Source organism: Streptomyces sp. NBC_00057, from assembly GCF_045041165.1.
Lineage (GTDB): Bacteria > Actinomycetota > Actinomycetes > Streptomycetales > Streptomycetaceae > Streptomyces.
Genome location: NZ_CP108257.1, coordinates 111,981 through 227,323, shown reverse-complemented (window position 1 = coordinate 227,323; position 115,343 = coordinate 111,981). Strand labels below are relative to the sequence as shown.

Below are 115,343 nucleotides of genomic sequence, written 5' to 3'. Positions count from 1 at the left end.
GGGGAGCAGGGCAACGTGGCCGCCCTCGGCACCGTCACCGCGGGACCATCCCCGCGGGTGCGGGGAGCAGACCAGCGCGCCCGGGTAGTGCTCCGCCATCTCGGGACCATCCCCGCGGGTGCGGGGAGCAGCTGTGGTGGATGAGCCGCACCGGATCTGCCGAGGGACCATCCCCGCGGGTGCGGGGAGCAGTCCTACGCGTCGGACCCGAAGCAGTCGCCGATGGGACCATCCCCGCGGGTGCGGGGAGCAGCCCTTCGTGACGGTGTGGTGCACGATGCTGCCAGGACCATCCCCGCGGGTGCGGGGAGCAGTCCGATCAGTGGTTGACGGTGGTGTCGGACCGGGGACCATCCCCGCGGGTGCGGGGAGCAGGCGCTCAGCACGTCCGGCGAGTCCGGCGTGGTGGGACCATCCCCGCGGGTGCGGGGAGCAGAAGAGGTCCGGGAAGAGTGCTGGTCAGGGAGGGGGACCATCCCCGCGGGTGCGGGGAGCAGTCACCCCGTAGTGCTGCGAGGAGCGTCGCCCGGGGACCATCCCCGCGGGTGCGGGGAGCAGGCCTCGTCGAGAAGAACCACGTCGTAGCCGAAGGGACCATCCCCGCGGGTGCGGGGAGCAGTGGGGGATCCCCGTCGACGACTTCAAACTGCGGGGACCATCCCCGCGGGTGCGGGGAGCAGGACACCGGGAAGGTCGGTGGCAGCTTCCGCGAGGGACCATCCCCGCGGGTGCGGGGAGCAGATCTCCTGCAGATTGAAGTACTCCCGGTCCGCGGGACCATCCCCGCGGGTGCGGGGAGCAGCCGCCTTCGCACGGGAGAGCATCCCGCGTGCGGGGACCATCCCCGCGGGTGCGGGGAGCAGCGCCTGCCGCAGGTGCTCGAACAGCTCACGGCGGGACCATCCCCGCGGGTGCGGGGAGCAGTGACCTCAGTGACAATGCGCTTCGCCTCGCGGGGGACCATCCCCGCGGGTGCGGGGAGCAGCAGCTGACCAAGGCCACCACCGCCGACTCCACGGGACCATCCCCGCGGGCGCGGGTGCGGGGAGCAGCTCAGCCGGTTGTCCAACGGGTTGCTCAACAGGGGACCATCCCCGCGGGTGCGGGGAGCAGCCGGCGGCCCGCTTCAGGAGGACGTCGCGCTCGGGACCATCCCCGCGGGTGCGGGGAGCAGAGCTACCGCTGTTCCCTGGGCGCTGAAACGAAGGGACCATCCCCGCGGGTGCGGGGAGCAGCTGTGCCACCGACCCGACGCACCTGGCCGTACGGGACCATCCCCGCGGGTGCGGGGAGCAGCGGAACTCGACCATGGGGCGCAGGTCACCGGAGGGACCATCCCCGCGGGTGCGGGGAGCAGAGCTCGTCGTCGTCCACGAAGTGCCCGCCCATGGGACCATCCCCGCGGGTGCGGGGAGCAGCCGGATCCACCCCACCGAGCACCCCGTAGGAGGGGACCATCCCCGCGGGTGCGGGGAGCAGTTGAACTTCCCGTAGCCGGCCGCCGCCGGAGAGGGACCATCCCCGCGGGTGCGGGGAGCAGCGGTACCGGGATTGTGACGGGGATGCCTGGTCGGGACCATCCCCGCGGGTGCGGGGAGCAGAGCCCAATGACCTTCGTGCGCCGCTTGATCGTGGGACCATCCCCGCGGGTGCGGGGAGCAGGACCTTCTTCTCTACAGGAGCGGCCATGGTCAGGGACCATCCCCGCGGGTGCGGGGAGCAGGCTGCGGCCGGTCGTGCTGCGCGCGGGGTGGAGGGACCATCCCCGCGGGTGCGGGGAGCAGCCGCCGGTACGTGGGGCATCACCGCCGGTGCCGGGACCATCCCCGCGGGTGCGGGGAGCAGCCGAACTTGTTCCGGGGGAAGTGCCGCAGCGTGGGACCATCCCCGCGGGTGCGGGGAGCAGGCCTCCTCCTCATCGGGGCGCCAGTACTGCGGGGGACCATCCCCGCGGGTGCGGGGAGCAGGTCGCCCCCAAACGCCCTCTCCTCCCGGCCGAGGGACCATCCCCGCGGGTGCGGGGAGCAGCACCCCCTCGACGAGGCGGCGGAGGGGTGGGCGGGACCATCCCCGCGGGTGCGGGGAGCAGGTAGCAGTCGCCCGCATGACCGGACGGGCCAGGGGACCATCCCCGCGGGTGCGGGGAGCAGCCCGCTGGGCTCGCCGGGTGCTGTGGTGGAGGGGGACCATCCCCGCGGGTGCGGGGAGCAGTCTGGGGGGCGGTGCTGGCACCGATCTACTACGGGACCATCCCCGCGGGTGCGGGGAGCAGGGGGGTGTTGAACTGGTACGCGTCGGCGTCCAGGGACCATCCCCGCGGGTGCGGGGAGCAGCGAGAATCCCTCGGCCTCCTGCAACGACTGTTCTTGAGTTAGCTCGGGAATGGTTGACGAGTTCCCGTCCGATCTGATTGATCGGGCGGGTTCTCGGCGTTTGAGGGGTCTGTTCGAGGTGGTGTCCGAATGAGGCCGGTGCCAGAGGCGGTTGTCTGGTGGTCGTCTGCCTGAAGTCTCGGGTGGTTCGGGTGTTTGAGGGGGCTCTGGGGCTGTGGGCGGGCGTGCGTGATCCGGCCCTGTGGTGCTGGGTCTCAGGTGGTCTCGCGGATCCCGGGCTCCATGGGCGGGGAGAGCCCGGTGGCGTCGGGCGGCCGTGCCGCAGGTCCGATGAGCGTGGCGACTTCATGAAGGGCGTCGGTTGCTTGGGCGCCGGTGGTCTGTTGCCAGCTGAAGAGGATGTGCAGGTTGATGCTGCAGATCATCAGCGCGAGCAGGATGGTCTGTGCGACTCGTCCGTGAGCGAGCCGCTTCGTGGGGTCGGAGATGTCGATGCCGTGGCTCTTGGCCCTACCGTTGAGACCTTCGATGTTCGCCCGCTCGGGCCGGTAGACGTCCTGCCAGGTGGGGTGGAGGTAGTGCCGGTCCTGGCGGAACTTGTCGAGCTTGCCGAGGTCGCCGGGCCGGACGGTGATCGTGGGCTTCTGGCAGATCCGCGGAAGCTCGCTCTTGGGCAGGGGCCGCAGTCGTTCGCCTTGGGGGATTGGGACGTTGGGTTTGGCCGCGCTGTGTGCGGCGGTGGCCCGCTTGTCGGTGAGGTCCACCACGGCCGGCCGTGGTGCCGGGACGCGGTGGACCTGGTTGAAGCGGGGACACGACACAGCGGGAGAAGGCCCGCTGGCCGGGCACTGGAGCCTGACCGCGCCCCGCTCGTCCGCGGACTCCTTGAGCCTGAGGAAGTACGGCTCGCGGGCGGTGATCAGATCGCGGAGCTCGCGGCTGTCGTCGATGCCGCGTACGGCTTTGTCGTCGAGTCCAGTGGTCGCGTGGGCCAGCGCGTCCGGCATGGCGGGGCAGGCGAGCGATCCGTCGACGAGGAGGGCGCCTTGGTGGGTGCCCTGGACGCCCCGGTGTTGCTGCTTGTAGTCGAGAACCAGCTGGTAGCCCATGGTACGGACCGGCTGGGCGAAGTGCTCGGTGATCTGGTCGGTGTAGGCGCGGTCAGCCGCCAGCAGCCCAGTCGGGAAGCCGAACGGGGCAAGCTGGGTGAGGGAGTGGACCGCGTTCGGGCCGATACGTTTGCCCGGGGTGTCCAGGACGAGGCCGAGCGCGAGCTGCGGATGACGGCTGACACGCTCACCAGCCTGCCGATGGCCGCCGGGGTGACGTCGGCTGGCAGCGACCAGGAGGCTGGCGGAGTGTCCGAAGATTCCTTCCTCGGAGCCTCCGCAGTAGTGCCAGCCAGCGGTGAGCTCGACGGAGGCCAGGCCCCGTCGTTCGCGGGCCGGCTGGTGCCAGGCGGGAATCGGAGTGGTGTCGGCGGCGATGTCGCCCCGCCAGCCCTTGAACAGGCCCCGGCGATGTGCGAGGCGGACGGTGATCAGCACCAGACGGTCGCTGACCTCCTGCAGCAGGTCCCGGCGGCGTTTGCGCTCGGCGTCCGTGTCCTCCCAGGCGGCTGCCACGTCTCTGGCCTCATCCGCGGGCAGCCGACGGCGCCGGTCGCAGCGGTGCGGGTCGAGGACTGTGGTCAGCCGGTCGAAGGAACGGTAGACACGGCGGGAGAACGCGATCCTGGCGTGCTCGTCGCCACAACTGCCCTTCGGGACACCGAGCCAGGACCGCGCAGGGGCCCGGATCTCATCGAGCAACACCCGGCAGACATCCGCGAGGCTGGCGCTCTGGTGGTAATGCAACGCCAGCAACAACCCCACCAGCACGGTGGAGCCGGGCCGCTGTGACGTCGTCCACGGGCGGCACCAGGTGCTGCCAGCGGGCCAGGGACGCGGCGGAAGCGAGTCCGGCCGCCTGGGCGATGAGGTGGTGATCGATATGTGCGCGCATCAGCTCGACGATCCACGTCGCCCGCAGCCGGCCCACCGACACCACGGGCAGATCCCGCGGCGGCTGATGGATCAGGGACCAGGAGCCGATCAGGTTCTTCGCGTACTCGACAGTCCGCCGGGGCCGGAACAAGTAGCCGCCACCCGCTCTTTCCGCCAGCTCACCCAGAACCGTGTCCCAAGCGGCCCGGGTAACAAGCGGGACCAGCCGCTCGACGCCCTGGTGCATCAGCGGCCCGTCCCGGCTCGGACGTCGCAGATCGAGACCACGACTGGCCGCGACCTCCTTCGGTGTCAGCCCCAGCCCGGCACCCAGGCTCAGCAGGGCGAGCGCATCGGTCCTCTGCTGCCCGGGCAGATGAGTGGCCCAGTGCCGCAAGCCCGCCAACTCGGCTGCGGAGTAGGGCTGGTGCGGACTGACCTCGGCATGCATCCGCGCCGGGGCAGCCTCGCCGCGCTCGCTCCAGGCCAGGGCATCGCGCACCCGCAGCAGCCATGTCCGGTACGTCCGCACGGACGACGCTTCGATGTCCCCGGCGCGCGAGAGAACGAACGCGTCGATCACCTCGTTGCGCAACCACGCGTCCGCAGACCGCTCGGTCCCCGCTGCCTCGGCCCACAACGCCAGCCGGCCTATGACGTGCAGCAGCCTCTCCACGTCATAGGGGACCGCCATCACGGCCGCGGTGACCACCGATCTGACCAGCGGCGCAACCTCCTCCCAGAGCGGCGGCGCGGCCCGCGGCCGATACCTGGTGATCTTCGCGGATGTCACGGGATCAAGAACCACGGTCCATGCATACCGGCTGGACAAGCAGCCATTCCACAGCTGATCAACTTCAACAGACAAGGTGGTGTGCGCATGGTCGGCGGACACGCCCGCGCACGCTCCCCTCGGGAACTGACCGACAATCCGGAAGCCTGGCCCGAACAGCCCAGCCCCGAGCCCGGAGCCGAGGCGGTCCGCCAGATCGCCCGAGCCCTCACCCGGGCGCTGGCCGATCAGGGACTGAGCCTGCGGGCGACGGCGACCGGCTCCGGAGTCAACCGGCAGGCCATCGCGGATCTGCTCGCCGGCCGGTCTTGGCCCGACGTGGCCACCGTCGCCCGCCTGACCGCGTTCACCGGAGGGCCGCTGTGGCCGCGAAATGTCACTACCGATCGAACTGGGACGCATTGAGCCTCGATTCGCACCCGGAACCGCACAACGGCGACCGGGCATGACGACTTCGTGACTCCGCGCTTCGAGCGAGAAAAGCATCTACTACGCTCGAAAACGCGGGAGCCACCGTTCACATGGGCGCTCACGCACATCCGGCACCGCCGAGCTGAACCCTCGGCGGTGCCACCCTCCTCGGCCGCCAACTGGCGGCCGATTTCTCACCTCATGCCGACTCCTTCCTGGCGGTGTCCGCTGTCGGTGGGCACGATCGCGAAATACGCTGTCGGCCCTTCGGCCACTCGGCCCTCCTTCGCCAGCCGCTTCAGCCGGGAACGGGTCGTCTCCACCCGCCGCGCGTTCGTGATGTCCTCGCCGATCGCCGCGCAGATGTCCTGCACCTTCATGGCCCGCCCAGCACCCGCCAGCAGCACCAGCATCCGCTCGCGCGCCACCTCCCAGCCCACGGGATCCGCAGGCGGAGCAGACGCGTCCGAGCCCGCACCATCACCCGAAGCGGAGGAAGAGGCCGAGTCACGGGGCGAGGTTCCAGGAGTCGGCACCCACACGGGCTTTTCCGCCTCGTCTCCCGCATCCCCAGCGATGCCGCCGGCCAGAAGCGATGACGCCGTCTCCCGCGTGATGGTCAGCCGTGCCAGCCGCTCCTCCGCTGCTGTGATCTTCTCCCGCAACGCGGACAACTCCCCGCGCACGACTGCTTCTTCCTCGTCCAGACGCTGAAACAGCGACGTCATCTCGTCCCTGCCAATCCCCGCAGCCAACAACTGGCTTCATGACTCCTGAAGCTCCAGGCAAAGGTAGGGGGGACCACAGCAAGATCGCAGAAGGTGACCGCCAATGCCCCCAACCGACAACTCACGCCCGCCTTGCGCTCACCTCTCACGACATACGGACAACTTCGTGTTCGTGTCGTAGCCGCGAACGCAAAGCGCTACTGAAGCCCATCTCCCATCAGGAAACGGGCTCTTCGCGGCCCCGCTGAGGACCCCTGTAGCCTCGTGGCATGGCATTCACCAGCAGTCCGCACTCGTTCCTCTAAAGCGGCGGTAGGCACAGCGGCGTGACCGCCGGACCCGATAAGCGGTCCCACGGCGCCGCTGTCCTTGGCGTACCCGCTGTCGACTGCACTGTTCGCCCAAACCGCTCCACCACATCCCCCGCATGAGCGGGCATTCGACGTGGCGGCGGGAGCCCGGGAATGAACACATCGTTCCCCGGCACGGCCTGATGCCGTCGCAGTCGACCCACGGACGCCGACGACTCCGATCGTCCACCGCCGAACCCGCAGCCGACCCGCTGCCGAGGAACAACCATGCCAAAAACGGCTGCCCAGCACCGCGACCCACGGTGCAAACTTCTCGACGTCCTGCTCTGCCCAGTGTGCCGCGACCGCCTCGAACCCTCCGGACGCACCCTGCGATGCCCGCATCAGCACGCCTTCGACATCGCCCGCCACGGATACGTCAGTCTCCTGGCCGGGAACATGCGCGCCGCGAGCGCCGACACGGCAGCCATGGTCCAGGCCCGTGCCACGTTCCTTCATGCCGGCCATTACGCACCACTGGCATGCGCCCTGGCCGACCTCGCTGTCCGGTGGTGCAGGCCCGGCGGCACTGTCCTGGACGCCGGAGCCGGCACCGGCTACTACCTCGCCACCGTCCTGGACACACTCCCCGGAGCGGTCGGCCTGGGACTGGACGCCTCCAAATTCGCCCTCCGACGCGCAGCACGAGCTCACATCCGCGCGGGCGCCGCAGTGTGGGACCTCTGGCAGCCCTTCCCCGCCCGGACCGGATCCGTCGACGTCCTGCTGAACGTCTTCGCTCCCCGCAACGGCCCCGAATTCCGTCGCGTCCTGCGACCTGGCGGAGCACTCCTGGTCGTCACCCCCACATCCCGGCACCTCTCCGAACTACGCCACCCGCTCGGCCTGTTGTCGGTCGACGCAGCCAAAGAAGAACGTCTGCACCGCACGCTGAACGCCCACTTCCGACCAGAACACACCGAACTGCTGGAGTACCCCATCACGCTGACCACTCAGGAGACGCACGACATCGTGTCCATGGGGCCCACCGCCCGCCACATCAACCCTGACGAACTACAACAACGCATCGCTCGCCTCGACGCCCTCCTGCAAGTAACCGCCTCCTTCATCGTGTCGGTCTACCGACCACGATGAACGATGCCGTCGGCAGGAAAGAGCACCAGGAGTATCCGAAACCTCCTGCCGACGGCTCCGCAGCCCTCTGGGAAACGATCTCCAGCAATCTGGGAAGCGATCTCCGAAGGGCTCGGACGTAGCTGCTCAGAACTACTCGTGAACACCCCTGCAACGAGTTGCGGGACCATCCCCGCGGGTGCGGGGAGCAGGCTGAGCTGGGTGATCGTGTTCGGCGCGGTCTTGGGACCATCCCCGCGGGTGCGGGGAGCAGTCCGCGAAGGTCGCGCCGGTCAAGGCGGTGGCGGGACCATCCCCGCGGGTGCGGGGAGCAGTGCCTCCTGGCCATCGACCTTGAGGCCGACGCGGGACCATCCCCGCGGGTGCGGGGAGCAGGTCACCGGCAACACCCCAATGCGGGGTGGCTGAGGACCATCCCCGCGGGTGCGGGGAGCAGATGGTCGACCTGTGGCTGTTCGGAGGCGGCCTGGGACCATCCCCGCGGGTGCGGGGAGCAGGCCTCCACCAGCGCCGTCACGGCGGCCAGGCCGGGACCATCCCCGCGGGTGCGGGGAGCAGGTGAACAGCGGGAGCGGGCCGAGCGTGAACAAGGGACCATCCCCGCGGGTGCGGGGAGCAGACTTCGCGACCTGCGGTTTTAGCGCAGGTGCGAGCCATTCTGAAGCACTTTCATAGATTCCGACAAGTCAACCAAACTGCCCATTCCCGGCGTTCATGTCCTTCCGAAGCGGCGCCGCTTGGAGGCCTTGCTCCAGCCCGTCTTCGGGCCACCGCCACCGCCCCTTGGCGCCCCTGCAGCCTTCGGGCGACTGATCAGCGTCAGTCCCTCGTGGTCAATCGGGTGCCAGCTGTGGTCGTGGGTCCGGAAGGTGAAGCCCTGCTCGTTGTTCGTCGTATGGGCGAGCAAGGCCCGGCCCTGGCCCGCGTACTGCTGTACCTCGTCCCACAGCACGTCGCGGATTCTCGCCGACGGGTTGCCGATGAAGACGCCTGCGGAGATCTCTAGCAGCCAGCGAGTGAGGAAGCCTCTCAGGCCGGCAGGGCAGTTGGTGAGGACGATCACGGTCACCAGAGCATCGCCTCGTCCTCGCCGCTGTCCGTGTCCCCGTCCCTCTCCCCATAGTTGCGGCCCGCTGGAACCTTACGGCCGCCGTCGCTCTGGAGCGTGACGACATCCTGGTCGCCGGAGACCGCGGAGCCTGCATCGTCCTGTAGCAGGAGGCGCTTGATGTCGTCCACGCAGCGGTCTAGCAGGGACGTTTCGTTGATGCGGTCGCGCAGGGCTCTGCGGGTGCGGGAGGCTACGTCTTCTTCGTCCTCCGCGGCGACGTCGAAGGCCAGGGGGATGCCGATTTCGGTCTTGTAGAGGTCGGCGATGTCGAGGACGAAGGACAGTTCGTGGCCGGAGTGGACGAAGCCCAGTGCCGGGCTGCAGCCGAGGGATGCCACGACAGCATGGGCGATGCCATACATGCACTGGGCGGCGGCGGTGATGGCCTGGTTGACCGGGTCGCCGGCTGCAAAGTCACCCGGGGTGTACTTGCGGCCGCGCCATGGGATGCCGGTGCGGGCCGCCTGGGCGCGGTAGCAGTCCTTGACACGGCGGCCTTCGCGGCCGAGGAGTCCCTGACGGGTGAGTCCGGCCGGGTCCTCGTCGGGGAAGCGCAGCCGGTACATGGCTCGGGCGACGGCCAGACGGCTGCGGACGTTCGCCCACTGGACCGCCTGGGCCTCGGCGAGCGCGGAGGAGCGGGTCAGGGCGCGCCCGCCTGCGTAGTAGCGCACGCCTTGCTCGCCCACCCAGGCGACGGCGGCGCCGGTCTCGCCGAGGACGCTCATCGCCTGGTGCGTGATGCGGGTGCCGGGGCCCAGGAGCAGGGTGCCGATGGTCGCCGACGGAATGTGGGTGGTGCCGTCGGCGTCCTCGGCGGTGATGGCGTTGGCGTCTCGGTGCACCGTGCAGCGTTCCAGGTAGATGAAGGACAGCCGTTCACCGGTGCGGGTGAGGTGGCGCGGGGTGAGGGCGGTGCGTTGGGAGACTGTTGTCACCGTTTCACCCCGTGCCGGTGAGGGGTGCCAGGGTGAGGAGGCCGCAGCCGTATGCCTTCGCCTTGCCGATTCCCTGTGTGAGGGTGTGGCGCAGCGCGGCGGGGTCGGTTACTTCGAGGCGGCCGTCGAAGGTGACTGTCACGATGGTGACGGGCTTCCTGCGGGTGCCGTCGTCGCTGCGGGACTTGTCGAAGGACAGGCCGCGCTTGTCACGGACGGTCAGTTCGTACCGGTCTCCGGGGTGCTGGTGCTTCTTAAACGTCGTTCCTTCGGGCAGCAGGCGTTTGTTGTCCGGCTTCTCGAGGATGCGGAAGCCTCCGCGCTCCTGGCGGTCGAGAAGCCAGGCCATCTGATGTACGGGATTCAGATGGGCGGTGCGCTTCGTCGGCTCGTCCGGCTTGCGGCGGATGTAATGGACGGGGTTGGCGGTCAGCCGGAACGCCCATTTCTCCCCCGCGGCCAGACGGTCGAGGAACGGGGCGTACGACCTGGTCTGCCAGCCCGGGGTTTCCGGGTCAGCGGCCGCCGCGGGCCATCCGGCCTGCTCGACGAAGTGGGTCAGGTCGGGCCGGGCGGGGCTGACGATGTACAGCAGCACCTCGGCCCGCGCGTTCTGGTCCAGGCGCCACAGCACCCGTGGTCCCTCGGGGCTGCCCGAGTCCGTGGGGAGCAGACCAGGAAACGACGCCATGACTGCCGCGTGGAGTACCTGAGGGGAGGAGAGCAGGCGGCGGGCGCCGGGGCGTGCGGTGTTGAGACGGAAGCGGGTCAGGAACATCAGGCGCTTTCCTTCAGGGCCTCGAACGGATCATGCCGGGGTGCGGCAGCTGGGTTGGGGATGTCCACCGTCCTGTTGACCACGGTGCGCAGGGCGTGTCGGCGGTGTTCGGCGGCGAAGCTGAGAGGCTGGTCGCGCTGGAAGTCCGCGTCGTGATCGTCCTCGTCGGCCTCGCGCAGGACGACGAGGGTCACCGTGGCCTCGCGGCGGTGTTGTCGGCGGTACCAGGAGGCCGCTTGCCATGGCTCGTCCGTCAGTGCCTGGTCGAGTGAGATTCCGTCATAGAGCCCGAGTTCCACCGGGTGGGCCGGTGGGCAGGAGCGGCGGCCCAGGAACGGCGGGTACACCGGTTTGCGCAGGGCGGCGTGCAGAGCGGCGAGGAGTGCGCCGTCGCCCTCAAGGGCCGCGACGAAGACTGCGTCGGCGAGGTAGAAGCGCTCGGACAGTGGCATGGAGGTACCGGTGACGCTGTGGTGTGCGGTCTGGAAGTCCCGTACGCGGGTGCCCGGCTGGTCGATGCGTACGCCGAACCGGAGTGCGCCCAGGCTCACCAGTGCCTCGTCGTCGCCGCGTTCGGTGCCGGAGGCTGCGGCGAGCATGCCGATCACGCCGCTCTTGGTCGGCGCGGACTCGGTGGTGCGGCGGGTGAAACGGGCGGAGGCCCCCCAGGATTGCAAGGGGCCTGCCAGCCGCAGGGTGAGCACGCTCATGCGGGCTTCTCCAGGCGCTCGGCGACGGCCTGGCCGATCGAGGTGACGAGCTCGGTGATGTTCGCCGATTCGGTTCCGATGCCGGCGAGCTTCTGTGTGTTCGGGCCGACACGGAGCACCCACGTGAGTGTGGAGTCCTCGTCCCCGTACGCCCGCTCGATGTCGGGGATGTACTCCGCCAGGCGCGCGGATGCCTCGGCCACATGGCCGCCCTGGTCACCGCGGACGGGCTCTTCGAACGCGGCGACGAAGCTGATGGGGCGGGTGGTGCGGAGCTTGACGATCACGGCGTCAGGCAGTGTGTGGTGGCCGAAGGTGTTGATCTTTCCGGTTGGCAGCGACTCGGTGAAGCCGCGGACGAAGGCTTCGATGGCGCGGCGCACCGGGGTGGTGCGTGACTCGTCCTCGCGCAGTCCCTCGCCGAGGTTGGCGGCAAGCTGATGGACGCCGAGGGCCGCGTAGCGGTAGAGGGTTGCTGAGTTGAAGTCGACAGTGCCGATCATTCCGGCGCCCGGTTCCGCATCGTTGTTGCGGTCGTCGACGGCCGTGTAGTAGTCGGACTCGTTCTCGACGCGGTGGACGCTGATGGCATGGGCGACCTGGACAGCGGCATCGACGTTGATGTCGGCGGAGTCGGCGACCATACGGCCGAACAGTGCGATATCCACGGAGTGGCGCGTGTCTGCGATCTGCTTGGCCCGGGCCTTGTTGTCCTTGTCCTTCAAGAACGCCTTGATGTCGGCGGCGCCCTCGACGGCGAGATGGGCGAGTCCGTCGAGCTGGCGGGCGCTGAGGAACATGAGGTACTTGGACTGGGGCGCCACCTCCGCCGCATCGTCCTCGCCGGCTCCCTCCTTCGCAGAGCTCTTGCGCTTGGGTGCCTCGATCTTCAAGCCCGTGGCGACGATGACCTCGGCTGCCAGCTTCAGCGCGTCGGCCTCCGCCAGTGAGGGGTCGACGTCGCAGATGTGGTCGGCCAGGACCTCGACGACCTTCTTGGTGCGCACGCCCAGCTCGCTCGGGTCGAGGAGGTTCTCGGCCTTGAAGTAGTCCCGGGTGGCCTTCTTCCACGCCTGGCTGGAGACACGGGCCCGCAGCACTCCGCCGTACACCGCGGTCTTCGGAGCACCGGTGTCGTCCCGGTTCAGGTTGCTGGGCGGGACGGTCTGCAGGGCGTGCACGTCGAGGTAGAAGCGGTTCACGAGGCGTCCTTGTCGGTGTGGGTCGTGTCAGCGGTGTCGGTGTTCGTGGCCGTGCCGCCGGGCGTCTGTCGCCCGGCGTTCTGGTCCTCTTCGTGCCAGGCGTGGAACGACCGGCCCCATTCCCTGCGTACGTCGTCCGGACCGCCGGGCTGTTGCCAGCGGTAGAGCTGTCCGGCGAGCAGCGCGTAGTCGAGTGGGAACTGGTCGCGGCGCAGCAGTAGGACGATGTCTCGCAGGCGCTGGGCGAGGGCGGTCAGATCCGGAGCTGTGCCGGCTCGGACCAGGCGTTTGCGCAGGGGTTCGTCGATCTCGCCCGGCTTCATCATGCGGCGCACGGCGGCGCCTACTCCGCGCGGCTTTCCGCGGCTGCCGCTCTGGTGCATCTTGGCTTCGCGGCGTGACTGCTGGTGCAGGGCCCACAAGGTGAGGGCCACGTGCAGGGCGTCTTCGGCGCAGACCAGTTCCCTTTCGCTCAGCGCCTGGGCGCCGTTGTGCGGTTCGTGCAGTGGTGTGACGTCGACGAGATTCCACAGGTCGGGGAGCTGTCCGGCTTCACGGCCCGCACCTCTGCGGAGCCTGGCGAGGGCTGCCACGGCCTTCGCTTCGTCAGCCAGGTATCCGCGCTGGAGCGCGGTGATGCGTTCGCCGGCGAGCTGTTCGACACGCTGGCGGACGGTGGGCGGAGCGGTGGCGGTAGTCATGCGTGCACCTTCGTGGCGGTCTCGGTCACCGGGGCGCTGCCCGCCCCCGGCGGCTGGTCGGGAAGATTCGGGTGGCCCAGGCACCTGTCCAAGCGGGATCGGAACCACTTGCCCGCGAGAGCGGAGTTGAGCCATTCGGTCCCGTTCTTGACCGAGATGGTCCGGCCTTGCCATGCGGCGTCTCCGGCCTCGGTGATGACCTGATCGCCGAGCCTGCACACGATCCGGTGCACCCGCCGCTGCCATTCGGCACGCTGCTCGTACGGATCCCCCTGTCCGTCCAGGCCAGCCAGCCACGTGCGGTACGGAGCGTCGAGCGCGGCGAAACCGAGATCGCGTGCCGCGGCACCGGGTCCTTCGGTCTCGGTATTGGCGGCGCGGGCGAGGTCCGTTGCGAGGTCGCCGAGTGCTTTGACGGCGTCGTCGGCGTCGGTGACGGCACCGACGGCCTGTTCGGCGAACTCGCGGTTGTGCTGATGAAGCAGGACCACCGCGATGGAGATGTGGTCGTCGACGACTTCGTCGATCACGGACTGCTGCGTACCGTACTGGACGCCGACGATCCGGGCCCGGACGAGGAAGCCCGGCTCCAGCTCGCCGTCCGTCACCAGACGCGCGATCCATTCGAGGACCCTGGGCCGCAGATGGTTCGCGGCTTCCGCACTCTGGGACGCCTCAGCCCGGTCGGCAATCAGAGAGGCGATCCCCCGCCACGCGGAACGGGCCGGGTCGTGTTCGCGGGGCATGTAGACCAGGGGTTCGCCATGCTTCTTCTCCTGCGCCGTACTGCGCCGCCAGGCGGTCATCGGTTCGAAGCCGTGCTTGTTGCGCGCGAGGAGCGGGTCGCCGTACCCGAGGACCACGCCGTGTACGCCGTCGGCGTCGGCGTGCAGGAGCAGGCGCCGCGACTGCCACGTGTACAGGTCACGTACGCCCGTGGGTGGACGCTTCGGACTTTCGCCCGGCCCGCACGCCTCGCGCCGCCAGGCAGGAAGGTCATCGTGGCCGTCGGAACTCAGGCCGGGGGTGTCGGCAGGAGCCACGAGGTTGAGCAAGAGCGTTTCCCGCAGTGTGTGCCCCTCCGCGAAGACTCCTCCGAGGTTGCCGGCCCAGCCGACTCCGAGCGGATACACCTTGCCGCCCTTGACCCGGTCGTCGCCCGCGACGCCGGTCTTGATGCCGGAGGTGTCGTAGGCGTGTGTGTGGACGACCCAGCGGGCGGCCTCGGCGAACGTGAGCCGGTCGACTGTGGGCATCCTCGAGCTGAAGAAGGGCTCGCCGTTGGGGACATCGGCCACGATGCGGTTGAGCGGGAAGACCTCGTTCTTCGCCGTGTGCAGCCCGGCGACCTGGAAGAACGGTGCATGGGCATCGAGCAGATCGAACCGGCCGCGGTGTTCGTCGAGATAGGCGGACAGGGACGCGAAGCAGTTTTCATCCGCCCACAGATCTGCCCAGTGCTCGGCGTCTCGCGGTCCGTCGAGCGCGTCATGCGCCAGGGCGAGCAGCAGGCGTACCAGGGCGAATTCCTGGGTGGGCAGGTCCCCGACGAGCCGGCGCAGGGTGCCGGCCTGCTCGAACACCTCCCGCAGCGACAACTCGTCCTGAGTACCATCCAGCCTCAGCACCGGAATCCAGGGCTGTGTGGTCAGGTCGAACGACAGCACACCCGCTGTCTCTTCGCTTGTTTCAGGCACTGGTCACCTCAAGACCGTCGCTCTCGCTGTAGCGGAGTGAAAACCCTGCCAGACGGGTCTGACAGTCCTCGTCGAGCGCAAGAATCAGCTGGCCGGAGAGCCAGTGACTGTCCTTCACCTGCCAGGCGGGAACGTAGAGCTCCTCCAGCTCCTCGATCGCGCGGTCCATGACTTCGGCGTACGAGAACTGGATTGGCAGCCTCAGTCCGCAGCTTGCCGCGGCCCGTGCCGTTCTCGGCGGCGGCACCTGGTCCCGGGGCAGTTCCAGTCCCGCGAGCCGGTTGCCGTGGCGGTCCTGTGCCAGCCATGGCACCGTTGTCAGCGATCCGTCGGCGCGCTGCTGCACGACGACGACTTCCAGGCTTTCCCTGCTGTCGCGGACCTGGGCCCGCCCGGTCCGGGTGTCGTCCGCGTCGCCCACCCCCGCCGCCACCCACCCGAACAGCGGCCTGCCGTCCCTTCCGGTCTCCTCCAGCCGGAACACGGCCGCCCGTTCGGCCTGGTCGGCGCGGTGCCGCTCGTACCGTTCGAAGGCCTCGGCCATCGCCGGTGCCCAGCTCTCCGGGCCTGCGGAACCATCGGCGTAAGCCGTCTGCACGAGCGGACTGATGTCCCCGGGCAGCCGTACCGGGCGGCTCGACCCTTCCTCAAAGTGGGGCAGGAGCGCGGCCGCGGACCGCAGGAGCGCGTACGCCCCGTACACGGCGACGGAGCCCCGCACCGGCGCCGGAACGTCGGCCTTCCAGTCGACACCGGTGACCAGACAGCGCGCCCGGCGCAGCCGCTTGGGACGTTCGTGCTGCTCGTCGCCCCGCTGGTGCCGGTGGAGACGGCCCAAGCGCTGGAGCAGCAGGTCGACTGGGCAGAGGTCGGTGACGAGTAGGTCGAAGTCGACGTCGAGGGACTGCTCGGCTACTTGGCTGGCGACGACGATGTGCGGCCCTGTGGGGCGGTCTTTCGCTTTGCCGGGTGGTCCGAAGCGTTTCAGGAGATCTGCGTCCTTCGCTGCCCGGTCGACGTCGATGAAGCACGAGTGGGCGACCGTCACGTGCTCGTCGCCGAACCTGGCCCTGAGCGCTTGCGCGGTCTCCAGCACCCGCCTCACTGTGTTGCGTACGACCAGCGCGCAGCCGCCGCCGTCCAGTTCGTCGGTGAGCCGGTCGACGAGGACGTCCAGGTCGTCGTCGATCCGCTCCAGAACGACGTCCGTGCCCCGGGCGGAGGCCTCGGGACTTCTCAGGACCGGCTTCCAGCCAGGTTCCACGGCGGTCAGTAGCGGATAGGCGCGGGCCTTGCCCACCGCCTCGAACTCGGCGGCACTGCGGGCTGCCGCGGCTTTGCCGCCCGCATACGCCTCGACGAGCTCGCGGCGCCTGCCGGCGGGCAGGGTTGCGGACAGCACCACCACAGGCACCCGGTACGCGCCGAGCCACGACAGCACACGGTCGAGATAGACGCTCATGTACGTGTCGTAGGCATGCGCCTCGTCGATGACGACGACCTTGCCGGCGACCGCGAGGTGACGCATCGCCAGGTGGCGGCTCTTGAGCCCGGCGAACAGCAACTGGTCGACGGTTCCTGCGACGAACGAGGACAGCATGGCCTTCTTGCGGCCGCGCAGCCAGGCGTGCGCGACGAGCTCGGCGGGAGCGGACCGTGTCGTGTCCGAGGGGCGCCACCGCGCCTCCTCGGGCGCGTCCACGTCGACAGCGACAATCCGATGGCCGCTCTCGCGCATCAGCTCGGCGAAGTCCTCGTTCAACGCGGCCTTCGAGTGGGCGAGCAGGACGGAGTACCGGGCGTCTTCGGCTCCGGGCAGCCGCTTGAGCCAGTCCAAGAGGCGGGGGAACATCGCGTTGCCGGTGGCCATGGTCGGCAGCGCGAAGAACACACCGCCCGCACCCGAGCGGGCAGCGAAGATCTCGGCGACCGCGAGAGCGGCCTCGGTCTTCCCCTCCCCCATCGGTGCCTCGATCACCATCAGCCCCGGCTCGTCCATCGCCCGGGCCAGTTCGACGGCGGCTTCCTGTACCGGCCGGACCTTCGCGCCTGCTGGCAGCCCGAAGCGGGACGCGAAGAGTTCCTGAGCGTCGCCTGCGGGCTCCTCCGGGCACCAGGGCGCCGGAAGGTCCAGCCCGCGCCAGGCCGCGGCCACCCGCTCCTCGCTGCTGCGGGCGACGTCCTGCGGGAAGTACGGGAAGAGATCGGCGTTGCTGGCGACCCAGTCGGCGACGATCACCAGTGCCGTGAGCAGCACCTGCACCGGCTGCGGCAGTTTCACCGACCGCCACTCCTCCAGCCGGTCCCGTACGCCGTACTCGTCGGCGCACGCATCGAGCAGCTCGTCCTGCACACGCCGCCACTCGGCTCGGCTCGGTCCCGGGGTGCGCAGCAGGTGCCCGTGCTTGTGCAGGGCGGCGATCTGCCCGTGCTCCGGAGGCACCCCGTGGTGCCCTCCCACGACGACCGTGAACTGCCCGGTCTGCTTCACCGTCCAACCGTGCCGCTCCTGCAGCCACTCCCCCAGCAACGCCTGCCCGGCCAGCCCGTGCGGCGCAATCCTGCGATCCGGTCCGATGGCTCGCGCCGAGCGCATCTCCAGCCCCTGCGCATGCATAACGTTCGCAAGCTGGTCGACCTGACAGGCGAACGCGGGCGTCGCCTTCCCGATGTCGTGCACCCCCGCCAGCCACACGGCTAGCCGCCGCGCGTCCTGCTCACCGCCGGGCAGCGCCGAGGCAATCAACCTCCGTACGCTCGCGGGCAGCCACGCGTCCCACAACAGGCCGGCCACAGCGGCGCTGTCCTCCATGTGCCGCCACAGCGGCAGCCACCCATCGGAATCCCTGTCGTGCTTCGCCCACACCGTCAGAACCGGCCCGTCAAGCCTGCTCCGCAGGCCCGAGCGGGGTTCTCTCTCGCCCGTCATGAAAGATGAATACAGGCAATTAGTGCTGCAGGATGCCTATATGGCGAAGATTCAAGAAATCATCTTCCGATCCCGGCATAGCCCCGCGAAGGCAGGCGAGCAGGCTCTAGGATGATCGCTTTGCACTGCCATCGCCTGAAGCTGAGCGGAAAAGAAATCGAGGACGTTATGCACGTTTTGCCGGAATCGGTGAAAGTGTGGGAAAACTACGCGCCCCCGCGATAAAGCCGCAGGTCACGCAGTCTGCTCCCCGCACCCGCGGGGATGGTCCCGTGGATGACGCGTACATCGGGGCTGTCGACCTCTGCTCCCCGCACCCGCGGGGATGGTCCCCTGCATGCCCAACAGGGGAAGGGGGCCCTACGCTGCTCCCCGCACCCGCGGGGATGGTCCCTCGCCTGCAGCTCAAGGACACTGAGCTGGTTGCTGCTCCCCGCACCCGCGGGGATGGTCCCTGCCCGCGCGAGCGGGTTGGTCGTCCGGCTCTCTGCTCCCCGCACCCGCGGGGATGGTCCCGGCCCGTGGTCGTGGTGGCCGACGCGGCAGAGCTGCTCCCCGCACCCGCGGGGATGGTCCCGGGCTGCTGATCGAAACCGACCCCGACCACGGCTGCTCCCCGCACCCGCGGGGATGGTCCCCGCCCGCAGAACAGAGCGCCCGGCCCCGGAAGCTGCTCCCCGCACCCGCGGGGATGGTCCCGGGACGCGGCATCCGGAGCAGGCGTCCGGGGCACCGGAGGACTGCTCCCCGCACCCGCGGGGATGGTCCCGCCGATCTGGACGCGATCGACGCGCGGGCCAACTGCTCCCCGCACCCGCGGGGATGGTCCCCAGCCCCCGCACTGGTCGCACTGCAAGGTGTTCTGCTCCCCGCACCCGCGGGGATGGTCCCCGTAGGCACTAACTCGCTGCCCGGATCCGCGGCTGCTCCCCGCACCCGCGGGGATGGTCCCGCCTCGATGCCGCGCTCCGGGTCGCCCTCGGCCTGCTCCCCGCACCCGCGGGGATGGTCCCTGCGCCTTGCCGGCGGCCTTCTGGGCTTCCTCCTGCTCCCCGCACCCGCGGGGATGGTCCCGCGCGCGTTGCCCACTGCTGGATCTTCCGGTACTGCTCCCCGCACCCGCGGGGATGGTCCCGACGTCTTCCGGGAGACATACGAACCGGCCTTCTGCTCCCCGCACCCGCGGGGATGGTCCCCCGGTGGGGAACATCCCGCGGTCGGAGAATTCCTGCTCCCCGCACCCGCGGGGATGGTCCCACGGACTTCCGCCCCTCGAAGCGGGACGGCGTCTGCTCCCCGCACCCGCGGGGATGGTCCCTTCGACATCACTTGCCTGCCTTCCGGGCCGGGCTGCTCCCCGCACCCGCGGGGATGGTCCCACGGGCAACGGGCCCGAGATTGGGGGCCAGTGCTGCTCCCCGCACCCGTGGGGATGGTCCCTAGTTGGGTGCTGCCGGGACTGATTTAGCCACCTGCTCCCCGCACCCGCGGGGATGGTCCCGGGGCGCGTATCTACGTGGACGGAAGCAGCACCTGCTCCCCGCACCCGCGGGGATGGTCCCGGCGCGCAGAGGAGCCCCCCATGTTGGACGATCTGCTCCCCGCACCCGCGGGGATGGTCCCTCCAGCGACGACCACCCGGTGCCGCTCAGGTTCTGCTCCCCGCACCCGCGGGGATGGTCCCATCCACCGCCGGGTCTGGGTGACCCGCTCGGCCTGCTCCCCGCACCCGCGGGGATGGTCCCCGTCCGTTAACGATGCCGCGGGTATGCGGCTTCTGCTCCCCGCACCCGCGGGGATGGTCCCCGTTCCTGGGCCGAGCGGCCCGCCCGGGCAGGCTGCTCCCCGCACCCGCGGGGATGGTCCCATGGCCGTCCCGCACTGCTGGTGCCTCAGCGTCTGCTCCCCGCACCCGCGGGGATGGTCCCGCTCCGCATAACCCCTGGTCAAAGGATCGTGCCTGCTCCCCGCACCCGCGGGGATGGTCCCCCGGCCTGCGAATGCTCCTGGGGTGAAGCCCTCTGCTCCCCGCACCCGCGGGGATGGTCCCTACGTCGCCTCCATGTCGAACCCGAAGGTGGTCTGCTCCCCGCACCCGCGGGGATGGTCCCGAGCAGCAGGGCCCGTCAGTCCTTGTACGCGACTGCTCCCCGCACCCGCGGGGATGGTCCCAACGGGAGCAGCGCCCCGTGAACAACGACGCCCTGCTCCCCGCACCCGCGGGGATGGTCCCGCGCGCCTGCGCACCACCGGCGCCACCGTCGACTGCTCCCCGCACCCGCGGGGATGGTCCCCGCACCACCGACGACGTGACGATCTACGTGACCTGCTCCCCGCACCCGCGGGGATGGTCCCTCGCCGCGCAGGAACTGCTCGTCACGGGCACACTGCTCCCCGCACCCGCGGGGATGGTCCCATGGACTTCTGAAGCGACACCCCGGAGGCAGTCTGCTCCCCGCACCCGCGGGGATGGTCCCGTGGGGCGCCTGGTCCCCTCGTTGACCAGTGACTGCTCCCCGCACCCGCGGAGATGGTCCCTCCAGCGCCGACCAGCCGGTGCCGGTCAGGTTCTGCTCCCCGCACCCGCGGGGATGGTCCCTCAGAGATGGCCCGGCCCAGAACCAGCGGCATCTGCTCCCCGCACCCGCGGGGATGGTCCCAGCGTTGCTGTGCCTGGTCCACCACGCCATGCCTGCTCCCCGCACCCGCGGGGATGGTCCCGGTGTGGCACTGTCCTCGCACCCGGCGGACTCGTCACCCGCGACACCCGAAACACCCGCCTCGGAGACGTCCGCAGGTGGCTGGGCGCCGACGCCCAGGGCAACAAGCACCTCCCCCACGTGAGCACCCAGCCCGACAAGCTCTACCGGCTGGCCGGAGTGGACTACGACTGGGACCGGTTCCAGCAGCTGGCCCACTCCAGCCGAGCCGCCGACGGCCCGGCCTGCTGCGCCAGGCACTGGAACTCGTACACGGACGGCCTTTCTCCGGCATCCCCTCCCGCCGGTACGCGTGGGCGGAATCCCTGGCCCAGGAGATGACCTCCGCGATCGTGGACGCGGCCGACGACCTCGCGGACCGGTACCTCGCCCGCGGCGACGCACGCAACGCCCTCTGGGCAGCCACCCGCGGCCTGACCGTCGCGCGGGAGATGGAGTACCTGTGGCGCCACAAGTTCCGGGCGCTGTCTCTACTCGGTGAAGAAGCCGCGCTCGAATCCTCGATCCGGCAGCTCGACGAACTCCTCCTGGAGCTGGGCTCCTCCATGGACGAGGAGACGGAGCAGGTCCTCCGTCTGCTGTAACAGGCTGGGCCGGCCGATCCCCACTGCGCGGGGACGGTCAAGGAGTACCGCGCCCGCGCCCGAGGCCGTAGGGGTCCCGATGGACGTCGCAGGCCCTGCACCTCCGGTGAAGTGCAGGGCCTGCGACGTATGGGCCGGTGCAAGTGCATTGCAAGGGACAGCAGACTGACCCGAATGCTGACCCACTTGGAAAATTGCAGGTCAGCGCGTGCTGGCATACAGCTGTGCTCGGCAGGGGTTGGGGTGTCCGGCCGGGGCTGTGCTCATGTCACGTCACGCTGTTTCCTTGCGCTTGGACTTGGCGGCCTGGCGCTCCTCGGACGCTTTGGCGAGCCATCCGGGGTCGGCCTTGTTGATGAGGTCGCGAAGGTGCTGAACGTTGATGCCTGACTCCCGGGCAACGGCGGAGACGTGGCCGTACGTGGTCGATTTCATGGCTTCAAAGACGGCGGCTTCGTACAGCTCGGTCCTGTAGCCGTCGGCAACTTTCTCCGCTTTCTCGACTCGCTTCCGCAGTGCTGCAAAATCCGGTTTGCTCATGGGGCGAGGGTGACACACCCACCACCACACTTCAAGTTCCACTGAAAGTTTGGCCGCTGTGAAGAGGAGACCGCCCGCCACCCTGACGCGGCACCTGCTGCCCCTGAATGGATCAGCACCGGTCCGGTCACCCGTCCAGGAGACCGGCCTCCCGCTGGACGGCCATCTCTGCCAGCGCCCGCCCTGAGCGGCCCGCCACGCCCGCAGTGCCGGCCACGAGCGCCCGGCACAACGACAGACCGTCACACAGCACAACCGGAGACGCAGCTACGTTCCACCCCCGCCGCCCAGGTCCTCGCCCGCCGAAGGCTCCTGCAGCAGGGTGGAAAACCCGCTCACCAACCCAGCCACCGCGCCGACCGCAAGGCCACCAGGAACGTGGAAATTTCCACCCCCGGCCGCGCCTGCCGCAGCGACATCGTTCCCGTTTTCCACCCGGCCGCTCCCACACAGAACGACCAGTCCCCCACTGTTGGCCGGGCCCGCAGACAGCACCGCCCACCCTCTCGACGAGCAGCGACAGCAGCGCGGAAGACACAAGCGGAGTATGACCCAAACGCTGACCCACGCTGGAAAATCGCAGGTCACAGCGTTCCACCCCTGAGTCGACGCCGGGCCTCACCCCAGCGCTCCCCGACCGCACGCCCGCTGCCCCAGTGCCGCAAAGCAGTGGTCCCGGATGCGCACGCGGGGCCGGGACAGCAGAAGAGGGTGGGGGTGGAATCCGTGGATTCCACCCCCACCCCTGTGCAGCGCTCCGGGCAGCTCGCCCGCATTCCACAGCAGTGGAACGTCACACGCCGGCGGCCCGCTTGATCGGCCCGAGGTACTTCCGCACCGTGCCCTCCTGGTAGCCGCAGCGCTCCGCCAGGACCGGAGCAAGAGCCTTCGCCGAACGCTTCTGCTCCTCCGGTGACAACTGTCGGTAGTGGAATTCCACCCGTGCCGGGCCCGTCAGGTGAGAGCCGTCCTGCTGCTCGACCTCCTGCTCGGCCTTGCTCTCACGGACGTACGGGGCCGGCTCCCTGGCGTCGGGCTCGTCCTCATCACGGGGCTTCGGGACTCGCACCTGGACGACGCTGCGGCCGCTGCTCTCACCACCGGACGCGTGTACGGCATGCCGATCTGTCGGCCGCTTTTGATCCTGCTGGTCGGCGGCGAACCATGGTGGCGTACCGAGCCGCTCCTCCGGGTCGTCGTCGGGGCTCTCCTCACCCTCGTGATCGGGGGCCGTCTTGCCGGTCTGGTCCGCTTCCGCCGGTGCCGGATCGGCCTCGGGGTCGTAGTCGCCGTTGTATTGAGCCTGGCGTTGCGGAGCAGGCGCAGTCCCATCGTCGTCCTGGTCCTGCTCCTGGAACTGGACGACGTAGCTCCGCAGTTCGTCTGCGGTAACGGGCTGCCCGGTGGCTCCCATGATGCCGTCGCGCTGGTACACGTACTCGGCAAGGGCCGCGGCATCGGGGTGCGAGCCCCGTTCCGCCGCGTACGTGAGCCAGGCGTTGTAGAAGTAGTCGACCCATGTCTCTTCGTCGAGTGCGTCCTGGGGAGCGTCGGGGCCGGGCCCGTCTTCCGGCACGGGCGCTCCGTGCTGCTTCAGCACTCGCAGCAGGGGCTCCAGTTGCTGGTCGGACAACGGGTCTCCGGCTGCCGTGGCGATGCCGTATCGGTCCTGGAGCCAGAGAGCGAACTGCTCGCTCGTCGGCTCGGAGGCATAGGTGGCGAGCCAGGTCTGGTAGGCGTCCGCGAGGCGCCCGCCGGCCCTGACATCGTCCGGTGCCGGTTCGGACTGCCGTACAGCGGCTGCCGAAGGCACCTGGGATGACGGTTGCGGTTCTCCGGCACGCTGCTGTGCGAGTTCCGTCTCCTGCGCGGCAGGGGCCTCAAGGACAGGGCTCTGCCTCTGCATCGGGACCTGAGCGGCCTGGGCCAGGGCGGGGGCCGGGGGCAGCAGGGCCGGTTCGATGCCTGCGGCGGCGAGGCCGGCCCCGGCGGTCTCGGCCAGCGGAACGCCGTACTTCGCCAGGCGCAGCGGCATCAGGGACTCGACGGGTGCCTTGCGGCGCCAGTTGCGGCCGAAGCGGGCCTGGAGGCGGGCCTGGTAGATGAGCCGGTCCTGTTCGAGCTTGATGACCTGCTCGTACGACCGGAGCTCCCAGAGCTTCATCCGCCGCCACAGCCGGAACGTCGGCACGGGGGAGAGCAGCCAGCGGGTGAGCCGCACGCCCTCCATGTGCTTGTCGGCCGTGATGTCGGCGATTCGGCCCACGGCGTGCCGGGCGGCCTCGACGGAGACCACGAACAGCACCGGGATGACCGCGTGCATGCCGACGCCGAGCGGGTCGGGCCAGGCCGCGGCGCCGTTGAAGGCGATCGTCGCGGCGGTCAGCAGCCAGGCCGTCTGGCGCAGCAGCGGGAACGGGATGCGCATCCAGGTCAGCAGCAGGTCCAGGGCGAGCAGGACACAGATGCCGGCGTCGATGCCGATCGGGAAGACCAGCGAGAAGTTCCCGAAGCCCTTCTGCAGGGCGAGCTCGCGCACCGCCGCGTACGAACCCGCGAAACCGATCGCGGCGATGAGCACCGCGCCCGTGATCACCACGCCGATGAGGATTCGGTGCGTTCGGGTGAGGAGGACTGGTGGCCTGTTCTGGGTCATGCCTCGCCCCTCCGTCATCTGCATCATCTTGCTTCACACTCTCACGATGGGTCACCAGCGCTACCTGCTCGGCGACATACATCGCGGATCGTCAGCGAATAGTGATCACTTGGTGGTGCTGAACCTGTGCGGTCGGCTGGCACACGAACCTGCGAGCGGTGGCCGGCACCTCGGCGAGGGCGCTGGGTTCGACCGCGTAAAACTCGGGAGCTGGGTGTCACCCGTCTCTCTGGCTCTGCAGGGCAGACTTTTACGCGGTAAAAACCGGCGCACGCTCCTCGACCGGAGACTGCCACGGCCCAGGGCTGCCCTGGGTAGCCAAGGCGAGCGTTTGTCCGTGCTAAGCCTTCCGGAGTCAGGCGGCCTGCCTCGTTATAAGGAGGTGGTGCTGGGCTCAGCGAGAGCGGCCGCCCGCTGACTTTTACCGCGTAAAAACGGGAGCCCGAAGCCGCCGGGCGCTGTGACTCGCAAGGCAGACTTTTACGCGGTAAAAGCCGGTGACGCGTTCAGAGGCTGCCGAGTAGGCCCTGGGCGACGCTCTGCACGACGTCGGGTGAGCAACGTTCCAGGATGACGGCAGTGATGGCCTCGGGGTTCGTCCAGTCGACCTGAGAATCGTGCGTTGTTGACGGCTCGACGCGAGGTTCTGGCACGCTGTGCTGATGCGCCGCTGGAGAGGCTGCGTCCGGAGTGCTCTCAGGCGACAGCAGCGTTGTAGTAGGGCCCGCTCCGGCGGGGGAGTTGTGAAGTTCCTTCTTCTTGGCTGCAGCGGCCCGGCCCCTGACTGGTTTCGGCTTGCGCAACTGCTCCGCTTTCCGTTCTGCCATCTTGGCGTCCACGAAGGCGGTCTGTTCCTCAGCGCTGCCGAGACTCCCCGCTTTGCGTGCGATAGCAATGGGGACCTTCTTCTCGGCGACGCGCTGCTGGATCGGTTCCGGCAGCTTGAGGAGGGCTCGTCGCGTGGAGATCCAGGAGCCATTGACTGCGCCACCGAGGACCGTCACAACCGCAGCAGCACTGCCGTGAAACCCCACCAGGGCTTCGATGGCCTCGGCTTCCTCGATCGGTGTGAGGTCCTTGCGGAAATGGTTCGCAGACAAAGCCGCGGCGAGAAGGTCCTCCCGAGTGCCAGCCGAAGAGTCGTCCACCGTGATCCGCAGGTCGATGCCAGCCCTCTGCGCTCCTCTCAGCCGACAGTGGCCGTCGATGACGACGTACTCCCTGTCGGCCGGAATGACGTCCTTGTGCTCAGGGTGTGCGACCAGGAATGCGAGGCGGGTCATGACGGTGGCTGTCTGGATCTGCCCGACTTCCCGGAGGTTCCGGGCGAGGCTGTCCAGGTAGGCCTCGTCAAAGTCGCGCCTGGGGTTGGCCGGGTTCTCGGCGACGAGGTCGGTCGGAACGGACGACGGCGGAGCGCCGACTACGGAGTCAATGATCTGCCCCCGAGTGCTGCGGGGTGCTCGGGCGGAGCCGAAGGCTGCGCTGGGGCCGCTGCGTTCAGCGGCACTCTTTCGACGGTCGGGGCTCAAGAGATCTCCTTGACGATGTGGCGCATGACGCGGGACTGGACACAGGACGGGTCGTAGGCCAGAAGCGGCCGTCGGGCGCGAGCTGCTTCGCGCTGCTCCTTGCGGCGGGGGATGACTCCTATGACGCGGGGCTCTCCAAGGGCGCGCCATTCGTTGAGGGAGCTGGTGACGACGTGTCCGTCCCGGGCGTCGTAGAGGTTGACCACGAGGCCCAGGTACGCGGCCGTGATGCGCCAGTCAGTCATGCCGTCGTCGATCTGCTCGACGAGCATGTTGTAGGCGTCGGCTGATGAGTCCTCTGCCTGCACCACGATGAGGATGCCGGATTCTCCCTCGCGCTCGCCGTCCCGCTGGCGGCTGTAGTAGATCGCGGCGTCCATCGCCATACCCAGGCTCGGCGGGCAGTCGATGATGATGACGTCGTAGAGCGGCTCAAGGGGTTCAAGGGCATGCTCAAGCGTGGCTTGCCGGTTGCGGGCCGTCGAGATCATCACGTCCAGCAGGAAGGCGTCTTGGCAGGAGGGCAGCAGGTCCAGTCGACCGCCGAAGCGCTCGTCGTCCACGGGGACGATCAGGTCGTGGATGTCGCCGGAAGTCTGCCGCGACATGAACTTCGCGAGGCTGGGGCCGCTCGCGGGGAGCTGTGGCACACCGAGCTGCTTCGACAAGTGGCCCTGCGGGTCGTAGTCCACCATCAGAACTCGGAGCTGCGGGGCCTCGTAGGAATCCACTGTCTCGACCAGGTCGAGAGCCCCTGCTTCGGGTGCCGGTTCTTTATCCGTCAGAAGCATGGCGAGGCGGGCGAGTTCGGCATCCTCTGCGAAGGCTCCGCCGAGGCCGGCCGTGACCGCGGTCTTCCCTACTCCGCCCTTCTGGTTGCAAACGACGAAGCGGCGAGTGGTGCGTTCCAGAGGCTGGTGGCGGGGGGAGGGGTGCGTGGTGAGCCAAAGAGACACAGCCTGGGCAAGTCCCTGAACGTACGGAATCCCCCGGGCGCTGCACTCTGCCTTGAACTGCGAAGTCATTGCGTCGGTCAGCCAGGTCGCGAATGGTGGCGCTCCAGCGGTGTCGACTTGGGCGACTTCCCCCCGAGGGGCGTCCTTCCACTCAGTCATCGCGTCGGCCACAGCGTCCTGGATATCCATGCGGAGCTCTGCTGCACGGATCTTGAGGTGGGCTTTCAGAGATGCTGGCAGCTTGAAGGTAACCTTCTGCCTGTCATCTTGTTGATTTGAGGGCAACATGAGGCGAGCTTACTTACCTCCACCCCATCCAGGGAAACTGACGCGCGGCTGTGCGGCGCTCTGACGGCCCGCCAGGGGCTCCAAAGTCGCGCCATACCGGCGACTTGGAGATCGGCCGCCTATGCCGCCTTTCTGTGCGTCGCATTTCAGGCTGAGTATGCGATTTAACCAGTTCGCCCTCATCCGGCTGGTGAAGTCGGCCCGGGGCGCGGTTTCGGTCTTTCGACCGGTCCGCTTCCCCGGAGCCGCTTCCAGAACCGGGCGGACCTTGACCGATCTCGCCGAACTTTGACCAGGCGTGCTGTAGCGGACTGCGGCTCGCGGGGCCGGCCGGAGGGCTTCACCGGGTGCTCGCAATGGGTGGAGGCGGAGTGCGGCTGGGCCCCGTCCCGCCTGAAGAGCTACACCCTGGCTGGCACTCGGTGGACGACCTCCACGGTGTTCTCCCAGGCGTCGTAGGCGCAGCGGACGAACGGGCTGAACAGGTCGCCCGTCAGGATGCTGCGCATGGCGCACATGATGTGCCACGCCTCCCGGCGGCCTTCGACCGCGTCGAGTTCACCGAGGTCCGTTTGCAGGGCGAGGCCAAAGTAGTCGGAAGACGACCAGCCGACGGGCCTGTCAGGTCCCCTGCTCTCACGCTCTCCTCGGAGCGCTGCTCGCGGGACGGCAGCGAAGTCGCCTTCCCTGAGGAGATCGACGGTTTTGCTGGTCAGGGAAAACGCTGCCAGGTACCGCACGGGCCGGTCCTTCTTCGGGCCGAATCGCTCGCGCATCAGGTCGGCGAGCTCGTCCCGGTACTGAATCAGAGTGCTTGGGTCCACCAGCAAAGCTGCGCTCGCGCGGCTGGAAGCACCGACTCGCCGTGAAGCCCTGAAACGCACAAAAGCCCGCAATCCCTGCGATGTTCGCGGGGAGCACGGGCCTTGGCCGTGTTCGGTCGGGGTGTCAGGCCGCCCAGGTTGCGGGCACCGTCCCGTGATCGGGGTTGGGAATGGTGGCGGCCGCCGCCGGGGCGGCCGGGTGCCGCATGGCGGTGATCGGGACGGCACCGGGCTCGCTGGCCGGACTGGTGAAGAGGCGGTGTTCTAACCCTGCACTATTCAGTCGGGCCAGCAGGCGCCACTCGATGTCGCGCACTTGGACCGCAGGCGCGCGTCGGTACGCACGATGCCCCGGGCTGCCTGAGCCTCACGCGCCCACGCGCCCGGCACGTCCCGGGGGCGAGGGCCGGGGCGACGGCGGACTGAGGGCTGCGGCCGGGGGCACAGGTCGCGGTCGACGAGGTTACGAACCCTCCGTGAACGCGGTGGCGTGGTCGACGGCCCACTGGCGAAACGTTCGCGGCGCCGTCCCGAGGATGTCGGCCACCGCAGTGGTGATGTACGCGGGCTGTCCGACCGCCGCGCTCCACGCGGCGAGCAGCATGTCGACGACCGAACTGGGCACCGTACCCTCCCACAGGCTTCGGAACTCGTCCGGCGTCATCTCCTCGAATGCGATCCGGCGCCCCAGGGCGTCACCGATGACGTCGTGTAGGGAGCGCCCCAGAACGCAGAAAACGGCCCCCTCCGCCAGACCGAGGTCCGGAGGGAGGGGGCCGCTTGATGTCTGGTCAGGTGCGCAGCAGGCTGTGATCCTCGGGGGTGAGGACGCCGGGGGCGTGACCGCAGCGGCGGAAGATACGACGGATCATCGGGCGGTCTCCTGCTCGGGGTTGGCGGTGCGGGTACCGGCGGGCGTCTTGAGCACGCGCGGCAGATGGACGTGCAGGTGCTCGACTTCGACCTCGCGGCCGCGTTCCCGAAGTGCTCGGGCAAGGAGTTCCGTGAGACCGCTTGCACGGTGGCGACCGCCTGTTCTCTCGCCTACTCCGAGCTGTTGTCGGCTCGCTGCGCTGAGTGCCGAACCGGTCCATACGCCCGCGCTCAGACAGAGGTGAGGCTCAGGCCCACCGGCGGGGCTCCCATCCTGCGCTCCTGATCGGGGATCATGGGCGGCATGGAACACGTTGCGCCGGTGAGCGTCCTTGCTCTCCGTCCTGTCCTTCCGCATCCTCAGGCGATCATGAAGGGGGCGGGCATACGTCCTTTGATCGACGACCATGACGTGCTGGAGGAGATACATCCGGACGGTGATTCAAGCTGCTATCACCAGATGTGGCTCGGTTCATCGGAGACGTGGCCGCTGTGGGCCGCTCGCGAGCCTCGCCGTGTCGAACTGTCGAACAACGACTGCGTCACCGATTGCTGTGGAGGAGTGTTCGTCACCATCCAGCGTCGTGGCGATCACGTCGAGTGGGTGAGCTGGGAGAACACCAACGACATCCGGGTCCCTGTCCCACCGGAGGTCCGCTTCGACGCCTCACAGTACGACGCCGAACTGGCTCGGGTCGTAGCTGACCACAGCTGGGAGGAGCCCGTAGACACGGCGGCCCGTCTACTGGCCCACCGGATCGCTGCAACCGGCTGGTACAAGCGGTGGGACTGCCAGCCGTTCGTGCACGGCATCCGTGTGCAAGAGCGGGGGGAGTCCGCTGAAGTAGTCATGCCCTTCGTCACCAGCCAGTTCGACGAAGGCGGTACGTACCGCTGGCACGTCATGTCCGTGACTGCGCAGGAGCCCGTCGAGGAGCAGGTACGGCGGTTCGTTGAACAGATCACAGCTACCGACCCCAGCGAGAGTGCAAAGGGTCCCTGACAGCGCCCCGGGAGCCTCGCGCATCAAGTGGCGCTGGTGGGCAGAGTCCGGACGAGGCTGTGCTGACCTCTGATGTCGGTGCGCCGGTCCAGCTCGGTGCGTAGTTCGTGGATGACCTGGGCATAGACGGCGACGCGCTCGCGAAGCCGGCCGTTGTCCTCCCGCAGTGCGCGGGCGATGGCTTCGGCGTCTACTACGCGGGCGTGCAGATGCTGGAATGCGGGCGGGATGCCGTTTACCTCGGACTTTCGGCGGGTGAATTCTTCTTTCAGGTCAACGTGCTTGTGGGTGAGGACCCAGCGCTTGACGCCTGCCTCGGCGGCAAGTTGCAGCGTGGTGAGCGCCCCAGTGGACCGGGTTGGACGGCCGTCGAGGAGCCGCTGGATCGCTGCGGTGATGGCGTCGCGTTCGGCGTCGCGGTCAGTGGCCATCGTGGGGTTCTCCGGTGTGGTCGTGGGCGGTGACGATGCGTTCGAGGCGGTCGAGTTCGTGCTGTTCGCGGGCGTGTCGGAAGGCGGGGGCCAGCGGGTCGTCGACGAGCGGCCGTAGTCGCTCGATCTGGACGAGGACGTGTTCGATGTCGCGATCGGTCCGCGCGATGTTGACGCAGTTCGGACGGCAGTCGTCGAGGTCGGGGGTGCGGCGGGTGCCGTCCTCCTCGCTGCGGAGGCGGCAGGCTGCCCTCTTGGGGTCCAGGACGCAGGTCATGCCCTTGCCGGGGAAGATCTGCAAGTCGGGGTTGGTGAGCATGGCGTTGGCGTGTCGCTTGGTACGCAGGACTCGGCCGGCGAAGCGTGTGGCGGCCTGGACGCGGTGCCGGTAGGTCTCGGCTGCTGGGCCGCTGACCTGCTCGCCTTCACGTAGGCGCTCGTGTGCGTCGGCGAGGGTGTCCAGTCGGGCCAGCCAGTCCTCGAACGCGAGGTCGTCGGGGAAGCCCGAGGCGTAGCTTCCGGCGTAGCCGAGGGTCATCTGGACGCGGAGATGGCCGTATTGGATGGCGGCGGCAACCAGGCCCCGCGGGCGGCGGACGATGAACCAGGCCAGATTGTGGACGCTGTTGAGAACTGACCGCTGACCGCTGTGGCTCGTGTCCCCATATATAGGGCAGCGTGGTCATAGCCAAGGAGAGGGAACAGGAGGCTTGTCAACTCTCTCCTCCATGTCGTGGGCATGTGTGCGACGTGCAGAACAAGGGCGTGTCCGCGACTAGCATCGGCGTGTTCGCCGACACCTGGAGTTTGCCGATATGTCGTTGCCGCGCCTCGGAGTCGTCATCCTCGGGTGCCTCAAAGACCCCGCCGCCGTCCCGATGACGCTCTAACCTCGATCCCACGGAGCATGGTCGGCCCGACAGGGACGACATTCGGCTCCGACGATGTGCCCGACACACGGGGCGTGTTCCCGGGGGAACCCGGTCGGCTCGTCGTGCGGGCAGGCGAGGGGGTCGGGGATGGGTCGTCGGCAATTGGTGTACGTGGTGCCCGGGATCGGCGGGAGTGTGCTGGAGGAGCCGCCATCGGGGAAGGGGCCGGGCCGGCGGGTGTGGGACGCGGGGCTGGGGGACATCGCCGCGTCGTTCCTGCGTCCGGGCAGGCTCGATCCGGACATCGGTTTGCGGCCGGTCGGGCTGATCACGTCGAAGCGACTGGTGGGCTGGACGCCGGTACACGGCTACGAACGGCTGATCAATCAGGTGGGGGCCGGTGCCGTCGTGGACCGAGGGCATCCCGACGCCCGTAACCTCGCCGCCGACGTGGTGTTGTTCCCCTACGACTTCCGGATGGGCGCCGCCGAAGCCGCACACCGCCTGGCCGCCGATGCCCACGACCGCCTCAAGGACTACGACGAGAAGGAACGCGCGGGCCGCGTCGTGGTGGTGGCGCACTCGATGGGCGGGCTCGTCGCCCGCTACTGGCTCGGCCCGCTGGAGGGCTGGCGGGTCTGCCGCTCCCTGGTCACCTTGGGCACCCCCCACCGCGGCGCACCCAAGGCACTCGACTGGATGGTCAACGGCATCCCCCTGCGGCACGCCATCGGGGGCCGGGAAGGCGCCCTCACCCGTTGGCCCGCCATCGCGGAACTCCTTCCCCAATACCCGGCGGTGTGGGACAACAGGACCCAACGCCCGCTGTATCCGGGCGAATTGCCGATGGAATGGCTGCGCTCGCGGGTCGAGACCGGCGCGCGGGTGCACGCCGACATCAAGCAGGCGTGGGACGTGCTGCCACGCACGACCGAGATGGTGCCGCGGCTGGGATGGAGCCACGCCACCGACGGCGTCGCCCACTGGGACGGAAAGAGCCTACGGATGACGGGCGAACAACCGACCTGGCTGGGCCTGGCCGGCCGCCAGGACGAACTCGGCGACGGCACCGTCCCGGCATGCTCGGCCGTGCCCTGGGAAATGAGCGGCCACAACACCCTGGCCATGCGCGTCGCCGAGAAACACGGCCCCATGTCCGCCGCCCCCTGGGTCGCCCCCGCCCTCACCCACTACGAGGAACGGCCCACACTGGACGCCGTCCGCGGCGACCGACACCGCACCACCCTGGGCCTGGACATCGACGACGTCCATGCCGAGCACACCCCCCTGCCCGTGCACGTCGCCCTTCGCGGCGAGGACGCCCCCGCCGGGCCCCCGGCCGGAGTCGAGGTGTGGGCGACCTTGCGCCCCGCCGACTCCCCGCCCGGCGGACCGGGTGTCGAGGTGGCCCTCGCGGCGGACTCGACCTCGGGAACGTACGTCTGCGAACTCATCGGACAACCCCCAGGGGTGTACGAGATCACCGTGGAGGCCGAGGCCGTCCCCGGCGCCGGCGACCTGACGGCGACCGACCTGGTCACGGTGGTGTCTCCGTGAGCATCTGGCCGACGTGGAGCCTGACCGGCGACGACGCCGCACTCGCACGGTACGTCGTGCCCGACGAGGTCGCCGGCCTCGTCCGCGATCTGCCACCCGCAGCGCTCGTGGACAGCAGGATCACCCAACTCCGGGCCGTCTACGAGGCGTTGGCCGCACACGGGATCGTCTACGACCACGAGGAACCCACCGACGACGCCGGCCGGCAGGCCATCCGTGAACCCGGCGAGGTCCTGTGGGCCCCTGGCCGCGGCACCTGCCTCGACCTCGCGCTGGTCATGGCGGGCGCCTGCCTCAAGGCGGGCCTGCACCCGGTGATCGTGTTGGTCGACTCCACGAGCGGCGGGGCCTCGCACGCCCTCCTCGGCGTGTGGGTCCGCGACGTGGACGGGGAGGAAGGCGGATCTTCGGGCGTGTGGCACACCCCGCCCCCCGCATGGGACCGGCTCGCCAGCGAGTCGGGCTCCGGCCGCAGGCCACCGCTCGTACTCGTCGACCCCGTCGGGATCGCCAAGGGCCTTGCCACCACGAGTACACGCGGCCTGAACGCGGACTTCGACGAGGCGACCCGCTCCGCCGCCCGCTATCTCACCCCGCCCCCATCCGACGGAACCGCCGCTGCCTGGACGTGGCGCGTCGGAGTGGACATCAAGCACCTGTGGCGCGCGGGCGCCACCCACCCCACCACCGACCGCCCGGCCGGGGACCCGCTGCGGGAGCCGTACATCACCCTGGACACCGTCCCCGAACGCGCCCGCACTCCCATGCAGCTCCTGCGCGCCGACTACGGCGTCGTGCCCTTCCAGGCCCGCGACGAACTCACCGTCCTCACCGACTGGTGCCACTCCGTCGCCGCCGGCGAACTCACCGGCGTCGCGGTGGTCCACGGCTCCGGCGGCGCCGGCAAAACCCGCCTGGCCCTCGAACTCGCCCACCGCATGCACACCAGGCACGACTGGTACACCGGCTACCTGAAGAACGACGACCCTTTGGACTGGCTGGGGACCGTCGTCACACCCACCCTGATCGTCGTCGACTACGCCGACGCCGCCTCCGAGCGCACGCGCGAACTCCTGCGCGTCCTGAGCCTGCGCCGCGGCACCCCCGCCGCCGTCCTGATGACCGCCCGCTCCGTCGACGGCGACTGGTTGAACAAGTTGCGTTCCTCCTGGACCCACAGGGGGCAACTCTGCAACGAACTCCGGTTACGCCTAGCGCCCGAACACCCCGCTCGGCAACGGCTGTTCCGCAGTGCCTTGGGCGCCTACGCCACCGACCGGGTCACAGCCGCGGCAGACCTGGAAGCTTCGATCGACGCGCTCGTCCCGGACCAGTGGTCCACCCTCGACTACGTACTGCTCGGCCTGCTCGCCGCCCGGCGGCAGGGCCCCCTGCCCTCGACGCGCGGTGAGCTGTACGACGAGGTTCTCGTCCATGAACACCGCTACTGGGCACAGACCTACGAAGACTTGACAACCACGGGCAAAGCCCCATCGGCAGTGTTGGCCAGGGCAGCCGCGAGCTTGACCCTGCGCGCGCCCACCACCGATGCCCAAGCCCACGCGGCGCTCTCGGCAGTCGACGAACTGTCGGTGGACAGCCGATGGCGGGAGGCCGTACGCACCACCCTCACCGCGTGCCTGCGGCCGGGCCCCGGCGAGCCTTTGGTGGTACGCCCCGACCCCATCGCCGACCATCTCACTCTCGCCCGCCTCGCCGACGATCCCGACCTGTTGGCGCGCATCCTCGACAACCTCGAACCCGACGCGCTGCTCCAGACCCTGCACCACCTCAACCGCGCGGCAGCCGCAGACCCCGACACCGCCGAGTCGCGCCTCCTGGCCTGGATCAACGCGGACCCGGATCGCTGGCCCGCAGTCCTGCGCGTTGCCGCCACGCAGGGCGGTGCCGTTCTCGGCGTCCTGGAGGCATCGGTCCGGCAGTCCACCGGACCGGCCTGGCTCGACGACCTCGCCGAGGCCCTGCCCGACGCCCACACCGGCCTGGTCCACCTCGCGCACGCGGTCGAGGCGCGCCGCCTCCAGGACTTACGCAGCGACCAGGCGACACCACCTGCGACGCTCGCCGCACAACTCACACGCTTCAGCCGGCGACAGGCGGACATCGGCGAGCACGGCGCGGCCCTCGACTCGATCACCGAGGCCGTCGACCACTACGTCATCCTCGCCCAGGTCGCCCCCGCCGCGTTCCTTCACCACCTCGCCGGAGCCCTCAACAACCTCTCCAACCAGCAATCCGAGACCGGGGACCGCGACGCGGCACTGACCTCCATCACCGAAGCCGTCCACCACCACCGCGCCCTCGCCCAGACCAACCCCGCAGCCTTCCTCCCCAACCTCGCCACATCCCTCAACAACCTCTCGGTCCGGCAATCCGACATTGGGAACCGCGACGCAGCACTAGCCTCCATCAGCGAAGCCGTCCAACTCCGACGCACCCTCGCCCAGACCAACCCCGCAGTGTTCCTCCCCGACCTCGCCGGAGCCCTCAACAACCTCTCCAACCAGCAATCCGAGACCGGGGACCGCGACGCGGCACTGACCTCCATCACCGAAGCCGTCCACCACCACCGCGCCCTCGCCCAGACCAACCCCGCAGCCTTCCTCCCCAACCTCGCCGGATCCCTCCACAACCTCTCCAACCGGCAGTCCGAGACCGGGGACCGCGACGCGGCACTGACCTCCATCACCGAAGCCGTCGCCCACTACCGCGCCCTCGCCCAGACCAACCCCGCAGTGTTCCTCCGCAACCTCGCCGGAGCCCTCAACAACCTCTCGGTCCAGCAATCCGAGACCGGGGACCGCGACGCGGCACTGACCTCCATCACCGAAGCCGTCCAACTCCGACGCACCCTCGCCCAGAGCAACCCCGCAGTGTTCCTCCCGGACCTCGCCGGAGCCCTCAACAACCTCTCAGGCCGGCAGTCCGAGACCGGGGACCGCGACGCGGCACTGACCTCCATCACCGAAGCCGTCGCCCACTACCGCGCCCTCGCCCAGAGCAACCCCGCAGTGTTCCTCCCCGACCTCGCCGGAGCCCTCAACAACCTCTCGGTCCAGCAATCCGAGACCGGGGACCGCGACGCGGCACTGACCTCCATCACCGAAGCCGTCGCCCACTACCGCGCCCTCGCCCAGACCAACCCCGCAGCCTTCCTCCCCAACCTCGCCACATCCCTCAACAACCTCTCCATCCGGCAATCCGAGACCGGGGACCGCGACGCGGCACTGACCTCCATCACCGAAGCCGTCCAACTCCGACGCACCCTCGCCCAGAGCAACCCCGCAGCCTTCCTCCCCGACCTCGCCGGAGCCCTCAACAACCTCTCCAACCGGCAGTCCGAGACCGGGGACCGCGACGCGGCACTGACCTCCATCACCGAAGCCGTCCACCACCACCGCGCCCTCGCCCAGACCAACCCCGCAGCCTTCCTCCCCAACCTCGCCACATCCCTCAACAACCTCTCTATCCGGCAATCCGACATTGGGGACCGCGACGCGGCACTGACCTCCATCACCGAAGCCGTCGCCCACTACCGCGCCCTCGCCCAGACCAACCCCGCAGCCTTCCTCCCCAACCTCGCCGGAGCCCTCGGCAACCTCTCCAACCAACAATCCGAGACCGGGGACCGCGACGCGGCACTGACCTCCATCACCGAAGCCGTCGCCCACTACCGCGCCCTCGCCCAGACCAACCCCGCAGCCTTCCTCCACCACCTCGGCATGTCCCTCAACAACCTCTCCAACCAACAATCCGAGACCGGGGACCGCGACGCGGCACTGACCTCCATCACCGAAGCCGTCGCCCACTACCGCGCCCTCGCCCAGACCAACCCCGCAGTGTTCCTCCCCCACCTCGCCGGATTCCTCAACAACCTCTCCAACCAGCAATTTGAGACCGGGGACCGCGACGCGGCACTGACCTCCATCACCGAAGCCGTCGCCCACTACCGCGCCCTCGCCCAGACCAACCCCGCCGCATTCCTCCACCACCTCGCCGGATTCCTCAACAACCTCTCCAACCAGCAATTTGAGACCGGGGACCGCGACGCGGCACTGACCTCCATCACCGAAGCCGTCGCCCACTACCGCGCCCTCGCCCAGACCAACCCCGCAGCCTTCCTCCACCACCTCGCCATGTCCCTCAACAACCTCTCGGTCCAGCAATCCGAGACCGGGGACCACGACGCGGCACTGACCTCCATCACCGAAGCCATCCAACTCCGACGCACTCTCACCCGGGCCAACCCCGCCGCATTCCTCCCCGACCTCGCCATGTCCCTCAACAACCTCTCCAAGCAACGGACAGAGGGTTCAACAGACACCACCTGGCTTGGCGCGCTGGACGATCTAGAGGCAACTCCGGTCGCGGCAGCCGAGTTGCGCACCAACTACGCCCGATATCTGATGAACGCCAACCGGCCGAGTGAAGGAATCAGTCAATTGGTCCGAGCCGCCGAAGATGCTCACCGGGGCCCAAGCCATCGCTTGGGTGTGACACGACGTGCCATCCGCGACACGGTGTTCCTCTCCGCGATTCGAGACGCGCGGCTGCCGGCCTGGGCCCTACACGTCCCGGACGACGAAGAAATCCGTGTCATGGAAACCTGGGTCGAGATCGAGGATTGGGCAGAGGTCGAGGCGTTCGTGAATCGACACTCCGTCTGGCTCCAGACGGCATCCAACCGCACGGATATCGACGCCACGCGCTTCTTGTATCCGGAACTTCCAGCCTTCGACCGCTTGGGCGCGCTGATGGACGCCATCACGCAACGTGGCGTCGATGCCGTCCTGGCCGAGGGACGCAGCGATGAGGCACGTCGAGTCCTCGTCGACGCGTGGGTGGTCACAGCAACGTGGGAGGACTCGATCCGCTTCCTTGCCGAACACGCGAGCGACCTACGTTCGCCCGAGGTCCGAGAGCTGCTCGCCACATCCGACATGGTCGACGGCCGCCGGTACCTGGCCATCCTCGACCTCAGCGGACACATGACGGCCGACGACGTGCTCACGCTCATCACCGACCCGACGGCCGCAACGGGTCACGCCCTGGACGCCGTGGAACACGCCGACCTGCCCTTGATGATGTCCGTGTTGGCAGCCTGCCCTCCCACCCTGGAAACCGGAGACGCGAACGCCGCCATCCTCACCGCCGTCCTGGCCCTCGCCGCCGGAGCCGCAGACGAAGCCCGCGCCTGCGCAACGCAGGCGGCCGAGAACGCGAACGACCTACAACGCCGAGCCCACGCGATCCGCCTTCGCGCACTGCATCGTGGCCGACCCGACCTCGAAGGCGCGGCGGAACTCGCCCAAATCGTCGACCCATGACCATCAATTGTTGAACGGCCTTCCGCCGGACGCCCGCACTTGGTGCTCGTCAAGCACGTCCAAGCGCCGCCGCCGTTCCAGGCCACCCTGGACAGCCGAATCGTCGTGGAACAGGCCAACGGCTTCCTCGCACCCCGCCGCGACATCGGCGTCGACGAGGCCTTCCGACTCCTGCGCGCGCACTCGCGCGAGCACGGCGTCCCGCTCACCGACATCGCCCGACAGGTTCTGGACGGCACCACCGACCCCACGCTCCTGGGCCCCCGTGCCTGAGACCCCGCCGGGCGGTGTAACCGCCTTCAGACAACGGGGTCGAGCATGACGTCGGTGCCGCAACGCGCGATGGCCCGATACCTGCGTGCCCAACAGACCCGAGCCGGCCCCCGTCTGCCGCCGTTGCCGCTCACGGAGTGCGCCGACGCCCTGGGCCTGGACGGCCTGGCCTTCCTCGCCGCCCCCGGCGGCCCGCCCCCGAGCTCCTGCAATCCTGCGGCGCCCGCACCGCACCGCTGGAGGATCTTCAGCTCATCCAGGGCCAAGGACCCACCACCGACGCCGCACGCGGCACACTTCCTCGGCTCCGATTTGCCCACCGTCCCCACGGAGCGCTGGCCCGGCCTCCTCCCCGCGGTCCTGGACCTGGGCGTACACGCGATTTCGCGTTCCCCCTGCGCATGGGCGTCATCGTCCCGGGCGTCCTCACCGGCCACCGCACCACCCCCGGCTCGATGCCCCTCGACCGTCTCACCGACGCGTTCGTCCTGGCGGGCTCACTGTCCTCACTCCTGATCGGCGCGGCAGCTCATCCCGACACGCCCACCGCTCTGCTCGCGGAAGGCCAGGAACTGCACTTCGCCGACGTCCACCAGGCCACCAAAATGTTCAGCGCACAACTCGCGATCACCCCCGCCCAGGCCCTGGTCCGCCTCCGCGCCCACGCGTTCGGCCACGACACCCCCTGTTGGACACGGCCCGCGACGTATTGCGCCGCCGACTCCACATGGACACCGAGGACGGCATGGCCGACGCCCTGCCGATCAACCAAGTCGTCACCAGACTTGCCTGGGATCTCGGGGTCCGTGTGAACCTGCGGGGCACGGTGGTCATCACCGGCGCTGACCGTACGACAGGGGACCGTTGCGGGTCTCTCTTCGAAGCATTTAGCGATTCTGCGAAGGCAACTTGGGCACCGAATCAGGGGCCAGTCAGAGGATCGGCGGACGGCCGAGCCGGGTCATGCGCCACACCGTCCTCCACTTCATCGGCTGGCGCGGTCCGCAGGGTTTCCGCACGCCCTCCAGGAATCCGCTCCACCAGGCCTTCAGGCCGGTCAGGGTCCGGATAAGCGCCATGGTGAGAAGGATCCACACGCCGAGATACACCGGGACCAATAGAGCTGGAAGCCTCCGGCGCGCAAGCCAAACCCGATTCCGAGCCGTGAATCGGTAGTAGCCCGCGTGCCGGGCCGGAGAGGTTTTCGGGTGCTGGAGGACGAGGTCGGGTTCGTACAGGATCGTCCAGCCTGCATCGAGCGCACGCCAGGCCAAATCAGACTCTTCGTGACCAAAAAAGAACTCTGAAGCCCACAAACCGATCGCGCTGAGCATGGGCATCGAGAAGGCATGTCCGCCACCGAGGAACGCGGTGACCTGACCGCGGCGCATCGGATCGTCAGCGCGCAGCCGGGGCACCCAGCGTCGCTCGGTACGTCCGTGCTCATCGGCGACCCGGAACCCGATGATCCCCAGTCGAGGGTCTGCCGCGAACAACTGCTGGACCTTACGGAACACATCGGCTGTGATGAGTAGGCCGTCATCGTCGAGTTCGATGACGACGTCGGCTTCTCCTGACTCGCGCAGCATCTCCAGACCGACGTTGCGGCCGCCCGGGCAACCTAGGTTTCCATCAAGCGGGATCTTGGTCACGTTCGCCGCTACATCCACCTCAGTGAGGGGCGTCGCGTTGCCGATCAACACGACTCGCGCCGCTGGCACGTCCTGCTTCTCGATCGAGGCGAGAAGAGCCCCCAGCTCGCTCGGGCGAGTGCCCATCGTGACGATGACGACTCCGAGACGCGGCAATGACATAGCAGCAAGCTCCAGTAGTCGACGAAGGTGCTGATGCTAGCCGCGAACGAAATCCCCTTCGCACGTCGCATACATGTCTGTGACGAGAAATACCTGGTCACGTGCAGTAAACACATGTCAGAGGCGAGAAAACATGAAGAGAGCGACCTCGCATGGCGTGCTCTGGACGACGGCTGGAAGATCCTTTATGAGCCCGACCTTGTTCTTCAGCACCCCAAGACCTCCCCGGCCCGGCATGCTGCCTACTACCGCTTCACCGCTCGAAATCGAGTCTGGCTGGCCCGGCGGCGACTGCCTCTCCCCTTGATCCCGCTCTATCTGGGCGTGTGGACCGCGCTCACCCTGGCCCGCATCCGGTCCCTCAGCGGGCTGAAAGCGTGGTGCGGCGGCTTCGTGGAGGGGCTGCGCAATCCGTGCGGTCCCCGCAAGGCGATGAAGTGGCGCACGGTGTGGCGGATGACGCGCCTGGGGCGCCCCCCGCTGATCTGAACGTCCCCAGTCGCGTACGACTCCCTCGTGCACCGCCGCGTACCACTCTGCATGCTTAGTCCTGTGCCCGAGCGAAGCCGATCAGCGCCGGGGGCGCCGGTCGGCAAGCTGGGTGACATTCGTCTGGGCCTTCAGGTCCTCCTCGAGCTTGGCCGCGCGGAGTGCCGGAACTGGATCTGGGCGACGGCGACGGCAAGTTGAGAGGTCAGCTCGCGGTTGCGGCGGCGGAGCTTTGCGTTGCGTGCGACGAGTCTGTCGTGTGCGGTCGGTCCGCTTCGAGGGGCGGCGGGGGCGGCCCGGTGATCAGCGATCTCTCGGGCGATGTCGGGGTATCGGCGGCGGAAGGTGGTGTTGGTCAGGTCAAGGCGGCGGGCCAGCATGAGGACACTGGGCTGCTTGTTGGTCTCGCGGCAGGTGTCCAGTACCTCCTGGAGGTGCTTGCGGACCAGGGCCTCGGGCAGGTCGGGGACGTTGCGAGTCATGCCGGAACAGCCTCCTGCCCGTTCGCCGTCAGGAACTCGACGATCTCGGCCCGTCGACTCTCAAGGAGCTGTCGAAGACGGGGCGGCAGCGTCGGCCGCGAGGCGATGCGCCCGTCGATGCGGACGATCTCGCGTTGCCAGGCGGCGACGTTCTCGGCGGTCAGTGCGACGTTGCGGCAGGCCAACGGCAGGCAGCCGCCGTGCGAGGGAAGTCCTTCGCTGTTGCCGCGGCGGGCTTTCTCGCAGAGGGCCTTGGCCGGATCGTTGACGCAGGTGATGTACTCGCCGGGATAGATCGCCGGGTCGTGACGCTTCATGATCCTTTTGAGTCGGTGTCTGTCCAGCGCGACCTGGCCCTGGAACTGCGCGTGCTCGCCGAAGTCCGTGAGCCGGCGGGCAGCCTCTTCGGCAGACGGGCCGGTCAGTCCCGCGTGCTGGTGGGAGTCGATCATTTCCATGTAGACCTCGCCCCGGGCGATGTCCTGCTCGCTTTCGACCTCGGCCCGGAAACCGGAATCGCTGGTCCCCGCATATCCTTCGAACATTTGGATTGATTGATGCCGATATTGCAGGGCCCCAGCTTCCGCCGCCTGCTGTGGAAGCGCGGCATCAAGCCGATGATCGCCCGACGCGGTGTCGCCCACGGCTCTGGACTGGGCAAGGTCCGTTGGGTGGTCGAGCGCGCCTTCGCGTGGCTGCACCAGTTCAAACGACTGCGCATCCGCTACGAACGGCGCGCCGACCTCCATCTGGGCCTGCTCGAACTGGCCTGCAGCCTCATTTGCATACGCCGCCTGCGCACATCATGTTGAGGCGATCAGTCAGGTCAGGGCGATCGGGTTGGTGAGTGCGGCGACGTGCCCGTTGGGATGGCGGACCTCGATGCGGACGAACGCCGAGTCCTCCGCCGTCGTGTGCCACTGCACCGCACCTGCTCCGTCGCTGGGAAGCGACACGCGGTGGACCTTCCCTCTATCGGTGTGGAAGCTGACGGTCGCCGCCGGCACACCAAGTACTGCTGCCTGCACTTCGACCCGCCCACCATGAGTTGCGAGCTGTTCGCCCACCCCGGCGATGCGACCATCAACGCTGGCGGTGAACGACACTTCCACCTCCGCCGACTCGGCGATCCAGCTGCGGCCTGAGCGGAGCCCGGCGAGGATCGCCTGGGTACTCAGCTCCTCGCAGAAGACCACGGTGTGCGGGATGCCGATCTGCCCCTCCAGGTGTGTGTCGCTGTTGCCCATCGCCGGCCGCCAAGAGCCCGTCTGGATATCGGCTGCGAGGCTCCGTCCCCACTCGGCCAGGGCGGCCTCGTTGTCGGCATTCCAGGGTCGGTCCGAAGTCCACAGCCCGTTCCACACCTCCACCACGTCGAAGCCCCGGAAGGGGAACATGAAGTCGCCCGACGGATAGGGTGCGTGGGGATGTGCGGCCACGCACAGGCCTCCCACTTGATGGACCTGATCCAGACACCGATCGATCAGTCCGTCCCTGACCTGGTGGTTCCAGTCGACGACCTGACCGGGGCTGGTGCCGAGCGCAAGCCAGTGCCCGGTCTTCGTGGTCACTTCCTCACCCAGCACTATCAAGAAGTCATCGGCAGCCAGATGCGCCCATACATCGGGTGCCGCGGCAGAGTTGTGCTCTGTCGTCGCGATGAAGTCGAGCCCAGCAACCCGTGCCCGCAGTGCCAACTCTTCGGGAGCGAGTTCTCCGTCCGAGTGGACGGAGTGGACATGGCAGTCCCCGCGGTACCAGCCCGCCCCGCGTCCCAGCGCCCGTACCGGCGGGAAGCTCAAACTCAACAAGGTTCTCCTCCATCAAAGGCCTGTCGAGCAAACGTCCAGGCAGAGCAACCGGTTCCGTGACACCACCGGGCGCCGCCCCCGCCGAGACATCAAGATCAAATTCTCATTCTGAAACGATCAGTTAGTCGCCTGGACAGCTTCGAGGTATTCCGTCCAGCTGTTCTGGGCGTACTGGGCCCAGACGTGGGCGGTGTTGGGATGCATGCCGAAGAGGTCGCTGACGACGATGGGCGGCAGATCAGTGATCGCTTCCATCATGGCCGTGTTGCGGGCGTGGATGCCTGGTAGGCCATGCTTCCTCATGTAGTCCTGGACGGTTTCGGCGCGTCGAGGACGGCTTGGTGGACGGCCCGGGAAGAGAAAGCCAGGTGTGCCGTCGTGTGGCTGCTGAAGCACGGAGGTGCGGCAGTTAGGGCTGGCGATCTGCTTCTCGATGAGGACGGCGAGTCGGGGCGGCAGGAGGACGGGGTGCTTGTCGATCGTGAGGTAGGCGTCGTCGCCGTCCCGGTGGAAGCGGTCGGTCGTGAGCTCGACGATGCGCGTGGTGGGTAGGGCATAGAGGCTGGTCAGAGAGCCGATGATGCGGGCCTCAAGCGGGAGGCTGTCATCGTTGAGACAGCGGCGAAGCTGTTGGCTGAGTTCCTCGCTGTGCAGGAATCGGCCGGGCAGTCCGTACCTCTTCCGCGGGATCGTGACCTTGCCCGTCAGGCGGCGGGCGACGGCCCAGCGGATGAACGCCGAGACTCCGCGGACCTGGGTGGAATTACTGGTCATCCAGAGGTCCATGACCTCCTGGCTGAGATCGGCAAGGGCGATCGAGTTGCCGTCGAGCCAACCCATGAACTTGATCGCGGCCCGGACGTTCATCCGGTCGGTCGAGGCGGCGTTGGCGGTGTAGTGGCCCTTGTCTGCCCGACGTCGGGCGACGCGCAGGACGCCCCACTCAGCGAATGGGCGTATGACCCGTGCGTGGTGCGCAGGCAGGTCCGCGAGGGTGTCCTTGAGCCAGATACGCAGACGGGCGAAGTCCTCCTGCCGCTTGGGCAAGACGCCGGTGGCGACAAGGAGTTCCCGGATGTAGATGGTCCGTGAGTCCTGGGTCAGATCATCGAGCAGGTCGTGGGTGACCTCGTGATGTTGCGCGGCGATGCTTGCCAGCATCCGGGCCGCGTCGCTGCGGCGGATCCAGGAGAGGACGGACCAGGGTTCCTGGGCGGCGCCAAGCTGTTCCGCAAGCGGCTGGAGCTGAGGGCGGACGGTGCCGTCCTCACCACTGAGGAGGTCGCAGACCCGATCCTGGGCAACACAGCGCGCGCAGGATCCGTCGGCGTAGATGTCGCCGGGGTAGCCGCAGCGGCGGCAGGCAAAGTCGATGTCGGCGCCCGAGCACGGACCGCAGATGTTCTTCCCGTCCTCCATCCGTCCGACGAGCGTGCGCAGGACGCTGCACTGAGCGCACGGAGCCGGGTTGCGCCTTCGGCGCTGGTAGCACGTGTGGCAGAGAGCGCCGACAGGCCAGTTGGCCTCCACTGGCTTGGTCTCTCCGCAGTCGGCGCAGGGCAGGGACCGGCTCGGGCGGCAGGACGAGCAGTAGAACTCGCCGCCGCGGCGCTGGAAGCCGTGTCGGCGCCGGCCGCAGACGACACAGGTCTCGACGGGCCCGCGGTAGCAGTCGCGGCAGATCGCGGGCTGGCCCTCGGTCTTGCGGACGCTGATCGGTTTGATCTGCTGGCAGAGGTCGCAGAGCCGGGGCGGGGACTCGTAACAGGTCTGGCAAACCGGGCCGTCATCGGTGAGGGCCTGCGCCGGCCGCAGCCTCCCGCAGCGGACGCACTCGTGTTCCGGCTTGGGAGCACATGCCCGACACAGACCGGTGCCGTCCTTGTCGCGACGGACTGGTTTCCGGTGGTGTCCGCATCCGGCGCATTCCTCGAGGACCATCGGGTCGCTGCCGTAGCAGCGTCGGCAGATCGGGCCCTCTTCGCGATGGGTGACGATGTGTCCGTCCCGGCCGCAGCGGGCGCAGGGACGAAGTTCTGTCCGGGCGAAGCACCAATCGCAGCAGCGACCTTCCGGAGTGTCCCGAAGGAGGTTTCGACCCGTGCGGCGGCAGCGGGCGCAGGCCAGCTGGGTGACGGCCTCGCCATGCCCGGTGGCTTCGAAGTGCTGCAGGAGCCGGACCACCGGAATCGGGGAGTGCGGTGAGGGCTCGGTGAGCGCGTACGGATGCTCGGCGAAGTACTTGTCCAGGGTCCGGGCGGGGCCGGCGGTCCATACCTTGGCCTTCTTCAGGGCCGTCTGAGCCTCCTCGGCCGTCAGCGCGGGCCCTGCCACCTGCTGAAGGTAGGCGATCAGGCGGGCGCGGGCCTGGTCGAGCTCGCGCCGCCGTATCTCCTCTTGGTTCACGGCTTTCCTGGGCGACGGATCACGGTGCGGCGGGGCGTGACCGGCAGCGCGCTGGCGTCCCCGTCGGCGGTCTTGCGGACCTGGACGTTGACGACCTCGGGCTTGATCAGGTCGTTCGGCGTGCACTGGAGGATGTCGCAGAGGGCGACCAGGGTGTCCATGCTCATGCGCTGCGGAGGCTGGGTCACCAGCCGGTAGACCTGTTCGCGCGACAGCGTGACGCCGCGTTCGGCCAGCAGTGGCACCAGGTCGGAGGTCTGGAACATCTGGCGCTCGGCCATCAGCTGCCGGAGCTGCCACTGATAGCCCATCTTCTTGATCACGAGATCACGTCCCAGTCGTCGCCCAGTCGGTTCTTCAGCGATGCTGCCAGCAGCGTGTTGCGGTACTCGTCCGAGACCCCCATGTAGACGGCCGTGGTGGACGCGTGGGAATGGCCGACCTGTTCCTGAACAAACCGGGCGGGATAGCCGAACTCGGTCAGATGCGTGATGTAGCTGTGCCGGAGGCAGTGGAGGTCCAGGTCCTCGTCGAGGCCGGCATCCTTGCGGGCCGTCGCGAACGCGTCGTTGATCGAGCGCGGTGATACTCGTCCGACCCGCTCGGTCACCCAGAGGGCGGGGTGGCGTCCGGGCGAGAAGTGCGGCCGGATCTCCGTCACGTACTCGTCCAGGACGTCGACCGCCCAGTCCATCTCCGGGACCATCAGCACCGTGCGGCGCTTGGGTGGTGCCCCCTTCGATGCTTTGCCGAAGCGGACCATCATGCTGCCGTAGCCGCGGAATTGCGGAGCCTTGCGACTGCGTCGCAGATCGACCAGATCGACCTTGGATGACTCCGTCCGGCGCGTGCCGTAGGCGTAGATCGTCTTGATGACCGCGGCGTCCCGCAGGGCCGTCAGGGCACCCTTGCGGCCCTGGCCCTTGATCCTTCTCGGCCGGGCGTCGGCGGCGTCGAACAGGGCCTGAACCTCGTCATAGGTCAGAGGACGCCGCCGCGGATCGCCCTCGTACTCGACCGTATGCAGGACCGAGTTGCCCTCGTGGAACACCTGCTGCGGGACCTCGTCGAACCGCTCCAGGCAGGCGTCGATCCAGCCGTAGCGGGAATCCAGCAGGTACTCCAGGAACAGCTCGATCGTCACCTCATAGGTGCGAGCCGTCGACAACTGGATCGGCTTCTTGCCGCTCCGAAGGTGAGCGATGAACGCCTCTCCCTCGGCCGGTGTCCACTGCCACGGGTACTGGCCCGTGAACTCCTCCAGCCGCTCGCCGAGGGGTACGACATCACTCCGATTCCGCCGCCAACACTCGAGACCGATCCCGCTCAGCAGCAGTAAGGGCGGGCCCCGCGGTTTCCCGAACTTGGGAATCGGTGCCCACGTACGAGGTGCGCCGTACGGGTCTTCCGTGCGGCGCACTGCCGTGACCGCCCTTGGCGGGATCAGAGTGTGACGAGCGTCGGTCCGGGGTGGGTGACGATCGCTCCGCCGGACGCGATGAGGCGGAGCTTCGGGAAGGCGTGAACGGGCTCCTCGCCCATGACGGTCGGCCACTCATCGGCGGAGAGGCCGTAGGACGGAGGCTCCCACATGCAGGTGCTGGAGTTCGGGATCAGCGACGTGGCCTTGCGGTACTTGGGCTCCCAGACCCAGTCGAAGAACAGAGGCAACAGACCGCCCTTGTTCGGGATCGCATCGGGGGCCTGCTCGTGGGACCGCTTCGCCCGCTCCTCGATGCCCCTGCCGTACGCCTGGCAGCGGGTCCGGGAGCAGAAGCCCCACATGCGGAACCGCCCCGTTCTCAGGTCGGATTCCGAGAAGCTGTACATGGTGGAGCGCCCGCAGAGCCGGTCAACGCGGACCATGGGGGCCTGGCAGCCCTTGGGGTCGGCGTGCCAGTCGTGTTCGTACCGGGGGGCGTCCTCGGCGAGGAACTGCCACATCCGCTCGTTGCTGGCGTTGAGGACTTCGCGGGTTCGTGTCCAGATGCCGAAAGCGGGGTCGTGGCGGCGCGGGTCGCGGAGGGTGACCCAGCCGAGGGCGAGGATGAGGTCGCGGGTCCCGGTCGGCATGCGGCGCTCGGTGTAGACGCGGGCTGCGAGCTGGTCGTAGCGGACGAGCGCTTCGTGGTCGGCCATGCGGATTCCGTTCGTGGGATGTGGCGGCCGGTCGGCGTAGAGCTTGAGGTGGTTGGCCTTGAGTACGGCGGCGGGGCGGCCGGCTCTTTGCCGATGCTGCGGCTGCCCCGCTGAAGTGCGGCCGGTCCGGCCGGCGCGACGGTCTGTCGGTGCTCAGGCGGCTAGCTGGTGCGTGGCCGGGGGTGCGATGTAGCTGGTCGGGTCGGCGCGCAGCGGTGCGAGGGGCTGGCGGTCAGAACGGGGGGCCTTCGTCGAGGACGCTGGTGTGCCGGGTGTCGGTGAGCGAGGCGCGGCGGATCCGCAGTTGCCAGTCGCAGCGGACCGGGGCGCCGGGCGGGGTGTCGAGTTCGTGCAGGAGCACGATCAGTGCGTCTTCGTCGGGCAGTTCGACGCTGGTGTAGGTGCCGCATTCGCAGGGGGCGACGAGGGTGACGAGGTGGGCCATGTCGCCGTCTTCGTCGTGGCCGATCTGGGTGAGGCTGTAGTGCAGCCACCAGCCGCGGCCCCCGTCCGCGCTGCCGAGGAACGCGACGGCGGCCGCTTCCAGTCCGTGGTTGTGGACCGGTGGGTAGCCGTGCCAGAGACCGGCGTGCACAACCGCGTACAGGGTGGTGGGGAACAGCCATGCGGCAACGGCGTCGGCCTGGACGGCGGCGTGACGGGCGGCCTTGTCGCCTGCCCGGTATGGGCCGGGAAAGTTCAGGGAGTGCAGGCGTTGGTGCAGGGCGATGACCGGGGCCGGTAACGAACCGGTGCGCTCGGCTGTGGTGGTTTCGGGCATAAAGCGGTCTCCTCATCTCAAGTGGGTGGGTGCAGGCCGGTCGGCCTGTCCGGTCCTCGCCCACCCGTGTGGGGTGGGCGAGGACCAGGCGGAGCGACCGGAAGGTCAGCGCTGCTGGAGCTGGCGGACGTTGTCGGGGGTGTCGTCGCCGGGTCCGGCCGGGGCCGGGATCGTGGCGTGGATGTGGAGTTCGGGGCGGAACTCCGGCTGGAAGACCGGGGCGGCGTTGTGGTTGTGGACGACCGGGCGCAGGCTCAGGCCGCGCAGGGCGAGGGCGGAGGCGGCGGTCCAGGCGAGGACGGCGATCCCGGTGGCGACGACGCGGCTGTCAGCCGGGGTCGCGGACCAGATCATGGCAACGGATGCGCAGCCCCAGATCGTGAAGGTGATGCGGGCTCCGGTGCTGTAGAAGAAGCCGCCGACCAGTCCGAACAGACCTGCCGCCTGCCAGGCGGCGTAGACGGCGGGGGCGGTGACGGCGAGGCCGGCGCCGGTGTGCTGGGCGATGAACGTACGGACCGGGTTGTCGACCACGGCCCAGAAGCCGCTGGAGGTGGCGGGCGTCGGGGCCGCGTCGGTCAGGTGGCGAGCGACGGCGGAGACGATGTCGGCGGTGGTGTCCAGCAGGATGATGACCGCGCACGCTCCGGTCAGGCCGAGCAGTGCCTTGATCCAGTGGGCCATGCCGTGCCACCCGGCGTGCCGGGCCCGGCGGATGTCCTCCCAGTGGGCGTACAGGGCGCCGCCTTCGTCCCAGGCGGTGTTCCACCACGCGCGCAGCGGGGCGAGCCGCGGCTTCTTCGCCGCTGCGGACGGCAGTTCGGGCTGGGTGTTGGGCTTGTCGTTGTTCTGCATGGTCAGGCAGCTCCTGCTGAGGTGTGGTTGGGCGGGTGGTAGCGGTGGCCGGGCGGCCTGTCCCGCGCCCGACCCGCGTGCGGGTTCGGGTGCGAGGCAGGGGGACCGGACGGGGCGGGTTACAGGCCGCGGGCGTCGGCGAGGCCAGCGGCCTGGTCGAGCATCCGCATCGGGATGCGGCCGCTGGCGAAGCCGTCGTTGAAGGACGGCACGGAGTCGGCGTCGGTGAACTTGCGGCGGATCGCGTCCATCAGGACCTCCAGGCCCCGTGACTCCAGGCTCTGGTCGCCGCGGGCTTCGGCGTGGATCGCGCCGTACAGGCAGCGGGCGCCTTCCGCGTCGACCAGGGCGCCGGTGCACCAGCCGTCGGTGAGCAGCCGGTGGTGCGCGCGCTGCAGGAGCGCCGCCACCGGGGTGGGGTAGGGGGTGGGCGGCTGGAGGGTCGGGGTGAGCGGGACGGTGAGGACGTCGCCCAGGTCGACCGGCTCGGTGTCGATGTGCGCCGTGTTGACCTCGTAGGCGACCTTGGCTTCGTCCAGCCGCACGCTCATCGCCGCGTTGACGAACACCATGCGTTCCTCGAGGGACAGTTCCACCGGTGGCGCGGGGGCCGCAGTGGTCTGGGGGGTCGTGGCGGGGTGGCTTATGGCGGGGGTGGGTGCGGTGGTGGGCATCGGGGCTCCAGGCGGGGTACGCCGAAGGGCGCCGCCGGGGTGGTCTCCGGCGGCGCCCTTCGGCGTCGTGCAGCGGGGAGGGGAGGACCTGCTAGTCGGGGGTGTAGTTCAGTGCGCCGCAGTTCCAGCAGTCCCATTCGTCGGGGACGTCGACCAGGTCGCAGCAGTCGCACCCGTCGCCGTGGACGACGCAGTCCTCGCCGCAGTCCCAGCAGGTGTAGTGCAGGTGTGCCATGCCCTCGTCTCCCCCGTGTGGTTGGTGGGGCCCGAGACGAGCATGCGACAGATTCCGGCGTTTCACAGGGGCGTTGGCGGAACTGGCCGGTGGTTGACGATCAGAGGCTGGAGACCAGTCCGGCCAGCGAGGCGAGGCCGCTGTTGATGAGCGGGGCCAGGCCGGTCGCAGCGAGGGTGAAGCCGAACAGGGCGCAGGCCACGGCGGAGCCGAAGCGAACGTAGCCGCCCTTGAGCAGGACGAACACGATGATGCCCAGCAGCACGGCGGCGGAGATGGACAGGGCCACGAAGGGGTCCTCCTTGATGAGGTCGGGTGGGGCCGGCCGTGCCCGGAGCAGGTCGGCCCCACCGGTGAGGAAGGGAGAGGGTCAGGCGTTGTTGAGGCTCTTGATGGCTTCCAGCGCCTGGCGGGGCGAGGCGATCTGGGGTTCGCGTCTGCTGCCGGACTTCGGTCCGCGCTTGCCGCCACCGCCCTTTCCGCCACCACCGCCGCGACGGCGGGAGCCGCCGTCGTCGTCGCCGTCGCCTTCCTTGGGCTCGGGCCAGAACTCGCCGGGCCGCATGGGCTCGTTCCAGTCGAACCACAGGCCACGCTTTTCGAGCTCGCTGACCTCGTGGTCGGTGAGGCGGTTGACCTCGTCGGGGAACAGGTCGGCGAGGTCGGTGTCGAAGTCCGCGTACAGCGACCGCATGAGGACCGCGCGGCCGTTGTCCAGGACCATGACGGCCACGCCGCCGGTGCTCACCCCGTTCTCGGGGTCGGCCTCGCCTTTCATGGCCCGCTCGATCGCGGAGCCCTCCTGCTGGGAGTAGCGGGCCGGGATGGTCGGCACGTCGTAGGCGTTCTCCATCGTTCCCTCCGCCGCCTTGCGGGTGGCGCCGGGTGAGCCCATGTTGAAGATGGTCGGCCGGGAGTTCTGCCGGAGGTTGTCCTTCATCTCGGTGGAGAACCCGTTGTGCGCGAACGGCGACTGACCGGCCGGGTTGAAGCCGATCCCGTACTTCAGGCCGGTGACCGTGAGGTCGTCGCCGTCCTTCTGGATGAACTCGCCGAAGTCCCCGTCCTGCGCCGCGGTCATGAACTCGTCCGCGTAGACGTTCAGCTGCCGGTAGGGGCAGCGCGGGTCGCCCGGCTTGTAGTCGTGCGGCTGGCCGTCGTGCGGCCAGGGCATCTCCGCCCTGATCTCACACAGCGCCTTCGCCGCGCGCAGCGAGCGGGCCATCCACAGGGCGTTCGATCCCTGCCGGTCGATGTACCGCCCCAGCGTGGACGTCTTCTCGTCCTTGCGGACGGTGGAGAGCCACACGACCTGGCCGTCCAGGGACTGGGCGGCCATGTTGATCGCGAAGAACTGCGTCTTCCCGCTGCGGCTGACACCGAGGATGAGGCCGTGGGCGGCTGCGTTCTTGTCGTGCTGGAACACCATGTTCTTCACCGGCTGGCCGGTGATGGTGAACCCGCACACGTACATGCCCTTCGCGTCCGGCGTCAGCAGCTCGCGGGTGGCGGGGAAGATCGCCGACAGCGGCGGCTTGTCGAACGCGCTGATGAGGAACTCGGTGCCGTCGATGAGGACGAAGACGCACGAGTCGTCCTCGGGGAGCTTCAGGCCGCGGCAGACCTTGGCCAGGTCGATACGCGGGGTCGTGGTGGCATCGGCCATCTTCGCCCGGTAGAACGTCACCCCGCGTACGTCGTCGCGGGTGCGGTGGACCAGCTCGGAGCCCGGGGCGCCGCCCTTGGGCGAGCCGACCTTGTCCGTCCAGCGCTCCTGGTCGGTCGGCTTGGTGCGGCGGCGCTGGTTGGCGTCGGGGGTGATGCGGGCCTCCATCCAGCCCGGCCCTCCCTGGCGGCCGGGCTGGATCGCGACGTCCATCAGGACGACGTCGCTCGCGGGCACGGCGAACGGTGCGGCGACCGCAGTCTCGGACAGGCCGGTGATCGGCCGTCCCGGTTCCGAGGCGCGCAGCAGGATCGTCATGTCGTGCCGCATCCCGGGGTGTCGGGTGGCCTTGACGACGTGCGTGCGGGCGGGCATCCCGGCCTGCTCCCACATCATCCGCACCTCGCGGGTGAGCAGGTCGGCGCCGTCGTCCGGCACCGCCGCGACGGGCTCGGGGGCTTCGGCGGGCGCCAGCTGCGGGGCCGGAGCGGCGAGGGCCGGGCGGTGGCGGCGGCGGGCGTGTCGGGAGAACGGCATCACCAGGTAGCCGGCGGCCGCCCATCCGGCGGCGAGCAGTCCGTCCAGCCAGTACGGGCCCCAGCCGGTGGTGTGTCCGGCGGTGACGTCGATGGCGGCGGCCAGGACCAGCGGGGACCAGCGCAAAATCTTGCGTCCGGCGCCGGGCTCGTCGCTCTTGGCGGCCAGGATCCATCCGCCGATCCCGGCGGCGCCGGCCAGCTGTACGACCTGGTTGACGGGGCTGTCGGGGTAGAGGTTGGGGGCCACGGCCAGCACGGGCGCGGCGAGGGTGTAGGCGAGGCGTTCGAGCGCGACACTGCGCGGCGTGGTCACCGGGTGCTCCTTCGGGAAAGGGTGCGGGCGGCCCCGCAAGGTCTGCGGGGCCGCCCGTGGCGGGGTGGGGGAGGGGTGGGGGTCAGCGGTCGAAGAACCCGGGCCGGGGGGTCTTCTCGCGCCGGTTGGAGCGGATGTCGTCCAGCGCGCCGTACAGCTTGGAGTGGGTGCTCTTGGTTTCGTGGGTGAGGTCGGCGGTCTCCTGCGCGGTGTCGTGCAGGCGGCGGACCTGGATCGCGGCGCCGCCCAGGGCGACCGAGACCAGGTTGGTCACCTCCACGAACTTGCCGTCCAGGCCGGCGTTCTCGATGTCGCGGGCGACGTTCTCGGTGCGGGTGGCGTTGGCCTGCATGCTGCGCTGCAGCGACTCGAGCTCGAGGGTGGCGTCGTCCATGGCCTTGCCGAGCTTGTCCAGCTTGTTCTGTACGGCCTTGTAGCGGTTGTCGCCGTCGGCCGGGGCGGGCGCAGCCCCGGCGGGGCGGGGCACGAGATCACTCATCGGTTCAGGTCCCCTTTTCTGGTTCTAGTCGTGGTGAGCGGCGGCCGACGCGTGCTTCAGACCCGCGTCCTCCTTGGCGGCCATGTCCTGGCCGTAGACGCGGGCGACCTGGGTGGCCGCGAGCATGGCGGCCTCGTTGGCGATGCCGCACTGCTCCGCGCACCGCTCCGCCTGTCCCTTCATCCGGGCCGCGGAGTCGGCGAGGTCGGTGATCAGGTCGGTGACGGCGGTGGAGATGTTGTGGTCGCCGACCAGGTCGGCGGCCATCTCCCGCAGGGCGTCGGCGACCTTGCCGAGCGCCTCCATCAGGGCTTCGGCGCGCTCCTGGTCGGAGGCGGCCTTGATGGCGATGTTCGCCATCTCCATCAGGTACTCGTCGAACGTGATGTCCGTGCGGTGCTGGGCAGCCAAGTTGCCCTGCCCGGACGGCTTGCTGACCGATGCGCTGCTCACGCTGCTCCCTTCCGTGTCCGTGCTGGTGGGTCGGCTGGTGCCGGGACGCTCGGTGTGCTTGTCCGGTGCGGGCGGCAGGCCCTTGGTGCCGGTCGTCACGGCTGCGGGGGCGTCGGGGACGATGTCCGCGTCGACGATGTCGTCCTCGGTGTTACTGGCGGGCTTCGGCGGGCCGCTGGGGTGGTCGGGCCACTCCACCGTCGGGGTGGGCGGTGGCCCGAACCGGCTGTCCGATGACCCGCCCGTCCGGCCGCGCCGACCGGCACCCGCCGTACGACCGGTACGCCCGGCGCCGCGCCTCGTGCGGCGGGTGCGGCCCCGTCGCCCGGCTCGGCCCGAACCACCGGCGCGGCGCCGGAACCGGCGGCGCTTCTTCGAGCCGCCAGACGCCCCGTCAGCGGCCTTGCCGTCCTTGCCGGACTCATCGGCTGCCGGGGTGTCCTTTTCGGCGCTGGAGGCCCCGTCAGAGGCTTCCTTGGCGCTCTTGTCGTCCTTGCTCTCGGTGCCCTTTCCCTTGCCGTCCTTGTCCTTGTCCTTGGTCAGGCTCACCTTCTCCGTGCCGGCCGCCTTGGCGTCCGCGGCGCCCTTCGCGTCGGCGCGGCGCTTGTCGAAGCGCCGCTGGGCTTCCTCGCCGACGGCCTGGCCCAAGGTGGTGCGGCCCGTGTCGGCCGACGCCGCGGCTTCCCGCTTCGCCTTCCGTGCCGCCTCCCGCTCCGCCTTCTTCGCCCGCCGGTCCTGCCATTCCTGCTGCCGGTTGGCGCGGGCCTGGTCGCGGTTCTTGCTCCGGTCGGCGACGCCGGCACTGTGTCCGGCGCTGCGCCGCTCCTGCCGTCCGGCCTGACGGGTCGCGGCCCGTTCAGCGCGGCTGCGGGCCCGCTCCGCACGGGCGTTGGACGCCGGGCCGTGCTGCGCCCGGCCGCCGCTGTCACCCTTCGAGCTGCTGCCCTTGCCGGAGCCGCCAGAGCCGTTGTGGGAGCCCTTTGAGCCCCCGCCGGGCCCGGAGCGCCCGGGGCCGGTGGAACGGTGGCCAGAGGACCGGTCAGGGCCTTTGCCGCCGCCTTTGCCGCCGCCGCCCGCCCCGGACCCCGACCGCCCGGCGGTTCCGCCGGAGTTGGAGCCCTTCGATCCGGGCCCCTTCGATCCGGGCCCCGAGTTGTTGCGGGGTCCGCTGGCGCCGCTGCCGCCCCCGCCGCGCGTGGACCCGCCGCCCCCGCCGGCCTTCGAGCGGCCCTTGTCCGCGCCCAGGCCGGAGCTGGGCGACTTCATGCGGTCGGCATCCGCCTTTCCGCGCGCCGCCGCCTTATCACCCTTCGCCTTCATCATCGCGGTGTGGAGCTTTCCGTTCTGCTCCATCATCGCGACTTCCTGCGCGGTGCGGCCCTCCAGCAGCGCGGCTTTCCGTGCTATTTCAGCTTCACGGAAAGGCGCTTCGCTTTCGTGGCTGTACCGCGCCATTTCCAGCCGGAGTTCCAGCCAGTCACCGAGACGGTCGGCGAGAGATCGAGGCTGGACGTATTCGCCTTCCTCATATTCGCCGTCATCTTCTGCGACTTCCGGCGGAGCAATTCCCTCCGAACGCAAAGCCGTTGCCGGGTCCGGCGCGGCCGGAATTGTCGGCAACTGCATCGTCGTCTCTTCCGGCGACTCCGGGGGCGGGGCGGGAATGTCCTCCGGCGGCGGAATGGTGTCGCCGTAATCCGCGATCGGCGGCGGCACGTACGAGGACTCGCCGCGCCAGGGGCCGCGGACCAGGATCCCGTTCGGGTCATCCACATCGGACACGGAGCGCCTCCTTCCAGGGGGTTGACAGACAGGGGGTCTCGTGTGCACGCGTGTGCACGTGCACGTGTGCACGCATTACGCGAGGCGAAGGCCCCGCCGGAGTCCGACGGGGCCTTCGCTGGTGGGTGTTCAGTTGCGCGGCGGGTGCTTCGCCACAACCTGCTCCGCGTACTGCAGCAGGTCGTTCCAGATCCGCTCGTTGCCCTCCACGCGCTGGTCCAGCGCCGTGATGAACAGGCGGCAGACCAACGCGAATCCGGCGTAGACGCCCGGCTGGTTCGCCTTGACGTCTTTAGCCATTCGGGATCGTGCCAGGCGGAGCCAGAATTCCATCTGCCCAGCCTCGCCGCGAGATTCGCGGGCTTTCCTCGCCTCTTCCTTCAGCCAGTTCTGGCGCTGCTCTGCGGAGCGTTCTGCGCTGCTGAGGGGGCGGTTCACGCCGACTCCCGGTTACCCAGGTCGTAAATCGACGTGGGAACACCATACCCGGAATTCGGGGCCTGTCCACCATGCTGCGGCGGATTCTGCGGAGCGGCCTGAAGCGGCGGGGCGTTCTTCCGCCTCTTTTCCAGTTCCTTTTCCTTCCTCTTCTTGGCGGTATTCGCGACCGCCTCGTCGTGGGCACGGCGCTTGAATGCGCTCTTTTCCAGGCCCTTGGAAACGCCCTCGACGTGCTTGAGGACGTCCTTGAGGGCCCGCTCGACGGGCTGGGCGCGCAGCCAGGCGTCGTAGAACCGGTCGCCCTCGACGTGGGTGTCGCGGCAGTGGACGCGGGTCTCCAGGGCCAGGGCCTCCAGGTTCCGGCCGATGTCCAGCAGGACCCGCTGAACATCGGCCAGGTACCGGGCGGTCGCCTCCGGGTTCTGCGCCACATCGCGCAGAGGTGCGTGATTCGGGTCGTTGCTGCTGTTCACGGCGGGTTTCCTCCTGCTGTACTTGGGGGGCTGTCGACTGTCTTCCGGCAGTCGCAGCGAGGGCCAGCCCACTTCCGATGGGCTGGCCCTCACTGGTGTGTGCCGGACTCGGATCACGTCAGGTGCTTGTCCGCGTCCTCGGGGCGCAGCAGGCCGGCCTTGGAGAGCAGGCGTACCGCGCGGTTGTTGTTGACGGAGAGCTGGTTGCGGACCTGGTAGAGCGTCACGAACCCGTCCTCGCCGCGGGGGAGGTTCTGTACGAGCGGCAGGAGTTCCTCGTCCGTCCGTACAGGCGTACCGGGACGCTCCGCACCCGCCGTACCGCCCATTCCGGTTGCAGGAGAGGACGCGGCGTCCGTACCTGTACGGGCCCCCGGAACACCCTCGCCGCCGGGCTGTGTACGGACGCTGATGGCACCGGTGCGTCCCTGTACGGCCGCACTGGCCGTCCCGGTACGCCTCACAGCCGCCGTACCTGTACGCGCCGCCTTATCGGGGGGGGTGTGTACGCCGCCTGTACGGTCGCTGTACGCCCTGGTCACCACCGCTTCGCTGCCGCAGTCGTGCGGCGGGTGCGAGGCGGGGCGTACAGGGTCCGTACCGTCCCATCCAGTGCCCGAGACGTCGGGGCGAACCGTGTTGTGCGCGGCGTACAGGTCGTGGCTCGCGGCCTCTGTACGGCTGGACGACGCGGTGTCCGTTCCGTCGGTACGCCGGTGCGTACCTGTACGGGCGGCCATTCCGTTTCCGCCGTCCGTACCGGTACGGCCGACCGCAGCGGCCGTACTGCCGTGCCCGTCCGTACCGTCGTCGTGCATGAGCGTGTGGACGCGCCAGATGACGGCCACGAAGATCAGCACTACGAACGTCGTCAGCTGCCACGGAGCTGACTGGCCCTCCTGGACGATGTGGGCCTGCTCGGACAGGTGGTAGGTCACGTTCGCCGACGCCATCAGCAGCAGCGCGTAAGGGATGTCCTTCTTGGCCCGGAACGCGGTGACGCAGTAGACGTCGATGCTGACCGGCAGCAGCGGGGCGACGTACTGGTTGATGCCGACCATGCGGGCCAGCTCGTACTCGCCGGAGGCGGCGAGCCCGACGCCGGCGGCGAGCGCGATCCACGGGGCGGTCTTCCACGCCTTGCGGCTGATGTTCTGCTGCCAGCCGTTCCAGCGGGAGTTGGCCTTCTTCGCCTCCCGGGCCTCATCGAGCAGCCGACGGGCGCGGGACTCATCGGCCTGCGCCCGGTCGGTGATGGCCTTGGCCTTGCGCTCCGCCTCGGTGGTGATGCGGCTCGCCTCCTTCCGGGCGGCCTCCCGCAGCTGCACCGCGACGGTCTTGGCCTCCTCCCGCAGCCGCTCGCGCTGCTTGTCGCACGCCGCCTTGAGCCCGGCGAGCTCATCGGCGAGGGCCTTGCGCTTGGTGGCGGCCTCCGTGTCGAACTGGTCGGTGAGCTCGCGCAGCTTCTCGCGCAGCTCGGTGCGGGCCTGCTCCGCCTCGGTGTGCGCGGCCGCGACCCGGTCGTCGGCCTCGCGGCGCCGGTCGTCGGCGGCCTTGACCGCGTCCGCGTACAGCTGCTCCGCCTCTGCGCGGCGGCCGTCGTACTGTTCGGCTGCCGTCGCCGCGAGCTGGGTGAACCGCTCGCGGGCCTGGTCGACCTCCCGCTGCGCGACGGCGACCAGGTGGTCGGCCTGCTCCTGGGCGCGGGCGAGAATCTGGCCGGCCTCGGTGCGGCGCTGGTCGACCAGGGCGCTGATCTCGGTGAGGTCGGCCTCCGCCAGGCGGCGCAGCTCGGCAACCGCCTTGCCGGTCGCGTCGCGGTCGGTGGCGGCCAGCTCGGTGAGGTCGGTGACCTGCGCGCGGGCCTCCGTCACAAGGGACTCGGCACGGTCGCGGGCCTGGGCCAGGAGCCGGTCGGCCTCGCCGCGCGCCGCCTCCAGGTCGCTCGCCGCCGCCGCGCGCTGCGCGGTGGCCTCCTGGTCGGCGCTGGTGGTGATGCCCGCCGCGCGTGCCTGCGCCTCGGTCATCAGGACGGTGACCTGCTCGTGAGTAGTGGCGACGGCGCGGGCTGCCCGGTCCTCGGCTGCCGTCTGAAGGGCGGCGGCCTGCTCGCGGGCGGTGTCGACGATGTCGGCGGCCCGGTCGCGGGCGTCGGCGACGAGCGGGTCGGCCTCGGGTCGCGGACGGGTGGTGCCTGCCGTCTGTGTGGCGGCATCGACGGTGGTCGGGGCGGTGGGGGTCTGAGGGGTGGGGGTCTTGCGGGTCCGGACGGGCTTGCGCCGGGCCTGGGACTTGGAGCGAGCGGCGGTCGCCACGGTGAGAACTCTCCTTCGAACACGAGGGGATACGGGGGTCTGGGCTATGCCCGGGACAGGGAGGAGGGAAGGCCGGCTTCCCGGCACACGGGCACCGTGGGCTGAGGGGCTGAACGGGGGTGGGCAGCGAAACGGTCGCCGCTCCCGTCAGGCGGGAGCGGCGACCGAGTAGGGCGTGAGCGGGCGGGCGGGTGGTCAGGCGGCCTGCGGAGCCAGGGTGGGTTCGCCGTAGGTGCGGGCGAACGTCGCGGCAGCCGCGAGCAGCCCGAAGACTTCCTCGACCTTGCGGGCGGGGTGCTGGTCCCAGTCGCTGTAGTCGGCGTAGGGCGCGCCGGTCAGGGCCCGGATGAGCAGGCTGAAAATCTCGCGCAATGCCGCCCGGGTGTCGGTGCTGAAGCGGTGGCCGGGGTCAGTTGTCACCGCATGGGCCATCGCGTGACTGATGCTGCGCCCGGCCGTGAAGGTGGGGTTCCAGCCCGCGGTGCGCAGGATGGTGATGGTGGCCTCCGCGTGAGCGGCGATCTGTTCGCCGGTGAGCGGCATGCCGCTGTGGCCCCAGCGCAGCCAGTCGGTGTAGCCCTCGTTCAGTTCCCAGGCGCGCTCGATCAGCGAGGCCGGGGTGCTGGACGGCGTGGAGGCCGCGATCGTGCCGGCGACGAACACCTCGATGTCCCGGACGAACTCCCGTCCGGTCGCCTCGAGGTCCTGGTTGTGGTTCAGTCCGCGGTTGAGCTCGAACATGTTGTTCCTTTCGGTCTGGGTCCTCCGGGCTTTCCGGCTCCCCGTCACCGCTCGAACCGGCCGCCGTGGATCGGGCGGTCGGTTCGAGCGGATCAGACATTCCTGCAGACCGGCTGTCACCAGCCGTTGAGGACCGTTTCGTAGTGCGGGTAGCCGTAGCGGGCGGCGGCCGCGTACTCGCGGGCCCCCTGCGCGCCGCGTGTCCAGATCCCGGCCGCGGCCTCGTGCCCCTGGCCCCGCAGCCGGTCGGCGACCGACTGCTGCACGTCGGCGGTCCGCGCCCAGTCGGCGGCAATGGCCTGCATCTCGCTGTAGGAGTGGAGCGGCGGGGCGGGCGGGGCGATCTCGCCGATGACGAGGTAGCTGTCGATTTCCGCAGTGGACCACCGGGTCGGGTCGCCGTGCTGGTCGCGGAACGAGTCGAGGTTGAGCGTCGTCATGGAGGCTCCTCAGAATCAGTGGTTCCGGAGGTGGTTGAGGTAGGCGTTCTGCAGCCGGGTGAATCGCTCGCGGAGCGGGGCGCCGGTCGGGCAGGGCTGCTTGATCTGGCAGGGCTGGCAGCCCTTGAAGTGGGTGCGCCAGGCGTCGCTGGCGGCCATGTAGCAGGTGTGGAGGCTGTCAGCCACCGGCAGGTTTCCGATCAGGTTGTGCGGGGTGTGTGTCGGTGACGCGGTGGCCGGCGTCCCACGCCCTGGCGGCCGCCGTGGCGGCGGCCGCCAGGAGCGCGAGAGTGAGTGGGTGGGCCAGGCCGCGTGTGGTGATGGCCCGGACCGCGTGGCGCTGTGCGGTCCGGGCGGCTCGTATGTGATGCACGAGTGTTACTTGCCGCCCCCGCACTGGCAGGGCTCGTGCGTCACGGTCTGGTACGGCTTGCCGTCGGCACCCACGTGATTCACCGTCACCAGGCGCGGCGGGTGTCCGCGGCTGCTCATCGGGCCACCACCGTCCGGGCAGGGGCCGCGGACGCCGGGACGGGCGCGAAGCTGGGCGGGCAGTTGCTGGGGTCGCAGTTCCACCGGGTGCACACCGGGCAGGCGTCGTTCATCGACGGCCGGTGCAGGACGAGCACGGGCTGGCGCACGTACTCGGGGGCCATCTCGGCCAGGGTCCGGCGGGCACGGCGGCCGGCGGTCCGGGCGCGGTCGTCGCCGTCGGTCACCAGGTGACGAACGATCCGGTGAAACGAAGTGTCGGTCTCGTCTCGCTCGTAGCCGCTGCCGTTGTGTCCGCTACGGTCGTCCTCGCGGCCGATCTCACGGCCGACTTCGTCGGCCTCTCCGGCGCGCGGTGCGAGGGAGGCCCAAGTCTGGGCGACGCCGGTACTGGCCGGGATGGGCGTGAGGGTCTCACGCGTCATAATGCTCATGCGGATCAGCTCTCCCTTGAGCTTGTGTGGTCCGTGCTGGCCCCCGGCACATATGGCGTCTCTAGCGCCGTGTCGGGGGCCTGCCCCGTTCCGGGGCGGCGCGCAGTGGGGTTGTCCTGTAGCCCCACGCCGACACCAGCCCTGGTCGGGGCTGGGGACGACGTGAAGAACAGGAGCAGGGGCAGGTCAGGCCGCGACCGGCATGCTGTGGTCATCCCGTGCGAAAGCGAATTCGTCGGTGCTGTCGGCGCCGGCCGCGTTGTAGACGGCGATGTCCCAGACCTCGCCCCGGTCAGCAGCGCGCATGGCCATCGCGCCGATCCGCTCCACGGCGTCGCGCCGCAGGCCCTGCTTCGTAACCGGCCCGGCGTCCATCGTGTAGGCGAGCGTGAACCGCTCGCGGGCCGCGGCGTTGAACTCCAGGAGGTGCTGCCAGTCGGCCGCGGAAGCGGCGGCGAGGCGGCCGGGCTGGCGAATCTCGCGATCGATGGCCAGCTCCTGGCCGCGGCGGCCGCCACGGACCAAGTCGTCGCTCGCACGGTCGCCCGTCCCGTCACGGAGCGCGAGCTCCTCGCACGCCGGACGGACCGGGCAGGCGGCGCACAGCTTCTGGGCGGCCGCCTGCTGCGCCGCCCAAATCACGGGCGGGGCGCTGCGGTTGCGGTCGAGCAGGTCGCGGTACTGCTCCCGGTCGCCGCAGCGGGCGCCGGCAGTGACGGCGGCCTGGAGCACGGGGCGGCGAGCAAGGCGGGCGGCCTCGGGGGCAAGCCGGTTGAGCGTCATGACGATTCCTTCCGTGGTGGGCTGGTGTGCGGGCAGCGTGATGAGCCCCCAGGCCAGGGGCGCCTGGGGGCTCATCACGCGTGGGACTGGTTCAGATCTGGAGAAAGGAGAAGGCCGGGGCCGCCGTAAGTCGGGGTCGGCCAGAAGGCGGCGCGGGTCAGGCGGCCGGGGTCCGCTGCGTGTACTGCCTGCCCAGTTCGGCCTGCCGCCGGTCGTGCGCCTCAACGTCCCTCGGCGCCAACGGGACCTGCGGGCCGCGGAACTCGGAGCGCGATCCCGGGGTGCGCTTCGCGCAGCGGTTGTTCGCCGTCTCGACCGCCGTGCCGCCGCGCTTGGCCCACTGCGCCTGGCGGCGGCGGGCCTGGTTCTCGTCGCGGCTGCGTTCCCACCTCTGGTCCGCCTTCTGTGCGCGGGCCTGCTTCGTTCGCTGTTCCTCTCGGGTCTCCTCGGTCCAGGTGTGGCGCTCCTCCAGCTGCCGGCCGGTGCCGCAGAACCTTCCGTTCTGGCAGGCCGCGCAGCTGGAGCGGTGGAGCATCACGGCCTCGAGGGCCCGCTGGTGGGCGGTGTTCAGTTCGTTCTGGAAGAACTGGGCCGACTGGGATTTCGGTGCGCGCGCCATGCGGGACACCGGGACCGGGGCCTCGGCGAGCGGCTTGTAGAACTGCCGGGCGCTACGGCGGCTGGCGGCGATGCTTTCGGCGTCCAGGAGCGCGCGGCCCCACTGTTCAACGGTGATGTCCATCTTGATCAGTTGGGCGCTGGCGGGGCAGCGGCCGGCCCGGGGCCGGGGGGTGTTGTCGCCGTGGTTGTAGCGGCGCGGTCCGGGTGCGGGGTCATCGGCGCGGTGCGGGGAGATCATCGAGCGCTTGATGGGGCGCCAGGCCTCGCAGTCCGGGCACCGCACGGTGTGGACTTCGCCGTCTCGGAGGTTGAGGTTCTGGGGCAGGATCTCGCTCGCCAGGAGGGCGGGCCGGGGGCTGGGACGCATCAGGACTCCCTGGTTGGCAAAGAAGGATCGGGTGCGGGTTGCGTTCTCGGCCTGCCACGGACTTATCAAGAGGGCCGTGTCAGGCAGGCAGCGCAACTGCTGTCGGGTGCGCCCGCAGGAGTCGGCACGGGGACCTCGTGGTTCGTCACCCGGCAACCCGCCACTTGAGGCGGGCCTTCACAAAGCTCTGTGCGGTACTGCGCTTTTCGGTTGTGGGTGATGCAAAGGGACCGAGTGCCCGCAGGGGACACTCGATTACCTTGCACACAAGGTGCACCCATGTGTATAAGGTTGTCAAGGAGGTAACCAAATGACGAGCGACATGGACGTCCTGATGACCCTGCGGCAGCTGGTGTGCTGCACTAGGGATAGCTTGTACAACCTGGTACACAAGGAGGGAGGCAGACCTATGGATGACGGCATCGGTCAACCGGAGTACCGCCGGGTCATGGGAGACCTGCGCAAGCAGATCGGTTCCGGTCAGCTCGCGGTAGGAGGCCCGATCCCCTCAACGGCGAGTCTGGGCCAGCAGTATGGCGTTTCCAGCACCGTGATTCGCAGGGCCGTGGCTGAGCTGCAGGCCGAAGGGCTCCTTCAGGGCCAGCCTGGCAAAGGCGTCTTCGTGAAGGCCCAGCCGGCAGAGGTTGTGAACGAGCAGCAAGTCATCGAGCGTCTGGCATCCGGGCTTGCGAATGTGCAGGCACAGGTCAGTGACCTGCAGTCAGCTTCGCCGGACACGTTGAAGGAAGTCCGCCAGGAACTTGCCGACCTGCGACGCATCGTGGGCGTCCTACAGACCCAGCTGATTGATTTGTACGGAAGAGTGGGTCAGCCGTACCCGCGGGAGTCCGCGCCACTATGGGAAAGCGGACGTCAGGGTGACACGCGTCGGGCCGCTGGCGCCTGACCCAAAGAGGGGGACACCATGTCGGACGCCGCAGTTGTATCGCTTCACGCACACGCCTCCTACCGTCCGGATCTCGGGCAGCTGGCACGCAACCAGCTTGCCGCCGCCCGAGCCGCGAAAAGCCTGTCTCATAGCGAGTTCGCTGCGCTGCTGGGCACTATGCTCGGCTGGCCTGTTGGTGCGGAGGCCGTGGAAGCCTGGGAAACTACGGCTGTACCCCCGGGAGACGTGCTTGTAGCAGCTGAACTATTGGTACGGCAGGGCCCTCCCGCCGCTCTCACTGATGAAGGCGCGCGCGACGCGCTGACACAGATTGTCGGTGACCGGTTCGCGGACTTGGCCGGCGTCTACACGAGCCGGGCAGAGCTCCAGGCGGAATTGCCGGTGACGGAACTGTTCGACACAGCCTCCGATATCCGGGCTTGTGGGCTCTCCCTCAACATGCTGTGCCAGACGATCGCCGATGGGCGGCTCCGCGAGATCATCGAAGAGGGAACGACACTCCGCTGTCTATTCCTTAAGCCTTACGGCCGTTTCATAGCCGAGCGGGAAGCTGAAGAGGGCTATCCCGAGGGACGATTGTCCGCGCTCACGGCTATGAATCTCACAATCATGCAAGAACGGGTTGCAGCACGGCTCTCCCCGGAGGCGTCGGAGCGCCTCCAGATCGGCGTCTACGACTCACCAATCCGTTTCAACATCTTCCTGATCGACCAACTTTGCGTCGCCCAGCCGTATCTCCCCGAGGTTCGCGGCGTGGACTCGCCCACTCTGTTGATTCGGAAACGTCGGCCCTCCGGCGGCCTGTACGCAACTTTCGACCAGGTCTTCTCCTCTCTCTGGGAAGGGCGTGAAGCCGAATGACCCTCACAGACCTGCTCCCCATCGCCCACGAAGCAGTGGATCAAGCCACACAGCTCGTGACAGACATGGCCGTGGGCACAGTGACGGCCAAGGGGGACCGGGACATGGTTTCCGGGATCGATCTCGCCGTTGAGGACAAGCTCCGAGCGTTCCTTCTTCGCGAGACCCCCCACATCGGCTTCCTTGGCGAAGAACGCGGAGGTGCGGGAGCCAACAGCGCGCTGACGTGGGCACTTGACCCCGTCGACGGTACAGCCAACCTGATCCATGGCCTCCCGCTGTGCGGAATCTCGCTCGGGCTGATTGATGGCGATAGGTCAGTACTCGGCGTCATCAATCTGCCGTTCCTCGACGAACGATTCCATGCCGCCGAAGGACACGGCGCATACTGCGGGAAGACCCAGCTTCGGGCCAGCACCACGACCGATCTCACCCAAGCCGTCGTCTCCATCGGCGACTATGCCGTGGGCACGGATGCCACGGGGCGAAACCGGCCGCGGCTCGCGCTCACACGCCTCCTGGCCGAGAGGGTGCAGCGAGTCCGGATGTTCGGATCAGCCGCCATTGATCTCGCCTGGGCCGCCGCTGGGAGAGTCGACGCGACAATCGCCTTCAGTAACCACCCCTGGGACATGAGTGCGGGAGTCGTCATTGCTCGCGAAGCTGGCGCCTCAGTCATGGACACTGCGGGGGAGCCTCACACCATCACCTCGGCCGCTACCGTCTCGGCTGCTCCAGGAATCCGTGAGGACATCTTGCAGATACTGCGCATGACGGAGGAACAGCTTTGACGTCCGGTCATGCATCTCCGCAACCTGCGAGGTTGCCAGTGACTTTCCCATGTGGCGGGCAATTTGCTCAGCGCTTCCTGCCAGGTGGGCTCACCATTCCGGGCAGCTTGGACGTTGCTCAAATTCGTCCGAGGGTTCTGTCCGGTTCTAGGGCTAGGCTGTGGATCATCGGAAACGGCGAAAGCCCCAGGACCATGCCGGGTCCCAGGGCTCTCGAACGGGGCGAAGCCTCGTTTGGGCGACACCTGATGGGAGGTGATCGCGGGATGAAGAGTACCCGCGTCTGCGGAACTGCACGCGTATCTACGCCGTTTCACTCATTCGATCACGCCATCGGGCTCGCTTTTGGGTATGCGCCGACTCCGCTCTCGTGTTCGAGGGGGTCGGCCATGACCTAGCGGCCATCGGCCGCGCGCGCCGATAGGTGGAATGGCATCCACTGCGGCCCCGCGCGGCCCGTCTCGCCGACCATCTGGTCGGCCGCCCAGTCCCCGGTTGGCCCCGGTTCTGGGCTCCAGCTCATCGAGCTGGGTCTTCATCTCAAATGCAACACCCCGCCTTGGCAGGCGGGCACCCGGTCGTCCTTTGGCAAGACGACCACCCCTGCTCTCCAGGAGCCCCTTTGGCAGGGGGCCTCTGTTGAGCACCAGCGTCACCTCGGGTTCGGCGGCTTTGGCAGGCCGTCGGGCTCGGGGCTCCGTCCGTACAGAGCGCTCGGCCGTGGTCGGGTCCCTTGGCAGGGGCCTGGTCGCGGTCGGGACGATCCATATGAAGGTTGGTGTCCCGCCATAGTGCACGAGATTGGTGTCCCTTGTCAGCTTGACCTTGTCCGATTCGGTCCGGTTCGAGCCCCCCATGCTTCCCGTGTGACGGGATTCGCTCGCCCTGTTTGCGCAGTTCACGGCATTAGTCACAAAGATTCCTGGGGTCTGAGTGTCACACCGTCCCCGGTCCGCGACACCTATCTAAAGAGGGGGGCCTATGTCCTCCTGGCGGCGCCGGCCGCCGTGACGATCCGGAGTTCCTTCCCGCCGTACGGGACGGGATCCAAGATTTCTTGCCGCCTGACGGGAGCGATCCGCCGTCTCGCCGGGGGTGTCTGGTCTGGTGCATACAACGGGCGCATGACAGCAGCAATGAGCATGTTCGACCGCGTCGTGGGGCTCCGGTGAATGCCGTGGCGGCGCCAGCCGCCGTGACGGAGCACCAGCTGTCGGAGGTCGTCGACAAGTCCGTCGACGAGTACGCGGCCGGGATGCCGTGTCCCGGTCGGCAGCAGTCGGCGCCGGTGCGGGTGCGTACGCAGCGGGTACGGGTGCCGATGCGGTTGGTGTGGTCGCCGTTCTACGCCGACGTGGCGCTGACGGCGTACGTGAAGGTGAAGGCGCTGGCCTCGCGGCCGGAGGGCTGTCAGGCGAGGACGGGGACGATCGCGTCGTACCTGGGGCTGTCTGTGGCGTCGGTGGAGCGCGGGATGGCGCAGCTGCGTCGTCCGGGACCGGATGGTGTGGTTGAGCTGCGCTCGCGGCGCCGGACGCATTCGGGCGGGACGGGCGAGTCCGCGGTGCGGACGGTGCGGCCGATGAACCCGGCGGAGGCGTTCGTGTGGGTGCCGGTGGCGGCCGCGGAGGACCTCACACCGCGGCAGCTGCGGGCGTACGCGCTCATCGCCTATGCGCAGGCGCGGGGGATCGCGCTGACCGAGGCGGAGCTGGCGTCCGGTCTGCGGCACTACTCGGGCAAGAAGGCCGGCCAGGCGCTGACGGTGACGGCGGCGTCGGCGGTCGTGGACGAGGTGGAGGCGGTCCGGTGGGTGACCGTGCAGCGGCGTGTTGGGGCGCAGGGCCGGAACCTGTACATCGCGCACGACATCGCCCCGGAGGCCCGTCCGGCTGGTGCCTACCCGGTGGCCGGTGGGTCCCCGGAGACTGCTGTGGACAGTGGTTCTGAGGGGGTGTCCAGTTCCCAAGTTGGTGAGGGATCGGGTCCCCCGGTTGATGAGGGATCCCTCGCGTATAAGGAATCATCTAGGATTGACTCACCTGATGACGAGGGCGCGCTTTCCTCACCCGCCGTAGGCGAGGTACCGGTAGGTAAGGGTGCTGGGCCTGTGGAAAACCCGGTCGGCGGCGAGCCGACGCGCACGGCCGCTGGCGGTGGTCTCGCGCTTCGCGCGGATGGAAAGACCCAGTCCTTCTCCTCGAAGCCGAAGACCGAAAAGCGCAGCAGCAGCGGGGGGTCGGCGCGGTCGGCGTACACCGGACCGCAGCTGACCATGAAGCCGGAGATCTACGCGGTGCTGGAGCCGGTGCACTGGCTGCTGGAGCGGGTGAACAACCCGTTCGTGGAGCGGAAGATCGCCCGGGAGGTTGGCCGTCAGCTGGCGGGCGGGATGGACGCTGAGCGGCTGCACCACCGGCTGACCGCCCGGTTCGCCAAGGTGATGGCCTCGGAGATCCGTGACCCGGGTGGGTGGCTGCTCGGGGTGGCGCTGCCGCGTTGGGGCTGCGGGCACCTGGACTGCGAGTCCGGCGTGCGCTGGTCGAACGGCCAGCGGTGCGCGGTGTGCGAGGAAGTCGTCGCCGACAAGTTCGCCGCCCGGCAGCGAGCCCAGCGCATCGCCCAGGGCTTGTGCCCCGTGCACGGCACCCGCCCCGGCCCCTCGGGGCACTGCACCGACTGCGAGCTGGACGACGCGATCGACCGGCCCGCCTCCATCCCGGTGCAGCGCGTACCGGAGGGCCCGCCACACGGTGTCTGCGGCGACTGCGGCGTGCGGATCATGCTGACGGGCCCCGCCCTCGAAGACGGCCTGTGCAAGCCGTGCCGCGAGGAAACCGCAGCCCTGGCAGCCGACAACGCCCCCACACTCTCGATGGCGACGGTAGCGGCCGAGCAGCCGATCTGCTCGGGCCGGGACGGCGACGTCCCGTGCACCCGCGAAGCCCTACCGACCCGCAGAGTGTGCCTGCGTCACCGGGTCCAGGAGCTCGCCGGAGAGGTGGCGTGATGACCGGAACCCCGCAGCTCAGCGGCGTCGACCTCGCCCGCCAGGCCCTGGTCGCCGCCCGGGAGGCGGCGAAGAAGAACGGCGCCGTCCGAAAGAAGCCGAAGCGGCGGACCGGCCCGGTGATACGGCGGGACGGCCGCGAGCCACTCGGGCTCGGCGCGGCGATCGGCATGATGATGACCGAGCGCGGCGTGGCCGCCCCGGCCGCCAGATGGAGTTGCGATCCTCGGCCGCCCCGAAGATCGACCGCCACACGACGGGATCCGGCTGGACACCGGCGGCGAGTGCGAGTTGCGATCCTCGGCCGCCCCGAAGGGCGACTGCCACCCGATCGGTGCCGCGTGGGTCATCCAGATCCCGCTGAAGTTGCGATCCTCGGCCGCCCCGAAAGGCGACCGCCACCCGACGCCATCGCCCAGCAGCGCATCGCCGAGGCTATGTTGCGATCCCCGGCTGCCCCGAAGGGCGACCGCTACCTGCCGTAGATGTACTGGACGAGTCCCGAACAGTCGTTGCGATCCTCGGCCGCCCCGAAGGGCGACCGCCACCAGTCGGGCCGGGCCGGGGTGGCGTCGACTTCCGATGTTGCGATCCTCGGCCGCCCCGAAGGGCGACCGCCACTTTGCCCCCACCCTGACGGACCTGAGCGAACTGGAGGTTGCGATCCTCGGCCGCCCCGAAGGGCGACCGCCACCTGTCCGCTCTCCGAGTCGACCTGGTAGGCGCGGAGGTTGCGATCCTCGGCCGCCCCGAAGGGCGACCGCCACCGGCGGGGTCGCTCCTCGTGCTGCGCTCATACGGCCAGTTGCGATCCTCGGCCGCCCCGAAGGGCGACCGCCGCTCGATGCCGCCCAGCTCCTCACGCTGGAGACCCGGTACGTTGCGATCCTCGGCCGCCCCGAAGGGCGACCGCCACATCGACGTCCGCAACGGCCAGCGGGTCGGCTCGCTGCAGTTGCGATCCTCGGCCGCCCCGAAGGGCGACCGCCACGCGTCGGCCGTCGCCCGCCGCGATTCGTCACGTGACGTTGCGATCCTCGGCCGCCCCGAAGGGCGACCGCCACCACCCGCCGGGTCTTCGGACCCGGCTCCCCCACCCGGTTGCGATCCTCGGCCGCCCCGAAGGGCGACCGCCACTCGCCTTGGCCAGCGCCAAGATGTCCCGATCGCTGCGGTTGCGATCCTCGGCCGCCCCGAAGGGCGACCGCCACCTCAGCGTCAGCTACGGCTCGCGACAGACATACCGAGGGTTGCGATCCTCGGCCGCCCCGAAGGGCGACCGCCACCAGTGCTCGGCCGCGATCCGTACCGGCCGCACCGAGGTTGCGATCCTCGGCCGCCCCGAAGGGCGACCGCCACGCCGGGCGACACGATGTGCAACGAGCACGGCGACCTGCCCTCGATGCGCCAGGTGTGCGTTGCGATCCTCGGCCGCCCCGAAGGGCGACCGCCACGGCGAGAGCGGTAGGCGACGGGGTCTCGCCCGCCCGCAGTTGCGATCCTCGGCCGCCCCGAAGGGCGACCGCCACACGACGAGATGGGCGAGCTTCTGTCCGACTGTGCGGCGTTGCGATCCTCGGCCGCCCCGAAGGGCGACCGCCACTCGGCCTGGGCGACCAGCGGGCCGCGCAGTACATCGAGTTGCGATCCTCGGCCGCCCCGAAGGGCGACCGCCACACGCCCGGCTTCGCGATGGTCAAACCTTCCATCTTGAGTTGCGATCCTCGGCCGCCCCGAAGGGCGACCGCCACCCGCAGGCCCGACGCGCCCGTCGTTCCGTCACGTGACGGTTGCGATCCTCGGCCGCCCCGAAGGGCGACCGCCACCGGCGGGGTCGCTCCTCGTGCTGCGCTCATACGGCCAGTTGCGATCCTCGGCCGCCCCGAAGGGCGACCGCCACCACCGTCGCCCCGGCCGCCGGCACTCAGCCGCTCAGCGTTGCGATCCTCGGCCGCCCCGAAGGGCGACCGCCATGGCGATCGAGGCGGCACAGGCCGGTGCCGCCCCGGTGTTGCGATCCTCGGCCGCCCCGAAGGGCGACCGCCACTCGGCGGCCTCGTCGACGACAAGACGGCGCGCAGGATGTTGCGATCCTCGGCCGCCCCGAAGGGCGACCGCCACATGGACGACGGCCGCCACAACTTCCCCACCCGCGACGTTGCGATCCTCGGCCGCCCCGAAGGGCGACCGCCACCCGATCGGTGCCGCGTGGGTCATCCAGATCCCGCTGAAGTTGCGATCCTCGGCCGCCCCGAAGGGCGACCGCCACCGTGGGCCTTGCCGGTGTGGTGCGGGACCAGCTTCTGTTGCGATCCTCGGCCGCCCCGAAGGGCGACCGCCACCCTCGGACTGGACGGCAGCGACGGCCTGGGCGAACTGTTGCGATCCTCGGCCGCCCCGAAGGGCGACCGCCACGCGGCCCGACCATGTCGAACCCGCTCGCAGCCTCGAAGTTGCGATCCTCGGCCGCCCCGAAGGGCGACCGCCACTACACCGGCTGGTGCCGCATCACCGGCTGGACCGTGGTTGCGATCCTCGGCCGCCCCGAAGGGCGACCGCCACATCGCGTTCCTGTCCCGACGCGTCGTCATCCACAAGGTTGCGATCCTCGGCCGCCCCGAAGGGCGACCGCCACCAGAAGGCGCTGAGCGTTCTTCCCGTCGCCCCGGACGTGTTGCGATCCTCGGCCGCCCCGAAGGGCGACCGCCACAGCGCCTTGACCGCGACGAGCGCGTCGCCCAGGAGGTTGCGATCCTCGGCCGCCCCGAAGGGCGACCGCCACGCGGCAGGTCGAGCGTCCCGAGCGTCGAGAAGTGCGTGTTGCGATCCTCGGCCGCCCCGAAGGGCGACCGCCACTCGACCGCATGGTGTCCACCGATGTGTACGGGGTGGAGTTGCGATCCTCGGCCGCCCCGAAGGGCGACCGCCACGCTGAATGACCTGCGGATTCACTATAGAGGGCGGGTTCATGCTGACAGGAGGGAGTGCCGATATGCGCACAAAGTGGGCATTCTTCTTCGGTGTGATAGGCGTGTCGTGTGTGTGCTTGGGGTTCCGAAGTGCCAAAGCGGCTCGTGGCGGGGCCGTACTCGCGCCTGCGTCAGTCTCACGTGTCCATGGTCGTGTCAGTGGCTCATCTTAGGGTGGCGGTTTCTGATTAAGGTCTGCGGTTCGAACCTCGGGGGATCAATGTCGGAGCGTGAGTTGTTCGCCCACAGCCGTAGTCCGCAGTCGGGGTGCCGGCACCGTCTGGAGGACCATCTGCGTGGCTCAGCGGCCTTGGCCCGAGCCTTCGCCGAGGCTTTCGGTGCTGGTGAGGTGGCTGAGTACCTGGCGCTGGTTCATGACGTTGGGAAGGGGTGCTGCGCCTGGCAGGACCGATTGATCTTTCATGCCGAGCCGATGGGCAAGCCGGTAGGGATTCCTCACAAGGAAGCGGGTACTGTGCTTGCCGTGTGGACGGTGGGGCGCCAGCTTGCTGCTGTGGTGCAAGGGCATCACGGAGGGCTGCCGGACCAGGACAAGATCAAGGATGTGCTGGCCGAGCTCCGGGGGGCTGGGCAGGACGCGGATCGTGCCCGGGAGGCGACAGGGGCCGTGGCCCGGGTGGTGCCAGAGATCTTGCGGGACGACCGGATTCTGCCGCCGGCCTGGCTCGCTGGGCTTGAGTCGCCGCACAGGAGGGCGCTCGCCCTGGATGTTTTCACTCGCATGGTGTTCAGCTGTGTGGTCGACGCGGACTACCTCGATACCGCAGCCCACTTCGCCGGCGGGAAGCCGCGCGTTGCCGTGCGCGCAAACATGGGGGAGTTGCTGAAGCGTTTTGAACGGCGGAGAGCGCGGTTGCTTGCCCGGCGTGCGGCGTCCCCGGTGGATGAACTGCGAGAGCGGGTGTACGAGGAGGCGCTGACGGCGGCTGCGGGCGTGCCGGGGATGTATGTGCTGCATGTGCCGACGGGCGGAGCGAAAACGATCGCGGCGGGTGGGTTCGCGCTGCGGCACGCGGCTGAGCACGGCCTGGGGCGCGTGGTGTTCGCTGTTCCGTACATCAGCATCACGCAGCAGAACGCTGACGTGTACCGGGATCTGCTCGATCCCCCTGAGGGCAGCGAAGACGGGCCTGTTGTGCTGGAGCACCACAGTTCGGTGGAGCTGGACGAGGAGGACGGGGCGGGGGCCTGGGCGCATCTGGCAGCTGAGAACTGGGATGCGCCGGTTGTGGTGACGACGACGGTGCAGCTGTTCCAGTCCTTGTTCGCGCGGAAGCCTTCCGTGATGCGGAAGCTGCACCGATTGGCGGGGTCGGTCATCGTGCTGGACGAGGTCCAGGCGCTCCCCGACCGGTTGCTGATTCCGATCTTGAGCGTGTTGCGTGATCTGGTGGAGCACTTCGGGGCGTCGGTGGTGCTGGTGTCCGCGACGCAGCCGTCGTTCTGGTCTCTGGCGCAGTTGGAAGGGCTTCCGCGTCGCGGCTTGGTGAAGGACGTGACAGGGCTGTTCGAGGCGCTGCGGCGGGTTCGGTATGAGTGGCGTCTGGGGCCGGAGGTGACGTGGGAGTCGATCGCGGGGGAGATCACGTCTGAGGGAGGGGATCGGGTTCTGACGATCGTGAACACGACGCGGGACTCGGCGCGGCTGCACCGCCTTCTGACGGGGGCGGGCGATGGCGGGGTGCGTGTGTCGGCTCCGGTGTGGCACTTGTCGACGAGGATGACCGCTGAGCACCGGCGTGAGGTGATCAGGCATGTGCGGGGTGAGCTTGCGGCAGGGCGTCCGGTGCACGTGGTGTCCACGTCGTTGATTGAGGCGGGTGTGGACGTGGACTTCCCTCGGGTGTACCGGGCGTGGGCGCCGGCAGAGGCGCTGCAGCAGGCGGCGGGCCGCTGTAACCGTGACGGTCGTTTGTTGGAGGGGGGCAGGGTTGTGGTGTTCCGGCCGGTTGACGGCGGTGTCCCGAAAGACTTGTCGTACAAGGCGGCCATGGACGCGAGCGCGGAGTTCTTCGGGCCGGATACGTCGGCTCCGGATGATCTGGATGTCCTGGGCCTCTATTACGAGAAGCGCTGGGCGCTGCAGGGCACCGATGGGCGGTCGATGGGGGAGGGGATCCAGGAGCTGCGCCGGAGGTGGGACTTTCCCGCTGTTGCGGACGAGTTCCAGATGATCGACAACAGGTATGCCCAGTCGGTCGTCGTGATCCGTCCGGAGGAATCGGATGAGGAGCGGGACATCATTGAGTCGGACATCGCTCTGTTGCGTGGCCGCTTCCCGTCGGGGCCTGGACCGTTGCGTCGTCTGCAGCCGCACATGGCAACTTTGCCGAGGCACGAGGTCGCAGCTGCGCTGCGCGCGGGGCTGGCCGAGCCGGTGATCGGTGATCTTGTGGTGTGGCGGGGGTACTATGATCCGGTTCGCGGGCTGGACGCGGATGATCCTGAGGACCGGGGCGGCTACGTATTTTGAGTTGGTGATGCTGCGCTCGGTGCTTGGCGTCGTGTGCGGGGCGGGCCGTAGCGGGCGGCGCACAGTTCCTCCAGGAGCCCAGGAGCCCAGGAGGTTGTTGCGCCAGCATCTTGTGTAGCAGTCCCGCTGCTCTGGCAGCAGCACGACTGTCGGACTGCCGGACAAGAAGCCGATCAGCCCCGCCACGGAGGCGACAGCCCGGAGCAGGCCCCACCGCTGGGCCTGCTCCGGGGTGAGGGGATCGTGGTGTTGATCTTCCGGCTGGCACACCCTGTGTCCGAGTTGGCCTTAGGTTCCGGCTCGGCGGGTAGCACGCCAAAGCCCTTGTGAGCAGTGGTTTTTCTGTTTCGGAGGTGCATTGTCAGTGCCTCCGCCTACAGTGCGGCATCAATAGGGGACAGGCAGTGACCTGATGTCCCGTTGGTTCCGTGTGCCGTCGCCGGACCTGCCCAAGGACAGGTCCGGCGGGGGTGGACTGTCAGGAATGGATACGACGGATGAGAACGACGGTGCCCGCATCCAGCAGGTTAGGGCGCGGTAACGAGGGTTGGGCTTTCCCTGATCTGGTGGTGGAGGTCTGGGGTGAGGCGGCGTGCTTCACACGGCCGGAGCTGAAGGCCGAGCGGGTCAGCTATCAGGTGATGACGCCATCCGCGGCCAGGGGTGTGCTGGAGGCGATCTTCTGGAAGCCCCAGTTCCGTTACGTGGTGCGGAAGATCGAGGTGCTGCGGCCGGTGAGCTGGATGCGGGTGCGCCGCAACGAGGTGAAGTCGTTGATCAGTGCCCAGGAGGTGCGGAAGCTCCAGTCCGACCGGCGCTACCGCTATGACGTCGAGACGGACCGGGACCAGCGCAGCACGCTTGCCCTGAGGGACGTCCGCTACCGGATCCACGCGCAGATTGTGGTGGATCCCGGGGCTCTGGCCGGTTCGGCGAAGTATCCGCCCGCGTCGGAGGAGAAGTACCGCGAGCAGTTGCGCCGCAGGGTGGAGCGGGGTGCCTGCTTCTCGGAGCCGTTCCTCGGCTGCCGGGAGTTCACCGCGTCGTTTGGCAAGCCCGATCCGCGGCAGCCGGTGGTGGAGTTCAGCGAGGAACTCGGCGTGATGCTCCACTCGATCGCGTACGGGCCGCAGGGGGAGCGCTACCGGTGGTTCCGCGCTTCCGTCGTCGACGGGGTCCTGGAGGTGCCGGAGGAACCGTTGCCGGACGACGCGGTCGCGATGCCGCTGGCTGCGTGGCGGGCCGACGCAGCGGAGGGCTGAGCGGTGCTGTTACAGCGATTGACCGAGTACGGGGACCGGATCGCCGGGGAACTGCCCGCTGAGTTCTACCGCGAGAAGCAGATTCACTGGGTGCTGGACATCGCCGCGGACGGTCTGAGCGCGAGGTTACTGAGCCGCAAGGTGTCGGGGCGTCAGCGCGACCAGGCGCTGATCATGCCGGTGCCGTATGTACAGCGGTCGGGGACGAAGGTGCCGCCCTACCTGCTGGTGGACACGGCCGAGTTCGTGCTCGGGGCGCCGAAGGCAGACAAGAACGGCCGTGTCACGGAGAAGGGCCGGGACGAGGCGTCGCGCCGGCATGACGCCTACCGTGATCTTGTCCTGCGCTGGGCGTCGTCTGCGGACGGTGAGACAGCGGCGGGTGCGGCCAGGACGTTCTTCACCGCCGGACCGGTGGCACTCGACCTCCCGAAGAGTGTCGAGGCGAAGGACACGGTCGCCATCATGGTCGGCACCAGCTGGCTGCATCAGCTGGGGTCGGCGCAGCGGTTGTGGGGCGAGGAAGTGCGGGCCCGTAAAGGCGGCACTGCGGAACGTGCGGGCCTGTGCCTGGTGTGCGGTGAGTACCGCGCGCTGCTGGCGACGATTCCGGAGCCCGTGAAGAAGGGGGCGATCCCGACCGCGGGCGGCAGCAACGAAGGCCAGCTCATCAGCATCAACACTGCGGCTCAGGGCCGCGAGGGTCTGATCAAGCTGGTGAACACCCCCGTATGCCACCGGTGCGGTGGCCGCGCCATGGCGGTTCTGAACCACCTTGTCGCCTCGGACCGGCACCGGCGCCGCTTCCGGGACGACGGAGTGCTGTTGTGGTGGACGAAGCAGACTGAACCCGATTCCGCGCTCGCCATGTTCTTCGACGACCAGCCGGAAGCCGCCGACATCGAGCACCTCATCGACTCGATGACCACCACCCCCTGTCCCGCCGCCGCGGAACGGGCGGACACCGACGCCTTCTACGGCCTGTCCCTCGGTCTGAACAACGCCCGCCTCGTCGTCCGCGACTGGATCGACGTCCCCCTGCCCGTGGCGAAGACGAACCTGGCCGCCTGGTACGCCAACCACGGAGTCTGGGACGGATGGACCGGACGGACCCGCTACTTCCCGCTCTGGCAGCTGGCCCTCTCCTGCGGCCGCTGGCAGGGCGAACGCTACGCACCCGACAGCGCCCCCCACGGCCTGGAGGCCGAGCTGCTCCACAGCGCCCTGCACGGCACCCGCCCGCCTGCCCGAGCTCTCCCACTCCTCCTGCAACGCGTCCACGCCGACCAGCGCGTCGATCCGCCGCGCCTGGCACTGCTGCGCCTGCTCCTCAACCGTTCCCCCGACCCCCAGGAGCACCTGATGCCACAGCTCGACAAGGACAGCACCGACCCCGCCTACCTCTGCGGCCGGCTCTTCGCCGTTCTTGAGTCCGTGCAGGACGAGGCACTCCCGGACATCAACACCACCCTGCGAGACAAGTACTTCAGTGCCGCGGTCGCCGCACCCAGCATCACCCTGCGCCGGCTATTCGCCGACTCCGGAGCCCACTTCAAGCGACTGCGCCGGGACAAGCCCGCCGCCCGGCACGCGCTGGAGAAGCGCCTCTTCGAGATCTACAGCAAGGTGAGCGACGACCTTCCCGGCCACCTCACCGACGTCCAGCAGGGCCGCTTCATCATTGGCTACTCCCACCAGCGCCACGAGGACCTGGCACGGAAGCAGGCCGCCAAGGAACGCAGGCTCGCCGCTGTTCCCGCCCAGGCCACACCCGCCCAGGACACCGCTTCCGCCTGACCCGGCAACCCCGCACACCATCACGAACCCGTTCAAGGAGATCTTCCTGTCATGACCGCTGCCCACCTGGACCCCGCACGCAAGCACGACTTCGTCTTCCTCATCGAGGCCGTCGACTCCAACGCCAACGGCGACCCCGACAACGGCGGCCTGCCCCGCACCGACCCGGTCAGCGGCCACGGCCTGATCACCGACGTCGCGATCAAGCGGAAGATCCGCAACACCGTCGCCCTCATCAACTCCCACGAACCCCGCGAGGGCTACGAGATCTACGTCGAAGCCGGCACCGCACTCAACAGCCAGCACGAGCGCGCCTACACCGCCGGAGCGGCGAGCAACCAGAAGTCCGCGCAGGAATGGATGTGCCGCAACTTCTTCGACGTACGCATGTTCGGCGCCGTCATGACGACCGGCAAACGCGACAAGCAGGCCGGACGCGTCCAAGGCCCCCTCCAGATCGGGTTCTCCCGCTCCATCGACCGCATCACCCCCCTCGACATCGGAATCACCCGCGTCACCCCCACCAAAGAAGAAGACGTCAAGGCATGGAACGAACGCGGAGAGGGCCAAGACGCCAAAAACAAGGGCAAGGAGACCGAGATGGGCTCCAAACACGTCGTCCCCTACGCCCTCTACCGCGGCACCGGCCACTTCAGCGCCCCACTCGCCCGCCGCACCGGCGTCACCTCCGACGACCTCGCCCTCTTCTGGCGCGCCTTCGAAATCATGCTGGAACACGACCGCGCCGCCGCCCGCGCCAACCTCGCCCTGCGCGGCCTGTACGTCTTCACCCACGACGACGCCTTCGGACGCGCCCCCTCCCACGAGCTGTTCGAACGGATCACCGTCAAGGCCCGCGACGACGTCAGCGCACGCAGCTTCTCCGACTACGGCACCGTCGAGGTACGTGACGCCAATCTCCCGCCCGGCGTCACCCTCACCACCCTCATCCCGCGCCCTGTCTGATGACGACATCTCTTCCCGCGCACAGTGGAGAGGGAGACCTCCTGCAGGTCTCCCTCTCCGCCCTGGAGCACTACGCCTACTGCCCCCGCCAATGCGGCCTCATCCTCCTGGAAGACGCCTTCACCGACGACGCCGCCACCATCCGCGGGACCCACCTCCACCAGCGTGTCGACACCCCCGGAAACAAAGGGCGACGAACCGTGCGCACCTTGCACGCCCTGCCCGTCTGGCACGACGGCTACGGCCTCACCGGAATCTGCGACACCGTGGAACTGCACAACGACGGTCGCATCCTCCCCGTCGAACACAAATCGGGGCGCTACATCCCCGGCGGACCGGCCGACATCCAAGCAGCCGCACAGGCCCTCTGCCTCGAAGCAATGTTTCAGCAACCCGTGCCCGAGGCCGCGATCTTCTCGGCAACCGACCGCCGACGCCACCTCATCACCATCGACGACGCCCTGCGGGCCCGCGTACTCGACACCACCCACGCCGTACGGGCTCTCCTCGAAAACAGCCACCTGCCCGGCCCCGCAGCCGACAAACGATGCCGCCGCTGCTCCATGGCCACCGACTGCATGCCGAAACTGCTCGCCGGGACACGCCGCTACCGCCAAGCCCTCACCACCCTCTACTCACCCACCGACCCACAGGACACCGACGCGTGACCACCGAACTCCTCAACACCCTGTACGTGCAAACACAGGGAGCCGACCTCCGCCTGGACCAGGACAGCCTGCGCGTCCACCTTCCCGACACTCCCGGACGCCAGATCCTCCCACTGCGCCGCATCGACGCCATCGTCCTCTACGGCCACATCAACCTCTCCACCGAACTGATCAGCCGCTGCGCGCAAGACCGAAGATCCGTAACCTGGATGACGAGGGGAGGGCGCTACCTCGCTCGCCTCGACGGCGCCGTCCACGGAAACGTCCTCCTCCGGCACGCCCAGCACCGGATGCACGAAGACACCGAAGGCCGCCTCTCCATCGCGCGCACCATCACCGCAGGCAAGATCCGCAACAGCCGCTGGATTCTTCTCAGAGCCGCCCGGGACGCCGCCCCCACAGCAAAGTCCCGCATACGCGATGCAGCCGACGCTCTCGCCGAAAGCCTCACCGCCACCAGTACCTGCACATCCCTCGACAGCCTCATGGGCACCGAAGGAAACGCCGCCCGCACACACTTCGCCGCCCTCGCTGGCACCATCCGTCCCACCGAAGGCATCCCCGCCTTCACCCACCGCAACCGCCGACCGCCCACCGACCCTGTCAACGCCCTACTCTCCTACACCTACGGACTGCTGCGCGGACTCGTCCACGGAGCCGCCGAACAGGTCGGCCTCGACCCATACATCGGTTTCCTCCACGGGATCCGACCCGGCAAACCAGCACTCGCCCTCGACCTTATGGAGGAATTCCGTCCCGTCCTCGCAGACCGCTTCGTCCTCACCCTCCTCAACCGCCGCCAGCTCCGGCCCGCCCACTTCGAGACCACTCCCGGTGGAGCCGTCCGCCTCACCGACGATGGCCGCAAGATCGTCATCACCGCCTGGCAAGACTGGAAGGCCCAGACCTGGGAGCATTCCCTCGCAGGACGGGACGTCCCCGCCGGCCTCCTGCCAGTGGTCCAGGCCCGCATCCTCGCGCGCCATCTCCGAGGCGAACTTCCCGCGTACCTCCCCTGGACCGCTGCCTGATGGAACTACTCCTCACCTACGACGTCGACACCACCACACCCGAAGGTCGCCGCAGACTCCGCCGGGTAGCCAAGCTCTGTGAAGGCCACGGCATACGTGTGCAGAAATCCGTGTTCGAAATCGTCACCAACGACAAGACGCTCCTGACGCTCATGTACGACCTCGAAGACCTGATCGATGCCAACACCGACAGCATCCGTATCTATCGCCTGCCCCACGCGGGAACGGAAGACGTCCACACACTTGGCATCGCTGCCCCCCACCCCCACCGAGCAGACCTCATCCTGTAAGGAGAAGGCAGCTTCGGAACCCCAAGCGAGCACACGACACGCGGATCACACCCAAGGGCAATATCCGCATTGGTCCCGTATTGGTGTCCTGTTTCGGGGAGAACAGATCTCAACATTGACCGTTTCCGCTGGTCATCCAGAGTGGCGGTCGCCTTTCGAGGCGACCGAGGATCGCAACTCGGCGAGGGTCATGACAGTCACGAGGGTCATGACAGGTGGCGGTCGCCTTTCGAGGCGACCGAGGATCGCAACCCCCCGTCCCGGCCGCGCAGTCCGTATGCGGCGTGGTGGCGGTCGCCTTTCGAGGCGACCGAGGATCGCAACCAGAAGGAGCTGATCGTCAACGACAGCTCCTCGGGGGTGGCGGTCGCCTTTCGAGGCGACCGAGGATCGCAACTGGACGACCTCCGCGAGCGGGTGCACGAGCCGGGGTGGCGGTCGCCTTTCGAGGCGACCGAGGATCGCAACCACTCGTTGGCGATGACGCGGCGCTGGGCGTCCAGTGGCGGTCGCCTTTCGAGGCGACCGAGGATCGCAACTCGTCCATCTGCGCCCAGGCGGGAAATCCCTCGCGCAGTGGCGGTCGCCTTTCGAGGCGACCGAGGATCGCAACGAGCTGGGGGACGTCGACGACGACGGCGCGGCGTCCGGGTGGCGGTCGCCTTTCGAGGCGACCGAGGATCGCAACACCGTCGCCATGCCCGCGAGGAAAGCCTCCTCGTCCAGTGGCGGTCGCCTTTCGAGGCGACCGAGGATCGCAACGACCGTGCCGATGAGCCCGGCCGGGGCGGCTTCGGCGTGGCGGTCGCCTTTCGAGGCGACCGAGGATCGCAACCCCACCAGCCCGCTCGCCCTGCGCTTCGCGGACCCGGGTGGCGGTCGCCTTTCGAGGCGACCGAGGATCGCAACCACGCCTACGCCTCCCGTGAGGCCCACACGCACCTCGGGTGGCGGTCGCCTTTCGAGGCGACCGAGGATCGCAACCCCACGGCGCCGGGCCGGTAGTCGCCCCGGCACCGCGTGGCGGTCGCCTTTCGAGGCGACCGAGGATCGCAACCCCAGCACGTGCTGGGTCACCTCAACCACCCGTCCGTGTGGCGGTCGCCTTTCGGGGCGGCCGAGGAGCGCAACAGCCCCATCGGCAGGCCCGGTACAGCGGTGGAAGCCGCCGTACCGCCCGCCAGACCCAGCAGTCGATCCAGATCACCAGGCAGGTCAGGGCACGGGTGAACTGGACGCAGACCGCGCGGGTGCGGAGGCTGGAGTTCGTGCTGCGGCCCTTCACCGAGCGTGGCTGGGACGCCGACACCATCACGGCCGAGCTCCACTCGTGGATGCTGACCTGGCGTCCGGCCCGGCCCGCGGAGTACATCCGCGCCCGCCTGGCCCAGCAGGCCACCGCCGAGCACCAGGGGCGACTGTCTGTCGATGAGGTCCGGCACGCTTCCACCTGTCCGTTCCGGGAGAACGCCTCGGGCGGCTACCAGCGCGCCCTCGCGGCCCACCGGCAGGCCGCACAACCGCGCCGGGTGGACCCGACCATCGAGCAGGCGGCGGAGCGGCAGATGTCCGCGGTGCGTGAGCTCAGCCGCCGTGCCTTCCCCGAGACCGAGGCTGTACCTCAGGATGCGCTAGCCCCGATCGAGGACGCCCGCGCCCAGCGCCGCCAAGCCGCGGCGACCGAGGCGGCCGCGCTGCGCCGGGGCGTGCTGAGGGGGCCGGCCAGGTGACCGGTGATGCCGCGTCCGCGTTCCGGGAGTCGGCCTGACCGGTCTGGTCTGGCTAGAGCGTGTGTCTTTTGTGAGTTGATCAACTGATCGGCGACCCCCTGAAGGCTTGCTCTCGGACCGCGAGACGATCGCCTCCCGCCTGTCGGTGACCCATCCGAGCGTTGTTTGACGGCTGTGCCTTCGCCCTCGATGGTCGGACTGCTGTGGCGGCTAGCGTGGATGCACCGCCCAGGTGTGGGTGTACCTCACGCGCCCCGGTTCGAGCGTTCTAGCGGTTTTCCGACGGGCGAGCAATGGAAGGGCCTGACATGTCCAACCACTTCACCGGCCTCAGCCTTGGGCCACCACTCGGCGACCAGCGCCTCGATCTGTGCGACCTATACGCCTTCGGGGCACCCGGCGATCCGAGCAGGACCGTTCTCATCCTCAACGCCAATCCCAACGCAGATGCCATGCACCCCGACGCCGTATACCGCCTGAACATTGACAACGACGGCAATTACCTGACCGACGGCGCCTTCAGCTGGGTCTTCAGCCCGCCGGCATCCGACGGCTCGCAGACCTACAGCGTCTTCATGGCAACCGGTGCGGAGTCCCGCAGGCCCGAGGCGGTCGGCACCAAGATCGTGTCGGACGCCGCCGTCTCCTTCGGCCCCCAGGCCAACGTGGTCAGCAGCGGCGACTACAAGGTGGCCGCCGGTAGCCGCAGTGATGCCTTTTTCTTCGACTTCGACGGAATCAAGAATCTGTTCGACACCAGCGGCAACCGGAATTTCACCGCGCCGCATCTGGGCGGAAAGTCCCCGTGGACCAGCGTCGACTCCAACAGCACGGCCAACGTCTTCTCCATGGCCATCGAACTGCCGACCGCGGAGCTGGCCCCCAAGCCCGAGCTGCACATCTGGGGCCGGTGCAGCGTCCTACGCGACGGCGAACTCGTCCACGCGGACCGGGCCGGGCACCCGTCAATGAGCAGCTTCTTCAACACCGACGACACGAAGGAGGAGTACAACGCCAGCGAGCCGGTCAACGACCGGGCCAGGTGGACGGACCAGTTCGTCCACCTGTTGGGCCATACCGGCGGCTACTCGCGTGAGGAGGCGATCACCGCGCTCGACGAGCACGGCCTCCTGCCGGACGTGCTGCACTTCGACCCGTCCAAGCCTGCCGCGTACCCGAATGGCCGGACATTCGCGGAAGACGTCATCGACATCCGCGTCGCGTTCCTCACCAAGAACGAGGCGCCGCCCACCGGTCTGACGCCGCACACCGACACCCTGGACCGGTTCCCGTACCTCGGCGACCCGCACCCGGCAACCACCTCCTGACGGATCCCGGCGGGACACACCCGAGGCTCCGACGGCCGAGCAGGGACAGGCCGATCGATCAGTAAATCGGACTAGGGAAGGGGGCAGGTGAGCGGGAGGACGCGTTCGGTCAGCTGCCCGGTGAGGTGGGTGTCGGTGACGACGGCTTCGGCGAGCCAGTCCGCTGCGGTCAGCTGGTCCACCAGGTGCTGCAGCTCGCCGGGATCCACCGGGACCCAGGCGGCGAGCGAGTCCAGGGCGATGCCCTGGTCGCCGGGGCCGAGCCGCCCCGAGGCGCTGGTCTGTGTGGCCAGTGTCAGGGCGAGCAGCCGGGCGGCCGCGGGGGCCTTGGCCTTGCGGAGCTTCTTGTCCGAGACGACTATCTGGGCCCAGCCGCTGAGCTTGGGCCGCAGTTTCTTGCCGAACGTGAACGGGCCCGGCTTGTCCTCGTCAGGAACCAGGGAGGGGACGGTGATGGGGGTGGGGTTCTCGGGCTGGGAAACGAGCAGGTCACCAGGGGTACCGGGGAGGCGCAGCCAGCCGCAGTCGGCCAGCTGCGTGACCAGGTCCCCCGGCTCGCTCAGGCCCAGCCCGGTGAGGTCCTGGCCGACGAGGTTGCCCGTGCCGGTGTGCGCGGTGCGCAGGGTCAGCATCAGTATCAGCAGGCGTGCTTTCGGGCCGGGCAGCGGGGTGTGGTCGGCCGCGTGAGCGAGGACGGCCCGTGCGTGCTTCCACTGCGTCGGCGTGGTCAGCAGGCGGGCCACGGCCGGGGCGTTGCTGTCTGGTTCGTTGCTGCTCGTGCCCCGCCCGGCCTATGAACGGCGACACGGCCGGGACGGTGATCGCATGACCACCGGGCGTAGCAGGGTCGACGTCTCGCGCCAAGCCCTGGCAGCCATTCGGAGGCGGGGAAGGAGAGCGGCGCTACCCGCGCGGCCGCGAGCCGCTCCGGGCTGGATGTAAGTAGTGCCCCGTCACCCGACCGAGTGGAATTTGAGCGTGGACTCCTAGCGGCCCGGATCAGGCGGCCAGAATCTCGACTGTGTGCGTGGTGCGACATGCGGCGCGCAACCAAGACGGAGACCACCGCCATGAACAGCGCCTACGACCGTGCCGTGCTCGTCGGACCCGTCGTCCTGGCCCTCACCGAGAGCCTGGACCTGACCACTGAGCAGGCCGTGGCGCTGGCCGTTGTCCTCGCCCAGCAGGAGCCGGCGCAGCCGACCATCCCAGCCCTGCCCGAGGAGACCGACGAGTCTGAGGGCAGTGCACGGCTGACAGACGGGCAGCTCGACTCCGTCGTACGCAGCCTCATGGCCACACACAGGCCGGATTCATACCGGCAGATGCGTGCGACGTTCCGTGCTACCAAGCACCGCGCGGGGGAGGGACGCCTGCGTGCTGCCTGGGCCCGTATCACCGCCAACCCGTAGTGCCGACCCAGCCCCCAGACCTGTCACCCTTTGAGGAAGGTTGACCACTGAGGAAGCAGCCACAGGGGGAGACGGTCGTCGTTGGGCATGGCCAAGAGACCTTGGCGATGGCCAGGCAGACGACTGGTGGCGCGCCGCCGCGGGAGCCGATGTGGTCCGTCAAGGGGCTCGCGATGCGTCAGCCCTGACCGAGTAAACCCGCGCAGCGCCGCCGCCAGGCAGTGGCGACCGAGGCCGCCGTCCTGCGCCGGGCCTGGGCGGAGAAGGCCGGTCACCAGCCCCGCTCGGTTGGATGTGCTGGCGGAGCGGGCTAGCGTTGGGAGGCGGCCTGGGGCTGGCAGATCTTGCAGAGTTTGTACTGGGTGCCGCCGTGAGGCCCAGTGTGGCTGCTGATCCACTGCAACGCTTCCTCAGCGGTCAGCATCACCATGTGGGTAGCCCAGCCCGAGTTCAGCAGGCCCTTGTGTGCGAACTCGCGCAGATTGCGCGCCATGCTGTCCGCCCCGTTCCACCAATCGTCGGGGCCGGGGATCTCGCCGATCGACTCCCGCGTCTGACGGCAGGCACTGCTGTGCAGGGTGTGCTTGCCGGCTGCGTACGGGTAGGTGCCCGGGTCCTGAAGCCGTTTCCTCTGCACGAGGGTCTTCGCCGCGATCGCGTCGAATTCCTCCCTCGCCGCGTTGCACACCTCGCAGTCGGCCGCCGGGCAAGCAGCTCCCCAGACGTCGTCGTCCGGCGACAACGGCTCGTACTCTGCCCGGATCTTCTCAGCGAGGGCCTCCAGGTGCCTCACAAGATCGCTGGCCGTGACCTTGCCATCTGCCGCAAGGCGGACCATGTCGATGACGGCAGGAAGCTCGATCCCCATTCCCCAGCCGGCCTGACCGCGCCGTTTGGGGCTGTACATGTCCTCCCACAGGTACTCGATGTCTTCCAACCGGTGATCACCGATGGTGACATTGACGCGTCCGCTGTACGGCATGGCACCTGCTCTCTCGCACTGCTGCGGCAGCCATAGCGTACTGATGCCGCGGCCAGCCGCGGTCGTCAATTCGCCGAAGCCGCGAGCTGGCTGGCTGGCTGGCATCGACATGGCACGCGACTTCTAGATCAGGATGTTGGCACTTGGGCGGGCGTGCCGTCCAGGGAGTCGAGGAGCTCTCCGAAGGTGAGCTTGTCATCGCCGTACTCGAAGGTCATGGCGGCGGCGAGCGCCGCCCACCGGTCGGTGCTGCGCCCGCAGTGGGCCAGCAGGATCTTCAGGGCGACCTCGGGTTCGTGGCGGACAAGGTGATCAAGCTGCACCAAGGTCGATGAGGGATGGGACGACCGTAGTGGCGCCGTTACGGGAGGCTTGCAGGGAGGCGTGGGCGGCGAGGACGGCGTGCAGACCGTCGTGGAGGGTCGCGTTGCGGTGGCTGTGGCCGAGGAGCATGTCGCGGAAGGCTTCGTGCTCGGCGACGAGGGGTTCTTGTTTGGGGACTGCGTAGCGGGTGACGTCGCCTTCGGTGACTCCGCGGAATGCGGCGAGGGCCTCCCACTGGGTGCGGGTGGAGCCGTTGGCCCAGTAGGTGAGGTCGGCGGTGAGGGTGTCGGCGACGAGGATGCCGTGGTCGCCGGTTACGACGGTGGTCCGTTCCTTGAGCGGGGAGACCCAGTTGACCTGGTGGTGGGTGATGGTGCCGTCGGTCAGCTGGCCGAGGGCTGCGAGGAGGTCTTCGTGGGGCCGGCCGCTGCGGTGGGCGGTGCGGGCGGCGATCGAGGTGTAGCGGGTGTTGGTGATCCATGCGGTCAGGTCGAGGTCGTGGGTGGCAAGGTCGTGGATGACTCCGACGTCGGTGATCCGTACCGGGTAGGGGCCGGTACGGCGGGTGGCGACCGAGAACACGTCCCCGAGCTGGCCGGCTTCCAGCCGCTGGCGTAGCGCGATCAGTGCGGGGTTGAAGCGTTCGATGTATCCGACGGCGGCCGGGACTGCGGCGGTGTGGAATGCCTGGGCGAGCCGCCGGGCTGAGTCGGGGTCACCCGCGAGCGGTTTCTCGATGAGGGTGGGGACGCCGGCTGCGGCGAGGGTAGTGCCCAGCGGTTCGTGCAGCAGCGTGGGGCAGGCGAGTACCGCGTAGTCGAGGCCGATCCGTAGCAGCGCGTCCAGGTCGGCGACAACGGGTATGCCGTCGGCGGCGCGGTAGCGGTCGCCGTGTGGATCGAGCGCGCCGACCAGTTCGGTGCCGTCCAGGGTTCGCAGGACTCGGGCGTGGTGGCGGCCCATCCGGCCCAGTCCGATCAGTCCGACCCTCAGCGCGTTCATGCGGCACGCTCCGCGGCTTGGGCCAGTGTGGTCACGGCCTGGGCGACGTCGTCGATCTGTGTGGTGGTCAGCCCTGGGTGGACCGGCAGGGACAGCACTTGGTTGGCGGCGGCGTCGGTGTGCGGGAGGTCGATGGCGGTGGCGTAGGCGGGTGAGCGGTGGAGCGGGATGGGGTAGTGGACGCTGGTGCCGATCCCTGCCCGCTGCAGATTGTGGGCGAAGGTGTCGCGGTTGCCGAGGCCGGGGCCGATGCGCACGGTGTACTGGTGCCAGACGTGACTGGCTCCCTCCGCTGTGGTGGGCAGGGTCAGCCCCGGCAAGTTGGTGAGGTGTCCGCTGAGGTGGGAGGCGTTTGCTCGCCGGTGTTCGGTCAGGGCCGGGAGCCGGCGGAGCTGGCTGCGGGCGATGGCGGCGCTGACATCGCTCATCCGGGCATTGGTGCCGACGATTCTGTGGTGGTAACGCCGTTCCATGCCCTGGTTGCGCAGCAGTCGCAGCGTGCGGGCCAGGGATGGGTCTGCGGTGGTGATCAAGCCGCCCTCGATCGACTGCATGTTCTTCGTCGGATAGAAGCTGAAGCAGCCCGCGGTTCCGAAGGCGCCTGTCGGTCGTCCGCCGAGTGTGGCGCCGTGGGCCTGCGCGGCGTCCTCTACGAGAGCGAGATGGTGCCGGCGGGCGAGCTTGGTGAGCTCGTCCATCGCGGCGGGGTGTCCGAAGAGGTGGACGGGGATGACTGCGGCGGTGCGGGGCGTGATCGCGGCCCGGACGGCGTCGGGGTCCAGGCAGTAGGTGTCCGGGGCGATGTCGGCGAAGACCGGGGTGGCGCCGGTGAGCCGGACGGCGGCGGCCGTGGCGGCGAAGGTGAAGGAGGGCACGATGACCTCGTCGCCGGGGCCGATGCCCAGGGCGAGGAGGGTGAGCCAGAGTGCGGAAGTCCCGGAGTTGACCGCGATGCAGTGGCGGCCGTCGACCAGTTCGGCGAACTCTCCCTCGAACGCGGCGACTTCGGGGCCCTGGACGAGGTGGCCGGATTCAAGGACGCGGACGGCAGAGGCGATGTCGTCCGCGTCCAGGCGCGGCGCGGCGACCGGGATCGGTGGTGTGTTCACGAAGGGGTCCCTTCCGGTGGGCGCCGCGCCGCGACCGGAAGGGGCGGCGGGGCGTCAGGTCTGGTGTCGGGTGGGGTCGAATCCGTGGTGCAGGTAGAGGGTGGTGTCGTGGGTCAGGGCGCGGGCGCAGGCGTGGAGGCGGCGGGCCATGTGCGGTGGGAGGAGGGTGTCCCACTCGTCAGGTGCCGCCAGCTTCCACGCGGTGATCTCGTCGGTGTCCAGGTGCACCCGCTGCTGGGCTTCTTCCTCGGTGATCAGACCGCCGTCGAAGATGAAGTTGACGAGCGGGGGGCGGCCGTCGGGCTGCTCGGGCACCCAGTCGACGATCAGCAGCCGGCCCGGGGTGAGGTCCATGCCCAGCTCTTCCTTGACTTCGCGCTGGACTGCTTGTCGCGGGTCCTCGCCCAGGTCCAGGCCGCCGCCGGGGACCTCCCAGCCGTCACCGTAGGACGTTTTGACCAGGAGGATCCGGCCGGCGGCGTCGTGGATGCCCGCTCCTGCCCCACCAATGATCTTGGGGAGGGTGGCGTAGTACTCGGCGGGAGGCAGATGCGCGGTGCTCATGGAGCGGGACGCTATCCGTACCGCTCCATGACTCGGAGAGCATCACCTGTCTGGCACAGAACAGTGACAAACTGGTGTGATTCTCACTCCAGTGACACGGGCTGGTGTTCGGCGGCCAGTTCGTCGCCGTCGCGCCGGTAGGTACGCGGGCAGTCGGTGCAGCGCAGCGCCGCGTCCAGGGTGTGGCCGCACCGGCATACCCAGCCGACCTGGCGGGCGGGGTTTCCGATCACCAGGCCGTGGGCGGGGACGTCGCGCATGACGACTGCGCCGAGCGCGACCAGGGCGTGCGGGCCTACGGTGACGCCGGGCGCGATGACGGCCGCAGCGCCGATCGTGGCCCCGGTACCGATGGTGACGGGGTGACGGGTCCAGTCCTCGGGGCCCTTGCGCCGCCCGTCGGGGGTGGTGGCCCGCGGGGCCGGATCCTCCAGGACGAGCGCGCCGGGGCAGATCATCGCCTCGTCGCCCACGTCCGCACCGAATACGTTGGAGTAGTTCCCGATCTTCACACGGTCGCCGATGGTGCTGCCGGCACCGATGAAGGATCCCTTGCCCAAGGTGCAGTCGGCGCCGACCACCGCGCCGTCGGCGACCTGGGACTGGTGCCACAGACGTGTGCCTTCTCCGACGCTCGCTTCGGCGTCGAACCACCCCAGTTCCGGAGGGTCGCAACGGTGTTCCTGATGCACGGGAGCGCTCCTGTCGGTGGCGGGCAGGCGGCTGGCCAGGTCGGCGGGAGTGGCGGCGTCGGAGAGGGCCGGGCCGGGGACGGCAAGGCCGGTGGCCCGTTCGACGGCCACCGCCAGGGTGAGCCGGTCCAGCGAGTCCAGCCCGAGGTCGCGGAAGTCGGTGTCCGGCTCCGGAGCGGTGCCGGGGCGGATGTGCCGGACCGCGCCCAGGACTTGCTCCACAAGGCGCAGGTCGGCGGCGGTCACCGCAGCGCCTCCAGACGGCGGGCGAGCGCGAACAGCGACGGTACGGCCTCGATGACCGGGGCCCGGTCCCACAACCGCCGCATCGCGGCGCCGGCCTTCGAGTCCTCTCCCAGCAGGGCACGCAGCGCCAGGCTGGTGAAGGCGGCGAACTCGGCCTGCTGGGAGAGCGAGAGATGCCCGCCTGTCTGCAACAGGTGCTCCAGCAGTCCCCGGGCAGCTCCCTGGGCGAGGACGTCGTCGATGCCCGGTGCCGGCATCGGCCGCAGTGCCCGGTAGGGGTGGGTGTCGAGACTGCCCGGTGTGGTGATCTCGTCGGCGACGAGCTCGGCCAGGCGCGGGGCCAGCAGCACCCCGCACCGGTAGGTGGCCGTCGCCAGCAGGATGGACGGTTCGCCGGTACGGCCGACCAGCGGCAGGTGGTCCAGGGTGTAGGGGCGCAGCCCCGTACGGGCGTCCTGGAGGGTGGCCGCTGCGAGGCGGGGATCCATGAGCGCGGCGGAGTCGGTGGCGAGCACGGCGACCTCGTCCAGGCCCGGCGGCTGGTCGGGGTCGGCGTCCAGGGTCAGCCGGTTCGTGCCGCCGAGATACAGGGTGCCGTCGGTGCGCGGGACGAGGTGGGTTCCGCATGCGAACGCCGCGTTCGGCGTCCGCACCACGTGTTCCAGTTCCATCGCCGGGGCGTTCAGACGGGCGCTGACCCCGCGGCCGGCCAGGATCGGGGGCACGCCCACTGGGTGGCCCCGGTCCGGCAGCAGCGCCGGGATGCCGCACCCCGCGGCCAGGACCACATCCCGGGCCCGGACCGTTTCCCCGCCTGTGCAGGACACGGTGCCCGCACCGACGGCTGCGGCCGGCTGGGATATCCAGGTGGCGCGGGGGTGCTGCTCGACGGCCCGGGACAGGTCCTCCATCAGGGCGGCACTGTCGACGCGGGCCTCCGTGGGCAGCCACAGGGCACCCGCCGAGGAGGCGGGCGCCCGCAGGCCGGGGATGCTCGACGCCTCGTGCTCCTCGACCTGGTGCCCGGCTGCCCGAGCCGCTTCGGCGATCGGCTCCAGGCTGAACCGCCGCCCGGCCGGGGCGAGCACCCACGTTCCGGCCGGTGCCTCGACCTTCTGGCCGCCCATGGCCCCGATCCGCTCCAGCCACGCCGGGTAGGCATCGTGGGCGGCCAGCCGCTCGGCCTTCTCTATCCCGGCCCGAGCCGCGTCGTGGTGCGGCTCCAGTTCGGAGAACGTGGAGAGCATCGCACCGGCCGCCCGTGTGCCCTGTCCGCGGTGTGCGCCGGTCCGCGGTCCTACCAGGGTCACGTGCACGCCGCGGTGCAGCAGCTCGACGGCCACCGCGAGACCGACGACACCGGTCCCGACCACTGCTACGTCCGTCAGCTCAGGCATCGTTCCGCCTCCCAGCCGCGGCCTTGGCCGCGTTCAGGGTCTGGTGGGCGGGGGCGGCCGGGTCGAAGGTCGCTTTGGCCTGCATGATCCAGCGCCGGGTACCGTCCGCGAGGCCTTGCTGGTGTCCGAGCGCGGTACGGCCGTGAGCGGTACGCCTCTGGTCGACGACCAGCAGCTGCCCGCGTCCCAGGGTGAGCGCGACGGTGGTTTCCGCCAGCGCCGCGGCGAAGCGTTCCAGCACCGCAGTACGGCTGGCATTGCGCGGGTCGCGGATCATCTTCGCTGCCCAGCGGACCCAGACCGGCTGTCCGTCCTCGTTGTCCTCCAGCACGGGGAATGGCATCCGGGGCGCCCCGACACCGCACAGGCCCTCGGCCTGCCCCTCGAAGAACACCGGTTCCCGCAGCGCTGCCCGGTCGGCCTCATCCAGCCGGGCCACCGCAGCTCGCAGGTCCCCCAGCAACGAAGCGCCGCCGCCGGCCGGGTCGGCTCGGAGCACCAGCAGACTCGTGTACTCCGGGACGCATTGCACGTTCGGGGCGTCGATATGCAGGGCCTGCGCGCCCGTTCCGCCGAACGACGCCCTGTCCTTCGCCGAGCTGGTCTCCTCCCCGATCCACAGCCGGCCATCCCCCTGCCGGATGGAGAAGAACGGGCGGCCGAGCGCGGCCAGCACACCGGCGGCGGCCACCTGCAGCTCCTCATCCCCCAGCGTGGCGGGCAGCGCCAGTAACACCCAGCCCGGCAAGGACGGGCTGCCACGGTCCAGTCGCTCGGCCAGTGCTCCCAGCAACACCTCCGCGCCACCACCGGTGAGCACGCTGCGGGCGGCCGCCACGTTCCCCGCGCTCCACCGGTGCTCCTCCATCTGCGTCGTGCAAGCCGCGGCCAGCGAGACCGCGAGCGTCCTCGGCAGCACCACCCGAACCGGATCTTCAACCCGCGTCATCACGCACCCCTTTTGTCTCACGGACCGGGCCCGCTGCCCGGCCCCTCCAGGACAGCGCCGCGACCGGTCAGGGGAACAGAGGGACGTGGGGTGGATGCGGTGGAGCGGGTGCAGGACACCGGTGCGGTGCGGCCCCACCAGGGGGTGTAACTACACCGGCCAAGCCTCATCGCCCCCTGCCAGGGCAGGGGATCCCGGTGCTAACGTCCGATCAGGAGCCGTACCGCAGCGGGGGGATCCCGGTGGACCGTGAGCCAGAACCGAACCCATTACGCGACGAGTTGGCCAGACTCGGCTGGGGCCCCGAGCAGCTGATCGCCCGGGTCAACCAGCACCGGGCCCGGCGCGGCTCGGTTCCGCTGCACTGCAAGACCGGCTACCCCTGGATGCGCGGCGACCGGCCCTCCGCAGACGCGATCGGCGACGTCCTGGCCGTCCTGTCGCAGTACACCGGACGCCCACTGACCCAGAGCTCCCTCAACTGGGACCGGCCACGCCAGCGCCGCAGAAACCGGACCGCCCTGGACAACCCGTACGAAGCCACCGCCGAAGAACTGCTGCGCGAGACCCAGGGAGACACCCCCATGCACCGACGCTCCTTCATCCTGCTGTCCGGAGCCGCCGCCACCGCACCGGCCCTGGACCTGCTCATGGGAGGAGCGCCCGCACTCGCCGCAGCCCAGGACGGAGACAAAGTGTCCCCGAAGCTGGCCGGGACGGTCGAGCACGCCGTCCGGCAAGCGCGGGAACACGACGACAGCGAGGGCAGCGCCTCCACTCTGCTCTGGGCCGGCGGCATCTGGCAGAACGTCGGCAAGCTCATCGCCGAGAGCCGCTACGACACCGCCGAAGGCATACGCCTGCACACCGCCTACATCGAGATGAGCGAGACCTACGGGTGGATGCTCTTCGACGCCGGGCGCCACCCGCAGGCCCAGCGCGTCTACCAGACCGGCCTGCGCGTCGCCCGCGAAGCCGAGCACGCCCCCGGCATCCACCACGCCACCGTCAACCTGCTTGCCTCAGCTGCCTACCAGGAATCCTGGCTCGGCCAGTACCACGAAGCCGCCACCCTGCTGGAAGTCGCAGAGAACCGCAATCCGCAGGCCCTGACCCCGCGCCTGCGCGCCGTGCTGGAGATGCGCCGCATCGCACTCGCCGGCCAGCAAGGCGACACCGAGGCGCTGCACCGCGCCGACGGCCAGGCACGCACCCACCTCGCCGCCGCCCACGACAGCGAAGAACCCTGGTGGACGCTGTGGCTGGACTCGTCCGCCATCGACGCCCAGACCGGCCGGGCCCTCCTCGCCGCCCACCACCCCGACCTCGCCGAGCCCTACCTCGCCGGCCGCACAGTACTCACCGGCCACGGCTACCCCCGCGACCGGATGCTCTTCGCCAGCGAACTCGCCGACGCCCGCCTGCAGACCGGCGACATCAACGGAGCCTGCACCGCCGCCCGCCACGCACTCACCCTGGCCCAGCACGTCGGCTCCCACCGCGTCCACCACCACCTGGACACCGTCACCACCACCCTGCGCCACCACCACGGCAACCACCCCCGCGTCCGCACCCTGCTCACCGATCTGCCCCACGCCGTGTAGGACTCCGTACGCAGAACATGGACAGCGCCTCGACAGCAGGGCGCCCCTGGTGCTGTCAGGCGGAAAACAGGCAGACCCGGTCGGTGGAGATGCCGTACGTGACCGTGCACGTCGCCGACTGATTCGCCGCGCGGTATTCGGCCAGGTCCGACGGCTTTGTGCCATTCGTCAGCAACCCGCCTCCAACATCGCTGACGCCCGGCTACACAAGAAGGCTGGGGTTGGCGTGCTGCCGTCGCCGTGTGGTGATGGCCGGTCGGTGGGGGAGGTCTGGACAGTTGCTGACCATCAATGCGGCGGTGCTGCTCGCGGTCATCGTCTTTTTCCGGCTGCGCCGGCGTACGGAGGCCCGGAGCCGGTTGGACGAGAAGTTCACCGTGGTCATCGTTCTGGCGCTGGGCGTGCTTATCGCTCCGACTCCGGTGGGACGGGGAATCCTGGATTTCCTGGGCCAGCTCGCGAGCGGCGTCACGCAGGCCGGCCGATGAGTCCCCGTGTGCGCAGGGGTCGGGTAGCGACGACCAGGCGCCCGCCGGCGCGGCGGCGTACCCGGAGGCCAAGCAAACGGCGGCAGCGCGCAGACGACCGACTGATCGGTCTCCTCGTGGCCGCGGCCCTGGCCATCGCCCTGGCGGTGACCGTCGTCAACTGGCTGCTGGCCCACTGGTGGATCCTGATCGTCATCGGCGCGCTCGCGGCACTAGCCGGCGGCGGCTGGCTCTACCAGCAGAGAGCCCGGTGGGAAGCGGTCCGCGCGCAGGGCCTGCGGTACGGGCTGTCCCAGCTGGACGGCCTGCACCACTCCCAGTTCGAGGACGCGGTGCGGGACCTGATGCGCCGTGACGGCTGCCGGGACGCCGTCCGGGTGGGTGGCGGCGGCGACCTGGGCGCCGACGTGAAGGCCACCGACCCCTACGGACGGCGCTGGGTGATCCAGTGCAAACACCGCCGCAAAGGTCTCGCCGGCTCCGCGGTGGGCACGCCGGAACTTCAGGTTCTCAACGGCACCGCCCGCCAGGTCCACGGCGCCGACATCGCGGTCATCGTGACGAACGGCCGGGTCACCGCACCGGCCGTGACCTTCGCCAAGCAGCAGCGTCTCCACGTCGTCGACCGCCACACCCTCGGAGTGTGGGCGTCCGGCTCACGTCCCCTGTGGGAGCTGCTCCGGGCCGTCCCGCCGCCTCGCAAGCCGACTGCCCTCTCCTGAGCCTCCCGCGGCCGAGCGGGTTCAGGCGCTGGCCTCCGGCCCGTGGAGCTCCGGCCGCCCGGTTCCCTCGCCGGTCGTGGCCTTGCCTGTCTTGGGGACGGTGTGCGCCTGCGGTGGGTGTGTATCCGACGCCGTGCCCGAGGACACCTGAGGCTCCCTGCTCCCATGACGTGGACGGCAATTACCGCCTGGTTGCGGGGACGCAAGACGGCCTGGGCGCCTGCCCGGGTCTCAACGGAAGGGAAGCAATCAGATGCGATTCCGGATTGAGGACCTGATCACTCTCGCGGTGGACCCCGAAGAGGACGACGGGCAGGGCGGAAACCCCCCGACCGGTGACAGCGACGACGGCCGCCAGTACGTGCGCCCTGCAGGACTGTAGCTACGCCGGGGCGTAACCAGCCCGCATGATGGTGTGCCGACGGGAGCGTTCCCGTCGGCACACCGCTGTCTAGAGTTCCCCGTTACACCAGCGCTGGAATTCGTCGTCGAGCTGGTGCTGGTCGACCTGGCGGTCACCCGCAACCGCTACCCAGGCAGTGACGAGGACGTGGAAGGCCTCGAGTTCGGACGTAGCCAGCGCCTCGCGGAGCACGAAGAACGCCAGGAGCCTGTCCGAGGCTGGCTCCCCGCGATCACAGACCGGGCACAGCACCGCCTCCCGAATGCTGTGCACCTCTTCGGCATGGCCTGCGTCAGCCAGCACCTTGCCGGCGGACGTGCCATCCGGCACAGACTGCAGGTGCGGAGCGGGCCCCCCGGTGCGCGGGCGGCCGTCTTTCCAGGTATGCGGGAACCGGGCCAGAAGCAGCCCCGGTCCTCCGCACCGTGCGCAGTCCGGTGGATCGGCGAGCCGTAAAACGATTCCGCCGTCCTCGTCTCTCACGCCACGCCCTGCCAGGCGTCAGGGCCAAAGGTGCCCTTGATGTCGGAGGCGATCGAGGTCGGGTCTACCAGGAAGCCCAGCTCGTACAGGACAGTCTTCGCGGGTGTCTGGACTCGCATCCGTACCGGGCTCTCGCCCTTGTGCGCGGCGAGGATGCGCTTCAGCTCGGAAACCGTCGGCTCGTTGATTTTGTGAGCGGGGAAGGACAGCGTGACCGGCGGCCGGCCGCCGCTCTCTGCTGAGGACACGTCCAGTACCTGGATCTCCTGCCCGTAGATACTGACCGCGCCGTCACGGTCATTGAGGCGTCCTTGGACGGAGACGACGGTGTCGGCGATCAGAGCGTGCTGGACCAGGGTGTAGGTGGCCGGGAAGAGAAGGATCTCCATCTCGCCGTCACGGTCCGCGAGGTTGATGATCGCCCAGGCATTGCCCTGTTTGGTCATCCGGCGGTCCACGTTGGTGATGAGGCCGGAGAGCTGGACGGTGCCTTCCGTGCGGCCTGAGCCGAGGAGGTCGCTGATCGTGGTGTCCCGGTTGCGGGACAGGATGTGCTCGGTGCCGTCCAGCGGGTGCGCGGAGACGTACAGGCCGAGCATGTCGCGCTCTGCGGCCAGCAACTGCTTGCGGGGCCATTCGCTGTCGTCGATGGGGAAGTCCAGGCCGAAGGCCGGCTCGTCGCTGTCGCTGCCAAGGTCGCCGAACAGATCGTCCTGGCCGATCGCGGCCTGCTTCTTCACCGGGATGATCGCGTCGATGGCGTCTTCGTGTACGGCTGACAGCCCCTTGCGGCTGTGCTGAAGCGAGTCGAAGGCGCCGGCCTTGATCAGTGACTCGACGGCCCGCTTGTTGAGGGCCCCGATGTCAGCCTTGTCGAGGAAGTCGGCGAAGGAGGCGTACTTCCCCTTGGACTTGCGGGAATTCACCAGGGAGTCGATGACGCCCTCGCCGACGTTACGCACCGAGCGGAGCCCGAACCGCACGTCGTTCCCGATGGCGGTGAAGTTGGCGACGGACTCGTTGATGTCCGGCTGGAGCACCTGAACGCCGAGCTTCCGGGCGTCGGCCAGGTAGATCGCTGCCTTGTCCTTGTCGTCCCCCACGGAGGTGAGGAGCGCGGCCATGTACTCGGCCGGGTAGTTCGCCTTCAGGTAGGCGGTCCAGTAGGAGACGAGTCCGTATCCGGCGGTGTGGGACTTGTTGAAGGCGTAGCCCGAGAACGGGAGCATGACGTCCCACAGAGCCTTGGTGGACTCCTCGGAATAGCCGTTCTTGTTCATCATGCCGTCGGAGAACTTGTCCCACTCGGCGGCCAGGACCTCGGGCTTCTTCTTACCCATCGCACGGCGCAGCAGGTCGGCGCCGCCCAGGGTGTACCCGGCGAGCTGCCGGGCGATGGCCATGATCTGCTCTTGGTAGATGAGCAGGTGGAAGGTGTTGCCCAGGATCGGCTCCAGGGCTTCCTTGAGTTCCGGGTGGATCGGCTCGATCTCCTGCCGGCCGGTCTTACGGTGCGCGTAGTTCGTGTGCGCGTTCGCGGCCATGGGGCCGGGCCGGTAGAGGGCGAGGGCTGCCGCGATGTCCTCGAACCGGGAGGGCTCCATCAGCTTCAGCAGGGTCCGCATGCCGCCGCCGTCGAGCTGGAACACACCGAAGGTGTCTCCGCTGGCCAGGAGCTGGAAGGTGGTCGCGTCATCCAGCGGGATCTGCTGGGCGCCGTCTGTCGGCATCGTGTCGGTGGTGATGTTGATGCCGCGGTTTTCGCGGACGTTCTGTAGGGCATGGTCGATCACGCCCAGGTTCCGAAGCCCCAGGAAGTCCATCTTGACCAGCCCCATGTCCTCACAACTGGGGTAGTCAAAGCCGGTGATCTTGACGCCGTCCTTGGCGCGCATGTGGAGCGGAATGCGGTCAGTGAGACGTGTTTTCGACAGGATGACGGCGGCCGCGTGGACACCGGTATTGCGGATCAGGCCCTCGACGCCCTTGGCGCCGTCGACGACCTTCTTGACGTCCGGCTCGTTCTCGTACAGCGCGCGGATCTCGCCGGCTTCCCCGTAGCGGGGGTGGCTGTCGTCGAAGATCCCGCTGATCGGGATGGACTTGCCCATCACATCCGGCGGCAGAGCTTTCGTGATCCGCTCGCCATGACTGAACGGGTAGCCCAGGAGCCGCGACGTGTCCTTGATCGCGTTCTTCGCCTTGAGTTTGCCGAAGGTGTTCACCATGGCGGTGTACTCGTCGCCATATTTGTCGACGACGTAGCGCACCATGCGGTCGCGGTGGCGGTCGTCGAAGTCGAGGTCGACATCCGGCGGGTTGATGCGCTCGGGGTTCAGGAACCGTTCGAAGAGGAGACCGTGCTCCAGCGGGCACAGTTCGGTGATACGGGTGGCGTACGCGACGATCGAGCCGGTTGCCGACCCACGGCCAGGCCCGACGGGGATCTTCTGGTCGCGGGCGTACTGGCAGATATCGGCGACTACGAGGAAGTAGCTGGAGAAGTTCATCGGGCCGATGACCTTCATCTCGGTCTCGAACCGTTCGAGGACCTCGGCCGGGATCGGGTCGCCGTAGCGCATGGCGAGGCCCTTGAGGCACTCCTTGCGAAGCCAGGACTCCTGTGTCTCTCCCTCGGGGACGCCGGGGAAGTTCGGCATCTCGTCGACGTTCTCAAAGACCGATGCGTACGACTCGATGCGCTCCGCGATCAAGAGGGTGTTGTCGCAGGCCTCGGGGATCTCGGAGAACAGCTCCCGCATCTGGGCGGCGGTCTTGAGGTAGTAGCCGGTGCCGTTGAACCGGAACCGGTTCGGGTCGGCCTTGTCCTTGCCTACGCCGATGCACAGCAGGTTGTCGTGCGCGTCCGCGTGCTCTTCGAGAACATAGTGCGCGTCGTTGGTGGCCAGCAGCGGGATGCTGAGTTCCTTCGCCAGACGAAGCAGGCCCCCCCGGACGTTGCGCTCCAGGTCCAGGCCGTGGTCCATCAGTTCCAGGAAGTAGTTCTCTTTCCCGAGGATGTCCTGGTACTGGGCTGCGATGTCGCGGGCCTCGTCGTACTGGTTCAGACGCAGGCGGGTCTGGATGGCGCCTGAGGGGCAGCCAGTCGTCCCGATGATCCCCTCGGAGTGTTCGGAGATCAGTTCCATGTCCATGCGCGGCTTACCGGCCGGGAACTGTCCCGTGTACGACGCTTCCGTCGACAGGTAGAACAGGTTCTGGAGGCCCTTGACGTTCTGGGCCCACATCGTCATGTGGGTGAAACGACCGCCACCGCTGACGTCCTTGGAACCCTCACCATCGTCCGACATCGCCCGGACACCACCGGGGCCCCAGAACTCCTGCTTCCGGTTCCGGCGCGAGGACGGCGCGACATACGCCTCGATCCCGATGATCGGCTTGACGCCTTCGAAGCCCTTGGCCACCTGCTGAAACTCGTACGCACCGAACATGTTGCCGTGATCGCTCATGGCGATGGCAGGCATCCCCTGACGCTCGACCTCGGCGAACATCGGCTTGAGCCGCTGGGCGCCGTCAAGCATCGAGTATTCGGTGTGATTGTGCAGGTGGACGAAGCTGTCGGTCACCGGGCAGGCACCTCCGCAGACAGGTCGAAAGAAGCCTCCACCCTATCCCTCAGAGGGCTCCCAACCGGCTGCTCCCGGAAGCAAGTCACGGGCCGGTTTGGCGGGTTGGGATGCTGTTCAGCAGCGTCTGGGTCGTACGGCGTGAACGTGCAGATCAGGGCGATTGTCAGTGCCCCCCAACAGTCGGCAGCAGATTGGCACCGGTGGGTAATGGAAGGTGGTGGTTCATCGTGCGGTCCGAGTTTCCTCTGCGGCCCGGCGCCGAGGTCCGTTCAGCCGACCGCAGGACGGCAGGGTCCTGCCGAGCTCGCCGGCGAGCGCGAGGCGGATCGTCAGGAGTACGCGCTCATAGTCGGATCCGGTCGACGCGGAGCGAGACAGGTCGATCCGAATCGGCAGGAGCCGCTGCGTCCAAGCCGGTGCGCCCCACTGGGCGGGCCGGTCCTCGGCCGCGGTCAGGGCGGCTTCGATCTTGCGGAGCAGGGTGGACTTCCCCGCCCCGCCCACCCCGTGAAACATGACCACGTTCGTGCGGGGGGACTCGAGGTCCTCGACGTCGAAGCCGGGCGTGGCCACGCGCTGCAGGTGCTCGCCGAGCGCGGCCGCGACCTCCGTCCACTGGTGCTGGCGATCGGTGAACGCCTCCACCGCGTCGACCCCCGCGGGGTCGTTGGAGCTGAACAACGCACGCAAGTCGGCCACGGTCGGTCCCCCCAGAATGATCATCGACGGTATCAACCGTAGGGCCTGGGGCGTGCGGCGTGGCCACCTTCTGCAACGCGGGCGCCGTTCCCGCATCGTCTCGGCCAGAGACAATGGCGCCCCATCGCCTCCCGATACATGAAGGAAATCCCTTGTCAGAGCACGTGAGTCCTGAGGCCGCCAAGCAGCTCGTGCAGGACGTGAGCAACTGGTACGCGGAACAGATCATGAAGGAGCGGGACTCCGCCGGCCCCGAATCCGAGCGCCTGAAGACGCTGAAGGAGGAGCTGGCGGCATGCGCCGCCGATCTGCTGGCGCTCCAGGAGGACGCCAGCCCCGACGAGGTGGCCGAGATCGCGGCCCGCTACGCGGCCCGTTCCCAGCTGGGCGGCCAGTAGCCGGAATTCCGCGGCAGGGCGGGCAGCGGCGCCGTGGTGATCGTGGAGATGAGGGTGCGCGGCTGCAGGCTGGCAGGCATCAGCGGCCAGGCCAGCGCGGCGATCTCGACCAGATCCGACCGGTACTGCGGCAGCTCCCCCTCCAACCGTTTGAGGGTGGCGAGGAGCTGGGCCGCTTCGGCCGGCGTGTACGGGCGGCGCTGCTCGGCCTCGACCACCTGCCCTGCCCGGGGCAGCCCGGCCCACCCGCCGTCCGGGGTGCGCTCGTTGCGGTAGACCGAGGTCAGGTCCCTGCGGACCACGCAGACGCGGTGCACGAACGGGGACCGTTCGGCGGCGTCGACCACGGCGGCGATGAGGTTGAACGTCGCGTCGTGGGCGGCGGCCGCGGTGAACCGCGGCCGGCCGCCCAGGCGGGCCACCTCGGCGCACCGGGTCGCGGTGCCCAGCCTGCTGTCCGCGGCGCGCCCTCCGATCACGATCAGTTCCACACGCCGGCCCGCCCGGTGGTCGCGCCGCGCACTGTTCAGGAAGTGGCTGACGCTGTCCGGGGCGATCTCGATCAGCATGTCCCCTTGGCGCGCCCGTACATACGCCTCGGCCATCTCCTGCCACGCCCGGTAGTCCGGCCTGATGCGCGCGGAGGCGGTCCGCGGCTCCTCCTCGAGGAGTTGGCGGTAGTCGGGGTGCAGCGCCTTGAAGGTGCCGCCCTCGATCCCGGTGGGTCTGCGCTGGCGTAACGCACGGCGCAGCATGCGCGCCATGTAGGACTTTCCCGCCCCCTGCGGGCCCATCACGTACAGGCTGACGGGGTCGTCCTGCGGGGTGATGGCGCTCAGGTACATCGGGATGATCAGCTCGTCGAAGATCCACCGGTGTTCGCTGGCGGACAGGCGGTGGTAGTCGACGCCGGGGGGCACCGTCAGCGGCTGGGCGATCCGGCGCACCGGCTCGGCCAGGGCGAAGGCGCGCTCCAGCCCCCCGGTCACCGCCAGGCGCCGCTCCGGCGTGAGCGCCGACGGGTGCAACCGCTGTTCCGTGCCGGTCAGGTGGCGCCGGAAGCGCCAGGTCTCCGGCGCGGTCCACGGCCGGGCCCACTCCGCCGTCAGCGCCTCAGGTGCGCCTGTGGATCTGCACCAGGATTGTCCGTCCGCGGTGAGCTCGTTGAGGTACAGCACGTGAAGGCCACGGCGCACGACCATGACCTGGTCCGCGAGCCGTTCGGCCTCGACGGCCTCCAGGAAAAGGGGCAGATTGCGCGTGCACTGGTCGAAGTTGCCCCAGGACACGGACCGGCCCACGCCCTGCTCGTCGACCTGCGTCAGGTAGCGGTCCAGCCCGCTGAGCTGCGCCTCGGCCTCCGACGTGCCCAGCGCCACCACCTCGACGCGATAGCCCGCCGCGCGCCAGACGCGGGTCGTCGCGATGGTCTCCGCCAGATCGGCGACGGGGGCTTCCAGGACTGCGTCGAAGCGCTCGCGGCGTACGTATGACTCGACCTCTGCCTGCCATTGCAGGACGTCCGGACGCACCCGCACACCGGCCGTGAGGTCATCGCTGCGCATGAGGTCGTTGTACTGGGGGTGGGCCTTCTTGTAGAGGTCGCGGCCGATCAGTACCGCCCCGCCCCGTCGGCTGAGGACCGCCAGCAGGAGGTCACACAGGTGGGACTTCCCGCTGCCCGCCGGTCCGGCGACGACCACGACCACCGGCTTGCCCTGAGGGACGGCGTGTTCAATCCAGGTCGGCAGGATTTCCGTCACCAGGATCTCGTTGTGCTGGCCCTCGGCCAGGGCCACCGGAACGACGTCCTCGTCTCTCAACACAACTCCTGTGACCGAGGATCCTGGTTGGCGGGTGATGGTTACTTCGGTGCAGGTCACCAGCTGGCGGAGGGAGCTGGTTGGCGGATCTTGAGGACGATAGTTGGCGGGCCAGTGTCCGTTTTGGTCACGGGGTGTGACTGATGGTGGCGACCAGGTGCCTGGCGTGGTCTTCGAGGGCCCTGCAGAGGCCGGCGGAGGGGATGGGTTGTTCTTGCGATTCCCAACGTCGGAGAAGGGTCAAGTGCGGCAGGTCTTGAGACTGCGTTCGATCGTGGGGCCGCATTGGTGGCTGGAAGACTGGTGCGAGGGCGAACTCGCTGCCGGTGACGTAGCTCCAGACAAAAGCGGATGCGCACTCTCGGGTGCGTTCTGTCGGCTTGGGGCCTCTGCCTTGACGGTGGCGTCGGCAGAGCTCGTTCCATGTCCGGTCGTCGATGGACCAGCGGGAGAACTGCATGCGGCGGGCCCGGTAGTCGATCTCCTCCTGGCCGATGACGTGCTCGGCCAGGCGCTTCAGCGTGGCCGGTAGGTCTCGGTCTTTGAGGTCTTGGTAGGGGGTCAGTGGCTTGATCCGCAGTCGGCCCTGGGTGGTCCATGACGTAGGGATGCCGAGGAACGCTGCCGCTTCCAGGAAGTTCATGTCGCTGATCGCTTGGACCAGGTGGACGGGGAGAACCCGCCGGAGTCGACGGTGGCTGGTGAGGGCCTGCTCGGAGTCCTCCATGGTGGCGGCAAGCAACCAGGAGCTGGGAAGGGACTGCGGGATGTGCTCAGGAGCGATCCCGAAATCCGTGAGGGTGTGGGTGGGGGTGAAGACTTTCTGGGTGGTGTTCGCCTTGGAGGCCCGCAGTGTCGGGGCCCCCTGCCGGATCCATTCGGCGGAGAGCCGATGCCGGTAGACCTGGTCGATCCGGCGCCGGAGCGAGGGAGAAGCCTCGTGAGCAAGCATGGGCCAGGTCCTGCCCCAACGGAGATCGTCGCGGGTGGGGAGATTCCGCAGCAATTGGGGCAGAGCGCTGCGCGGTTCAGAAGAATCCTGCGCGAGCAGGTGGTAGGCCGCGAAGAGGAGACCGGCGGTCGCGATCGTGTCACCCGGCGGTGTGCTCCAAGCGGCGGCAGATGGAGAGCCGGTGGTTTCGGCCTCTGGGCCGGGGCCGTGACCATGCGGCTGCTGCGGTGCGAGATGTGCTTCCAGAATCGCCCGGGTTTCGGCGGGGGCGAGTTCGGCCGCGACGGGCCAGCCCGCCTGGATCAGGGAGATGGCGACCTGGAGATCGGCGAACCGCCGGGAGGCGAGCTCTGCGGGCTCGTCACTGTCCAGGAGGTCCAGCAAAACGGTCTGCAGGTCCGCGAGTTCCGGGGTGAGGGCCGCAGCGGCTGGTTCGGCGCCGTCCAGCCGGTGACCGCAGGCTTCACGCTTGCCGGAACCGCCGGGCGAGTTGCGGCACTGCGCGGGGTGAAGCCTCGGCATGTTGGCGGCGGGCAGCAAGGCCAGGGGACTCCCTGATCTGCCGCTCAGCGCGGGCAGTCGGCAGCGCGGGCACTCGCTGCGGAGAAAGGTCCAGTGATCGAGGCAAGCGAAGGTCACAGCCAGCCGCCACTGTCGCTTACAGGGCCCGCCATGGCGGTTTTGGATCGGAGTTCCATCGCCTGCGAGACAAGCCGGGCAGTAGCGTGAGTGGTTCATCAGCAACCAGGGCTGGGCCAGCTTGCGGGGGCGAGGAATGCTTCCCGGGCGGACCATCGCCCGAGCAAGGGCGGGGTAGCGGTCGGCGTAGGGGCGGAGCGTCAGCTCGTTGGCATCGGCGGGGGTCATGCGGGTCGCGTCGGCGAAGGCGTGAAGGCGGTCTGACTCGATCATCAGCAGATGTGCTGCCGGGATCTTGGCATAGCGATCTTCTGGGGTGATCAGTTCGACTCGCCGCGCCAGTTGGTGGGGGGTCAGATCAAGGCGGTGAGTCAGCCGGAGGAGGAAGCCGGGCAGGCTTTCGTCGGGCAGGGGCTCAAGGCTCCTGGGCAGCGGCGCTCGGGCGGCAGACATGGGTCAGCCCGTCCTGTCCTCGGCATTGCCTGGTCCGTGATCGTCGAACACGGTGTTGCGAGGCCGGCGTTTCGCGCTGGAGGGTCGGCGGGCGGCGGGAGCCGTGACCGGGGGAATAGGTTCGTCAGGGGCGTCGGTCATCTCTTCCCGGCGCAGGACGATCTCGTCGAGCAGTTCCTCGTCAAGGACCTCTCTGCCACCGTCCATCGCTTCCTGGGCGCCGTCCTCGATGAGCCGCCCGAGCAGCCCGACGACGCCGCCGGTGCGGCGTATCAGGTACTCCGGCATGGTGCCGTCGGTGAGCATGCCCCGTTTCGCGTTCAGCAGCCGCAGGTGCTGCTCGATCCCGTCGAGGTGGTTGACGAAGGCCTGAATCTGCTTCGGCGTGGTGTAGCAGAACCGGTCGAGTTCGATCAGCTCGAAGCGGTGCTCTGTCTGCGTGATCTCCAGGCCGTGGATGCGGGTCGACTCCAGCGGTGGCATCTCCCACTGCCCGGATCTCTTGTTCCACTTGGACTCACGCAGCAGCCCGATCCCGGGAATGTTGACGGCGGTCAGGATCAAGGTGACGTCCAGACTCATGAAGGCCCGGATCAGGTCGAGGACGTCCTGGTCGTCGGCCCGATGCATCCGCAGCCGGCTGACATCGTCCAGGATCACCGCCTTGACGCCGTGGTCGTGCAGGGAGTCGGCGACTTGCCGTACCAGTTCCGGCAGGGTCGCCGACTTGCGCATCTCGGCGCGGAAGAAGCCCAGGATCGAGGCGCAAAGGCTCTTCGGTGTCGCCGTCACAGGAGTCGAGACGTAGACGACCGGCGCGTGGATGTCACGGGTTCCCGGCAGAGTCCCGGGTTTGAGGTAGCTGTGCATCTGCAGCCAGTGGTCCTCAAAGACGGCCGCGGTCGAGCAGACGGATGCCGTCTTGCCGTAGTTGCCCCAGCCGCTGACCATGACGCCGGCGCGTGTCGGGTCGTCCTGTTTCATCGTGTTGCCGCGTAACCGGCGCCGGATCAGCTTGCCGACCTTGTCGTGCATGGGCGTGTCCTGAAGCGGGAGGTTCGCGTTCGTCAGATGCCGAAAGAGGTCGTAGTCCGCGCGGCGGCCTTCCGGGATCGTCCTCCACTGCTGCAGCGAGATCGCCGGAGCAGGAACAAGCAGGCCGCGGCGGGACCGGTAGCTCTGCCAGCCGACGTAGGTGTCGCGCGGCGGGTGGCCGCCCAGGATCAACTCGGCGATCTTGGAGCGTGGGGGCAGGCCCTCCAGCGGATCACCATGTGAGGGGGCTCGGGTCACGCGTCGTCCTCCCGGACAGTCGTCTCGGTGTCCGCGTCGTCGCGGGGCGGCGGCAGAAACATGGGCCGCCGGTTCAGGGCCTCGTGCAGTGTGGGCGGGGCGAGGGGCCTGGTGCCGGCGAGTGCTTCTTCGCGTCGTCGGCGGCGGTCGGTGTCGACCGCCCGGTCGATCATGCGGGCGTGCTCCGCCCATGCCGCAGGCATCTGGGCCGGAGCCGGCTCATCTGCGGGGGCCGGCTCGGCAGGGCGGTCGGCCGCCGCGGTCTGTGCGCGGACGATCTCGCGGGCCTGGGCGGTGCGCCGTTTCTTCCCGGCCTTCTTCTCGGCCTGGCTTGGCCACTGGTCGACGGGGGTGATCGAGCCGAGGATTTCGAGCAGATGCTCCAAGAGCTCGCTCTCGGAGTGGATCTTGATGTTGTTCGCCTTCACGTGTCCCAGGAGAGCGTCGGCGGTCTTGTCGGAGAAGGCGGGAATCTCGCCCTCGGGTGGCAGCCCCCGCCAGCGCAGGACGTGCCACGTCTCGTGGTCGGCCGGGTCCTGGACGAACACCTGCCGGCGGTCCCTGCGGTCACTGCGGACCACCCACTGACCCGCGTGCTTGCCGCCTCGGGCAGAGAGCTGCCCGAAGCGCGGCTCATCGAGCACCGGGTGGTGATACCAGAGCCCGAGGATCTTCACTCCGCGCCGCGGATGGACCTTCACGTGGTGCTTGCGCAGGACCTTGTAGTAGAAACTCGGTTCAGGAAAGTCCAGGTCGAAGCCGCCCTGTTCCATCGCCGCGGCGAACAGGGTGTTGGGGCTGTGGTCCTCACCGGGCGCCCAACTCGGCGCGTATTCGCCTAGTTTGCGGTTCTGCCAGATCCGGACAATCCAGGTCGCGATGGCGTGCTCGGCCTGCGCGAGTGTCAGGCTCGCGTCGCGCTCCGGGTCGGCTCCGCGGTCCGCGACGTCGCCGCCGGTGAAGCCCAGCAGGTGCTCGAAGAGCATGGTCTGGATAGTGAGGAACTGGCGCTCGACCGCGAACTTGTCGGTCTGCCGCAGCACCCGGGCAGGCAGGATCCGGCAGCCGATCTCCCGTTCGGCCTCCACCAGATCATGGTTCTTGTAGGGGCCGCCGTGGTCGGTGGTGACCGTCTCCGGGGCGAAGAACGGCAGAGCGGCGACCCGGTGCCCGGTGAACTCGGCGATCACATCGGCCGGAACCCCGGCATAGGGCCATTCCATGTCCTCGCCCCAGCCCTCCCGCATCGGAAGCGGAAGCATCACGTCCCGCAGCAGCATCGCGATGTCGACCGAGGTGTCGGACTGCAGCGTGAGGCGGAAGGCCGGCAGCCCGTGCGTATAGAGATCGAGCGCGAGGGTCAGCGTCGCGGTGACCGCGTCGCCGAACACGGTCTCGCGCAGCTTCACCGGCATCGGAGTCGAGTCCAGCACCAGGACCTGGCCCGGCCGATGGACCACTACCCGGCCCGAGACACCGGCCTCCGCGGCAGCCTGAGCAGTCCGCCCGTAGCGAGGCCGGGCGCCACCGGGCCCGAACCATTCCTTCCAGACGTCCGCGAACGTCCAACGGGAAGGGATCTTCTCGGCCGGAAACGCCGGAAACCGCTCGCGTATGTACTGGTGCATCAACCGGTGCCGGGCGGCCAGACTCAGGCGGGCGCGTTCCCCGCACTCAGCCTTGACCGCGAAGATCGCCTCACGGACCTCCTCGGTGACGCTGCGATGGCCACTGCGTCGCCGGGTCCAGCGCCCGTCCGCGCAGGCCAGCAGGAGACTGTCGCCCGCGAGTCCCGACAGACGCTCCAGCGTCCTGAAACTGAGGTGCTGCAGACCGAGCCGGACCGCCTCCGGACGGGGCATCGCCTTCATCTCCGCCGCCTTCGCGTACCGACGCTGGGTCAGCGTTGTGCGGTCCGGGTCGTAGCCCGGCCGGGGCTCACCCGGCAGGGCCCGGGCCGGGTGCCCCTCCCGGAACCCCGTCTCAGCTTCCAGCACATGCGCAGCCCGCAGCCGGGCCCGCTCCAGCTGGTCCTCGGTCAGGTCGGCCAGTGTCCTCGGCTGCCGCGAGACCGGCACCGGCCGCCCCGGCACTTCGGCCGTCGGCAGGAGCCGCAAGTCGGCGTGGTTGATGAGCCAGCGGAAGGAGCGGGTCTCAGCGTTGCCGCCGCCATCCACGAGCACGAGCCGGCCGAGCTGGCCGTGGACCTCCTCAACCGTCCACTCGACGCCGTTGAGCGCGACCCGCCTGCCCGGCGCGACCTGTAGAAACCCCCTCGCCGCCATCACACCCCCCAGATCAGCGAGCTGTCACTCAAGGGACTGCCCAGATCAACGCCGAGCTCGCGCTGCCAGAGCAGCCGGACGATGTTGGCCCGGCCAACGGAAGGCACGCTGGTCGCGTCCGCCAACGCGGAGAACGTCATCACACGCCCCTCCCGGCCGCCGATGATCGTCAGCAGCTGATCCCGCATGCCCAGCAGATCCCTCACCGGCCGACGACGCGACGACAAGTGGTCAAGGACGCTCCAGACGTGCGGGCGCCAGCCCGCGACCACCGAGTACCGCCAGCCGCAAGCCGCCGCCATCTCCCTGGCCGCCGCGAACTTCAGCGCGTCCTCGTCCTTGATCAGTTCCATCGGGCGGACATCCATCAGCCACATCCCGCCACCGATCACCACCAAGTAGTCCGGGATGTGCCAGGACGACCCGCCCCCGTGCTCGAAGTCCAGCCGGAACGGCTGCGACAGCACCTCCGACGCCCCCACGAAGTCCAGCGCGACCAGCAGCCGCATCTCCTCCAGCGACTCGAAGCCGTGCCCTCTGCCCGTGGACGCCATCACCTCCAGGCCGGGACGATGCCGCTGCTTCGCCCGCCAGGTGAACCCCCGCACCGGCCGGGACGACAGCACCGGAACATGAGCCATGTCGCGAACCGGCCAGCAGACCTCGCCGGCACCCACCCGCCACGTCGAACTCCATCGACATATCCAGCCATCCGCGAGATCGAGTTGATCCCGGAATGCGGCATCCCCGCTGTACGCCGCGACAAGTTCGTCGAGGCCACTCGAGTCCGACCGGATCCTTGCCCTGGCGATCTCACTCACTCACCCACAGCATCACCACCCGCATGGCGACAAGGCCCGATCTTCGGAATTGACCACAACTGTGACTTAGCGCTGTAAGTTGGCCCCTGTGGCAACCCGAACGCTCAGCGGCCGGACCGAGGGGCTCGGCCTTCGGGAGTCAGGTGCCGACCAGGCCCCATGCATCGAGCCCGCCGTAGATATGGGCCCTCAGGCAGTGGGGGGCGCTGAAGCCTGAGGCTTCGCCGCGGTAGATGGCGATGAGGGAGTCCTTGCCCCGCCACCAGGTGTCAGCGAGTCCCTGGACTTCGGGTACCGGCTCGAATCCGTCGAGGTTCAGGTGCTCGACGGCACTGCCTTTGATCTTCGTGATGGTCTCGGCCCAGTAGCCCGCGTGGCTGGCCAGCGCCAGGGCTTCCACCCATCCCTCTGTGCTGGCGTGCAACGGCGCCCAGTGGTCAGCGTCGATCCCGAACTCACCTCCTGGCCCGATCATGAACCCGTGGGCCATGGAGACGCGACAGCCGCCGGCCGGGAACCGCCATCCGTTCGCGGCCGAGCCCTCGGGGGCATCGGCTTCCAGAACGCGCGGGCCGCCCTCGTATTCGGGGGCCGGGGGCAGGGCGAGACCACCCCAGAGCTCTTGAAAGGCGACAGCCCGATCGATCTCGGCATCCGGAATCCCTTGCTTGAGCCATGCCTCCCGAAAGAGCTTGAGGTCGCGGTGTGGAACACGCAGCCCGTGTCCCTCGACGAAGTACCGAGCTCGCCGGCTCAAGCCTTCAGGCGCCTGAGGAATCAGCGGCACTCGGGGGTCTGCCGTCACGGTTGCTGCCTCTCGTATGGAGAGGTTGGTACGGCCGGGTGCGGCGGTGCCGACGGCTGCGGAGCGCTGGACCAACGGACGGGGTCGCCGCCGGGGCCGCCGGTGAGCCAGGAACCGTCGCCCAGGGGGACCAGCTCGTACGGGTTGCTCGCCTCGACGGTGAACTCGCCGCTGAGGGTGCCCGTGCGTACGTCGACCAGGTGGTAGCGGAACCACTCCTCCTCGTCCTGACTCTCACCGCCCAGGGTGACGATGGCCGTGTCCTCGGTCAGGTAGCCGCCGCTCCATTCCACGAAGGACTCCTCCGGGTCGTACCCGAAGGCTTCGACGGGGAGGGTGAAGAGCACGTCCCCGCTGGGGTGGTCGTGGAAGGCGACGTCCGCCTGCCCGTGGTCCACGGTCATGAACTGGTGCCCGGACGGAGCCAGGTCGATCAGGCAGCGGTCCTGCCACGGGTACGTGACGAATTCCGGCTCGCTGTCCGCCCCGCCCGTGCTTCGGAGAATGACGGAGCCGTCCTGGCCTTCACCGATGTCGATGTAGATGCTGCCGTCCACGGGATGCAGGTGGTGGAAGGCGCCGTGCCCGACCGTCTCCAGTTCCCGGCGGGCGACAACCACACCGCTGTCGGCGTCGTGCACGATCCACTGGTCCCCGCCCCCGCGTCCCGCCATCGCGTCCGGCCGGTAGACCCACACCGTCCGGCCGTCCAGAGACAGCGCACAGCCAGGCTGGTGGCCATGGCGTACGTCAGAGTGCGGTTCGAAGTCCGAGGCCCACATGAGGTCGCCGGCGCGCGTGAGGCAGACGACTCCGTTCAGCGTCGTGTACACGACCCGCTCCAGATCCTGCCGGACCACCGACGCTACGACCTCGTCGCCATCCCGCGGCTGGAAGACCGCTGCGGGCTCCAGCGTCCCGTAGACGCCGGCGCCCACGACGTAGGCGTGGATCCGCCCGTCGCGGAGACGCGTGATGGCCTTCGGCGGCAGCTCAGAAATCATCCGCTGAGGCTAACGCCCAGCTCAGGAACCTCAAGAGCCGGGGCGGTGTGCGCCCGAGCTGGGTAGGCACGGGCTAGGGCGTGTTCCAGGTTCAGATCACTGTTGGGTCAAATCGCTCCGCCGGAGTGGCTCGGGACGGTAGAAATCCGGGGTGACGCGAGGCGATCTGACGGATGCAGAGTGGGAGTTGTTCGAGCCGCACCTGCCGCTCGGCGTGAGCGGACCGATCCCTGACCTGCGTAAACAGTTGAACGCGGTGATGTGGAGGCTCCGGACCGGGAGCCCGTGGCGCGACATCCCCGAACGCTACGGGTCCTGGTCCACCGTCTACGGCCGCTTCCAGAAGTGGGCCCTTGCGGGCACCTTCGAGACACTGATGGAGCGGATGATCGCCGAGGCGGCCCAGCGAGGACAGGCCGATCTGGACCTGGTCAGCGTCGATTCCACCGTCGCACGCGCGCATCACCACGCGGCCGGCATGGCCGTCGACCCCGAGCTCCTGGAGGAACTGGTGAAAGCCGCCGAGGAGGAAAAGGGGCTCCAGCAAAGGGACAATCCGCCCAGGTGACGGTCGAAGGCGACCCGGTCGAGGAAGCGTTACGTGCCGAACGACGACGGATACGCCGCCGCCACAAGGCCCGCCTGAAAGCTGCCGCGTTGGGGCGCTCGCGGGGCGGGCTGACGGTCAAGACGCACCTGGCCACCGACCGGCGGTGCCGCCCGCTGTCGTTCGTGGTGACGCCGGGACAGGCGGCCGACAGTCCGCGTTTCGCCGCGGTCCTCGACCGAGTCAGGATCCGTGGGCCGGTCGGTCGGCCCCGCACCCGCCCCGGGGCCGTCGCCGCCGACAAGGCGTATTCCTCCCGCGCGAACCGCTCCTACCTGCGTAAACGCCGGATCCAGGCGGTGATCCCGGAGAAGAAGGACCAGGCCGCCCACCGCAAGAAGCGAGGCTCGAAGGGCGGCCGCCCCCTCTCCCACGACGCCGAGCTTTACAAGGAGAGGAACACCGTCGAGCGCGGCATCAACAAGATCAAGGAATGGCGAGGGCTGGCCACCCGCTACGACAAGACTCCTACCAGCTACCTCGCCGGACTCCACCTACGCGGATCGATCATCTGGCTCCGGAGTCTCCGCCCCACATGATCCGAACCTGGAACACGCCCTAGCTGCAACGCTCAAGGGCCAACGAGAGCACTAACTGATCGTTTCAGAATGAGGCCTTGGTCTGGCCTTTCGGCTGAGATGGTGCTCAGTGGTGCGACGGAACCGCCTGCCCTGCCTGCGCGTTGGCTCGACAGGACTTTGGGGGGAGAACGTTGTCGAGTTTGAGCTTCCCGTCGGCGCGGGCGGTCGGACGCGGGGCGGCCTGGTACCGCGGGGACTGCCATGTCCACTCCGTCCACTCGGACGGGGAACTCACCCCTGAAGAGTTGGCCGTTCGGGCGCGCGCCGCCAGGCTCGACTTCATCGCGACGACGGAGCACAACTCAGCCGCGGCCCCCGGTGCATGGGGGCATTTGGCCGCCGATGACTTCTTGATCGTCCTCGGTGAGGAAGTGACCACGAAGACCGGGCACTGGCTCGCGCTCGGCATCAATCCCGGCGAGGTCGTCGACTGGAACTACCAGGTCAGGGACGGATTGGTTGATAAGTTCCTGGACCAGGTCCATCGAGTAGGGGGCCTGTGCGTGGCCGCGCACCCGCATGCGCCCTACCCGTCGGGCAACTTCATGTTCCCCTTCCGGGGCTTCGACGTAGTAGAGGTGTGGAACGGACTGTGGACTTCGGACCGGCCCTGGAATGCTGACAACGAGGCAGCTCTGGCGGAGTGGGGGCGGAGCCTCGCGGCGGACATCCGCACGGGCTCGTGGCGACCGGCGATGGGAAACAGCGACACCCACCTGGAAGGGCAGATCGGCATCCCTCACACCGTGGTCTTCGCCGAGGAGCTGAGCACCGAGGCGGTCCTGGCCGGAATCCGTGCCGGCCGCAGCTGGATCGCCGAGTCGGCGGACGTGGACGTGTCGTTCACCGCCAATGCCGATGGTCGCGTTGTCGGGGTGGGCGAACGGCTCCCGACTCATGGTGGGCAGGTGGAATTGCAGGCAGCAGTACGAGGTGTGCCGGTGGGGACCGTCAGCTTCCACACCGATCGGGGGAAGGTTCACCGGGCGTCTCTCCCTGCTGACGGGGCGGGCGTGGTGCAGTGGGACACGACGGCGGAGCACTCAGCGTTCGTTCGCATTGAGGTCCGCCATTCCAACGGGCACGTCGCCGCACTCACCAATCCGATCATCCTCAACTGACCGCTCGCTTCATCGTGAGGTGCGCAGGCGACGGAGGCAGATGAGGCTGCAGGCCAGTTCGAGCAGGCCCTGATGGAGGTCTGCGCGTCTTTCGTAGCGGATCCGGAGCCGTTTGAACTGGTGCAGCCAAGCGAAGGCCCGTTCCACCACCCAACGCACCTTGCCGAGCCCTGAACCGTGGGCCACGCCGCGTCGGGCGATCATCGGCTTGATGCCGCGCCTCCACAGCAGGCGGCGGTACTTGTCGAAGTCGTAGCCCCGGTCGGCATACAGGTGCCGCGGCCTGCGGCGAGGCCGTCCTCGCAGCCCCCGGATCGGTGGAACCGCGTCGAGCAGCGGCAGCAACTGGGTGACATCGTGGCGGTTGCCGCCGGTGAGCGTGACGGCGAGCGGGGTTCCCTGCCGGTCGACTATCAGGTGATGCTTGGAACCGGGACGAGCGCGGTCGACCGGTGAGGGGCCGACGTGATCCCCTCTTTCAGGGCCCGGACATGCGAGCCGTCAACAGCACAGTGCTCAAGGTCCAGCAGGTCGGCGCGGCGCAAGTCGGCCAGCAAGGCTGCGTGCAGGCGCGGCCAGACGCCAGCCTCGGTCCAGTCCCGAAGGCGGCGCCAGGCCGTCACCCCGGAACAGCCGACCGTTTCGGCCGGGACGTCGCGCCAGGCGACACCGGTCCGCAGCACGAACATGACCCCGGCGAGTGCCGCCCGGTCGGGAACGCGCAGTCGGCCGGGGTAGCGGCGGCGACGCTCAGGAGCGGGCGGCAGGAGCGGAGCCACGCGCTCCCACAGGTCATCCGGAACAAGATCAGCACGCACCCGGACACCCTGCCCATGAAGATCACCGGGCACAAGACTTGCGAGTCAAGTCTTTCTGAAACGATCAGTAAGTCTCAACAACACAGCGTTACGGAAGCAAGATCCGCCAAGTACTGCGCTCGTCCGCCAAGTAAAAATCTCGGTCGCAGACACCCGAAGCCGTCCATTTCCCGCCCGTGCAAAGAATCCGAACGGGTTAAAAAAATGGGCTAAAGATTAGGGTAAATAGTGCTAGAGTGAGGGCACGAAAGGAGATCCACCCATGGCATCCGAGGAAGAGCTGTTCGCGAACATCGACGCCCTGCTGGAGGAGGAACCGCAGCTCCCGCCCCCGGCGGAGCGCGCCCGGCTGCGTCAGGCCGCCGGCATCACCCAGGCCCGCCTCGCGACCGCGCTGAAGTCGACCGTGCAGACGGTTAAGAACTACGAGAACGGCCGCTCCGAGCCGAAGTCGCCGCGCCTGGAGGCGTACCAGCGGCTACTGAACGGATGGGCCGCGAAGTACCCCGCCCACACCGTCCCCGCCGCCCCGGCCCCCGCGCCGCAGCCCGCCCCGGTGCCGCAGACGTTCACCGGCCCGGCCGCCCCCGAGCCGGAGACCACCGCGCCGGTGGAGGTCCCGGCCGCCCCCGAGCGTCCGGCCGCGCGCCCGGTGACGTCGTCCCGCCGCCCGGCGGCGAAGAAGGCCGCCAAGCCCGCGACCGACCCGCGCTTCCCCCACGGCCCGCTCGCCGTGCTGGACGGCGACGGCTCCGCCTACGGCGTCGACGGCATCGTGCTCGACTGTCCGGCCACCACCGTCCCGGAGCTGGTGGAGTGGACCCTCAAGGAGTCCGGCCTCGGCGCCGCGAAGCTCAACCGGTACGGCAAGGACAGCGACCCGCTGATCGTGCTCACCGCGGCCGCCGCTGTGAAGCTCGGGCTGCCCGAGCGCCTGGAGGGCCACGAGCAGCGCCGCTCCCTGCGCCTGCCCGAGGACCACCCCGTGGTCAAGCAGGTCGCCAAGGCGAAGTGGCAGCTCACCCAGCGCGGCTTCGGCCCGTGGGCGCGCATCTACCGCAAGGCGCAGGGCCGCGACCGGCAGTGCGTGCAGCTGGCGATCCTGTCCTGGGACGCCCTCGATGAACGGTCCTGGCCCGGAGTCTCCGAGATGGAGCCGGCCGACATCGCCCGCGTCCTCGGGGTGTACGCGACCCGGGTCATCACCCCGCGCGGCTCCACCGCCGTCTCCGGGCTGGAGCTGATGACCGCGCTGCGCCCGCCGACGAAGGCCGTGCAGGACCCGGAGACCGGGAACTGGGTCTCCGGCTACAACGCAGGCTCGCTCGGCACCGAGCCGATGGACCCGGCGCCGCCGGAGGCCACCCCGGAACACCCCGTCGTCGTGAACTCCGGCTGGGAAGGCGGCTTCTTGAACGAAGAGGCGTACCAGTGGGTGCGAGCGGTGGAGACGCTGTCCGATGAGGAGTGCACGCTGCCCTTCGCGGTCGGCCTGGACCTCAACACCGCGTTCCTCGCCGCCGCGGCCCGCCTGGTCGTCGGCCTCAGCGCCCCGGACCACTTCCACGCCCCGAAGTTCAACCCGAAGATCCCCGGGAGCTGGCTGGCGGACCTGTCCCACATCGAGCTGGACCCGCGCCTGCCCTCGCCGTTCACCCCGGACGGCACCCGTCCGACGGGCCCGGCCTGGTACCAGACGCACACCCTCGCCTACGCCCAGGAGCTCGGGCACGACGTGCACCCGATCGAGGCGTACCTGCGGCGCGAGACCGGCGCGTACCTCGACCCGTGGCACGACCGCCTCAAGAACGCCTACGTCGACACCCTCGCCGACATGGGCGTCACCAAGGACCTGGACGACCGCGCCTTCCTCGCCGCGATGGAGCAGCACAAGCAGAAGGACCCGGCCCTGGCCGCCGTCCTGTCCGCGATCAAGGCCACGGTCAAGGGCGGTGTCGGCAAGCTCCGTGAGCGCCCCCAGGGCAAGTCCTACAAGGAGGGCGAGACGTGGCCGGCCCTTCAGCGGCCGACCTGGCGCCCGGACATCCGGGCCGCCGTCATCAGCAAGGCCCGGGTCAACATGCACCGCAAGCTGAACAACATGGTCAAGATGACGGGGCTGTTCCCGCTCGCCGTGCTGTCCGACTGCGTCGTCTACCCCTCGCCGGGTGAGAGCCCGCTCGACTTCCTCCCGTACGCCGCGTCCGGCAAGCCGCAGCCCGGCGCCTTCCGCCTCGGGCCCACGCCCGGCCTGGCGAAGCTGGAAGGCGTCCAGTCGATGCTGTGGGCGGTCGACCTGATGGAGAAGGGCCTCAACCCGGCCCGCCACATCAAGGGCGGCGACGCCGTCCTGGACGAAGGGGAGTAGGCCATGGGGGAGATCGAGGACGCCATCGAGCGTGCCGACCGGGAGGCGTTCACCCGGGAGCCGCCCAAGACCCTCCAGGGCCGCATCAACTTCCTGATGAAGCAGCTCAAGACGACCAAGGCCGTCGCGGCGGAGCTCGGGGTCAGCCAGCGGTCGGTGGAGCGTTACCGCAAGGGCGAGCGGAAGCACCCGCCCAAGGACATCGCCGCGAAGATCGACGACGCCGTCCGGTCCCGCTGGCAGCCCCAGGTCCGCAAGCGTCGGCGGAAGCAGGCCGCCGCCACCGGGATCACGGTGGAGACGCGGGCCCGGTTCGGCTACACCGCGCCGGTCGGCACG

93 protein-coding genes, 5 pseudogenes and 6 CRISPR repeat arrays (2 of these 104 cut by a window edge) are annotated in these 115,343 nt (G+C 69.0%); of the genes and pseudogenes, 34 read left to right on the top strand and 64 right to left on the bottom strand.

Annotated features, from left to right (window positions below):
• Nucleotides 1-985: a CRISPR direct-repeat array (repeat unit 29 nt; unit sequence GGGACCATCCCCGCGGGTGCGGGGAGCAG) (it extends 691 nt beyond the left edge of the window).
• A gap of 98 nt (nucleotides 986-1,083) precedes the next feature.
• Nucleotides 1,084-2,333: a CRISPR direct-repeat array (repeat unit 29 nt; unit sequence GGGACCATCCCCGCGGGTGCGGGGAGCAG).
• A gap of 254 nt (nucleotides 2,334-2,587) precedes the next feature.
• Together OG953_RS44395 and OG953_RS44390 are read right to left on the bottom strand one after the other, a co-directional pair.
• The gene (locus OG953_RS44395; protein WP_405692665.1) at nucleotides 2,588-4,147 is read right to left on the bottom strand and encodes a hypothetical protein; all 1,560 of its coding nucleotides are present in this window, start codon (nucleotides 4,145-4,147) and stop codon (nucleotides 2,588-2,590) included.
• Complete coding sequence (locus tag OG953_RS44390; RefSeq protein ID WP_405692662.1) at nucleotides 4,134-5,126, bottom strand: hypothetical protein; 993 nt, start codon at nucleotides 5,124-5,126, stop codon at nucleotides 4,134-4,136. Before OG953_RS44390 ends, OG953_RS44395 begins: the two co-directional genes overlap by 14 nt.
• Before the next feature lie 72 nt (nucleotides 5,127-5,198).
• Between OG953_RS44390 and OG953_RS44385 the strand changes: the two genes are divergently transcribed.
• The gene (locus OG953_RS44385; RefSeq protein ID WP_331736066.1) at nucleotides 5,199-5,516 is read left to right on the top strand and encodes a helix-turn-helix transcriptional regulator; all 318 of its coding nucleotides are present in this window, start codon (nucleotides 5,199-5,201) and stop codon (nucleotides 5,514-5,516) included.
• Between the two features lie 200 nt (nucleotides 5,517-5,716).
• Here OG953_RS44385 and OG953_RS44380 read toward each other — a convergent pair whose 3' ends face one another.
• A complete protein-coding gene (locus OG953_RS44380) occupies nucleotides 5,717-6,250 on the bottom strand; it encodes a hypothetical protein (RefSeq protein WP_331736064.1) in 534 nt (177 codons plus the stop codon).
• A gap of 578 nt (nucleotides 6,251-6,828) precedes the next feature.
• Here OG953_RS44380 and OG953_RS44375 point away from each other — a divergent pair.
• Nucleotides 6,829-7,695 carry a putative RNA methyltransferase gene (locus tag OG953_RS44375; protein WP_331736061.1) on the top strand — a complete coding sequence of 289 codons (867 nt, stop codon included), beginning with the start codon at nucleotides 6,829-6,831 and terminating at the stop codon, nucleotides 7,693-7,695.
• Between the two features lie 162 nt (nucleotides 7,696-7,857).
• A CRISPR array of direct repeats spans nucleotides 7,858-8,314; the repeat unit is 29 nt; unit sequence GGGACCATCCCCGCGGGTGCGGGGAGCAG.
• 93 nt (nucleotides 8,315-8,407) lie between these two features.
• Here OG953_RS44375 and cas2e read toward each other — a convergent pair.
• Genes cas2e through cas3 form a run of 8 tightly spaced genes read right to left on the bottom strand, consistent with a single transcriptional unit; the run spans nucleotide 8,408 to nucleotide 17,761 of the window.
• A complete protein-coding gene (gene cas2e / locus OG953_RS44370) occupies nucleotides 8,408-8,764 on the bottom strand; it encodes a type I-E CRISPR-associated endoribonuclease Cas2e (RefSeq protein WP_331736057.1) in 357 nt (118 codons plus the stop codon).
• Nucleotides 8,761-9,744, bottom strand: coding sequence for a type I-E CRISPR-associated endonuclease Cas1e (gene cas1e, locus OG953_RS44365; RefSeq protein WP_331736054.1), 984 nt, complete (start codon nucleotides 9,742-9,744; stop codon nucleotides 8,761-8,763). The genes cas2e and cas1e overlap by 4 nt, the downstream gene beginning before the upstream one ends.
• Nucleotides 9,745-9,748: 4 nt before the next feature.
• Entirely contained in the window at nucleotides 9,749-10,522 is a 774-nt protein-coding gene (gene cas6e / locus OG953_RS44360; RefSeq protein WP_331736051.1) for a type I-E CRISPR-associated protein Cas6/Cse3/CasE, read from the bottom strand.
• The gene (cas5e, locus tag OG953_RS44355) at nucleotides 10,522-11,232 is read right to left on the bottom strand and encodes a type I-E CRISPR-associated protein Cas5/CasD (RefSeq protein WP_331736049.1); all 711 of its coding nucleotides are present in this window, start codon (nucleotides 11,230-11,232) and stop codon (nucleotides 10,522-10,524) included. Before cas5e ends, cas6e begins: the two co-directional genes overlap by 1 nt.
• Entirely contained in the window at nucleotides 11,229-12,434 is a 1,206-nt protein-coding gene (gene cas7e / locus OG953_RS44350; RefSeq protein ID WP_331736047.1) for a type I-E CRISPR-associated protein Cas7/Cse4/CasC, read from the bottom strand. The genes cas5e and cas7e overlap by 4 nt, the downstream gene beginning before the upstream one ends.
• On the bottom strand, nucleotides 12,431-13,135 hold the full coding sequence (casB, locus tag OG953_RS44345; RefSeq protein WP_331736045.1) for a type I-E CRISPR-associated protein Cse2/CasB: 705 nt from the start codon (nucleotides 13,133-13,135) through the stop codon (nucleotides 12,431-12,433). The genes cas7e and casB overlap by 4 nt, the downstream gene beginning before the upstream one ends.
• Nucleotides 13,132-14,832 carry a type I-E CRISPR-associated protein Cse1/CasA gene (gene casA, locus OG953_RS44340; protein ID WP_331736042.1) on the bottom strand — a complete coding sequence of 567 codons (1,701 nt, stop codon included), beginning with the start codon at nucleotides 14,830-14,832 and terminating at the stop codon, nucleotides 13,132-13,134. The genes casB and casA overlap by 4 nt, the downstream gene beginning before the upstream one ends.
• The gene (gene cas3 / locus OG953_RS44335) at nucleotides 14,825-17,761 is read right to left on the bottom strand and encodes a CRISPR-associated helicase Cas3' (protein WP_331736040.1); all 2,937 of its coding nucleotides are present in this window, start codon (nucleotides 17,759-17,761) and stop codon (nucleotides 14,825-14,827) included. Before cas3 ends, casA begins: the two co-directional genes overlap by 8 nt.
• A gap of 243 nt (nucleotides 17,762-18,004) precedes the next feature.
• Nucleotides 18,005-20,482: direct repeats of the CRISPR family, unit length 29 nt; unit sequence CTGCTCCCCGCACCCGCGGGGATGGTCCC.
• 119 nt (nucleotides 20,483-20,601) lie between these two features.
• On the opposite strand from cas3, the gene OG953_RS44330 reads away from it, so the two are divergent.
• Complete coding sequence (locus tag OG953_RS44330) at nucleotides 20,602-20,802, top strand: hypothetical protein (protein ID WP_331736181.1); 201 nt, start codon at nucleotides 20,602-20,604, stop codon at nucleotides 20,800-20,802.
• Entirely contained in the window at nucleotides 20,706-21,065 is a 360-nt protein-coding gene (locus OG953_RS44325; RefSeq protein WP_331736178.1) for a bacterial transcriptional activator domain-containing protein, read from the top strand. The genes OG953_RS44330 and OG953_RS44325 overlap by 97 nt, the downstream gene beginning before the upstream one ends.
• 273 nt (nucleotides 21,066-21,338) lie before the next feature.
• On the opposite strand, the gene OG953_RS44320 is transcribed toward OG953_RS44325, so the two are convergent.
• The 6 genes and pseudogenes from OG953_RS44320 to OG953_RS44295 all read right to left on the bottom strand — a co-directional run bounded on the left by OG953_RS44320 (nucleotide 21,339) and on the right by OG953_RS44295 (nucleotide 28,525).
• Nucleotides 21,339-21,605, bottom strand: a complete 267-nt coding sequence (locus tag OG953_RS44320; protein ID WP_331736038.1) for a hypothetical protein — start codon at nucleotides 21,603-21,605, stop codon at nucleotides 21,339-21,341.
• Nucleotides 21,606-23,529: 1,924 nt separating this feature from the next.
• Nucleotides 23,530-24,285 (bottom strand): annotated as a pseudogene (locus tag OG953_RS44315) (DUF2637 domain-containing protein); the annotation flags it as partial.
• A 482-nt stretch (nucleotides 24,286-24,767) separates the two neighbouring features.
• Nucleotides 24,768-25,793, bottom strand: coding sequence for a ParB N-terminal domain-containing protein (locus tag OG953_RS44310; protein ID WP_331736028.1), 1,026 nt, complete (start codon nucleotides 25,791-25,793; stop codon nucleotides 24,768-24,770).
• Nucleotides 25,790-27,037, bottom strand: a complete 1,248-nt coding sequence (locus OG953_RS44305; protein WP_331736026.1) for a ParA family protein — start codon at nucleotides 27,035-27,037, stop codon at nucleotides 25,790-25,792. The genes OG953_RS44310 and OG953_RS44305 overlap by 4 nt, the downstream gene beginning before the upstream one ends.
• A gap of 401 nt (nucleotides 27,038-27,438) precedes the next feature.
• The gene (locus tag OG953_RS44300; RefSeq protein ID WP_331736023.1) at nucleotides 27,439-27,861 is read right to left on the bottom strand and encodes a hypothetical protein; all 423 of its coding nucleotides are present in this window, start codon (nucleotides 27,859-27,861) and stop codon (nucleotides 27,439-27,441) included.
• A gap of 463 nt (nucleotides 27,862-28,324) precedes the next feature.
• Nucleotides 28,325-28,525 carry a hypothetical protein gene (locus tag OG953_RS44295; protein ID WP_331736018.1) on the bottom strand — a complete coding sequence of 67 codons (201 nt, stop codon included), beginning with the start codon at nucleotides 28,523-28,525 and terminating at the stop codon, nucleotides 28,325-28,327.
• 771 nt (nucleotides 28,526-29,296) lie between these two features.
• On the opposite strand from OG953_RS44295, the gene OG953_RS44290 reads away from it, so the two are divergent.
• Complete coding sequence (locus OG953_RS44290; protein ID WP_405692658.1) at nucleotides 29,297-29,737, top strand: hypothetical protein; 441 nt, start codon at nucleotides 29,297-29,299, stop codon at nucleotides 29,735-29,737.
• A gap of 23 nt (nucleotides 29,738-29,760) precedes the next feature.
• On the opposite strand, the gene OG953_RS44285 is transcribed toward OG953_RS44290, so the two are convergent.
• Nucleotides 29,761-30,168 (bottom strand): hypothetical protein, encoded by a 408-nt coding sequence (locus OG953_RS44285; protein ID WP_331736011.1) that lies wholly within the window; start codon nucleotides 30,166-30,168, stop codon nucleotides 29,761-29,763.
• Complete coding sequence (locus OG953_RS44280; protein WP_331736008.1) at nucleotides 30,158-30,706, bottom strand: hypothetical protein; 549 nt, start codon at nucleotides 30,704-30,706, stop codon at nucleotides 30,158-30,160. Before OG953_RS44280 ends, OG953_RS44285 begins: the two co-directional genes overlap by 11 nt.
• 481 nt (nucleotides 30,707-31,187) lie before the next feature.
• Here OG953_RS44280 and OG953_RS44275 point away from each other — a divergent pair, with 481 nt between their 5' ends.
• The 4 genes from OG953_RS44275 to OG953_RS44260 all read left to right on the top strand — a co-directional run bounded on the left by OG953_RS44275 (nucleotide 31,188) and on the right by OG953_RS44260 (nucleotide 39,030).
• Nucleotides 31,188-32,597: a lipase/acyltransferase domain-containing protein gene (locus OG953_RS44275; protein ID WP_331736005.1), complete on the top strand. Its 1,410-nt coding sequence runs from the start codon at nucleotides 31,188-31,190 to the stop codon at nucleotides 32,595-32,597.
• Nucleotides 32,594-37,945 carry a hypothetical protein gene (locus OG953_RS44270; protein WP_331736002.1) on the top strand — a complete coding sequence of 1,784 codons (5,352 nt, stop codon included), beginning with the start codon at nucleotides 32,594-32,596 and terminating at the stop codon, nucleotides 37,943-37,945. Before OG953_RS44275 ends, OG953_RS44270 begins: the two co-directional genes overlap by 4 nt.
• A 42-nt stretch (nucleotides 37,946-37,987) precedes the next feature.
• Nucleotides 37,988-38,218 (top strand): ANTAR domain-containing protein, encoded by a 231-nt coding sequence (locus tag OG953_RS44265; protein WP_331735999.1) that lies wholly within the window; start codon nucleotides 37,988-37,990, stop codon nucleotides 38,216-38,218.
• A gap of 401 nt (nucleotides 38,219-38,619) precedes the next feature.
• Complete coding sequence (locus OG953_RS44260; protein WP_331735996.1) at nucleotides 38,620-39,030, top strand: hypothetical protein; 411 nt, start codon at nucleotides 38,620-38,622, stop codon at nucleotides 39,028-39,030.
• 120 nt (nucleotides 39,031-39,150) lie between these two features.
• On the opposite strand, the gene OG953_RS44255 is transcribed toward OG953_RS44260, so the two are convergent.
• Nucleotides 39,151-40,032: a glycosyltransferase gene (locus OG953_RS44255; RefSeq protein WP_331735994.1), complete on the bottom strand. Its 882-nt coding sequence runs from the start codon at nucleotides 40,030-40,032 to the stop codon at nucleotides 39,151-39,153.
• Nucleotides 40,033-40,164: 132 nt separating this feature from the next.
• Here OG953_RS44255 and OG953_RS44250 point away from each other — a divergent pair.
• Nucleotides 40,165-40,521 (top strand): annotated as a pseudogene (locus OG953_RS44250) (glycosyltransferase family 2 protein); the annotation flags it as partial.
• A gap of 131 nt (nucleotides 40,522-40,652) precedes the next feature.
• Here OG953_RS44250 and OG953_RS44245 read toward each other — a convergent pair.
• Nucleotides 40,653-41,003, bottom strand: coding sequence for a hypothetical protein (locus OG953_RS44245; RefSeq protein ID WP_331735991.1), 351 nt, complete (start codon nucleotides 41,001-41,003; stop codon nucleotides 40,653-40,655).
• The gene (locus tag OG953_RS44240) at nucleotides 41,000-41,548 is read right to left on the bottom strand and encodes a hypothetical protein (RefSeq protein WP_331735988.1); all 549 of its coding nucleotides are present in this window, start codon (nucleotides 41,546-41,548) and stop codon (nucleotides 41,000-41,002) included. Before OG953_RS44240 ends, OG953_RS44245 begins: the two co-directional genes overlap by 4 nt.
• A 39-nt stretch (nucleotides 41,549-41,587) precedes the next feature.
• On the opposite strand from OG953_RS44240, the pseudogene OG953_RS44235 reads away from it, so the two are divergent.
• Nucleotides 41,588-41,815, top strand: a pseudogene (locus OG953_RS44235) (transposase); the annotation flags it as partial.
• Nucleotides 41,816-41,824: 9 nt separating this feature from the next.
• On the opposite strand, the gene OG953_RS44230 reads toward OG953_RS44235, so the two are convergent.
• From OG953_RS44230 to OG953_RS44125, 22 genes are all read right to left on the bottom strand, one after another.
• Complete coding sequence (locus OG953_RS44230; protein WP_331736175.1) at nucleotides 41,825-42,805, bottom strand: CehA/McbA family metallohydrolase; 981 nt, start codon at nucleotides 42,803-42,805, stop codon at nucleotides 41,825-41,827.
• A 126-nt stretch (nucleotides 42,806-42,931) separates the two neighbouring features.
• On the bottom strand, nucleotides 42,932-45,220 hold the full coding sequence (locus tag OG953_RS44225) for an XRE family transcriptional regulator (RefSeq protein ID WP_331735985.1): 2,289 nt from the start codon (nucleotides 45,218-45,220) through the stop codon (nucleotides 42,932-42,934).
• Nucleotides 45,217-45,543, bottom strand: a complete 327-nt coding sequence (locus tag OG953_RS44220; RefSeq protein ID WP_331735982.1) for a helix-turn-helix transcriptional regulator — start codon at nucleotides 45,541-45,543, stop codon at nucleotides 45,217-45,219. The genes OG953_RS44225 and OG953_RS44220 overlap by 4 nt, the downstream gene beginning before the upstream one ends.
• The gene (locus tag OG953_RS44215) at nucleotides 45,540-46,541 is read right to left on the bottom strand and encodes a tyrosine-type recombinase/integrase (protein WP_331736174.1); all 1,002 of its coding nucleotides are present in this window, start codon (nucleotides 46,539-46,541) and stop codon (nucleotides 45,540-45,542) included. Before OG953_RS44215 ends, OG953_RS44220 begins: the two co-directional genes overlap by 4 nt.
• 122 nt (nucleotides 46,542-46,663) lie before the next feature.
• Nucleotides 46,664-47,359: a hypothetical protein gene (locus tag OG953_RS44210; protein ID WP_331735979.1), complete on the bottom strand. Its 696-nt coding sequence runs from the start codon at nucleotides 47,357-47,359 to the stop codon at nucleotides 46,664-46,666.
• A gap of 232 nt (nucleotides 47,360-47,591) precedes the next feature.
• The gene (locus tag OG953_RS44205; protein WP_331735977.1) at nucleotides 47,592-48,140 is read right to left on the bottom strand and encodes a hypothetical protein; all 549 of its coding nucleotides are present in this window, start codon (nucleotides 48,138-48,140) and stop codon (nucleotides 47,592-47,594) included.
• A gap of 105 nt (nucleotides 48,141-48,245) precedes the next feature.
• Nucleotides 48,246-48,995, bottom strand: a complete 750-nt coding sequence (locus OG953_RS44200) for a hypothetical protein (protein ID WP_331735974.1) — start codon at nucleotides 48,993-48,995, stop codon at nucleotides 48,246-48,248.
• Between the two features lie 119 nt (nucleotides 48,996-49,114).
• Nucleotides 49,115-49,669 (bottom strand): hypothetical protein, encoded by a 555-nt coding sequence (locus OG953_RS44195; RefSeq protein ID WP_331735972.1) that lies wholly within the window; start codon nucleotides 49,667-49,669, stop codon nucleotides 49,115-49,117.
• A gap of 91 nt (nucleotides 49,670-49,760) precedes the next feature.
• Complete coding sequence (locus OG953_RS44190; protein WP_331735969.1) at nucleotides 49,761-49,904, bottom strand: hypothetical protein; 144 nt, start codon at nucleotides 49,902-49,904, stop codon at nucleotides 49,761-49,763.
• A 100-nt stretch (nucleotides 49,905-50,004) separates the two neighbouring features.
• Nucleotides 50,005-50,193, bottom strand: coding sequence for a hypothetical protein (locus OG953_RS44185; RefSeq protein ID WP_266366719.1), 189 nt, complete (start codon nucleotides 50,191-50,193; stop codon nucleotides 50,005-50,007).
• 81 nt (nucleotides 50,194-50,274) lie between these two features.
• A complete protein-coding gene (locus tag OG953_RS44180; RefSeq protein WP_331735964.1) occupies nucleotides 50,275-52,422 on the bottom strand; it encodes a chromosome segregation protein ParM in 2,148 nt (715 codons plus the stop codon).
• 82 nt (nucleotides 52,423-52,504) lie between these two features.
• On the bottom strand, nucleotides 52,505-52,921 hold the full coding sequence (locus OG953_RS44175) for a conjugal transfer protein TraB (protein WP_331735961.1): 417 nt from the start codon (nucleotides 52,919-52,921) through the stop codon (nucleotides 52,505-52,507).
• A 24-nt stretch (nucleotides 52,922-52,945) separates the two neighbouring features.
• Nucleotides 52,946-55,156 carry an ATP/GTP-binding protein gene (locus tag OG953_RS44170; protein ID WP_331735958.1) on the bottom strand — a complete coding sequence of 737 codons (2,211 nt, stop codon included), beginning with the start codon at nucleotides 55,154-55,156 and terminating at the stop codon, nucleotides 52,946-52,948.
• A gap of 129 nt (nucleotides 55,157-55,285) precedes the next feature.
• Nucleotides 55,286-55,594 carry a hypothetical protein gene (locus tag OG953_RS44165; RefSeq protein ID WP_331735955.1) on the bottom strand — a complete coding sequence of 103 codons (309 nt, stop codon included), beginning with the start codon at nucleotides 55,592-55,594 and terminating at the stop codon, nucleotides 55,286-55,288.
• Entirely contained in the window at nucleotides 55,591-56,070 is a 480-nt protein-coding gene (locus OG953_RS44160; RefSeq protein WP_331735952.1) for a hypothetical protein, read from the bottom strand. The genes OG953_RS44165 and OG953_RS44160 overlap by 4 nt, the downstream gene beginning before the upstream one ends.
• Before the next feature lie 113 nt (nucleotides 56,071-56,183).
• A complete protein-coding gene (locus tag OG953_RS44155) occupies nucleotides 56,184-58,385 on the bottom strand; it encodes a hypothetical protein (protein ID WP_331735949.1) in 2,202 nt (733 codons plus the stop codon).
• 195 nt (nucleotides 58,386-58,580) lie between these two features.
• Nucleotides 58,581-59,126, bottom strand: a complete 546-nt coding sequence (locus OG953_RS44150; RefSeq protein WP_331735946.1) for a hypothetical protein — start codon at nucleotides 59,124-59,126, stop codon at nucleotides 58,581-58,583.
• 116 nt (nucleotides 59,127-59,242) lie between these two features.
• Nucleotides 59,243-59,566: a hypothetical protein gene (locus OG953_RS44145; protein WP_331735943.1), complete on the bottom strand. Its 324-nt coding sequence runs from the start codon at nucleotides 59,564-59,566 to the stop codon at nucleotides 59,243-59,245.
• Nucleotides 59,567-59,581: 15 nt separating this feature from the next.
• The gene (locus tag OG953_RS44140) at nucleotides 59,582-59,752 is read right to left on the bottom strand and encodes a hypothetical protein (protein ID WP_331735940.1); all 171 of its coding nucleotides are present in this window, start codon (nucleotides 59,750-59,752) and stop codon (nucleotides 59,582-59,584) included.
• Nucleotides 59,753-60,054: 302 nt separating this feature from the next.
• Nucleotides 60,055-60,492: a hypothetical protein gene (locus tag OG953_RS44135; protein WP_331735935.1), complete on the bottom strand. Its 438-nt coding sequence runs from the start codon at nucleotides 60,490-60,492 to the stop codon at nucleotides 60,055-60,057.
• 186 nt (nucleotides 60,493-60,678) lie between these two features.
• On the bottom strand, nucleotides 60,679-61,353 hold the full coding sequence (locus OG953_RS44130) for a WhiB family transcriptional regulator (protein ID WP_405692649.1): 675 nt from the start codon (nucleotides 61,351-61,353) through the stop codon (nucleotides 60,679-60,681).
• A 79-nt stretch (nucleotides 61,354-61,432) separates the two neighbouring features.
• Nucleotides 61,433-62,263, bottom strand: a complete 831-nt coding sequence (locus tag OG953_RS44125) for a hypothetical protein (RefSeq protein WP_405692648.1) — start codon at nucleotides 62,261-62,263, stop codon at nucleotides 61,433-61,435.
• A gap of 409 nt (nucleotides 62,264-62,672) precedes the next feature.
• On the opposite strand from OG953_RS44125, the gene OG953_RS44120 reads away from it, so the two are divergent.
• The 13 genes from OG953_RS44120 to OG953_RS44060 all read left to right on the top strand — a co-directional run bounded on the left by OG953_RS44120 (nucleotide 62,673) and on the right by OG953_RS44060 (nucleotide 82,370).
• Entirely contained in the window at nucleotides 62,673-63,170 is a 498-nt protein-coding gene (locus OG953_RS44120) for a GntR family transcriptional regulator (RefSeq protein ID WP_405692646.1), read from the top strand.
• 18 nt (nucleotides 63,171-63,188) lie between these two features.
• Nucleotides 63,189-64,034, top strand: coding sequence for a DUF5919 domain-containing protein (locus OG953_RS44115; protein ID WP_331735926.1), 846 nt, complete (start codon nucleotides 63,189-63,191; stop codon nucleotides 64,032-64,034).
• Nucleotides 64,031-64,825 (top strand): inositol monophosphatase family protein, encoded by a 795-nt coding sequence (locus OG953_RS44110; RefSeq protein WP_331735923.1) that lies wholly within the window; start codon nucleotides 64,031-64,033, stop codon nucleotides 64,823-64,825. The genes OG953_RS44115 and OG953_RS44110 overlap by 4 nt, the downstream gene beginning before the upstream one ends.
• Before the next feature lie 1,177 nt (nucleotides 64,826-66,002).
• On the top strand, nucleotides 66,003-67,835 hold the full coding sequence (locus OG953_RS44105) for a hypothetical protein (protein ID WP_331735922.1): 1,833 nt from the start codon (nucleotides 66,003-66,005) through the stop codon (nucleotides 67,833-67,835).
• A gap of 216 nt (nucleotides 67,836-68,051) precedes the next feature.
• Nucleotides 68,052-70,765: direct repeats of the CRISPR family, unit length 37 nt; unit sequence GTTGCGATCCTCGGCCGCCCCGAAGGGCGACCGCCAC.
• 259 nt (nucleotides 70,766-71,024) lie between these two features.
• Nucleotides 71,025-73,298: a CRISPR-associated endonuclease Cas3'' gene (locus OG953_RS44100; RefSeq protein ID WP_331735919.1), complete on the top strand. Its 2,274-nt coding sequence runs from the start codon at nucleotides 71,025-71,027 to the stop codon at nucleotides 73,296-73,298.
• A 569-nt stretch (nucleotides 73,299-73,867) separates the two neighbouring features.
• Nucleotides 73,868-74,560 (top strand): type I-C CRISPR-associated protein Cas5c, encoded by a 693-nt coding sequence (gene cas5c, locus OG953_RS44095; protein WP_331735916.1) that lies wholly within the window; start codon nucleotides 73,868-73,870, stop codon nucleotides 74,558-74,560.
• A gap of 3 nt (nucleotides 74,561-74,563) precedes the next feature.
• A complete protein-coding gene (cas8c, locus tag OG953_RS44090; protein WP_331735914.1) occupies nucleotides 74,564-76,357 on the top strand; it encodes a type I-C CRISPR-associated protein Cas8c/Csd1 in 1,794 nt (597 codons plus the stop codon).
• Nucleotides 76,358-76,408: 51 nt separating this feature from the next.
• Nucleotides 76,409-77,323 (top strand): type I-C CRISPR-associated protein Cas7/Csd2, encoded by a 915-nt coding sequence (gene cas7c, locus OG953_RS44085; protein WP_331735911.1) that lies wholly within the window; start codon nucleotides 76,409-76,411, stop codon nucleotides 77,321-77,323.
• The gene (gene cas4 / locus OG953_RS44080) at nucleotides 77,323-77,991 is read left to right on the top strand and encodes a CRISPR-associated protein Cas4 (protein ID WP_331735908.1); all 669 of its coding nucleotides are present in this window, start codon (nucleotides 77,323-77,325) and stop codon (nucleotides 77,989-77,991) included. The genes cas7c and cas4 overlap by 1 nt, the downstream gene beginning before the upstream one ends.
• Nucleotides 77,988-79,022 (top strand): type I-C CRISPR-associated endonuclease Cas1c, encoded by a 1,035-nt coding sequence (gene cas1c, locus OG953_RS44075; RefSeq protein ID WP_331735905.1) that lies wholly within the window; start codon nucleotides 77,988-77,990, stop codon nucleotides 79,020-79,022. The genes cas4 and cas1c overlap by 4 nt, the downstream gene beginning before the upstream one ends.
• Entirely contained in the window at nucleotides 79,022-79,312 is a 291-nt protein-coding gene (gene cas2, locus OG953_RS44070) for a CRISPR-associated endonuclease Cas2 (protein WP_331735902.1), read from the top strand. The genes cas1c and cas2 overlap by 1 nt, the downstream gene beginning before the upstream one ends.
• Nucleotides 79,313-79,453: 141 nt before the next feature.
• Nucleotides 79,454-80,443: a CRISPR direct-repeat array (repeat unit 37 nt; unit sequence GTGGCGGTCGCCTTTCGAGGCGACCGAGGATCGCAAC).
• Nucleotides 80,444-80,538: 95 nt separating this feature from the next.
• Nucleotides 80,539-81,042, top strand: a complete 504-nt coding sequence (locus OG953_RS44065; protein WP_331735900.1) for a hypothetical protein — start codon at nucleotides 80,539-80,541, stop codon at nucleotides 81,040-81,042.
• Nucleotides 81,043-81,350: 308 nt separating this feature from the next.
• Nucleotides 81,351-82,370: a DUF4331 family protein gene (locus OG953_RS44060; RefSeq protein WP_331735898.1), complete on the top strand. Its 1,020-nt coding sequence runs from the start codon at nucleotides 81,351-81,353 to the stop codon at nucleotides 82,368-82,370.
• Nucleotides 82,371-82,441: 71 nt separating this feature from the next.
• Here OG953_RS44060 and OG953_RS44055 read toward each other — a convergent pair.
• Nucleotides 82,442-83,134, bottom strand: a pseudogene (locus tag OG953_RS44055) (hypothetical protein); the annotation flags it as partial.
• Nucleotides 83,135-83,407: 273 nt separating this feature from the next.
• Here OG953_RS44055 and OG953_RS44050 point away from each other — a divergent pair.
• Complete coding sequence (locus OG953_RS44050) at nucleotides 83,408-83,782, top strand: hypothetical protein (RefSeq protein ID WP_331735895.1); 375 nt, start codon at nucleotides 83,408-83,410, stop codon at nucleotides 83,780-83,782.
• A gap of 310 nt (nucleotides 83,783-84,092) precedes the next feature.
• On the opposite strand, the gene OG953_RS44045 is transcribed toward OG953_RS44050, so the two are convergent.
• The 8 genes from OG953_RS44045 to OG953_RS44010 form a co-directional block, all read right to left on the bottom strand.
• Nucleotides 84,093-84,764, bottom strand: a complete 672-nt coding sequence (locus OG953_RS44045; RefSeq protein ID WP_405692642.1) for a hypothetical protein — start codon at nucleotides 84,762-84,764, stop codon at nucleotides 84,093-84,095.
• 128 nt (nucleotides 84,765-84,892) lie between these two features.
• Entirely contained in the window at nucleotides 84,893-85,087 is a 195-nt protein-coding gene (locus OG953_RS44040) for a hypothetical protein (protein WP_405692640.1), read from the bottom strand.
• Nucleotides 85,077-86,090 (bottom strand): Gfo/Idh/MocA family oxidoreductase, encoded by a 1,014-nt coding sequence (locus tag OG953_RS44035; protein ID WP_331735887.1) that lies wholly within the window; start codon nucleotides 86,088-86,090, stop codon nucleotides 85,077-85,079. Before OG953_RS44035 ends, OG953_RS44040 begins: the two co-directional genes overlap by 11 nt.
• Nucleotides 86,087-87,199, bottom strand: coding sequence for a DegT/DnrJ/EryC1/StrS family aminotransferase (locus tag OG953_RS44030; protein ID WP_331735884.1), 1,113 nt, complete (start codon nucleotides 87,197-87,199; stop codon nucleotides 86,087-86,089). The genes OG953_RS44035 and OG953_RS44030 overlap by 4 nt, the downstream gene beginning before the upstream one ends.
• Nucleotides 87,200-87,253: 54 nt before the next feature.
• Nucleotides 87,254-87,763: an NUDIX hydrolase gene (locus OG953_RS44025; protein WP_331735882.1), complete on the bottom strand. Its 510-nt coding sequence runs from the start codon at nucleotides 87,761-87,763 to the stop codon at nucleotides 87,254-87,256.
• Between the two features lie 83 nt (nucleotides 87,764-87,846).
• Nucleotides 87,847-88,701, bottom strand: coding sequence for a phosphopantetheine-binding protein (locus tag OG953_RS44020; RefSeq protein WP_331735879.1), 855 nt, complete (start codon nucleotides 88,699-88,701; stop codon nucleotides 87,847-87,849).
• Complete coding sequence (locus tag OG953_RS44015) at nucleotides 88,698-90,098, bottom strand: FAD-binding oxidoreductase (RefSeq protein WP_331735876.1); 1,401 nt, start codon at nucleotides 90,096-90,098, stop codon at nucleotides 88,698-88,700. Before OG953_RS44015 ends, OG953_RS44020 begins: the two co-directional genes overlap by 4 nt.
• Complete coding sequence (locus OG953_RS44010; protein WP_331735873.1) at nucleotides 90,091-91,047, bottom strand: TauD/TfdA family dioxygenase; 957 nt, start codon at nucleotides 91,045-91,047, stop codon at nucleotides 90,091-90,093. The genes OG953_RS44015 and OG953_RS44010 overlap by 8 nt, the downstream gene beginning before the upstream one ends.
• Nucleotides 91,048-91,289: 242 nt before the next feature.
• On the opposite strand from OG953_RS44010, the gene OG953_RS44005 reads away from it, so the two are divergent.
• The 4 genes from OG953_RS44005 to OG953_RS43990 all read left to right on the top strand — a co-directional run bounded on the left by OG953_RS44005 (nucleotide 91,290) and on the right by OG953_RS43990 (nucleotide 94,243).
• Nucleotides 91,290-92,651 (top strand): XRE family transcriptional regulator, encoded by a 1,362-nt coding sequence (locus OG953_RS44005; RefSeq protein ID WP_405692637.1) that lies wholly within the window; start codon nucleotides 91,290-91,292, stop codon nucleotides 92,649-92,651.
• Nucleotides 92,652-92,929: 278 nt separating this feature from the next.
• A complete protein-coding gene (locus OG953_RS44000; protein WP_331735870.1) occupies nucleotides 92,930-93,139 on the top strand; it encodes a hypothetical protein in 210 nt (69 codons plus the stop codon).
• The gene (locus OG953_RS43995; protein WP_331735868.1) at nucleotides 93,136-93,861 is read left to right on the top strand and encodes a restriction endonuclease; all 726 of its coding nucleotides are present in this window, start codon (nucleotides 93,136-93,138) and stop codon (nucleotides 93,859-93,861) included. The genes OG953_RS44000 and OG953_RS43995 overlap by 4 nt, the downstream gene beginning before the upstream one ends.
• Before the next feature lie 253 nt (nucleotides 93,862-94,114).
• Nucleotides 94,115-94,243 carry a hypothetical protein gene (locus OG953_RS43990; protein WP_331735862.1) on the top strand — a complete coding sequence of 43 codons (129 nt, stop codon included), beginning with the start codon at nucleotides 94,115-94,117 and terminating at the stop codon, nucleotides 94,241-94,243.
• Nucleotides 94,244-94,312: 69 nt separating this feature from the next.
• On the opposite strand, the gene OG953_RS43985 is transcribed toward OG953_RS43990, so the two are convergent.
• From OG953_RS43985 to OG953_RS43975, 3 genes are all read right to left on the bottom strand, one after another.
• Entirely contained in the window at nucleotides 94,313-94,747 is a 435-nt protein-coding gene (locus OG953_RS43985) for a DUF6300 family protein (RefSeq protein ID WP_331735859.1), read from the bottom strand.
• Nucleotides 94,744-98,334 carry a DNA polymerase III subunit alpha gene (dnaE, locus tag OG953_RS43980; protein ID WP_331735856.1) on the bottom strand — a complete coding sequence of 1,197 codons (3,591 nt, stop codon included), beginning with the start codon at nucleotides 98,332-98,334 and terminating at the stop codon, nucleotides 94,744-94,746. The genes OG953_RS43985 and dnaE overlap by 4 nt, the downstream gene beginning before the upstream one ends.
• Nucleotides 98,335-98,559: 225 nt before the next feature.
• The gene (locus OG953_RS43975; protein WP_405692634.1) at nucleotides 98,560-99,036 is read right to left on the bottom strand and encodes a hypothetical protein; all 477 of its coding nucleotides are present in this window, start codon (nucleotides 99,034-99,036) and stop codon (nucleotides 98,560-98,562) included.
• Nucleotides 99,037-99,188: 152 nt separating this feature from the next.
• Between OG953_RS43975 and OG953_RS43970 the strand changes: the two genes are divergently transcribed.
• A complete protein-coding gene (locus OG953_RS43970; RefSeq protein WP_331735851.1) occupies nucleotides 99,189-99,434 on the top strand; it encodes a hypothetical protein in 246 nt (81 codons plus the stop codon).
• Here the strand turns inward: OG953_RS43970 and OG953_RS43965 are convergent.
• From OG953_RS43965 to OG953_RS43935, 7 genes are all read right to left on the bottom strand, one after another.
• Nucleotides 99,401-101,257, bottom strand: coding sequence for a zeta toxin family protein (locus OG953_RS43965; RefSeq protein WP_405692632.1), 1,857 nt, complete (start codon nucleotides 101,255-101,257; stop codon nucleotides 99,401-99,403). The genes OG953_RS43970 and OG953_RS43965 overlap by 34 nt on opposite strands.
• 127 nt (nucleotides 101,258-101,384) lie before the next feature.
• Nucleotides 101,385-103,301 (bottom strand): TniQ family protein, encoded by a 1,917-nt coding sequence (locus OG953_RS43960; protein ID WP_331735845.1) that lies wholly within the window; start codon nucleotides 103,299-103,301, stop codon nucleotides 101,385-101,387.
• A gap of 3 nt (nucleotides 103,302-103,304) precedes the next feature.
• The gene (locus OG953_RS43955; RefSeq protein WP_331735843.1) at nucleotides 103,305-104,594 is read right to left on the bottom strand and encodes a TniB family NTP-binding protein; all 1,290 of its coding nucleotides are present in this window, start codon (nucleotides 104,592-104,594) and stop codon (nucleotides 103,305-103,307) included.
• On the bottom strand, nucleotides 104,591-106,879 hold the full coding sequence (locus tag OG953_RS43950; protein WP_331735840.1) for a transposase: 2,289 nt from the start codon (nucleotides 106,877-106,879) through the stop codon (nucleotides 104,591-104,593). The genes OG953_RS43955 and OG953_RS43950 overlap by 4 nt, the downstream gene beginning before the upstream one ends.
• Complete coding sequence (locus OG953_RS43945; protein WP_331735837.1) at nucleotides 106,879-107,520, bottom strand: TnsA-like heteromeric transposase endonuclease subunit; 642 nt, start codon at nucleotides 107,518-107,520, stop codon at nucleotides 106,879-106,881. The genes OG953_RS43950 and OG953_RS43945 overlap by 1 nt, the downstream gene beginning before the upstream one ends.
• A gap of 319 nt (nucleotides 107,521-107,839) precedes the next feature.
• A complete protein-coding gene (locus OG953_RS43940) occupies nucleotides 107,840-108,487 on the bottom strand; it encodes a hypothetical protein (protein WP_331736172.1) in 648 nt (215 codons plus the stop codon).
• A 14-nt stretch (nucleotides 108,488-108,501) separates the two neighbouring features.
• Nucleotides 108,502-109,509, bottom strand: a complete 1,008-nt coding sequence (locus OG953_RS43935) for a hypothetical protein (protein WP_331735834.1) — start codon at nucleotides 109,507-109,509, stop codon at nucleotides 108,502-108,504.
• Between the two features lie 151 nt (nucleotides 109,510-109,660).
• Here OG953_RS43935 and OG953_RS43930 point away from each other — a divergent pair.
• Together OG953_RS43930 and OG953_RS43925 are read left to right on the top strand one after the other, a co-directional pair.
• Nucleotides 109,661-110,655: pseudogene (locus tag OG953_RS43930) on the top strand (IS5 family transposase).
• A gap of 182 nt (nucleotides 110,656-110,837) precedes the next feature.
• Nucleotides 110,838-111,818, top strand: coding sequence for a CehA/McbA family metallohydrolase (locus tag OG953_RS43925; RefSeq protein ID WP_331736170.1), 981 nt, complete (start codon nucleotides 110,838-110,840; stop codon nucleotides 111,816-111,818).
• 9 nt (nucleotides 111,819-111,827) lie between these two features.
• Here OG953_RS43925 and OG953_RS43920 read toward each other — a convergent pair.
• Nucleotides 111,828-112,636, bottom strand: a protein-coding gene (locus tag OG953_RS43920) for an IS5 family transposase (RefSeq protein WP_405692628.1) whose coding sequence is annotated in 2 segments (ribosomal slippage) — nucleotides 111,828-112,307 and nucleotides 112,310-112,636 — 807 coding nt in all. Because the reading frame shifts where the segments join, the coding sequence is not laid out codon by codon here.
• A 262-nt stretch (nucleotides 112,637-112,898) separates the two neighbouring features.
• On the opposite strand from OG953_RS43920, the gene tap reads away from it, so the two are divergent.
• Entirely contained in the window at nucleotides 112,899-115,004 is a 2,106-nt protein-coding gene (tap, locus tag OG953_RS43915; protein ID WP_331735828.1) for a telomere-associated protein Tap, read from the top strand.
• Nucleotides 115,005-115,007: 3 nt separating this feature from the next.
• Nucleotides 115,008-115,343, top strand: partial view of a telomere-protecting terminal protein Tpg gene (gene tpg / locus OG953_RS43910; RefSeq protein WP_331735825.1) — the 5' portion only. 219 nt of this gene lie beyond the right edge of the window; 336 of the gene's 555 nt are visible here — the first part of the coding sequence; the start codon lies at nucleotides 115,008-115,010; its stop codon lies off the right edge, out of view.

What these genes read in the sequence shown, in the direction of transcription:
- cas7c (WP_331735911.1), top strand. Translation starts at nt 76,409, where the DNA reads ATGACCGCTGCCCACCTGGACCCCGCACGCAAGCACGACTTCGTCTTC.
- cas4 (WP_331735908.1), top strand. Translation starts at nt 77,323, where the DNA reads ATGACGACATCTCTTCCCGCGCACAGTGGAGAGGGAGACCTCCTGCAG.
- OG953_RS44190 (WP_331735969.1), bottom strand. Translation starts at nt 49,904, where the DNA reads ATGGCACACCTGCACTACACCTGCTGGGACTGCGGCGAGGACTGCGTC.
- OG953_RS44245 (WP_331735991.1), bottom strand. Translation starts at nt 41,003, where the DNA reads ATGACTCGCAACGTCCCCGACCTGCCCGAGGCCCTGGTCCGCAAGCAC.
- OG953_RS44205 (WP_331735977.1), bottom strand. Translation starts at nt 48,140, where the DNA reads ATGCCCGAAACCACCACAGCCGAGCGCACCGGTTCGTTACCGGCCCCG.
- cas2 (WP_331735902.1), top strand. Translation starts at nt 79,022, where the DNA reads ATGGAACTACTCCTCACCTACGACGTCGACACCACCACACCCGAAGGT.
- OG953_RS44280 (WP_331736008.1), bottom strand. Translation starts at nt 30,706, where the DNA reads ATGACCCTCGGCTACGCCGGAAGCTACGCCTCGGGCTTCCCCGACGAC.
- OG953_RS43990 (WP_331735862.1), top strand. Translation starts at nt 94,115, where the DNA reads ATGCGATTCCGGATTGAGGACCTGATCACTCTCGCGGTGGACCCCGAA.
- OG953_RS44145 (WP_331735943.1), bottom strand. Translation starts at nt 59,566, where the DNA reads ATGACGACGCTCAACCTCGACTCGTTCCGCGACCAGCACGGCGACCCG.
- OG953_RS44285 (WP_331736011.1), bottom strand. Translation starts at nt 30,168, where the DNA reads ATGGCCACTGACCGCGACGCCGAACGCGACGCCATCACCGCAGCGATC.
- OG953_RS44175 (WP_331735961.1), bottom strand. Translation starts at nt 52,921, where the DNA reads ATGAGTGATCTCGTGCCCCGCCCCGCCGGGGCTGCGCCCGCCCCGGCC.
- OG953_RS44375 (WP_331736061.1), top strand. Translation starts at nt 6,829, where the DNA reads ATGCCAAAAACGGCTGCCCAGCACCGCGACCCACGGTGCAAACTTCTC.
- cas6e (WP_331736051.1), bottom strand. Translation starts at nt 10,522, where the DNA reads ATGTTCCTGACCCGCTTCCGTCTCAACACCGCACGCCCCGGCGCCCGC.
- OG953_RS44015 (WP_331735876.1), bottom strand. Translation starts at nt 90,098, where the DNA reads ATGCCTGAGCTGACGGACGTAGCAGTGGTCGGGACCGGTGTCGTCGGT.
- casB (WP_331736045.1), bottom strand. Translation starts at nt 13,135, where the DNA reads ATGACTACCGCCACCGCTCCGCCCACCGTCCGCCAGCGTGTCGAACAG.
- OG953_RS44010 (WP_331735873.1), bottom strand. Translation starts at nt 91,047, where the DNA reads ATGACGCGGGTTGAAGATCCGGTTCGGGTGGTGCTGCCGAGGACGCTC.
- OG953_RS44380 (WP_331736064.1), bottom strand. Translation starts at nt 6,250, where the DNA reads ATGACGTCGCTGTTTCAGCGTCTGGACGAGGAAGAAGCAGTCGTGCGC.
- OG953_RS44120 (WP_405692646.1), top strand. Translation starts at nt 62,673, where the DNA reads ATGGATGACGGCATCGGTCAACCGGAGTACCGCCGGGTCATGGGAGAC.
- OG953_RS44240 (WP_331735988.1), bottom strand. Translation starts at nt 41,548, where the DNA reads ATGTTCGAAGGATATGCGGGGACCAGCGATTCCGGTTTCCGGGCCGAG.
- OG953_RS43935 (WP_331735834.1), bottom strand. Translation starts at nt 109,509, where the DNA reads ATGATTTCTGAGCTGCCGCCGAAGGCCATCACGCGTCTCCGCGACGGG.
- OG953_RS43995 (WP_331735868.1), top strand. Translation starts at nt 93,136, where the DNA reads ATGAGTCCCCGTGTGCGCAGGGGTCGGGTAGCGACGACCAGGCGCCCG.
- OG953_RS44035 (WP_331735887.1), bottom strand. Translation starts at nt 86,090, where the DNA reads ATGAACGCGCTGAGGGTCGGACTGATCGGACTGGGCCGGATGGGCCGC.
- cas3 (WP_331736040.1), bottom strand. Translation starts at nt 17,761, where the DNA reads ATGACGGGCGAGAGAGAACCCCGCTCGGGCCTGCGGAGCAGGCTTGAC.
- OG953_RS44195 (WP_331735972.1), bottom strand. Translation starts at nt 49,669, where the DNA reads ATGCCCACCACCGCACCCACCCCCGCCATAAGCCACCCCGCCACGACC.
- OG953_RS43950 (WP_331735840.1), bottom strand. Translation starts at nt 106,879, where the DNA reads ATGGCGGCGAGGGGGTTTCTACAGGTCGCGCCGGGCAGGCGGGTCGCG.
- OG953_RS44200 (WP_331735974.1), bottom strand. Translation starts at nt 48,995, where the DNA reads ATGCAGAACAACGACAAGCCCAACACCCAGCCCGAACTGCCGTCCGCA.
- OG953_RS44115 (WP_331735926.1), top strand. Translation starts at nt 63,189, where the DNA reads ATGTCGGACGCCGCAGTTGTATCGCTTCACGCACACGCCTCCTACCGT.
- OG953_RS44305 (WP_331736026.1), bottom strand. Translation starts at nt 27,037, where the DNA reads ATGTTGCCCTCAAATCAACAAGATGACAGGCAGAAGGTTACCTTCAAG.
- OG953_RS44100 (WP_331735919.1), top strand. Translation starts at nt 71,025, where the DNA reads ATGTCGGAGCGTGAGTTGTTCGCCCACAGCCGTAGTCCGCAGTCGGGG.
- OG953_RS44295 (WP_331736018.1), bottom strand. Translation starts at nt 28,525, where the DNA reads ATGACGCCGGACGAGTTCCGAAGCCTGTGGGAGGGTACGGTGCCCAGT.
- OG953_RS44255 (WP_331735994.1), bottom strand. Translation starts at nt 40,032, where the DNA reads ATGTCATTGCCGCGTCTCGGAGTCGTCATCGTCACGATGGGCACTCGC.
- OG953_RS44125 (WP_405692648.1), bottom strand. Translation starts at nt 62,263, where the DNA reads ATGCGTCCCAGCCCCCGGCCCGCCCTCCTGGCGAGCGAGATCCTGCCC.
- OG953_RS44320 (WP_331736038.1), bottom strand. Translation starts at nt 21,605, where the DNA reads ATGAGCAAACCGGATTTTGCAGCACTGCGGAAGCGAGTCGAGAAAGCG.
- OG953_RS44110 (WP_331735923.1), top strand. Translation starts at nt 64,031, where the DNA reads ATGACCCTCACAGACCTGCTCCCCATCGCCCACGAAGCAGTGGATCAA.
- OG953_RS44135 (WP_331735935.1), bottom strand. Translation starts at nt 60,492, where the DNA reads ATGAGCATTATGACGCGTGAGACCCTCACGCCCATCCCGGCCAGTACC.
- OG953_RS44385 (WP_331736066.1), top strand. Translation starts at nt 5,199, where the DNA reads ATGGTCGGCGGACACGCCCGCGCACGCTCCCCTCGGGAACTGACCGAC.
- OG953_RS43960 (WP_331735845.1), bottom strand. Translation starts at nt 103,301, where the DNA reads ATGTCTGCCGCCCGAGCGCCGCTGCCCAGGAGCCTTGAGCCCCTGCCC.
- OG953_RS43945 (WP_331735837.1), bottom strand. Translation starts at nt 107,520, where the DNA reads ATGGCTCATGTTCCGGTGCTGTCGTCCCGGCCGGTGCGGGGGTTCACC.
- OG953_RS44025 (WP_331735882.1), bottom strand. Translation starts at nt 87,763, where the DNA reads ATGAGCACCGCGCATCTGCCTCCCGCCGAGTACTACGCCACCCTCCCC.
- OG953_RS44210 (WP_331735979.1), bottom strand. Translation starts at nt 47,359, where the DNA reads ATGGCCGACCACGAAGCGCTCGTCCGCTACGACCAGCTCGCAGCCCGC.
- cas5e (WP_331736049.1), bottom strand. Translation starts at nt 11,232, where the DNA reads ATGAGCGTGCTCACCCTGCGGCTGGCAGGCCCCTTGCAATCCTGGGGG.
- OG953_RS44150 (WP_331735946.1), bottom strand. Translation starts at nt 59,126, where the DNA reads ATGTTCGAGCTCAACCGCGGACTGAACCACAACCAGGACCTCGAGGCG.
- tap (WP_331735828.1), top strand. Translation starts at nt 112,899, where the DNA reads ATGGCATCCGAGGAAGAGCTGTTCGCGAACATCGACGCCCTGCTGGAG.
- OG953_RS44260 (WP_331735996.1), top strand. Translation starts at nt 38,620, where the DNA reads ATGGGCGTCATCGTCCCGGGCGTCCTCACCGGCCACCGCACCACCCCC.
- OG953_RS44050 (WP_331735895.1), top strand. Translation starts at nt 83,408, where the DNA reads ATGCGGCGCGCAACCAAGACGGAGACCACCGCCATGAACAGCGCCTAC.
- OG953_RS44045 (WP_405692642.1), bottom strand. Translation starts at nt 84,764, where the DNA reads ATGCCGTACAGCGGACGCGTCAATGTCACCATCGGTGATCACCGGTTG.
- OG953_RS44275 (WP_331736005.1), top strand. Translation starts at nt 31,188, where the DNA reads ATGGGTCGTCGGCAATTGGTGTACGTGGTGCCCGGGATCGGCGGGAGT.
- OG953_RS44060 (WP_331735898.1), top strand. Translation starts at nt 81,351, where the DNA reads ATGTCCAACCACTTCACCGGCCTCAGCCTTGGGCCACCACTCGGCGAC.